This window comes from Shewanella sp. MBTL60-112-B2, assembly GCF_019655055.1.
Taxonomy (GTDB): domain Bacteria; phylum Pseudomonadota; class Gammaproteobacteria; order Enterobacterales; family Shewanellaceae; genus Shewanella.
The window spans coordinates 115,344-230,686 of record NZ_BPFA01000002.1; the positions used below are offsets into that span (position 1 = coordinate 115,344).

Consider the following 115,343-nt stretch of genomic DNA (forward strand, 5'->3'; position numbering starts at 1 on the left):
CAGATAAGTACCCAGCGGTTATTTTTAACCACGGTGCCGGCTATCTGCAAAATGCCCATTATGGTTTCTCGGGTTACTTCAGAGAGTTTATGTTCCATAACCTGCTCGCCCAGCAAGGCTATGTGGTAATGGATATGGATTATCGCGGCTCAAAAGGCTATGGCCGCGATTGGCGCACCGCGGTGTACCGTCAAATGGGCACACCAGAAGTTGAAGATCTAAAAGATGGCGTGAACTGGATGGCGGCTAACGTTAATGTTGACGCGGGTAAGGTGGGTACTTACGGTGGCTCTTATGGCGGCTTCTTAACCTTTATGGCGTTATTCAATGAACCTGAATTATTCCAAGCAGGTGCTGCACTGCGCCCGGTAACCGACTGGGCCCATTATAATGCGCCGTACACGTCTAACATCCTTAACACGCCAGATGTAGACCCTGTCGCCTATGAGCGTAGCTCGCCTATTGAGCATGCTGACGGTCTGCAGAAACCGCTGCTAATTATGAGTGGCGTATTAGATGATAACGTGTTCTTTCAAGATAGCGTACGTTTGGTGCAGCGTTTAATTGAGCTGGAAAAGCCGATGTTTGAAACCGCGATATATCCGGTTGAGCCCCATGGCTTCCGTCAACCATCAAGCTGGTTAGATGAATACCGCCGTATTCATAAGTTATTTGAACAAGAGCTAAAAAAATAGTTCTGAATTTAGAACTTGAACGAGAGGCTCCTACGGGAGCCTTTTTGTCCCCTAAAGAAGGTGAATGCTTTACTAACTCATCCAGAAGGTGGATTCTGTATTTTCTATCCGTCAGCTTTCCCCAAACTTATGATTAATGGGTAGACTGGTGACAATAGTTAAAGGGAGTGTGTTAATCAGTGGCAATTTCGGTAGCGGGTGGGGTTAAACCTGCACAAATTATAGAAATAGAGCAACGACTGCTTAAGCAATTAATTGTAGGTAAGGGCAAAGCTATTGTGATGGTTGATGAGCTCAACCCTGAGCTAGAAGTGGATGCCAATAAGCTCGAAATTGAACGTGAGGCTATTCAAGCAAGGTTAGCGAAACAGAACCAAGCTAAGGCAATTTTTGACGCTGTCTCTAGTCAATTACTGACGAGTGTAAATGCCAATATAGAGCACCAGCTATCTTCTCCCGAACAAGTGCTGGGGCTATCAAAGCTCGATGAAAAACAGATCTTATTACTGGAATTACTCTATTCCCCTAAGGTCGACTTGATCCGTATAAGGCCATTAGTGACAGCGCTGCCATGGTTAGAGCGGGATTTGGTGAATATGGTCAATAGTCCTACTTTCAGACATCGCAGGCCTAAATTATCAGAGGTGCAAGTTACCGATATCAAATTGGTGCTCAATTATATTGGTATCGAAAATTTGCAGGCGTTAGTTCCCTATTACTGCCTCAGAAATTTAATGCCAACTGGCCAACCGCAAATGCTGTGGTTAACTCGAAAAATATGGCGCTATAGCGTGGTGGCGGCCATAGCCGCACAGGCATTAGCGTCTTTGCATGAAAAGAACTCAGCCTTCATCTACAGCTGCAGCTTGATGAGCCAGTTAGGCACAACTTGTGTGATTAACCAATGCGCTAAAACTTTCGATGATATGTGGGGAACCTGGCTGAGAGAGGCGAGTGCTAGCCGTGATAAAGAGCTTTATGATGCCGTAATGGCAACGGAGTTCCCTGCCAATGATGTCTACCAGCAAGTGTTGACCCATAGTCGTTCACTCAACTGGCAGTTGCTAAGCTTACTTAAGTTTGACAAGAGTCGTCTAACCCAAACCTACAAGGCTATAGATACTAAGATTAAATACGCTGAGCTAGATGAGGACTCAGCCTTAATCGAGCGAGCTAATTGTTTTGCAAAAGTCTATTTGTTAAAAGAGGCTAATAATCTTACTGCTGTGGAGTGCCGTTTAATGTTCGATTATTATCAAATATCTGAACAGGAACAGATCCGCTTGGCAGGGCAAAATTATCGTAAACTTGCACTATTTTAACCCTCCTCATTTATACTAAAACAGCTTGATATTTCTAACTACGACTTAGTCATACAGAGTGCATTTAGCATTGTTTGTGTAACAAACTTGTGTCAATCCACGGTTTGTTTGCTGCTTTTTTTACCAAGTTTTAATCTAATTTTTAATACTTGTCGCTTGGCTGATAATGTAATTTTCACGCGGTTTATGCAGAATAGGCAGTACAAATTTAGTCCAAGTAATCGACTCGATAAATAGTATACAATTATATATCCCTTGAGTTGTCAGCCACTGCCCCATGTTAGTTTGGTTAATGACTAGGCTAAATTATAGAAAACTTAACTAAAATTGATAAAATATCGTAAGTAGTTATTCATTATCATTGAATAACTACTGGATCTGGGCTCTAGGTAACTTTTTTGTGACTATTTATGCTTAAAGCCCCGCTATATCTGCTTTGTTAATTCCAAAACTCAAATCTTTATGCAGTGTTTACGGACATAGCTCACCTGAATGTTGTTAAAAACTGGTATTTTGATCACATTTTAGCTGATAATGTCATCCATGTTATACAAACAACCGCCGTGTCACCTACACAAGATAAAGACACCGGGTGGAATACGACCTGCTAAAAGGTCGATAATTATGAAGGATGAGAAGGAATGAGCTCAAATATGAATCTTACACGTGCCCAATTTGACGAAGTTATGGTGCCTAACTATGCGCCTTCTGCAGTAATTCCTGTTCGTGGCGAAGGTAGCCGAGTTTGGGATCAAGAAGGTAAAGAGTATATCGACTTTGCAGGTGGTATTGCGGTTAACTGTTTAGGTCATTGTCATCCAGCCCTAGTTGGTGCTCTTAAGACACAAGGCGAGAAGCTTTGGCACCTTGCTAACGTCATGACAAACGAGCCAGCGCTAGAGCTAGCGACTAAGCTTGTTGATGCGACATTCGCTGACCGTGTTTATTTTGCTAACTCAGGTGCAGAGGCAAACGAAGCTGCGCTAAAGCTAGTACGTCGTTATGCAATGGATAAGTTTGGTGCAGAAAAAGACCAAATTATCGCTTTCGATAAAGCCTTCCATGGTCGTACTTTCTTTACTGTTAGTGTGGGTGGTCAAGCAGCATATTCAGACGGTTTCGGCCCTAAACCACAGAGCATTACTCATGTACCGTTCAACGATATTGCGGCACTAGAAGCTGTCTTCTCTGATAAGACTTGCGCAGTAATGATGGAGCCGCTTCAAGGCGAAGGTGGCATTATCGATGCCGATCCAGAGTTTTTAAAGGCGGTACGCGCACTTTGTGATAAGCACAATGCATTGTTGGTATTCGATGAAGTACAAACAGGTGTAGGTCGCCTAGGCGAGCTTTATGCCTATATGCGTGGCGATGTGGTACCTGATGTACTAACAACGGCAAAAGCGTTAGGTGGCGGCTTCCCAATAGCGGCTATGCTAACCACAAAAGAGATTGCCGATCACCTAAAGATTGGTACTCACGGCTCTACTTACGGTGGCAATCCTCTAGCTTGTGCAGTTGGTAATGCAGTACTGGATGTGGTTAATACACCTGAAGTACTTAATGGTGTTAAACAACGCGAGCAGTTATTACGTACAGGTCTAAAACAGATCAACGATAAGTACGATGTCTTCTCTGAAATCCGTGGTCAAGGCCTGCTATTAGGTGCGGTAATGAATGAAAGATTCCAAGGTCGTGCCAAAGAGTTCTTAGTTGCCGGTATTAGCGAAGGCGTAATGAGCCTAGTTGCTGGGGCAAACGTGATTCGTTTCACCCCATCTCTAGTGATCCCTGAAGCGGATATCGCTGAAGGTCTAGCGCGTTTTGAGCGTGCAGTCGCTAACGTTGTCGAAGCCTAAAGCCCAAACGGAGTGTTATCAGTGATAGCGCTCCTTTTTTTGTCTTTAGGATAACTTGAACGTTTCTTGAACAGTGCTTGTCATATATTGATAAGGCTGCAAGTTAACGGCAAGTGATAACGAGGAGACTCCTAGATGCTAGTTATACGTCCAATCCGAACAACTGACTTTGATGCCCTGTATCAAATTGCAGAGGAGTCGGGACATGGATTCACATCTTTGCCTGTGAATGCCGATCTACTGAGAAGCAAAATTGCTCGAGTCGAAGCTTCTTTTACTAAGCAAATTGATAAGCCTTTCGATGAAGGCTACCTGATGGTGCTTGAAGATACTGAAACCGGTGAAGTTGTCGGCACATGCGGTATTGAAGCCGCTGTGGGGATGGAAGATGCTTTTTACCATTATCGACTCGGTACAGAAGTTTATCATTCTGAGCAGATTGGTGTGCGTAATGAGGTGGAAACCTTAACCCTTTGCCACGATTACACTGGCGCAGCGGAGCTTTGTACGCTGTTTTTACGTAGTAGTTATCGTAAAAACAATAATGGTCGCATGCTCTCAAGAAGCCGATTCCTGTTTCTGGCGCAACACGCTGAGCGATTCGGTGACACCGTCATTGCAGAGATGCGTGGTGAAAGTGATGAAGAGGGGAACTCACCCTTCTATGGCTGGTTACAAGAGCATTTCTTAGGTATCGATTTTGTTCAGGCTGATTATCTATCTGGACTGAGTCAAAAAGCATTTATGGCAGAAATGATGCCTAAGAATGCTGTCTATGTATGTCTATTACCTAAAGAAGCGCAGAAAGTGATTGGTGAGGTGCATGCTAATACTCGTCCAGCACTTAACCTGTTACAAGCTGAAGGCTTTAGGTGTCGCGGTTACGTCGATATTTTTGATGCAGGCCCTACGGTAGAGTGTCAACTACATGATATCCGTTCGGTACGAGAGAGCCGCTTGCTAACTGTTACGATTGGCGACACGCCAAGTGACGCTACTAGCTATATCGTTTCAAATACCCAATTAGCTAATTACCGTGCTACAGCTGTTAACTTAGCCGTAGTCGACGACAGTGACGAAGTGATCTTAGATCCCCAAACAGCAGAAGGCCTAATGGTCGCTGAGGGTGAGCAGATCCGCGTCTTGCCAATGTAGGAATATAAAATGACACAATTTATTGAAGGTAAGTGGGTTGAAGGCCTAGGTCACGAAGTGACATCAATTAACCCAGCCAACCAAGAAGTTATCTGGAATAGTAAAACAGCCACACCTGAGCAAGTTGGTATCGCAGTCGATGCTGCACGTAACGCACAATTTGACTGGTTTATGCTGGGCTTTGATGCGCGTCTTGCCATCGTTGAAGCATATCGCGATCAGCTCGAAGCCAATAAGGCAGAGATGGCGGAAGTGATTGCTCAAGAAACCGGTAAGCCACAATGGGAAACTGCGACTGAAGCGGGCGCCATGATAGGTAAGATTGGTCTATCTGTTGCCGCTTATAACAAGCGTACAGGCACCTCAGAGAGTGACACTCCGGCAGGCCGCGCAGTACTGCGTCACAAGCCACACGGGGTGGTTGCAGTTTTTGGTCCTTACAATTTCCCTGGTCACCTGCCAAATGGACACATAGTGCCAGCATTGCTTGCGGGTAACACAGTGGTATTTAAGCCATCAGAGCTGACGCCTAAAGTTGCCGAGCTGATGCTAAAACTATGGGAAAAGGCCGGTCTACCGAAAGGCGTGATTAACCTAGTTCAAGGTGAAGTCGAAACCGGTAAGGCTCTTGCCGCTCACCCACAAATTGACGGCTTATTCTTTACTGGTAGCTCACGTACTGGCCATATTTTGCATCAGCAGTATGCAGGCGATCCAGGTAAGATTTTGGCACTAGAGATGGGCGGAAACAACCCGCTTATCATCAAAGATGTGGCCGATACCAAAGCGGCTGTGCATGACATTATTCAATCTGCATATATTTCAGCGGGTCAACGTTGTACTTGTGCACGTCGCCTCTATGTAGAGAAAGGCGCTGCAGGTGATGCGTTAATCGAGCAACTTGTCGCTGCGATTAAGCAAATTAAAGTGGGTCCTTGGAATGCTCAGCCTCAGCCATTTATGGGCTCTATGATTTCAGAGACTGCCGCAAAAGGTATGGTTGAAGCACAGCGCAACCTTGTGAACCTAGGCGGTAACGCATTGGTTGAGCTAGCTCACCTTGAAGTTGGAACAGGCTTAGTTTCACCAGGTCTTATCGATGTGACTGACGTCATCGAACTGCCAGATGAAGAGTACTTTGGTCCACTATTACAAGTGGTACGTTATAGCGATTTTGATGAAGCTATCAAGCTCGCTAACGCGACTCGCTACGGCCTATCGGCAGGTATTTTGGCTGATAGTCGCGAAGATTATGACTATTTCCTTGCACGTATCCGTGCCGGTATCGTCAACTGGAACAAGCAGATCACTGGTGCTTCAGGCGCTGCACCATTTGGTGGTGTTGGTGCATCGGGTAACCACAGAGCGAGCGCGTTCTACGCCGCTGACTACTGTGCATACCCTGTTGCCTCTGTAGAAGCCGACGCAGTTAGTCTGCCAGCCACATTGAGTCCAGGTTTGAGTATTTAAACTTAGGCACAAATCAAAAGGGAAGCGCTCGGGTCGCTTCCCTTTTGTTTATTACGACAAAACTAGCAAGCAGTATCCCTAAAACGTGTACAGCCGCGTGGCCTAAATAGACAAATAAATAAGCAGGTGACACGCTGGCGTAAAGGAGTTAACAATGCACACGAATGTAAACGCGCTATTTGAAGCACTTTGGCAAGACTATATCGAAATGACGCCTTCGGCGGCAAAGGTCCATCAGCTATTGTCGAAAGGCAGTGCAATCATTAACGATCATATTGCACTTAGAACCTTTAATATTGCCAAGGTTAACCTTGAAGTATTAGCTAAGCATTTTGAATCAATTGGCTATGTTGCCTGTGGCGACTATAAATTTGAAGCCAAGAAGCTAAATGCTAAGCACTTTGAGCACCCTGACAGTACACAGCCTAAAGTGTTTATCTCTGAGCTACTAGTCGAAGAGTTTAGCGATGAACTGCAATTAACCGTGCAAGGCTTGATTGAACAGATCGATACTGTTGCAACGACAGCCAACAATTTCTTGTACTCAGGTCGTCACTGGGAACTGGATACTAAGACCTATGAAGCCTTACTTGCCGAGAGTGAGTACGCTGCTTGGGTCGCCGCTTTTGGTTACAGAGCGAATCACTTTACAGTGTCGATTAACCACTTAGCGGGCTTTGATACTATTTTTGAGGTGAACGATACCTTAAAAGCTGCTGGTTTTGTTTTGAATGCATCAGGCGGAGAAGTGAAGGGCACTCCAGAGGTGTTACTGGAACAATCATCGACGATGGCTGATAGGATCTCTGTTAGCTTCTCAGACGCTGTGATTAACATTCCTAGCTGTTTTTACGAGTTTGCCTTGCGATATCCAAAACCGGACGGAGAGCTTTACACAGGCTTTGTGGCGGCCTCTGCTGACAAGATCTTCGAAAGCACAAACGTCAATGGTTAGTTCCTACGCTAATATGTAAAAAAGCCGGACTTGAGTCCGGCTTTTTTGTGGGTGAGTTAATTGATGCAGTATTAAAACAGTAAGGTCACTTTCAGGCCTGATAGGCTCTGGCTGTGTTCAAACTTAAGTTCAATTTTGTACTGCTCGGCAATATCTTTAACGATTGATAAGCCTAAGCCGTGCCCCATGGTAGCTTCATCGAGACGCTTGCCTCTATGAGTTAATAACGCCAACTCTTTTGTTTCAACTCCAGGGCCATCGTCTTCAATACTCAGCTTAAGCTGCTGCTCATGATTGCTAATACAGACTCTGATTTCTGAACTTGCCCACTTATAAGCGTTATCGAGTAGGTTGCCCAGCAGCTCCATTCCGTCTTCACGGTGCATAGGCAGTCTAGTGATAGCGTTTGGGATATCGAAGCGACAGTGAATAGACTTGGTGCGGTGAACCTTATTAAGGGTCTGGGCTAAGTCTTCGAGATCTTTTGGCAATTGCATCTGCGCCGCTGGTAGCATGTCACCGGTGATCCGCGCAGCAGCCAGTTTACGTTCAATCATCTTATGCACTAAATCCAGCTGTTTTTGTAGCGCATCAGCCGACTCTGGTGCTTTTAAATACAGAGCTTCGACTTGCTGTTGCATCACGGCCAGTGGGGTTTTGAGCCCATGGCTTAAGTTACCCAAATTATTACGACTGCGCTCTATCTGCTTACTGGAGTATGCGAGTAACTCATTATAGTTTTTCGCTAATGGCTGCAGTTCGAGTGGAATCGAGTTGAGGTCAAAGGAGGAGATTTCTCCCTCACGTAACTTCGCTAAGGTATCTTTCATCTGGTGAACGGGTTTAAATGATTGGCGAAGGACCAAGAAAATACCTGTGATCATTGCCAGTAACATGGCGAGGTTTACGATGAGTTTAGTGCCGTAGACTTCAGAAAATACCTTTCGACCAATACTCAAGTCCTGAGCAACGGTTAGTGTGGCATTGAGCCCTGAGGTGTCTGACTTTAAACCGATAGAGAGCAGCTGAATATCATGATTTTGTGGCCCTTTAGTCTGCCAGGCTCGGGTTTCACCTTTTTCTAGGTCCACCACTTCGAGGCGTTGATCCCATAAAGAGCGTGACCTTAACTCCTGCTCAGGCAGATCGAGTTGGTAATAACGTCCTGAATATACGGGGCGATAGAAGCTGGATAATTGACTCTCGTCTATGCTAAAGGTGCTATCTTCGAGGTGAGTGGCAAGTAGGACTTGCTGCAGATCTTCCTGTAATCTGGCAATGATCGAATCGTGAAAAGCTTGGCGTAGCATAGACTCGAAAAAGATAATCCCCACGGCGGTGGCGATCACCACTAAGCCTGTTAACCACAGACTTAGTTTGGTACGGATTGAAATCATTGAGTTAGGCCGTGAAAGATATACCCTTGGCCACGACGAGTTTCGATGGCGGTTTTGCCAAGCTTCTTACGTAGGTGAGTCACGTAAACCTCAACCACATTACTCTCTTTCTCATCATCAAATTGATAAAGCTTGTCGGTCAGTTGAGCTTTAGATAACAGCTTTTTAGGCGACATAAGGAAGATTTTAAGTAATCTAAACTCCATGGCAGTAAGTTCAAATGTCTGCTCGCCAACCGTCACCGATTGCTGCCCCTCATCGAGGGCTACGCCAGAATAAGTGAGCTGCTTGTTCGGAGTGTTAGCCTTGCCGTGTGCACGCTGAATTAGAGCCTGAATACGAACCAATAATTCCTGGGTGTGGAAAGGCTTTCCTAAATAATCATCGGCGCCAGAGTTAAAGCCTTCGACTTTTTCATGCCACTGGCTTCTTGCTGTAAGCATAATCACTGGAGTGTGGATACCTTGCTCACGCCAATTTTCAAGCAGTTCTAGGCCATTACCATCAGGTAGGCCAATATCGAGAATGACACAGTCGTAGTTGGTTTCTTTGATTAAGTAATCGGCTTCACTGACTTTGTCTGTGCTGTCAGTTACATAACCAGCTTGCTTAAGCTGTTTAACTAGCTCTTCGACTAATAGGGTGTTGTCTTCAACAAGAAGTAATTTCATAGGGTGCTCTCAATGATGCCCTGTATGGTAACAGGCGATTTACAGCATAAATTCATGTTAACTCAAAAATACTATTTCAGTGAAATTAGATTTGATTCTTAAGTCATTATTAAACTTGTTCGGCGTTACAGCTGGCTGGAAGCTGAGTAGGTTTAGCGAGTTGGCCAGTGCTAGCGTCGAGTACTAGTTCAACGAGCTGACCTTTTAGAGTGCGAATTTGCACTTCGTAGCGCCACTTACCATGGTGTTGATATAAGTGCGCATCAATGAGCTTGCCATGGCACATGGCTTGGATACTACTTAGAGTAAGATCTAGGGAGAGGATTTGACCGCTTTTGACTAAGGTCTGCGCTTCATAGTGTTGAACTTCAATTTTTTGATTAGCGACCGCTGCAGGCAAGTGTAGCATCGCAGCCATAAGGCATAGATATAATGCTAGTTTCACACTGAACTCCTAATAAAAAAATGGCCTGAGATAATCTCAGGCCACTTTATAGAAGCTGTCTTAAACCGAGCTTAATACTGACTTATCGTGTTCCGTAAACCACAATAGTTTTGCCGTGTGCTTGGATAAGGTTTTGTTCTTCAAGCATTTTCAAGATACGACCTACAGTCTCACGAGAACAGCCAACAATCTGGCCAATCTCTTGACGAGTGATCTTGATCTGCATGCCATCTGGATGCGTCATTGCATCTGGCTGCTTTGCAAGGTGAAGCAATGTTTGTGCAATTCTTCCAGCAACGTCAAGGAAAGCAAGATCGCCTACTTTCTGGCTTGTGCTGTGTAGACGGTAAGCCATCTGTGATGAAAGCTTCATCAAGATTTCTGGGTTAACCTGGATTAACTGCTTGAACTTCTTGTAAGAGATTTCAGCAATTTCACAAGCTTGCTTAGCGCGAACCCATGCAGTACGTTCTGCTTGCTCTTCAAATAAACCTAGCTCACCGATAAAGTCGCCTTGGTTAAGGTAAGAAAGAATCATCTCTTTACCTTCTTCGTCTTTAATCAAGACAGCAACAGAACCTTTTACTATGTAGTAAAGCGTATCTGAATCTTCACCAGCGTGGATCAAAGTACTTTTGGCTGGATATTTATGAATGTGACAGTGTGATAAAAACCATTCCAAAGTTGGATCTGGTTTTGGCTTTCCAATCAGAGCCATGCCTATGTTCCTCGGCTGATTACGTTATAAAGTAAGAATATGCTAATTAAGCATCTTACGTCAATTAAGCTATTAAAACCTTGATAGAAGTCTTAGTTTAGACTTGCCCACTCAAAGCCACCTAGCCATTTAGATATACGTATTCTGATACATTAGCAATATATGTCAACTGAATCCGTAGCTAAGCCTAATTGTTGAGTTAACAATTAGGCTTATATCACATCTTGTTACAATCTGATTCCTTAGGATGAATGCTGGCCTGCATGTCTGTGTATATTTTATGCTCCAAACTATAAATTAGTACTAATAAAAATAATTATCATTACTAATTATGTGGTATTTGCACTCGACATTGCGGCTAATTTCTGGCTAACTTGAGGCAGAATAATATAAAGAGGCTGATAGCGATTGTTCATATTGTCAGTCATTTTTTATGCGTTGTAGGAGCCTATCGTGAATTGTAGACCTTGGATTTTAAATACTGTTGTGGTCTTGTGTTTAGCTGTTAGCAGTGGAGCTAGTGCGTTCTCGATCCCACAACCTAAAGGTACGGAAGAGGCAAGCCGCCTCGCTCATATTCAACTAAAAGCGACTCAGGGTGACAAAGATGCTCAATATCTATTGGGTTTAATGTACTTGTCTGGTCGTTTTGTCTCACAAAATCGAGACCTAGGTGTACAGTGGCTCACCGACGCCGCTCAGCTTGGACATGCCAAAGCTCAGCAAACGATGGCAGACTTGGCCTTTGAAGGTAGCTTAATAGAGCGCGATCTTACGACTGCTGAGCAGTGGTATAGCGAGTTAAGCAAACAAGGAAGTAAATGGGCAAACTTTAGACTGGGCTTTATTTATGCCGCTGGTGGCCAAGGAATTGAGCGAAATTGCGGAAAGGCCGTCGAACAGTTTAACGCTGTGGGTGATATGATTTCTCTAGGCAATGTGGCTTGGATATTAGCGACCTGTCCAGAAGCACAATATCGTAACGGTGATAAAGCACTAGAGTTATCTTTGGCATTACTAGAATCGAATGAACAAGATCCGACAAACTTAGATAATCTTGCCGCCGCTTATGCTGAAATAGGCGATTTTGATGCCGCTATTTCGACCCAGCAAAAAGCAATTGAAGCCTTAAATTTGAGTGCAGATCAAAGTAAAACTGCAGAGTTCAAGCAGCGACTCAAGACCTATCAAAACTACGAGCCTTATCGTGAGGTTTTACCGCTAACTGACAATTAGCAACTAAGATTAGCAGCATGAATAGAAAGCTCCTAAATAGGGGCTTTTTTTGTGCGAGTAATCTCAGATAGTAAACAGAGCAAGCATGAAGATGGAATTTGCTTTTTGTGGTTTTTTTATAAAATAAGGTCAGCTAGCAATCCCAAGAAGGTAAGCTGAGCAAGCGTGAAGGTGGAATTTGCTTTTTGTGGTTTTTTATAAAATAAGGTCAGCTAGCAATCCCAAGAAGACAAACAGATCAAGCGTGTCGGTGGAATTTATTTTAGGGAGATTTTTTGGTAAAAGGTCAGCTAGCAATCCCAAGAAGACAAACAGATCAAGATGGGGGAATTCATCTCCAAGGGAATGCTAACTTATCGTTCTTTCGCCTGAAATCCCGATAAGCAGCAGTCTACATAAGCTGGCTTAAACTAATCTTAATAATCCGTGCTTAGAGATAGTTACTCGCCATCTTCAGAAATAAGCTCTAGTCGCTTGTCCATCAAGTCTTTTACCAGCGGAGTTAGGATAAGCTCCATCGCTAGGGACATCTTGCCACCGGGCACCACTAGGGTATGCATACGAGACATAAATGAACCTTGGATCATTTTTAGGTAATAAGGGAAGTCGACATTTTTAATTCCACGAAAGCGGATCACCACAAAGCTTTCATCTGAAGTGGGAATGCTCTTGGCGCTAAATGGATTAGAGGTATCTACCGTGGGGACACGCTGAAAATTAATATGGGTACGAGAGAACTGCGGCGTCATATGGTTAATGTAATCATCCATACTACGTACAATAGAATCCATCACCTTCTCACGGCTATGCCCACGCTCTGAGGTGTCACGAATAATCTTTTGGATCCACTCAAGGTTGACGATAGGAACCATGCCTATCAGCAGGTCGACATGCTGGGCAACATCACAATCATCGGTAACGACACCGCCATGAAGACCCTCATAATAGAGCATGTCGGTATTTTCAGGCAGTGGATGCCACTGCGTGAAAGTACCAGGCATCTGATTGAAGGGAACGGCTTCATCGAAAGTGTGTAAGTAGGCTCGAGTCTCTCCTTGCCCAGTATTGCTGTAATCACTAAAGCACTGCTCAAGACGGTTGAAGTCATTAGCTTCTGGACCGAAGTAGCTAATATTTCGATTCTCGGTCTTCTCTTTACGGATCATCACCGCCATTTCAGGCCGAGTGAAGTGGTGAAAACTATCGCCTTCAACAATAGCGGCATTGATCCCTAACTGTCTAAAGATATGGTTGAATGCCGTTGTCGTGGTCGTCGTGCCCGCACCAGAGGAGCCAGTTACTGCAATAATAGGATGTTTCGCTGACATTTTTTTACCCAAAATATAAAGAGTTAACTATCACTCGTGCATTAGCCAAATAAAGCTAGTGATAGTGACTTTGGTAAGCAGATTGCGGTTTAGTATCTTCAGTTATACGGACTCGCTTAGCTTAGGTCAATTTAATCGTATTCACTCTCTTGAGAGACGATATCTTCTTTACGTCTAATACCGATGGATTCCTCTTCTTCGTTATATTCAACCACTAACAGGCCCTGCTTGAGCGCAGTCTTGCACTGAATGATAGCCCTATCCATGCTGTGTTCACCGTCGCCAGAAAAGCTGCCATCTTCGACTTGGCTGATAAGGTACTCTTTGATGAGGTTGTCAAAAGTTTCGCTAGATAACTGCGATAAAGACTCATAAGGAACTAACATGCTGATGCTTCCAATGAAGTTAAAAAATTCAATACACGCTTTTCAAGATAATATTGTGGACGCCAAGGGCTACCACCTTCGATAAAGCCCACATGGCCACCATTATCGTGCAGTTCATATTGCACTTGAGCCGACAGTTGCTGTGGCGTTGGGATAACGGCATTAGTCATAAAGGGATCGTCTTTAGCGTGAATAACTAAGGTCGGTTTAGTGATTTGGCTTAAGTAAGGCAAGCCACTAGCGCGAGTGTAATAATCATCAACATCGCTAAAGCCATGTAGCGGCGCGGTGATCTTATCGTCAAATAGATAAAAGGTCTTGAGCTGTTCAATGTCGCTCTTGTTTATGGGCATTAAAGGCTGGAGCTCTGGATTGGCTATTTTACCGCGCATCTTTTCTTGCAGCTGTTTAATTAGATAGCTTTGATAAACTTTAGAGAAGCCTTTCTCCAATCTATTGGCACAAGAGCCAAGTTGCAGAGGAGCCGAGATGGCAACGCCCCTATCAATTAGGCTGCGCTCTTGTTGCTCACCTTGATATTTGACCAGCACATTGCCACCTAGACTATAGCCTGCCGCAAGTAAGCGACAGCTGGGGTATTGAGCTTTTAAGTGGCTTAAGCTGGTTTGCAGGTCTTGAGTATCACCACTGTGATACCCTCTAACGAGTCGGTTGAGTTCGCCTGAACAGCTACGGTGATGATGCACCACGGCACATAATTTTATAGCCTTACAGGCGGCTAACATGCGACGAGCGTAATGAGATTGAGCACTCCCTTCTAAGCCGTGAATAATGACCAGTATAGGTTGATTGTCTTTTGGGGAGCCTTGCCAGTCGAGATCGATAAAATCACCATCGCTAAGTTCCAATCTCTCACGTTGCAGTTGTGGTTTGTCCACTTTGGTCAGTACTGGAAGAATCGTTTGGATATGCGGGTTTTTAGCCCACCAAGGGGGAGAAAATATCTGGCTCATAATAATTGGCTATTGCTGAAAATTAAAACGTGTGTTTAATTGTTATTGTCAGCAGAGTGTAACATAGATTTTAAACAGGTCTTTTATTCGCTTTGTTTCCAGTTGTAAGTATCAAGGCCGTGATGTTTTGCCGCCACGAACTTAACTATAAGAATGAGAGGACTCGATGGAGCGACGGACTTTTATCACAACCGCATTGGCAGGTACTGCATGCTTAGCGCTGGGGGTGAATTATTACTCGACAGATTATGTCGGCATTAATAAGCAGCTAGATGACAAGCATCGCCTGTTATTTAGTGTATTAGTACCAGTCTTTCTTGATGGCGCACTCCCCGATGTTGCCACATTAAAACGCGATGCGATAAATCGAACGCTAGATGCCATCGAGCACACAATCTCCATCCTTCCCCAAGATACTTTTGATGAACTAGAACAACTGCTGCAAATGCTAGAGGGGCGATTAGGGCTGCTGATATTAACTGGCAGCATGACGCCTTTGATGATGCGAAACCAATCCGAATTGATAGAGATGCTACAAAGTTGGCGTACGAGTTATATGGACATGATGGTCACAGCTTACCAAGGATTGAGGGAGCTAGTGATGGCGAGTTACTACTCTAGCCCTGAGCATTGGAGTCGACTGCATTACGCTAAGCCGACGTTCCTTGAAAATATGAAGTCTTGAGGATATGAAGTGATGCGATGAGTTAATGAGTATTGTAGCCGCGAGCATTGGAGTCAATTGGGACCAACAGCATTACGCTAAGCCGACGTTCCTTGAAAATATGAAGTCTTGAGGATATGAAGTGATGCGATGAGTTAATAGCTATTGTAGCCCTGAGCATTGGAGTCAATTGGGACTAACAGCATTACGGTGAATCAAGTTTTCTAGAGGATATGAAGTGAATTTATTGGTTAAGACTCATCAGCAGGCAAAGGAAATCGTTTATGGCCATTGAAGATCCTATCGTAACCGGGCTCGATTCCGGTTGGGCTCATATAAATGCATCTAAGCTCACTGAAAACCAAACTTTAGAAGCTGACGTGGTGATTGTCGGCAGCGGAGCCGGTGGCGGCGTTGCCGCAGAAATTCTTACCGAGGCGGGTCTGTCGGTGATCATCATTGAGGGGGGGCAACTCAAGTCATCGAAAGACTTTGTGATGGAGGAGCGAGTCGCCTATCCCGATCTTTATCAGCAAGCGGCTGGAATGAAGACTAGCGACAAAGCGATTGGCATTTTTCAGGGGCGCGGCGTGGGCGGCTCCACTACCGTTAACTGGACCACTTCGATTCGTACTCCTGAGCCAGCACTGGATTATTGGGCCCAAGCCAAATCGGTTGCTGGGCTTTCTCGCGCCGAACTCGATCCTTGGTTTGAGAAGATGGAGCAGCAGCTTAACATCAGTGAGTGGGCTTACGATCCTAACCGTAATAATCAAGCCTTAAAGCAAGGGTGTGAGGCATTAGGCTGGGATTACACTGTGATTAAGCGTAACGTAAAAGGCTGCTGGAATACCGGATATTGCGGCATGGGCTGCCCGGTCAATGCTAAGCAATCTATGTTGGTCACCACAATCCCTGCAGCGCTAGAACGTGGCGCAACCTTGGTCAGCCAGGCTCAGGTTATTAAGCTTGAGCATCATAACGACAAGATTTTTGCGGTGAAGGCGCAAGCGGTCGACAAAAATATGAAGCCATTAGGCGTGGAAGTCATGTTTAAGGCAAAGCACTATATTCTCACGGCTGGAGCGATTCATACTCCGACGATTATGCTGCGTTCTAAGCTGCCCGATCCCTTTGAGATCATCGGTAAACGCACTTTCTTGCATCCAACCTTGCTCAGTGGCGCAGTATTTAGCGATCCCATTAATGGTCACAGCGGTGCACCTCAGTCTATCTATTCTGATGAGTTTGTCTGGCAGGATGGCGCCGATGGAGAGCTAGGCTACAAGCTTGAAGTTCCACCTATTCATCCAATTCTGATCGCCTCAAAAACCATTGGCTATGGCCAGAGCCATGCGCAGTTGATGGAGAAGTTTAACCAATTGCAGGTCACCATTGCCTTAGTAAGAGATGGTTATCATGACAATAGCCAAGGGGGGCAGGTGAGGCTAACCGAACATGGTTTCAGCCTTGATTACCCGCTAACCGATGCGTTTTGGCGTGCAGCGCGGCGTGCATATGCCAGCATGGCTGAGCTGCAATTTGCAGCGGGCGCGCAGCAGGTGTTGCCTATCAGTGAGGGAATGCCCTATTTGTCGAACTGGAATGAGGCTAAAAAATCTATTAGCGAAATGGATTTGGCACCGCTGAAAACCGTAGTGGCATCGGCACATGTGATGGGCGGTTGTCCTATGGGAGAGGACCCCAAGCTGTCGATGGTCAACAGCTTCGGTGAGTCGCACTATTTTGACAATTTATCAGTGATGGACGGGTCGATTTTCCCAACCAGCTTAGGTGCAAATCCGCAGCTGTCTATCTACGGTATTACCGCGAGAAACGCGACGCGGTTAGCCGAGAAGCTTAAGCCCAAACCTGATTAATAAATAAAAAATATGAAGCCAGAGCAAACTGGTTTATTTGCGTTAAAAGCGATAAACCACGAAGCGCTCACTTGGTTTGCTACACGGAGGACACGAAGAAAAAAGCTAGGGCTGCTTTTCTATTGTGAAGCGCTCTGCAATGAGGGGTAATTGCGGCTATCTAAATTAAACAGGGCTAGATAATGGCTTAGGTTATGGTTACTACTTAGATTAGTACTAGTACTAGTACTTGTTTGCCCTTCTAGCGGCATAAGTTCGAGTGCAGTTAAAATCATCGCCTGAGATTTACGCTCCAGCATCAGCTCCAAATCTAACATCTGTCGATATTCGTCAGTTTCAAGACAGGCTTTGCTTTGGCGTCTTAACTGCCTGTAGGGCAATAGCAGCTTTTCTTCCCAGCAGCGAGTGTCTTGCTGTAGCTGGCGCCATTGTGGATTGGGGAGTAAATAGTGATGCTTATCGAGCCAAAGGGCTAATAGCAACAAGTTGACATTGAGCTGGTGGTCATCTTGTAACTGTAAGCACAGAGTTTGGTGCTCCATATAGAGGGCATCGCAATCGCGCCATAAGTTGAGGTTTATAGGGCAAGATAATGTCATAGAGGCGCACCGATATCATTTGATGCTAGCTATAGTAACAAAAAGGGGAGCCATGCTCCCCTATGTTTACTTGCGAGTAATTTAGGCTTCGGCGCGAACGCTTTGCTCAATGGTTTCTATCTCTTCTTGGATTTCCAACCATTCCATCTCACTTTCCTCAAGCCCTTGAGTCAGTGTGGTACGCTCAGCGAGAACTTGAGTCAGTTTAGCCTTATTATCGGCATCATAAAGGCTAGTATCGGCTAGCATATCTTCAAGCTCTTTTAGACGCTCGTTAGCTTTATGCTGCTCTTTTTCAAGCTTAGTCTGCACTTTTTTAAGCGGTGATAACTTCTGTCTCAGCTCTGCTTCTAAGCGTTTCTGCAGCTTCTTGTCCTGAACGGGTTTACCAGCATCAGACTCTTCCTCTTTGCCAGCGCTTTTTGCCGCATCGAGTAACCACTGATGGTAATCATCTAAGTCACCTTCAAAGCTTTTGACTTCACCTTGGTCAACAAGGTAGTAGTCACTACAGCTTAATCGTAATAAATGCCTATCGTGCGAGACGATAATCATTGCGCCTTCAAAGGTTTGTAGCGCCATAGTCAACGCATGACGCATCTCTAAGTCTAAGTGGTTGGTTGGCTCATCGAGTAGCAATAGGTTAGGGCGTTGCCATACCAAAAGCGCTAATACTAAACGGGCTTTTTCACCGCCAGAGAAAGGCCTGACTGGCGACAATGCCATATCGGCGTTAAAGCCGTAACCGCCTAAGAAGTTACGCAGCTCCTGCTCTTTAGTTGTCGGAGCTAGGCGCACCATATGCTGTAGTGGTGAGTCATCTAAGCTTAAAAACTCTAGCTGATGCTGGGCAAAATAACCGATATTTAAGCCAGGGTTAGTTTCATACTGCCCTTTCATCGGTGAGAGCTCACCTGAAAGCAATTTAACTAAGGTCGACTTACCCGCACCGTTGCGGCCTAACAAACCGATACGAGCGCCGGGAACCAGATTGAGATGAACTTTCTTAAGGATCTCGGTTTCACCGTAACCGATAGAAACCTGTTCCATAGTCACCAGTGGATTTGGCAGGGCTTCAGGTTCCCTAAACGCCATATGGAACGGGCTATCGGCTTGTGATGGCAGTAACTCAGCCATACGTTCAAGCGCTTTTAAGCGGCTTTGAGCCTGTTTAGCCTTACTGGCTTTATAGCGGAAACGGTCAACAAAAGATTGCATATGGGCGCGCTCTTTTTGCTGGCGCTCAAATGCCACTTGCTGCTGGGCCATACGCTCGGCACGCACACGCTCAAACGAGGTGTAGTTACCTTTGTAGTAGTTCAGCTTAGTGTTTTCGACATGAACGATTTCATCGACAATGCCATCGATAAAGTCGCGGTCGTGACTGATCAGAATAAGCGTGCCTTGATAGGCTTTAATCCAACCCTCTAGCCAATACATGGTATCTAAGTCTAAGTGGTTGGTGGGCTCATCGAGAAGCAGTAGATCTGAGCGGCATAATAGGGCTTGGGCCAAGTTAAGACGCATACGCCAACCACCCGAGAAGCTTTTCACCGGGTTGCTCTGCTCTTGCTCACTAAAACCTAGGCCGGCAAGTAAGCTTGCGGCGCGGGAATGAATGGCATAACCGCCAATCGCATCAATTTTGCCATGCAAAAGTGCAATTTTATGACCGTCATCGGCCTCTTGGGCTGCATGCAGTTGGGCTTCAAGTTCGCGGTATTCACTATCGCCATCAATCACATATTCAATTGCAGATACGTCAAGTGCCGGAGTTTCCTGTGCCACGGTAGCCATCTGCCAGCCGCTAGGCATAGTAAACTCACCCTTATCTAGGCTGATTTTTCCTAAGATAAGCGCAAGTAATGAAGACTTGCCGCTGCCGTTTGCTCCAACGAGACCGACCTTGTGGCCTGGATAGACGGTTAATGAAGTTTCATCGAGCAAGGTTTTCGAGCCACGAACGAGTTGAGCTTGAGTGATGGTGATCATTGAAGTCGGCTTACACAGTAAATATTGGCAGGGATAATAGCCTAGAACCCATGGTTACTTCTATGGTGAATCCCAGAAAAGTACGGTCATGGCGCAGCTTTTATGGCAAAATGTTAGACATATATGGACTGGAAGTAAAATCATGACTACAACAACTAAAAAAGTGAAAAAACGTTTCGTGGCTGGCGCTAAGTGCCCTAAGTGCCAAGCTAAAGAGTCTATCGTGTTATTTAAAGAGAATGGCATCGAAACCGTAGAGTGTGTCGACTGTGATTATCGTGAGCAACAAACCGAAGAGAAAGTGACGAAGAAGGCGACAGGCGCTGTGATAGGGGTATTTAATCCGGAATAGGCACTAGAGGGATTAACGATTTACCTCCCTAAATTACTGAGCACCTATACATGTGTGTACCTTGGTGTTCATTTTGCCTAAGTTAGTGTAAACTTGCAGCTTTTGTGGCCAATAAGATGTTGGCCTGAGCTAACTTAGGTAAATGGTAATGACGATAATACGAATGTGTGTGCTGGGGATGAGTCTTGTTCTAACGGGCTGTGGCGTTATCCATGATTATAAACAATCACAGATGTTTAGCACTTTCGATGATTTTCGTCCCGGGCCTGATGGGGGCAGTGATCTTATTTGGGCCCAGCCTAGAATAAAAAGCCTTGGGGATCTCAAACAAATTCTTAATGGGTATGACAAGATAATCGTCGATCAAGCTTGGTTAGTGCTCGATGATAAGACTCGTTACGACAATCTAGACCAACAAGAAATTATTCAAGTGTCGCAATATCTGGTGAGTAAGATTAAAGACAAAGCCAGTCAACGCTTTGAATTAGTTACAGAGCCAGATGACGATACCCTCAGAGTCAGTGTTGCCCTAACCAATATTGAGACTCCCAATCCTATTTTAGCGGTTACCAGTAGCATACTTCCCGTAGGTCTCGGGATTTCTAGCATCTCAAAGGTGGTGACGGGTGAGCACACCAATGTGGGCAGTGCGACCATAGAGTTGATGATTAGCGATGCTAATACAGGTAAGCCAATTGTCGCTGTAATAGATAGAAAAGCGGGCAGTAAAGACTTCAGCACCATGATTGATTCAACCGATGATGCAAAGGATGCCATTGATTGGTGGGTAGAGCGCCTAGGCAAGACCTTACGTGATGAAAGTTTGTAGGGTGCGCTTATTAACAGATAGTTTTGGGAGCCGGGACTGGTACACCTAAGGCTCTGAGGTTAATTAATTTGGCACAGTGAGTGATATTTAGCGGTTATTCCCCATTCGATATGCTGCAACTAAAAGAATAACTGCTACAATAGCGCGCTATAATTTATAGCGATAGCAAACGACAGCTTTTGCTCCTGATGATTTGGAGCCTTGTCACCATGATTTTATCACTGCCAAGCGCGATTTGATGAGCCTTAGTAAGGTATCGAGTCTTAGAGGGTAAACCGCCCTAATGAGCAGTGAATACTTAGGAAAGATACTTTGACTCAAACAGTCCCGAATACCGAAGGCCAAGCGCCATTCTCAAGCCTTAACCTGAAGACTGAGCTGCTAGATAACCTGAAAACAATGGGTTATGACTCTATGACCCCGATTCAAGCGCAAAGCTTACCAGCAATTCTTAATGGCGAAGATGTTATTGGCCAAGGTAAGACTGGCTCAGGTAAAACTGCTGCGTTTGGTTTGGGCTTATTGCACAAGTTAGACGTTAAGCGTTTTCGTATTCAGTGTTTGGTTTTATGCCCAACACGCGAGCTTGCCGATCAGGTGGCAAAAGAGATCCGTACCCTAGCGCGTGGCATTCACAACATTAAAGTACTGACCCTTTGTGGCGGTGTGCCTATGGGACCACAAATTGGTTCACTAGAACACGGTGCACATATCATTGTCGGTACGCCGGGCCGTATTATCGATCACTTAGATCGCGGCCGTTTAGATCTTGAAAATGTGCATACATTAGTGCTCGATGAAGCCGACCGTATGTTAGAGATGGGCTTTCAAGTGGAACTTGAAGGCATTATGGACCGTATGCCAATTGAACGTCAGACGCTGCTGTTCAGTGCAACGTTCCCTGAGCAGATCCAGTCGATTGCCGATAAGATCATGTTCAAGCCTGTGTTAGTAAAAGTGGCTTCGACTCATGCTACTAGTACCATTGAGCAACACTTCTATGAAGTGGGTAATAATAACGATCGCATGCGTGCGCTTAAGTTATTGCTGCTGCAATACCGCCCAGAGAGCGCTGTGGTGTTTTGTAACACTAAGCGTGAAACTAAAGACGTTGCAGCGCAGCTGAAGAACGACGGTTTTAGCGTAGTTGCATTGCATGGCGACCTTGAGCAACGTGACCGTGATCAAACCTTATTGCAGTTTGCCAATAAGAGTGTGTCTATTATGGTGGCGACAGACGTTGCTGCTCGTGGTCTTGATATTGACGCATTAGACGCGGTTATTAACTATCACGTTGCTTACGACACTGAAGTGCACATTCACCGTATTGGCCGTACAGGCCGTGCGGGCAGTAAAGGTTCGGCGCACACTTTCTATAATGACGAAGATGGCTACAAGATTGCGCTACTCGAAGATTATTTAGAGCGTGATATCGTTAATGAAGCGCTGCCATCAGAGAACCTGTTAGATACCTTCCCAGTACAACCTGTGATGATCACATTGCAAATTGATGGTGGTAAAAAGCAAAAGTTACGTCCTGGCGATATCTTAGGTGCGCTAACGGGCGAGAACGGTATTGAAGGTAGTGAAGTGGGTAAGATTAAGATTACTGATATGCGATCTTACGTTGCGGTTAATCGTAAAGTGGCTAAAAAGGCACTACATAAAATTACTAATGGTAAGCTAAAAGGCCGCTCATACCGAGCCTGGGAAATGCGTTAAGCGCATTTTATTCATTACCAGAGCGAGTCTACACATCAGATTCACTCAGGTAATGACAATGATAAGCCACAAAAAAGCAGCGTATATACGCTGCTTTTTTGTGTCTGGAACACTTATGCCAAGGCCCATGGATGGATAGCCTTGGTATTTGTGTCTGGAACACTTATGCCAAAAACTTTAATAGCAAGAGACATGGATGGGTAGTTTTGGTCGTCGTGCCTAGTTCGTTGATATCAAGGTCGGTTGAGACCTTGATATCGAATCGATATTCAATGACTAGCTATTTTGGCTTGGCTTATTTGCACTGCGGTTAGCATTAGGGCGACGTTGGCCTGATGGCTTACCTTGAGTTGAAGCTGAGTTGCCATTAGCAGCATTAGGTCTGCGTGGACGTCTAGGCTGACTTGGTTGTGCATTGGTATTCGGCTGGTGGCCGCGAGCCATTTCGCCGCTACGCTGACCATCTTTATGCTCGACTTTGGCACCGGTGTTTTCAGCATTACCTTGGCGACGTGGGTTAGGTGACTTATTGCTAGCACCACCCGAGTTAGCGCCTTTATTTGGACTACGTGAACGACCATTGCCACGACCTTGGTTACCACCATTACGTGGACCTTTATTTTGACCGTGAGACTTACCCGTTAAGTCAGTATCTGGTAGGTGATAAGTCGGTTCAAATCCTTCAATTACGCGGCGTTCTAGGTTCTGCTTGATCAGTAACTCAATGTCACGCAATAGTTTAATTTCTTCATCGCCAACAAGCGATACCGCATGGCCTGATGCGCCAGCACGACCAGTACGGCCGATACGGTGTACGTAATCCTCTGGCACGTTTGGCAAGTCGAAGTTCACCACTTGTGGTAGCTGGTCGATATCTAGACCACGTGCGGCAATATCCGTTGCCACAAGTACGCGAATTGCGCCGCTTTTAAAGTCAGCTAAGGCTTTGGTTCTTGCGCCTTGGCTCTTATTACCGTGAATAGCTGCCGCGGTAATGTCTTTCGCTTCAAGGTTTTTAGCTAGACGGTTTGCGCCGTGCTTAGTACGGCTAAATACCAATACCTGCTTCCAGTTATTTTGCTTGATAAGTTTTACCAAGACAGCCGCTTTTTGGCCTTTATCAACAGGACAGATCCACTGTTGAACCGTATTGGCTGTTGCGTTACGTGGCGTAACTGAGATCTCAACTGGATTGTTTACTAGCCCTTTTGCTAACTGACGAATTTCATCAGAGAAGGTGGCCGAGAACATAAGGTTCTGGCGCTTAGCTGGCAAAATAGCTAAGATTTTTTTGATGTCATGAATAAAGCCCATGTCTAACATGCGATCGGCTTCATCAAGCACAAGTACTTCAAGCTGGCTAAAGCTCAATGCACGTTGGTTATAAAGGTCGAGTAGACGGCCTGGGGTCGCTACAAGAATATCGACGCCGCGGTTAAGTTTAGTAATTTGAGGGCCAATGCCGACGCCACCAAATACTACGGCCGATTTCAGTGGTAAATTCTTACCATAGATTTCAACGCTTTCGCCAACCTGAGCCGCAAGCTCACGGGTTGGAGTTAACACTAATGCACGCACTTGTTTCGCAGGAGCCTTGGTGCCTTTTGAAAGTAACTCTAGCAGTGGCAGAGTAAAGCCTGCAGTTTTGCCTGTACCTGTTTGCGCGGCGGCCATCACGTCTTTACCTTCAAGTACGGCAGGAATAGCTTGTGCCTGAATAGGTGAAGGAGTGTCATAACCTTTATTGGCAACGGCTTTCAAAATTTGGGCTGATAAGCCCAGTGAGGCAAAACTCATAGATAGGTCTCATTTCGGCTGTCAAATAGGCGTTAAAGTGCGACTGGCAGCGGTTTCAGGGGGCCTGCGGATGCTGGCGGCCGTGCAGCTTACAGGATCTGCTTAAAAAGCGCTAATTATTAAACAATCAGTCGCTAAATAATCAGGGCAGCCTTTAAATCGTTTTTGCTGTTAATGAGTATGGCACTAAATGGGGTTTAGGCTTGAGATCCTGAGGCGGATTGATAATTGTTACGTGCTGAAATCGGCTAATTTTGAAAAAAAATATCGATTGTGTGATTTTTGGGCAATTAAAAGATGTTGTATCAGCGCTGCATGTGTTAATCTCGCGCCCCTGAAAGTTCATCTACCGATTTTTACCAGCAAAATCTAGGTAAGGATTATACCTAATTCGGCGGTTTGTCATGCTGCAGCCAATTGTGAGTTATCATCAAGATGATGAAAATCATTGGGTTGCCAATTTGTCTTGCGGTCATACTCAGCACGTACGCCATCGTCCTCCTTGGGAGCGACGGGATTGGGTGATTCACCGAGAAGGCAGAAATGCCATGCTTGGTTATAAGCTGAATTGTAAGCTGTGTGAATTAGTGTCGGAAATGGAATAAATCCCGTGGCAATGAAAGGTGATCATTCGCAACGTGGTTGATAAACAGAATTATGAACGCGAGAGTGATGCTTAGGGTGTTGGTCTTGCGTATCGATTGAACTTAGCTATAACTATATCGAATTGGCTTTCCTCTTATGGGGCACGTCTCAGGTGCATAGTTTGCTTGGCTCAAGTATTAGCATTATTGTTAGGATAAAAGTAACATGACACAAACTAAGAAGTATGATTTTCGCGTAGTCGCTGATGGCGCAACTTGGACCGGTCAGATCACTCGTCGTCAAACGGCAAGAAAGATCGTGGTATCTAAGAGCAAGAAAGGTTTTGCCACTGAAGCAGAAGCGCAAGCTTGGGGCGAGACTGAGCTTAAGTCATTCTTAGAGAATTTAATTAAGCGTAACGAGCGCAAGGCTAAGGCACGTGGAGAGCGTAACGAAGCAGCTGAAGCTAAAGAGTTAGCTGCTGATGCATGGCGCGATGCTCGTGAAGCCAAAGGTTCAGATAAGAGTTTTGATGAAGATAACCTAGATTACGAGTCTGATTCAGAACGTTAATCTATTTTTCAAAGCGATTTGAATGATTATTTGATTTAGCCTTGGCTAAATCAAATAGGAAGCCGCATTAAGCCTAGCTTGATGCGGTTTTTTTATATTTGTCAATCAGAGGTAACTCCAGTTAATAAGCTCTCATTTATTGATCTAGCTCAATTTTTGTGAGTCCGATAGCAAATATTCCAACCACGTTTTCTTCTGCGATTAATGCCTGCGATACTCAGGCAATATTGAGATGCATTCTCGTTTTTGCATTTACAGCTATTGAACTTAAGCTCGGCATCGAAGTCTTTAACAAGATGCAGGCTTCAATTAGCAAAGATGCCAAATATCGACTCATCACCCACAGCAGTTAGTCTGGAATCACATGGAAAAAACAGTAGAAAAAGAGCTTACAAAGTGGCTTAAACAGCAGAAAAAGGCCTGTGGCTTTTATCTGAATCTGTCGGTTTTTTTCGGTGTGTTAACTGGACTAAGTTTGATGTGCCAAGCCTGGCTCATAGCAACTGTGCTGCAAGGCATTATTATTGATGAGTTACCTAAGAGTGATTTCATTAATCACTTCTGGGCGCTGCTAGCACTGACGGTTGTTCGTGGCGTGCTAGCTTTTGCTCGTGAACGCGCTAGTTTTCAGGCTGGGGCAAGACTTCGTGTGCAGATACGCGGCGCGGTGCTCGATAAGTTAGCCTTGCTTGGCCCTGCTTTTATCAAAGGAAAACCCGCTGGTAGCTGGGCCAGTATCGTGCTGGAGCAAGTGGAAGATCTGCAAGATTTCTACGCCCGTTACCTGCCACAAGTGGTACTAGCAGGCTTCATTCCCTTAATTATTTTGGTCGCGGTATTTCCGATAAACTGGGCGGCGGGTCTTATTCTGTTGGCAACCGCACCGCTTATTCCTATGTTTATGATTTTGGTTGGCATGGGCGCAGCCGATGCTAACCGCAAAAATTTCAGTGCGCTGGCGCGTTTAAGCGGCCACTTTATGGATAGGCTAAAAGGCCTATCGACCCTTAAGTTATTCTATCAAGGCGAGAAAGAAGCCAGAGTTATTCGCAAGGCGTCGGAAGAATTTCGCGAACGCACCATGGCAGTGCTGCGAATGGCGTTTTTAAGCTCTGCGGTACTGGAGTTCTTTGCGGCGGTATCGATTGCAGTGCTCGCTGTCTACTTTGGCTTTAGCTACTTACATCACCTCGACTTTGGTCACTATGGCGTATCTATCAGTCTATTTACCGGTTTATTTGTGCTGATCTTAGCCCCCGAGTTTTATCAGCCCCTTAGAGATATGGGCACTCACTACCATGCTAAGGCACAGGCTATTGGCGCGGCACAAGAGTTAATGGCGCTGCTGGATCACCCAACAGAGCAATATGGCGGTGATAAACAAGTGAACGGCGCAGTGGAGATCGAAGCCACAGACGTAACTGTGTATAGCCTTGATGGTAGCTTGTTATTAGGGCCAGTTAGTTTCCAGATAAAAGCCAATGAACATGTGGCGATTGTAGGCCCAAGTGGTGCAGGCAAAACCAGTTTGCTTAACGCCTTGCTGGGCTTCTTACCTTACAAGGGACAACTCAAGATTGCAGGTACAGAGCTAAGCGAATTAGCGCTCGCGGATTGGCGTAAGCATTTGGCATGGCTTGGCCAAGAGCCACAGCTTTTCCATGGCAGCTTGCGTGACAATATCGCCATGGGGCGAAGCCTATCGGATGACGCAATTTTTACATTGTTAGAGCAGGCACAGATCTTAGACTTTGTTGAGCAGCAGCCGCAGGGGCTCGATTACCCTATTGCTGAGCAAACGGCAGGATTATCTGTCGGTCAGGCGCAGCGCATAGCCTTGGCTCGGGCTTTGGCTCAACAGACGCATCTTTTCATTCTTGATGAGCCGACAGCGAGCCTAGATAGCTTAAGTGAGCAGGCGGTACAAACGACCCTTATGGCTGCCATGCAAGGTAAGGCTTGTGTGATGGTTACCCATAGATTAGAGAATCTGAGCGCTATGGATAAAGTCTTGGTGATGGATAAGGGCGCAATCGTGCAGCAGGGGACATATGACGAGCTAATCTCAAAGCCCGGCACCTTTAAACAGATGCTAGAGGAGGCCTCTAGTGTGAGTGAATTTGATATTGAGCATGAAGTTAGTCTTGAACTAGATACTCAAGCTACAGCCACACAGCAAACACAAGCTGAAGGAGATAAGTAATGAGAGCATTATTTCCTTATATTAAACGCTTTAAAAGCCAATGGTTTATGATGTTTATTGGCCTGTTTTTAAGTATAACCACTTTAATGGCAGGTATCGGGCTATTATCGCTATCTGGTTGGTTCCTTTCTGCAGCTGCCGTAGCGGGTTTGACGGTAGCTACGGCGCAAACATTTAATTATTTCTCTCCGGCGGGGGGCGTTCGCTTCTTATCGATAGTGCGCACAGCTAGCCGTTACGGTGAGCGTTTAGCGACCCACGAGGCAACCTTTAGCCTGCTAACTGACCTGCGTTGCTGGGTCTGGAATAAATTGCTGCCGCTGAGCGCTAAGAATCTACAAGGTGTGCGCCAAGGCGATCTACTTAATCGTTTAGTCGCCGATATCGATACTTTAGATCATCTGTATCTGCGTTTAATCACGCCATTATCGGCCTCATTATTGATGATGCTGGCGTTGTACTTTTTTGTTGGGCATTTCGATCCACAGCTTGCCTTGACTCTATGTAGCGTGCTGCTCGCAGTATGGATATTACTGCCTACGACCTTCTATTTTCTGGGGCGCAAGCCGGGCATCGCTCAGTTAGAGACTAAACGCCAGTTAAGGGTTCAGCTTTTGGAATACCTGCAAGGACAGGCAGAGCTGACGCTGTTTGGCGCACAAAAGGCATATAGAGACAGACTTAATCAAGCGCAAAGCGTGATGATAAATAGTCAAAATGCCATGAACCGCGTGACGGCACTAAGCCAAGCTTGTTTGATTCTGTGTCATGGTTTTGCCGTGCTACTGATGCTGTATTTGGCGGCAACCGGAGTTGGCAGTGCTGTGCCTCCTGGGCCAAGACTGGCCATGATAGTCTTCTTAACTATGGCGACAATCGAAATGATGATGCCACTCGCTGGCGCCTTCCAGCATCTGTCGGCATGTAGCTCTGCGGCGACACGACTCAATGAGGTGGTAGAGCAGAGCCCAAGCGTTACTTTCGCGCAGCATGCAAGCGTAGAGATCTCTGGTGGTCATATCGGCTTTGACCAAGTCGCCTTCGGTTATGTGGAAAATCAAACTGTGCTAAAGGGGCTCAACCTCGAGATCCCTGCAGGCAAAAAAGTCGCCCTGCTAGGGCAAACTGGCTGTGGTAAATCGAGCCTATTATCGCTGCTAACCCGAGAATGGTTGCCAAACCAAGGGCGCATTACTATTGATGGTCATGATGTAGCGGACTATACCGAGCAGCAACTACGTCAAGCTATGTCTGTAGTGAGTCAGCGGATCTACCTTTTCAGCGGTAGCTTGCGCGATAACTTGGCCTTGGCCATCGAGGGAGCGACTCGTAAGGATGATGATAAGCTGATAGCTGTGCTACAAAAGGTCGGTTTAGACAGCTTACTGCAGGGGGATAAGCCCCTAGATACTTGGATAGGTGAGGGCGGGCGACAGCTTTCTGGCGGAGAGCAGCGCCGCATCGGTGTGGCAAGAGTGTTACTGCGAGATGCACCAATTTTACTTTTAGATGAGCCTACAGAAGGCTTAGATAAGCGCACCGAGCGTGAAATACTGCGTCTATTGTTCGAGTTCGCTGAAGCTAAGACCATGCTGATGATCAGCCATAGATTAACTGCGATGAACAAGATGGATACTATCCACTTGATGGATCAAGGCGCAATTCGTGCTAGTGGTAACCATGCAGACTTACTCGACTCTGATGATTATTACGCTAGCTTGTACCAGCGTTTAGCCTAAGTTAAACCGTTAATAGATAGAGAATAAAAAGCCCTGAATTATCAGGGCTTTTTATTCGCAATGGTACGATAAAGTTTAGATCTTAAAACGAGAAACACGCTCGCTTAAGCCACTCGAGGTCTGTAGCATCTGCATTGCATTGTCAGTCACCTCTTGGGTTTGCGAAGACAATAGATGAGAAGTATCGCTAATGGCTTGAGTGTTGCGGCTAATGTCTTCTGAAACCGCACGCTGTTCTTCTGCTGCGCTGGCAATTTGGGTTGCCATATCGGAGATCTCGGTGATTGAATGAGTAATGCTTTCTAAACTCTGTTTTGCTTGGTTAGCAAACTCAACACTAGTGTGGGCAATATCAGTACTCGATGCCATAGATGCCACCGCTTGCTGACTGTTTTGCTGCAAGGTGGCAATCATGGCGCGGATCTCTTCGGTAGAGTCTTGGGTACGGTGACTTAGCACTCGTACTTCATCAGCCACTACGGCAAAGCCTCTGCCTTGTTCACCGGCTCGCGCTGCTTCAATTGCGGCATTTAGTGCCAGTAAGTTAGTTTGTTCGGCAATCGCTTGAATCGTCGACAGGATTTGATTAATGTCTGTCGCGTTTTTCTCTAGTGCTGAAACCACTTTAGAGGCGTCGCTAAGTTGCTCTGAAAGCAGCTCGATAGAGTCGCTACTCTTAACAATAACGTCATTCCCTTCAATACAGGCTTGAGTTGATACTTGCGATGCACTGGCTGTCATCTCTGCATGATTGGCCACTTCACTGGCGGTAGCAGACATTTCATGGATAGCTGTAGCTATTTGATCCACATCTTGGTGCTGGCCATTCACACCGTCACTGGCTTTGGCTGCGATGTCTGAAGATTCATGGATCTGCTGGATCAGCAGTTCAGTATCATTTGATATCGCCTTAATCATCTGCTGTAGACTCGCGAGGAAGCGATTCATGTGGCGTTCTAGTTGACCAATTTCATCTTCTCTATTTGCCGCAAAACGCTGAGTTAGGTCACCATCGCCTTTTGATAGGGCTTCAATAGCAAGACTCAGTTGCTGCAGTGGCTTAAACAGATAGCTTACTGAGACCGAAGCTATTAGCAAAATGATAATGGCCAATATTGTCACTGCAATTAGCGACTGTAGGATCTGCTGCTCTATCGCTTGATAGGCAAGGCTCTTGTCTTCGATTAAGCCTAAGGTCCAATTTGTTCCCTTAAGTGGGGTTAAACTGATCAGCTTATCGCGGCCATCTTGCCACTCTATCGTACTCACTTCACTACTATTACGTAGGCTTTGAATGTTCGACTGAGTCAGTTGTTGCGATAAACGTTTAGCGTCTTGCTGAGCATAGTTTCTATCTCTAAAGGCTAGGATCTTGTTGTTTTCATCGAGTAGGAAAGCAAAACCTGAGTTGGCGATATTGAGATTATCGATCTGCTGGGTGATATAACTAATGCTCAAATCTGCCGCTAATACACCGGAAACTTGACCATTAAAGCGTTTAGCTAAGGTCACTACGGTATCGCCTGAGATATCGACGTAAGGAACTGTCGTGATGATCTCGTGGCTATTATATGCATCTCGGTACCAAGGGCGGGTTCTACCATCGAAATCTGCAGGGATCTCAACGCTCTTGTCGCCAGATATCACCTGACCATTCTCAAGCCCCATATACAGGTTGATAAAGCCGCCTGCATAAATGCTAAGTTCTAGTTCTTTGGCGTTATCTAGGCCATTTTTTAGAGGGGCTTCATTGGCGCTGATGATGCGCTTCTTATCTGCTAACCAACTAAAAATATTATTACTCACCGATTCAGCTTGTAGCGCAAAACGGGTTGCGATAGCGTGTTCAGTATGTTGGTTTAATTGCTTAGATGCGATAAGCGCTAAAGTTGCTGTTATGGTCACGATAACCAGCAAGACGGCAAGTTGTATCTTGTGCTTAATTGTAAGAGTCATTTTTATATTATTGACCGACGAGTCAATAACCTAGAGCGGTTATAGCTGTCAGTTCTGTAAGGTCTTGTTGAGAGTGGGCGGATTATAATTGAAGACATTTAATTGAGCATTTGAATCATTTCGTCTGTGAGAGATCTATCTCAAATTATTAATAAGTCACACCAAAATTATTGATGGAATTTTAACAAGCTACAAGCGTAAAAGTAGAGGTTAACAAAAAGCCCTGTTTAAACAGGGCTTCTTAGTCGATTACAGTCTGATAGTTTAGATCTTAAAGCGTGAGACCCGATCGCTTAATTCACCTGAGGTTTGTAACATCATCTGTGCGTTGTCACTGACCTCTTGCGTTTGGTGCGATAGCTCATTAGAAGTATCACTGATCGCCTGGGTATTGCGACTGATGTCTTCAGATACTGCACGTTGCTCTTCGGCTGCTCCAGCAATTTGGGTCGCCATATCAGAGATCTCGGTGATGGAGTCTGTGATCCGCTCTAAGCTCTCTTTTGCTTGGCTAGCAAAGGCGACGCTAGACTTGGCAATATCCGTACTCGATGCCATTGACGACACTGCATGCTGGCTATTTTGCTGTAGGGTGGCGATCATGGCTCGGATCTCTTCAGTAGAGTCTTGAGTGCGATGACTCAGTACGCGTACCTCATCGGCAACCACGGCAAAGCCTCGGCCTTGTTCACCGGCACGTGCGGCTTCAATGGCAGCGTTAAGAGCGAGTAAGTTGGTTTGCTCGGCAATAGCCTGAATAGTTGAGAGGATCTGATTGATTTCAGTGGCATTCTCTTCAAGTGCCGAAACCACTTTTGAGGCATCACCAAGTTGCAATGAAAGCTGCTCAATAGAGTCGCTGCTCTTCACTATCACCTCGTTACCTTCTACGCAGGCTTGGGTTGATACTTGAGCGGCATTGGCAGTCATCTCTGCATGATTAGCCACTTCGCTTGCAGTGGCTGACATCTCGTGGATAGCGGTTGCGATTTGATCAACGTCTTGATGTTGACCGTTAACTCCAGCACTGGCTCTTGCGGCAATGTCTGAGGATTCGTTGATCTGCTTGATTAGCAGTTCAGTATCGCTAGAAATTGCCTTAACCATCTGCTGTAGACTTTCTAGGAAGCGGTTCATATGGCTCTCTAGTTGGCCTATTTCATCTTGCTTTCTTGCTGCAAAGCGTTGGGTCAGATCGCCATCACCTTTAGATAAGGCTTCAATCGCATTCGATAGCTGCTGCAGAGGTTTAAACATGTGATTAACGATCAAAGAAGCAATAATCAAGATGATAAATGCAAGTATAACGACAACAATAAGCTTGTTGATGACTTGCTCTTCAATGGCTTGATAAGCTAAATCTCTGTCTTCAATTAAACCTAAGGTCCAGTTGGTGCCCTTCAGCTTAGTTAATCGCAGTAGCTTTTCTGTGCCGTCTTGCCACTCAATCGTGGTGATCTCGCCTTGATTGCGTAACGATTCGATATTCGATGCCGTCAAGGTTCGAGCAAGACGATTTGCATCCTTCTGAGCATAGCTCGAGTCGTGATAAGCGAGGATCTTATTGTGTTCGTCTAGCAGGAAAGCAAACCCAGCATTATCAATCTGCAGGTTATTAATTTGCTCGGTAATATAGCCAATGCTTAGATCTGCAGCCAGAACACCATTCATCGCGCCATTAAAACGTTGAGCCAGCGTTACCACTGCGGCCCCCGTAATATCGATATAGGGCGGTGTGATAATCATTTCTGAGCTGTTGAAAGCCTGTTTATACCAAGGGCGAGTGAGTGGGTCATAGTCCTCTGGCCAAGGCTGGCTCTTATCACCAGAGATAATGTCACCGGTATCAAAGCCTGCATATACGTCGATAAAACCGCCGCTATTAATCGATAGCCATAACTCTCTATCACTATCTAGGCCTTGCTTTATTCGAGATTCGTTAGCCTTAACGATGCTTTTCTTATCTTCTAGCCAGCTGTAAATGTTGTTAGTTACTGACTCTGCTTGTAGCTTGAATCGGGTTGAAATAGCCGTTTCAGTATCATGGGTTAGTTGACGAGTAGACAGCGTGGCCAGTGTGGCGCTGATGGCAATAATTGTCATTAGCACGGCTAGTTGAATTTTATGCTTTATTGTTAGATTCATTTTATTTACCGCTAATAAAATCTGTTTTAATTGGTTGCTTAGGCTAGAAAATAATAAAAGAGTAGAGCAAAGTAGAGATTCAAAATCAGCAGGATTATAGAGTAATTATTTTAACGAAGTATATCAATAATGTAATAAATGAGAGACTCGCCTCAAATAATATACAATATTCTAACTTCTTGTTAGCTATCACGGTAATACACTTGTATAGAATTATGAATGCAGCAATAGATTTAGATCTATTGCTGCGCCAATAATGCGTAAGTAGTAGGTAAAAGCGCTGATTAAAAAGGCCGATTACAATCGTAACCGGCCTTTATTCTAGCGGCATAATGCCTTTAACTGTTTAGCGACTTAAGTGCTCACTAGTCTTCGCTATCACCTAAAGATAATAGGGTCGCATTACCGCCAATCGCAGTAATATTATTGGTGTGGGTTTTCTCAGTAATAAAGCGTGTTAGGTAGTGTGGACCACCGGCTTTAGGGCCTGTACCTGATAAGCCTTGGCCACCGAAAGGCTGCACGCCAACCACCGCACCAATTTGATTACGGTTAATGTAAACATTACCCGCTCTCACTCTATCAGCCAGCTTAAGTGCATGGCCTTCATTGCGACTGTGGATCCCTAAGGTGAGGCCAAAGTTGGTTGAGTTAATTTCAGCTATCACCTTATCAAGCTCAGAGGACTTGTAACGGATGACATGCAGGATGGGACCGAAATGCTCTTTTTCTAACATCTTAATCGAGTCGATTTCTACCGCCGTTGGTGCAACATAGTAACCATTCTTAGTGCTTTCAGGCAGTTCGACTTGCTTGAGTAACTTACCCACTTGCTTAATATGGTCAATATGCGCATTTAAGTTAGCGGCCGCTGCGGCATCAATGACTGGGCCAACATCGGTTTTCACCGAGTTTGGATTACCAATCGTCAGTTCTTCCATTGCACCTTTCATTACGTCGAGCACGCGATCGGCGATTTCATCTTGTAAAAACAGTACGCGTAATGCAGAGCAACGCTGGCCAGCACTGGTGAAAGAAGAAGAGACCACATCATTAACGACCTGCTCTGGTTGTGATGTTGAATCGACCACCATGGCATTTTGGCCGCCAGTTTCGGCGATGAGTGGAATAATCGCACCTTCACGCATGGCAAGAGTGCGGTTAATTAACTTGGCAGTGCCAGTTGAACCGGTAAAGCATACCCCACCAATACGTTCGTCTGAAGTAATCGCCGCTCCGACCGTTGCACCTGTACCAGGCAGGAATTGCAGCACGTCTTTCGGAATACCAGCTTCATGCGCAAGCTGAGTCGCTCTGTAACCAACAATCGATGTTTGCTCTGCAGGTTTTGCGATCACAGTATTACCTACCGCTAGAGCAGCAGTCACTTGGCCTAAGAAAATAGCTAGTGGGAAGTTCCATGGACTAATACAAACAAAAATGCCACGGCCATGTAGGTGTAACTCATTCAGTTCACCAGTTGGGCCAGGGAGCAGTTCAGGCTTCGCCATCATCTTTTTCGCCTGAACGGCGTAATAACGGCAAAAATCTACGGCTTCACGCACTTCATCTATGCCGTCTTGTATGCTCTTACCGGCTTCTCTTGTACATAGTACGATGAGTTCTTCACGGTTCTCTTCCAACAAGTCAGCCAGCTTCTGTAGTGCATTTGCACGCACTTCTACTGGAGTGGCATTCCAACGAGGGAATGCTGCATCGGCACTCGATAGCGCTTGTTCAATTGCCTGATTATTAGCAAAAGCAATTTTACCCACCACTAAATTGGTATCGAATGGGCTCACGACCTCTTTGGTTTCACCAGTTAAGGTTTCACCGTTAATTAACGGGCCAGCCGACCAGGTAGTGTCTTTAAATTTGTCGAGTGCAGCAAAAAATGGTGCAGACTCAGAGATAATGTTCATGTTCATTCCCTTGGAGTTTTTACGCTCAGCCCCGAATATATCTTCAGGCATAACGATTTTATTATTAGCCAGGGTTTTATAACCCTTAAGTGTTGTCAAAGGATGCACCACTAACGACTCAATAGGGGTCTTAGGATCAACAAGTTTGTGTACAAATGAGGTATTGGCGCCATTTTCAAGCAGGCGACGAACTAGGTAAGGTAAGAGGTCTTTGTGTGCGCCAACGGGAGCGTAGATCCGCACGTTCTTAACGCCGCCTTCGGCTAAAAGTGTGTCATAGAGTTCTTCTCCCATGCCGTGTAGGCGTTGGAATTCATACTCTCGTTCTCCAGCCATGTCAGTTATGCTGGCAACCGTTTGTGCGTTATGGCTAGCAAACTGCGGGTAAATGGCTCCGCGAGTGGCGTCAGATAGCAAGTATCGCGCACAGGCAAGATATGAAACATCGGTACCAGCTTTGTGCGTATAAAGTGGGTAACCGGCTTCACCGTTTTCTTGAGACCATTTCAGTTCACTATCCCAATATGCTCCCTTTACTAGACGCAGTGGGATTTCATCACCTTGATCTTTCGACAGGCGAGTTAACCAGCATAGTACCGGTAGAGCACGCTTTGAATAGGCCTGAACAACAATACCTAGTAGGCCCCAGCCTTTTGCGGCATCGGAGTTATATAACTTCTGGAATAGCTTGAGAGAAAGCTCAAGTCTGTCCATCTCTTCAGCATCAATTGAAATGCCCACATTAAGGCTACGAGCTTGCTTGATAAGCAGAATTAGCGTGTCATATAGTTCGGTGAGCGTTCTGTCTTCATTGGCGACTTCATAACGAGGGTGCAATGCGGAGAGCTTGATAGAGATAGTTGGGCGAGGCGCATCGCTAGTGTCATATTCTTGAGCACCTAGAGACGCAATTGCGCTTGAGTAATCTTCGAAATACTTTTGTGCATCTTTTTTAGTAAGTGCAGCTTCACCTAACATGTCGTAACTGTGGGTATAGCCAAGTTTACGTTTGTCGATACTGTTTTTAAGCGCTTCTTTTACGGTACGACCCAGTACAAACTGTTTCCCCATGATCTTCATAGCAGCAAGCATGGATTGTCTTATAACAGGCTCGCCGACCTTATTGACTAAGCGGTTTAACAGGCTGCTTGGCTTACCATCAATACTGTGGTCAAGCTTAACGATTTTACCCGTTAGCATTAAGCCCCAAGTTGAGGCATTCACCAAAATTGAATCACTCTTGCTTAAATGCTCATCCCACTTAGCACCTGATAGCTTGTCTTCGATTAATGCATCGGCGGTGGCGGCATCAGGAATACGCAATAGCGCCTCAGCAAGACACATCAAAATAATGCCTTCTTGAGTCTCTAAACTATATTGCTGAAGGAAAGCGTCAACACCGACCATAAGGCCTTTCTTGTCGTATTGACGGACTTTATTAACTAGCTCGTGTGCTCGAGTTGTCACACGGTTGATCTCTTCATCACTTGAAGGAACTAGCTTTATCAAATCAGATAAATATTGTTCTTCATCGACAATGTAATTATCGCTGATCGCTTGGAACAGTTCGTTGAGATTGGCTGAGTCATAATGACCAGCTAGAACTTCACTCGCTTTGAACATAGTAATCGCTTCCATCTGGGCCACAGGGGCCGATTGCTTGGGTAAGGTGTTACGATGAAACCTCTGTTGTTATTCTTTTGTATACAATCTAAGGCTTTCGCGGGGCCGATTATAACCATAAAATGTGATGGGTGACAATATTGACATATTTAGTGTGATCCGCGTTTGATTTTCTTATGGCTAAAGGTGCGCTAGCCCATATGCTATAGGGGCTAGGGAAAGATTAAAAATAATACAGTGTTTTAATCGCATCGGCTTTATATGCGGTTTCACTGAATTATTACCATTGAATTTTAGGCCTTTTAGATTTTGTGATGAAAACCAAGATGATACCTATTAGCGCCAGCAGTGATCGTTTGCCATGGTGTGATTTGGTCAACTTGTTCGGAGCTCATCTCTACCATATAAGAGTTGAAAAAAAGCCCATGCGGGGGGAAGGCTGGCTCAATATTTGGCTTTTGTTTAACGCCGTAGTTTAACGGCTTGATTAGAGAGTTGAACCAAAAGATATCTAGAGCATACTGACAATGGTCATTAACGCTCCTGTATGGCTCACACAGGGTTAAAATGCAGTTTGACTGGAACAGGTGTTACTTTCTTCGCTTTGATGATTAGGCTTGTGTTTTGACGCTCTGGAGTCGCATTGAAGCTTAAGCTGGTAAACTTATTTCAGGCGGATACCCTGATAATAAAAAAGCCCATGTATGGATAACATAGGCTTTATTAGGCGTTGATAAGATTAACTGAATGCTATTACCAGCGAATCTTAGGCTTACTATGTAGCGGTCTTGGGTAGCTATGAGTCTTAGGCTGGTAAACTTACTTCAGGCGGATATCCTGGCAATAAAAAAGCCCATGTATGGATAACATAGGCTTCAATAGGCGTTGCTAAGATTAACTGAATGCTATTACCAGCGGTTGTTAGGCTTACTATGTAGCGGTCTTGGGTAGCTATGAGGCTTAGGCTGGTAATCTTATTTCAGGCGGATACCCTGGTAATAAAAAAGCCCATGTATTGATAACATAGGCTTCAATAGGCGTTGCTAAGATTAACTGAATGCTATTACCAGCGGTTGTTAGGCTTACTATGTAGCTGTCTTGGGTAGCTATGAGGCTTAGGCTGGTAATCTTATTTCAGGCGGATACCCTGGTAATAAAAAAGCCCATGTATGGATAACATAGGCTTCAATAGGCGTTGCTAAGATTAACTGAATGCTATTACCAGCGGTTGTTAGGCTTACTATGTAGCGGTCTTGGGTAGTATTGAAGCTTAGGCTGGTAAGGGCGGATACCCTGGTAATAAAAAAGCCCATGTATGGATAACATAGGCTTTAATAGGCGTTGCTAAGATTAACTGAATGCTATTACCAGCGATTCTTAGGCTTACGTTGTGGTCTTGGTAGGTAAACTATGATGATACCCAGCAGTAGACCGCCAGCGGCAATAAAACCACCTTGCTTCCACATCTCGAAACGTTCGTTTCTTTGCATACTCGCAAGTTTTGCCTTGGCACTATCACGTTCATTGCTAGCACTACTCAAAGCTTTTTGAGCTGCAGCAAGTTCAGACTTAACTTGTCTAAGTTCCTGAGCATTATTATCGCCGCTGCTTAATGCTGACTCTAACTCCGCTTTGGTTTGCTCAAGCTCAGCTTGAATCGCTGGCAGTTGAACTCTAAGGCTCGCTTTAGCGCTTAGCATTTTGCTCTGAACCCAACCTTCACGACCTTTGTGGTCAACTATCTTACTGTAGTCGCCCTGGGTTTCCTTGAGTGAAGTTACCTCTTGGCCAGCTTCAATGCTACCCAATATACGGAACTGAGTTCCTGGGCCACCATGGAGGTAGATGTAAACATCATCTGAGATGTAGCGCGTTTGGTTTGCTGCAAGCAAAGAAGGGGAAAGTAACATCATTCCCGCAATAATTAGAATTCTTAACACTAATCTATTCTCATCTACGAAATTTAGCCCACATGCTAGGGATTTAAAGGGGGTAATGCAAGTGGCAAAAGATGGATAAAACGCAAAAGGGAAGTTTGATATAAAAATTATCAAACTTCCCTTAAAATTACGTCGTTCTTGTAAATCGAATGTTGCTCAACCTTAGTTGAAAATACCCTTAATCATGAAGAAGAACATGATTGAAAGAGCTGCACCAGCCGGAAGGGTTACAACCCAAGATACTACGATGTTACGTACAACACCCATGTTGATTGCTGCAATACCACGCGCCATACCTACACCCAGAACCGCACCAACAAGTGTTTGTGTAGTTGAGATAGGAAGACCGGTACCTGATGCAATAACAACGGTTGACGCTGCTGCAAGTTCAGCTGCGAAACCACGGCTTGGTGTTAGGTGAGTAATGTTCTTACCAATAGTCTGCATTACGCGTTGACCAAAGATAGCAAGACCCAGAACGATACCTACAGCACCTAGAGGTAGAATCCACCAAACTAGCGGTGCAGTACTGTTAATTTGACCACCACTTTCAACAACAGATACCACTGCTGCTAATGGGCCAATCGCGTTAGCTACGTCGTTTGAACCGTGAGCAAATGCCATACAACATGCAGTTACAACCATTAAGATAGCGAATACTTTCTCAACGTTGCCGAACTGTGTTTGACGATCCACTTTAGAGTCCATCTTAAGACGCTTAATCGCAAGCATACCGCCAAAACCTACAACGACTGCAATCAATGTTGCTAAGCCATACGCCTCAGCTGTGCTGAAGTTGATGCCAACATGCTTAAGACCTTTAGTGATTGTCACAAGTGACATCATAAAGCCCGCTAGTGCCATGTAGTAAGGAACGTAGCGCTTAGCGTTCTCTAGTGGGTTATCTGTGTTGAAAATGAGCTTTTGTACACTCTGGAATATCAAAAAGGCGATAAAGCCTGATATTGCCGGGGTGACAACCCAAGAACCAACGATACCACCTACTTTGCCCCAAGCAACCGCGTCGCTACCCACACCCACTGCAGCGAAACCAACGATGGCGCCAACAATTGAGTGAGTAGTCGATACTGGCCAGCCTAAAGCTGACGCAACGATCAACCAGATACCTGCAGCAAGCAATGCTGAAATCATGCCGTAAACCAGTAATTCTGGTGAATCGACAAAATAAGCAGAGTCAATAATGCCTTTACGAATCGTACTGGTTACTTCACCACCAGCAAGATACGCACCTGCAAACTCAAAGATCATAGCGATAATGATCGCTTGTTTAATTGTAATCGCATTTGAACCTACAGAGGTTCCCATTGCATTGGCTACGTCATTGGCGCCAATACCCCATGCCATTAAAAAACCAAATAGAGCCGCAATACCAATAAGCCATGGGCCGTTGGTGACTAATACATCAACCATGTTGTTACCTTGATAATCTTTTGATTAGACGCGAGCTAACATTAGCTCTAGGCGGGAACCGACTCGTTCAGCAAGATCTGCCAAGTCACCAACCCACTCAATTATCTTGTAGAGGAACATTACATCCACAGGGTTTAATTCAGATTCGATGGAGTAAAGCTGTCTACGGATCTTAATCTGTAAATCATCAGTATCTTCTTCGATAGAATCTAACTCTGCGATCATTTTAGCGACAAGATCCACTTCACGACCTCTAAAACCTGTTTCTAACAGATCGTCGAGTTCGTTAATTGCTTCTTTAGACAGAGATACTGCATCGATGCAGCGCTGTAAATAAGCAATAAATGGTTCTTGAATGACTAGAGGTAACTCTAATTGTCGGCCAATGACGCGGCCGGATATGTCTTTTGCTTTGTTAGCAATCTTATCTTGCTGGGTAAGTAGCTCCAGTAAGTCAGTGCGTTCAACAGGCATAAACAGACCGCCAGGCAGAGTTAGGCGGATCTCACGCTTTAGTGAGTCAGCTTCTTGCTCTGCAAAGCTAATTTGCTTACGCAATTGAACGGCTTTGTCCCAGTCTCCTGCGACAGTAGCTTCAAAAAATGGGACAAGTAATGACGCACAGTCGTATACTTTGTCGATATGCTCTTGAAGAGGCTTAATTGGCGATTTTGCAAACACGCCTAAAATAGAGTTTACTGGCATTGCCGTGTACCTATTTTGGTTATTCCACTATTGGAAAAAGCGGGCGCATGTTAACTCAAGCGGCCGCGTAAGAAAACTGTGTTTTACGATTTAAATTGACAGTTTTTTATTCTAGCTAGTTATATCCTAACTGCAAAGCGCATCCTACGGCGGTATTATTGCAGAAATATTACAGTATGTAACTTTAGTGACGGTTTGATTAATTTTTGATGACAAGGTGGCAGATAGATCGATGGAAGCTGAGATTGAGCTCAAACTTTTTTTTAATAAGAATGAAAAGAAAAGTCTTATAAACCTGTTAGATAGCCTACCTAATTGCGATGCTAAAGGTAGCGAAGAACTGACAAATGGCTACTTTGATACCCCAAGCCTAACCTTAAGAAAATGGGATATGGGTCTGCGAATTAGAGGTATTAATCAACAATTAGAGCAGACAATTAAGACAAAAGGTCAGGTTGTGGGGGGGATCCATTCCCGTCCTGAGTACAATATTGATATAGATCAAAACTTTCCTCAATTAAATTTATTTCCGAATAAAATTTGGCCCGAAGGGGCGGATATTGAACAGACCCAGTCAGAACTCTATTGTCTATTCAACACAGATTTTGCTCGTCAACGTTGGCATATCTTTGTTGATGACAGTCTAGTTGAAGTCGCATTAGACATAGGCGAGATCCGAGTCGGTGAAGCTGTAGACCCCATTTGTGAATTAGAATTTGAGCTCATTGCTGGTGATACCAGTGCCTTATTAACCCTTGCGGGTATTGTCAGTAGAGCAATTCCTGTGCGTTTGGGTAAAGCGAGCAAGGCGCAGCGAGGCTACCAACTTGCTGGGCAATCTAGTATTGAGTCTATTGAGGCTCTCAAATTTATTGAAATTAATCCTCAGCAAAGTCTTAAGCATGTCGCGATTAACTTATTGGCCGTTGGCTTAGATCGTTGGCAGACCATAGAAGCACTGATTTTAGCGCCAACACAAAATATTATGGCCTTGCCGATGTTGAGCTATCGTCTGCGAGCCTGTATCCGTTTATTGAAAAATACTCTTAAACAGTTCGCACTGCTTGAAGAGTCATTCCAAACCGATTTTGATTGTATTGAGCAACGGCTTAACTTTATTGAAGAGGGCTTAAGTCTTTATAGCATTATTGAAAATGATGCCGCGCTAGTGGCTAAATTACCAATGCATCAGGCTTTGGTCGACGTTGCGCTAGTTAAGTTGCAACAGCTAAATATTATCGACCAAGTTGAAAGTCTGCTTGGGGATGTCTGCTACGGGCGTTTACAAGTGCATTTAGTTGACCTATTGATGCAACTGAATGATGGGCAGGTCATCATAGATAAATCGCTCGATTTGAAGAGCTTCGCCGATAAAATACAGGAAAACTCATGGCAAAGAATTTTAGATGTGATGCCGCGAGACAACGAGCTCAGTAGTTCTGACTACCTTTCAGTTGCTAAGGCGCTGGATGAAAGTATTTTTGTTGGTGTCGCTTACGGTGGACTTTACAGTGAAAAGTCACGGGATCAGTTTAGAGCGCCTTGGCAGGACTTAGCCTTAGGGATCCGCACTCTAGCAGCCTATCGTCAGCTAAAAGTGATTAGTGAGACCGCTTACTTAGATATTAGTAGCTGGCTCGAGAACAAAGAGCAAAGCTTAGTGCAGGCAATGGAGTTTTCTCGCCGTAGCGCCATGCTTAGCGATCCATACTGGCGTTAATCGCTGGCGAGTACAAACGTAACTAAGCCCACATTGATGTGGGCTTATTTGTTTATGACTGAGACTTAGAGGCAGATTGCTGCAGGCATTTTACTCAGACTTCTTTTCTTCGATAGCTTGTTTGAGTTCATTGAGCTCAGCAATTAACTTTTCTTGATTCGCTTCCATGCGTTGCAGACTCATATTGAGCTCTGAGCGGATCTCCTCGGCATGGCTATCGAGCTTTTCTGCTTCATCTGGCGAGACAAACACCGATGCCATATAACCTGAAATCACACCAAAAAAACTGACGCCACAGACAATGACCACGCTGCCAATGATATGCCCTGCTGTCGTCACCGGATAGTAATCACCATAGCCCACGGTAGAAATGGTGACCAAGGCCCACCAAATCGCACTCTCTGCAGTGTCGATATTAGCACCTTCAACCCCGCTTTCGACAATCAGTACTAATACAGACGAAAAGGTTAAAATGGTAACGAGAGCAACGACCAAGCTAGCAATAGTCGCTTGGCGCCGCTGCTTGAGCATAGGCACAATTAATGAGCGTGTGGTTCGAATAAGCCTCACAACACGCAATATTTGAAATAGTCGCGCCATTCTAAGGGCTTCAATGGCAGGGATACTGGCGACGAAATCTATCCAGTGATGCTTCAGGTAGTCCAGTCTATCGCCTGCTTTAAACAGCTCGAAAAAGAAGTTAGACATAAAGATCAGGCAGATACTGGTATCGATTAACAACAACAAGCGTCTGGTTTCAGCATCAACGCGACCGAAGGTCAGCACTAGCACTAAAATCACCGACAGCAGCGACAGCAGCATCATGGCTAGCTGGAAGGGAGTGGGAGGTGTATCGGGCTGTAGTAGCCAGCGCTTTTTATTTGCCATCGATAAGATCCATCTTAATTAGGTGCAATGGCTTAGCCACTCAGCACCTCGGTTTGCGCTATGTTTCAGCGCTAAATTGAATTAAATCATCTAACACATGCTTTTTAATTTCAAGTTGTTGCTCAGGTGAAAGCTGATACTTTTCAGCTAATAATTGGTAATCATTTGCGCTAAGAGAAACCGTAAGGCGAGGTCGCTTTGGCCGTTTAGTCACCGTTAGCCCAAGAATTTCCCGAATTTGATCCGAAGGGCTTACTCCGGCATCGAGCGCGGCCTTACGAATGGCATATTGGAACTTCTCATCCAAATCGAAGGCTATCTGTGTCGCCTTGGCAGCTTTTTGATTTTGTTGCCACTGTGCGGGTAAGGGATTTTTTTGTTTGGTCATGCGTGCAATACCTAAATTTACTAATCCGTATTAATAAGGTACGGGATCTCTCCCATGCTACCATTCATCGGCGTTGAAACAAAAATGGTTCTAGATTTTCATCTAGAACCATTCATTTTATGCGCCAGGCCAATATTCTCTGATATCGGACAAGGGACGATAAAGAGTCAGCATCACATCTGTGTCACCGCTTTCATAGACCTCAACATCGACGGCCTTGTCTTCATTATCGTCAAGCAGCTGATAAGACTCAAATGGCTCACCGGTTGCACCATCGGCATCCTGTGGAGGTCTTAAGCCACGGTAGTCTTGACGATGGAAATAGCCAAAGCTGCCAGTGGTCACTTGATGATAATGAGGCGATAACCACTGCTCATAATCATTTAAGTCAGATGACAGAGTTTGCGTATCTAACTCGGCTTTACCTGCTTCTTCAAAGATCTCGCTAAACTGATCGAGATCGAAAAATTGCTCAACCTGACCACGACTGATCTTAATCGACAGCGCCAGATAGGTTTCGTCATCTTCATCTAGGCTGAGGAAAATGGCATCGCCACTGTGACCCTTTAGCACCCATTCAGTCTGTTGCTTACGCTGGTACTCATAGGTGTTCACTGCTTCAACTCGCAGCTGCTGACCACGAAGTTGTGGTGGCAGCGCAAAACTGTCATCAAGGGAGATCATATCTCCCTTGTTGAGTTTTGTTGGGTGGTCGAGTTGACGTTTAGGTTCCTCTTTTTTGCCAAATAGGCTGCTTAGAAATCCCACGCCAGTCTCCTTTAGCCCTTACGCGCTTTAATGCGGTCAAGCACAGCGTTAGCGTTAGACTTTTGCTCACCAATGCCCGCTTCGGCTAGCTTGTCGTGCAGTGCTTTGTCACTGTTTTCTTCAGCTAACGTCTCAGACGCTTTTAGGCGATCATCAAATGACTGCTGACGTGCTTTGATGCGCTCTAGTGAATCTTTAGCGTTAAGTAACTTAGAGTTACTGCCGGCAAATGAATCAGTAATAGTCGCAGTGGCTTTCTGCACGCTTTCGGTGGTTTTAACCATAGTTAGCTGGCGTTGGTAATCAGCCACTTGGCGTTCTGTTTTACGTACTAGCTCTTTTAGGCGAGTCGCGTGTGCACTGAAGCTTTCGTTTGCTGATTGCTGATCGTTAAGCTCTTGGTCAAGCTCAGCGATTTTTTCAGCAACTTCTAGTGCTAGTGGCTCGTTGCCTTTCTCAAGTGCTTGGGTCACGTAACCTTCGTGTTCAGCAACAGAGCGCTTTAGGCGATCGACTTCACGGCTCGCTTGCATCTCTTTTGCCATCACTTCAGTTAGGTCACGCTTAGCCTTAGTTAGGTGTTTCTCTGCATCACGAATTTCTTGTTCAAAAATACGTGTTGAGTTTGCATCTACGATGCCTTGGCCAACTTCAGTAGCGCCGCCACGGAAGGCCGTAAGAATTTTGTTTAGAATGCCCATGATGTGGCTCCTTTAGTTCAGGTAGTCGACGAGTTCGTCGATAACTTCGAGACAATTATCAGAAAGAACAGATAGCTCCTGCTCAATCTCTTTCATGCTTGAATGCACAGATAGTGCACCGTAAACCACGTACTTATCGTCAATTTTTGCAAACGATGACAGTGGCATTGGAATGTTGAGCTCTAACATGGTCTCAAACATCTCACTACGACGCTCTTGATTCACTTCGTCCTCGCCCCACAAATAACTGATGCAAAGGATCTGGTTGTCCGTGACCGATACAAATACCGGGATCTCTTCACGGCCAACTACGTTAACTTGTAAGACTTCCACGTCACCATTAATTGGATAACAATCAAATTGAAAGCCAGTATGGCTGTTGTCGCCAAGCTCATTTAGGTGGTTGGCAATTGTGTGGATATTCATATTTGTCCTTATTGACATATTATGTCTGTGATTAAAGATAACACCGGGACATAATATGTCAAGGGCTATCTTTACGATTCAAAAATAAACTCTACTGATTTTCTAACCAAGCTTGCTGATGATATTGATACAGCTGGCTTGAACCTAAAACATTGGGCTTAATCTTGGGCTTGTCCTGGTAAAAATTCCCCGGGAACTCAAAGGCTGCGTGGATTAAACCTAGGGTTAACCAAGGGTCATCAACGGGTAGTTGTTGCACACTTTGTAGCCTAGCGCGGGCACTTTTGCCACTTAAGGTAGCAATGCTCCAGCCCCATTCACCAAAACTGGGTACGTTATGGTGATACTGATCAACACTAAAGCCTGCAAGCTCTAAGGTCTTTGCTACCGAAATAAAGGCGTTTGGAGCGTGATAAGGTGACGTTGACTGTACAGTTAAGGCAGCGTCATTACTCATTAGTTCCTTGAGCTTTAAATAGAAAGCATCGGAGTAGAGCTTGTTCAGATCTGGGTGACTCGGGTCGGGCAGATCGACAATAATGGCGTCAAACTTCTCTTCCTTGGCTAATAACTTATCAACGCCATTAAAGGCATCTTCATACATAATTCTTACACGAGGATCGTTGAGCGCATCTTGATTGAGCGCGAGTAATGCTCGGCTTAAATGCTCAGGCATATCGCTAGCGGGTTGCTTAAACAGCTTAACTAATTCGCTGTCTAGATCCATCAGCGTCACTTGCTCAGGTTGCCATTGCAGTACCTGAGTTAAGCCTAAGCCGTCGCCGCCGCCAATGATCAATACCTTGTCGTGACGAGCACTAGCTGCCATGGTTGGATGCACTAAAAATGAATGATAGATATGCTCGTCGCTGCTAGAAAACTGCAGTCGACCATTGATATAGAGCGAATGAACCGGGCCGAGGCCATTGCCTCTTAAACGCTCGGTAAAGGTCAGTTGCTGAAAGCGGGTCGCCTTGGCATAAACCACCTTGTCTTTATAGAGTAGGTTATTAAAGCTCTGCTCCCATTGAGGGCCGTGCAAGGCGAGCAATACCAAAATGCCAGTAGCGATAAAGTGACCCACTAATAGCAGCTTTACATGGCGTATTTGATGCCAGAAACGCCAGATAAAGATAAAGCCAGCCAGTAGGTTAAAGCTTGCGGTTAACGCTGCAGCCAGCTGAATATCAATGGCTAACATAAAGCCAACCCAGATAGCCGCGCCAATACCAGCGCCTACATAGTCGGCGCCATAGATGGTACCCGCGTTATGCATCAGATGCGCTTCAGACAAGGCTTGACGAACACGGGCGATCAGCGGGATCTCCATACCTATCATCAGGCCGAGAAGTACGCCCCACACATAAGGCAGGTATTCACTCAGCTTTTGCAAGGTACCAATAAAGCCGCCGTTGGGCAGTTGATCGGCGGGCAGGCCCAAGGTGTTGGCAATGATTAAAGGTAATTGCTGGCCAAAGCCGATTACCGCAGCGGTAATTAAAATTGCCAGTGAACCACATAAGGCAACGCAAAGTTCCAACACGGCAAAGCCGGTAAAAGCACAGCGAATTTTACGGGCGGCAAAAGCGCCGAGTCCCATGGAAACGATCATCAGACCGATCATGGTGTAAATTGCCGCTTCGAGGGCGCCTAGAATACGTCCGGCATAATGCGACAGTAAGTACTCATAAATCAGGCCGCAGCCCGCGAGTACGGCCATGATGCCGAGCAGTAACACATCGTCGAACCAGCCAAGTTTGCCTGATTCTATAGTTTGATTGCTAGATTCGGTAGTGGAGCTATTTGAGTCGGTTTGCATTGAGTGTCTGTTGAATAGGTTGGGTCAGATAAAGAGTGGTCGCCAATAAAAAAGGGAGCGAGTTACGCTCCCTTTTACTTAGCTTAAGCCATTAAGGCTGCCAAGATAATTGCAATAGAGACGCTAATTGCCATCTCAACGAAAGCTAGGCCAATATTGTGCTGTTTCTCGACTTCTTCACATAAGTTTATGTTGGCCAATACCAGCTTCTTGACCAGAGTGATAAGCAGCGATAGCGAAATTAGCATCACCACAGAGAAGATCAACCAGCCGATCAAGTTAGCCATATAAGCTTGTGGATCAAAGATAATGAAGTGACTCGCGGCATTGAAGCTAAAGGCCATGGCAAGCATATAGCCACTATGGCGAATGGCTAAGGCAACATGGCCCTGAGCGAAAGCATCTTGCATCGACTCGCCTTGGTTACGCTTAGCAAAACGATTTTCACGCGCACGAGTGAGTAGCACTAGCATCAGCTGTGAAATCGCAAAGGCGCTAAAGATAGCGATAAAGGTATAAACCGTTAGATCTTCAGCCCACATAAGTACTGAGCGGATAATGATGGCGGTAGCGATAGCGGCAGTGGCATCGACAATAGCAACCGAGAGATTGCCCTTAATAATTAGCGCGTTCTTATCGATATTATTGAGGGCAATTTTATCGTGTAAGAAACGGCCAAGTTTAATCAGTACTAGACCAAATAGGCCATAGGCCGACATGCCAATGGCTTCCACTAAGTACGACTCGGCGGCTTCACCGGTAATCGCGCCAGTTAATACAATACCCAGTGCCATCACTGCACCTGCGGTACTAATACCGAAGGCAAAATTATCGTTTTCAGACAGTTCGTGACGGCTGTTGACCTTTACCGTCCATCCTTGCAGGTAGCGCATTAATGTAAGTAGCAGTACGGCGATAGTGATATCGATGCAAAGAATAATCATCAAATCAGGTGTGAGGCCGTAGTTTTCTAAAAATGTCATAAGGGTTCCTTAATTATTTGCCTCGGCGAACACCGCGAGTGGTACGACTGCTGGAATTTCGGAAGCTGCTGTCCTTGGAGTAGTTAGAGCGGAACTTGCTCTTGCTGCTCGTGGTGCGTCCTGTTGAACTGGCTTTTGGGGTACTGCTACTTTGTCTCGAAAGGCTGGTTGAGCCGGTACGCGACTTAGCATACGGGCTATCAAACTTACGTCCTTGAGAGCTAAACTGTTTTTTAGTGCGCTCATAGGTTTGTGTTTGAGCGCGAGCTTGCTTAGGTGAGGTATAGCGGTAGCGTCCCACATCGTTGTAGTAACTGTAGTTACGACGGCTCGACCATCTGTCATAGCCAATGGGGCCACGAGTCAGGTTAGAGAACATGGAATACATGCCATACCAAGCCCAAAACGACATGCCGTTAGAGCCTGTTTGCCAGCTACCGTAAGACGGGTTACCGACTAACTGACTGCCTGCGCCGAAGTCTTCCGCACCATTAGCAAGCGCTGCGGCTTCACGGCTAATGGAGTTAACTCGCGCCAGTGCACCATCTGACATATCCGCAACCACGTTGAGTGGGTCAGACAACATATCGTTGTATAAACTTGGATCGGCTGCTTGATAGAGATTCTCAACTTCGGCTAATTGCTGATCGAGATCGACATAGTTAGCCGCATTTTGGCTGTCGGTTAAGCGCCGCGTTAAGGATGTAAACATCGGCCCGCGATTGGTGGCATCGGTCGCAAGCTCATTAAGCAAAGGGCTTAAATCGGGCTTTTGCTTTTCCAATACTTGCACGTATTGTTTGAGCAAATTAGCGTTACGTACCTGACCGTCGTTAAGCATAGTGCTAAGAGTATCTAAGCGTTGCTGAGTGAGCTGCTGATACTTTGCAATTTGTTCTGGTCTATCATCGCCGCATCCAGCGAGGGCGAATACCATTAAGACGGTGAGAACGCGGATTAGCATTCCTGCCATAGTTTCTCCAAATTTGGTTATTTTACTCAAAGTGGCCAACCCATATTAGTCAATCCAAGGATATCTCGGCCCAAAAAACTGCTGCTATCTTAGCTCATTAAACCAGTTTTCACTTGCTGGAACATTGAATTCTCAAGAGAAATTATTTGGTCTTAGCGCAATTAGTATAGTATTGCCTATTAGAGCATAAAAATAGCAAGGATCCTGTTTTCATGGCTCAGTTAGAGACAAATGACTCAACTAGCCAACATCCTCGACCAGAACTGCTCACAATTAGTTACGCTCTATCTATATCATTAACGACATAATATGTCGATGTACAAAATTGTTAGGGATTATTATGCGCACGGCTTCACTGGGTAATCAGCTTGTCAGCACGCAAATGGCTGCGGCAGCAGAACGATATTGGCAGCGCCTCAATGACACTGTGGCCGAGTTAGTTTCTTCACTTACTATTGAGCAGCAACAGGAGCTTAAACAGGCATTTGCATTAAGTGACTTTATTGCTACCCAGCTGTGTCGACATTCTCAATGGATCCCCGCACTCTTTGCCTCAGAGCTTGAGAATATAGAACGCCAAGAGTTTGAACATGAGCTAGCTGAGCTACTTGAAGCTATCAGCGATGAAGAACAGGCCAAAAGAGTGTTACGTCAATATCGTAACCGGCAGATGGTGCGTATTGCTTGGCGTGACTTCTTTAATTACAGCGTATTAGAAGAGTCCTTATTAGATTTGTCAGCACTAGCCGAGGCGCTAGTCATAGCTGGGCGCGACTGGTTATATCGTGAGATGTGCGCGCAGCAAGGCACGCCAACCGACAGCCAGGGAAAACCACAAAAGTTACTTATTTTAGGAATGGGCAAGCTTGGTGGGCGTGAGCTTAACTTCTCATCCGATATTGACCTTATCTTTACCTTCCCTGAGCACGGTGAAACCGTTGGTGGCCGACGCTCGATAGAGAACCAGCAGTTCTTTATTCGCATGGGGCAGCGCTTAGTGAACCTACTAAATCAGGTCACGGTTGATGGATTTGTGTATCGGGTCGATATGCGGCTTCGACCATACGGTGAGAGCGGCCCCTTGGTGGTGAGTTTCAGCGGCCTTGAGGATTATTACCAAGAGCAGGGTCGAGATTGGGAGCGCTACGCCATGGTTAAGGCGAGGGCACTCGGCCCTTGGACGTCGGATTCAGATGAATTACACGATCTACTCAGACCTTTTGTTTACCGGCGCTACTTAGATTTTTCGGCGATAGAATCACTGCGTAAGATGAAGGGCTTAATCACCCAAGAGGTACGCCGTAGAAAGCTAACTGACAATATAAAACTCGGCGCAGGCGGTATTCGTGAAGTCGAGTTCGTGGTGCAGAGTTTTCAGCTTATTCGCGGCGGACGTGAGCCCGCATTGCGTCAGCAGAGCCTTTTTGCCGCCATCGATACCTTGTACCAGATGGGGCAACTTGAATATTTGGCTGTGGATGAGCTTAAGAAAAGCTACGTCTTGCTGCGCCGAGTAGAAAATTTACTCCAGGCTATTAACGATGAGCAGACGCAAACCTTACCCAATGACGAGCTCAACTGGCAGCGCCTATGCCACGCTCTTAACGCCGATACTGAAATGGATCTACGTGAGCAGATCGAGACCGCGATGAGACAGATCCATGGTCACTTTAATGATACCGTCGGCGGTAATAATATTGATGATCATAACGAGACCTGGACTCAGCAATTATGGAATGCTTATGAAGATGAGCACGCCATTGCCATATTAGAAGAGCAAGGCATAGATGATGAAAAGCTCTGGCCCTTGCTCAATAGCTGGCACGAGACCGTGGTGCGCCGCACCATTGGCCCAAGAGGGCGCGAAACCTTAGACAAGTTGATGCCTAAGCTCTTATGTGAGCTCAGCAATATTCCACATCCTTCGAAAGCATTTGAGCAAGTCTCTAAAGTGCTAGATCAAATTCTGACTCGTACCACTTATCTGGAGCTTTTGTGTGAAAACCCAGGCGCGAGACAGCAACTGGTCAGCCTGTGTCTTGTCAGCCCTTGGATTGCACAGCAGCTGGCCAAATTCCCTATGTTGCTCGATGAGCTGATAGATCCGGCGCAGCTATATGACACCACCTCATTAGATGACTACAGCAGTGAGCTACGTCAATACCTACTTAGGGTGCCTGAGGATGATATGGAGCAGCAGATGGAAGCGCTGCGCCAGTTTAAGTTATCGCAGCAGCTAAAAATTGCCGCGGCCGATGTTACCGGGGTGCTGCCAGTGATGGAGGTGAGCGATCATTTAACCTTCTTAGCCGAAGCCATCATAGAGCAGGTGGTTCATCAGGCATGGGCGCAAGTAAGTGCTCGTCATGGAGTGCCTGAAAACCTAAAGGATAACGAGATGGGTTTTGCCGTTGTCGGCTACGGCAAGGCTGGCGGTATCGAGCTAGGTTACGGCTCAGACTTAGACCTAGTATTTTTGCACAATGGTAGTCAAGCCGGCCAGACCAACGGCGACAGAGCCATAGACATTGGCCACTTCTACCTTAAACTTGCCCAGCGAGTGCTGCACTTGTTTTCAACCCGCACCAACTCCGGCGAACTTTATGAAGTCGACATGCGCTTAAGACCTTCTGGCGCCTCAGGGTTACTGGTAAGCGAGATAGAACACTTTGGTGAATATCAGCGAGATGAGGCCTGGACATGGGAGCATCAAGCCTTAGTTAGGGCACGTTTTATGTTTGGTGATATTTCACTTTCGAGCCGCTTCAATGAGCTTAGAGCCGAAGTGCTTGAGAGTCAGCGTGATATCGAAACTTTAGCCAAAGATGTTAGAGAGATGCGGCTTAAGATGCGCGATCATCTATTAAAGGTTGAAGAGAATATGTTCGATCTTAAGCAGAGCCGTGGTGGGATCGCCGATATAGAGTTTATTGCCCAGTACTTAGTCTTGGCCAACGCCAATGAGCATAAGGCGCTGTCTTTTTGGTCTGACAATGTGCGGATTTTCGCTGAGCTCGCCGAGCTTGAACTGTTACCGCTAGACAGTGCTCAGGCCTTGACGCAAGCCTATTGTCACCTACGTGATGAAAGCCATAGGTTAGTGCTGCAAGAAAAAAGAGCTGTGTTGCCGAACGATGTGGTTAAACCTCATACTCAGCGAGTGATTGAGATCTATCAAGCGATCTTAGGCGGGTGATGAACTTGTCATCCGATTATGATTTTTAAGTATGAGTATGAGCGTATAGCATGGGTATAACAGTATAATCATGACCGCTTTTAAAGCCTCTTAGGTTTAATCTAAGAGGCTTTTTTGTTTACTACAGCTAGGGATTTTAGTGCAAAGCGGCAAGCAAAATGCGTTGCAAATTCATTCGCAGAGCTAAAGGGGATTTTAAAAGGTAGCCCCAAGCGAAATGAGACCTTATTAACTAATTGAATCCAAGTGTGAAAGCCAATTTCATTTTTTGCTATACCGATGTGGTTTGTTCTATGCATCAGTCTGTTTATTGTTTATCGGCTCGAGCTCATTATGAATTCTCTCAAACAGACAAGTCGCTATACCAACTTCAACGATAGCTTAACTGGCATGAAGATCTTTAAAGATCTGTCGTTAAAAGGTCTTAACAGTTACAAAGGGAGCAACAGGAACACTAAACGCCGTCTCTGCCATGACTTTCCTGTTTACTGGATAGTATTACTCTGTCTGCTGCTGTTTATCAATGATGCAATAGCAGAGCCCAAATTAGATTTAGCAACCGAATTTGAGCAAGAGCCAATCGTGCTAACTAAGCTAAAGGCTAATTTGATACAAGCTGAGCAAGACGGCGTTAGCCTGATCATTGTCGATAGTTCGCTAGAGCAGATAGAGGCATTATTGTCTGGCTTTAGAGGGGAGGTGCATCTTCTGACCTTAGAAGAAAATACGGAACCTTTTGAACAGATAAACCAAGTGTTAGCCGATGAGCCGCCATACTCACATGTGAGTATCATCGCTAAGACTTCAAGCTCAGCAATATATCTAGGCGGGCGCTGGATTGATAAACATTACTTACTTGAACATCAACATAGTTTAGCGATATTTGCCCGACAATTTGCCAACGGAAGCCCGCTTTCGCTATATACCACTAACTTGACTGCAAGCCATGCTGGCGGCCAATTTATAGGATTATTTGAAAAGCTGACGCAGATGAACGTAGATGTTATTTATATGCAAGGTCAGCGATATGAGCCGCTATGGGTACAGCGAGTTCAATATGATTTTTAAGTTTTAACTCAAGCCTCTATCCCTAACCCACTATCGAATTGCTTCATCGAAGATTTATTAGTGCTAATACAGTGTCTAATTAAGGGGTAACAACAACCCTGATATAGGAATAGGCTCTGATACGTTTTGTATCAAATTTTCGACAAAATCTGCTTTGAGGTTAATCGTTTCCTGCTTACTATCTGCACTAGTGTATCCCGCTGTTGTAAAAGGGATTAATTCGAGGATAGTTTGATGACTTCTGTCAGTAATAGTGTCACTGCGGGGATAAATGCTGCGGCAGCAAATGTTGTCGGTAATTCGCAGGTAAATACCGCAGCGAATGCACCCGCTACATCCGCCGCTCTTACTGCGAGCTCTACAGCGACTCAAGCTGCGCCTTTACCCAATGTGGGTGCCAGCACTAATGTGGCTATCTCTGCGGGAGCCCAGCAAAAACTGGCCGATGAGCAGACTGCAGCGAAAGCCAGCACAGCTTCTCCTGAAATAGCTAAAGCCGAAGAGGAAGATGGCGATTTTGAATCCTTTGTCTTTGGGGCTTTAGGACTCGATCATCCAGAAGAAATCGACGAGAACGGCGACCCATCGTATTCGGCAGGCCAATATGTTAAGGCCGCAGCGACGGTGGGTGGCATGATTGCGATGTTTATTTAGAGTTTATCTAACTATCTGCTTGAGATAGTTTTTATCGCTTTTTCTAGCAGTTAGACTGCGTCTAACAACTCAATCAAGCTCCGCTTGATAAAGGTCGTGGCTTTGCCACATATCAGGCTACGCCTGACCTCTAAGTTAGACTTCGTCTAACAACTAACGTCGTGGCGCTTCGCCCACACCCGAGCCAAGGGGGAAAGCGCTTGTCCCCCTTAACAAACCCTCAGCGCCCCGACGAAGTTGTTGATCCTCACTCATTTTCGAAAATCGCTATCGCCTCATATTCGCCGTCCATGGCTCACCTAAGGCTATCTCGTCATCCATGACTCGCTCACGCGATTTTCTTCAATAACCTCGGCAACTTCGATGGGGAATGGTGTTTTCTGTGAGGTTTGTAGAAAGTTCAACCTGACCCCACTTTTGAATAATCACCAATTACTTTCGATTCAATATCAACATCAATATCAATGCTCGCTTTGCTCATTTTTGTGTGCATTTATCCAGTAATACAAAGGTAGAGTGCTTATAAATCAATAGCTTTTCATCAGTGAAAATTAAATAATAGGTTTATTAAATGCGCTTGCGCGTTTTGCCGAATACGTGCGTATGCGCATTATACAAATGTTAGATTTTAAGGAAAATTATGAGCATCGAGACAATCTTTTACACCCAAATTGCCAGCATAATTGGGTTTATTGGGGCGCTCTTTGTATTGTACCGAGTTTTAGTTCAATCAAAAGACGCGACAATTGAAACCTTAAAGTCTCAAATCTCCTTCCTCGAAACGAAAGTTAAGGATCTTGCTGAGACGTCTCCTGACATTTTGCTCCAAAGATTGGAGAAGCGGACAACATTGCTTACTGACGAGTTAGAGCTGGCGGAAAATGAGAAAGAGCCTCTGAAAAAACAAGTAGAGCAACTAGAGCTGCAGTTAATTCAATCTGGAGCCAAAACACAAGCTGAAAAGCAAGCTTTAGTCACGCAGCTAATTTCTGTAACTCAACATGCTAGTGCACTAGAGGTGAAGCATAAGAGTGTTGAGAGCCAAATTAGGGAAATACAAGATCCGTACCTACAATTTTTACACTATGCAAATGCCGAAGTTTCTCCTGGTCGGAAGCATATAGTCGGAGAAATCTGTACCTATCTTGGCGTTGATTATGTAATTGAGAGTACACCAGAAGTTCTGGTGAAAAGTTTTGACGCAGTTTATTCGGATATAGAGCGAAACGGTATGCATCCAAAAGTACCGATTAATGGCGGCGCAATGACTGGACTTCGAAGTGTAGGAATAATAAGTGATAAAAACCAACTAACACTAGTTGGTGTTTCAGTATTTAAAACCATAGCGCGAGAATTAAAATCTAACAATTCAATGCAGCCGACCGCTAACGCGTCGGCTGATTGAGGCGTTATAAACCCAAGGGGAAATTAGTGACAATAGTTGAAAAGATCGTATCTAGGGAAATAGATGCTGTCATTCTTTATGAATCCGAAAATGTTATTGCTTTCGCAGATCATAGCCCTATTAACTTTGGTCATGTGTTAATTTGTCCAAAGGAGCTTTTTGAGTCGTTTATTGATTTGCCTCCTGAGGTAAACTTGGAAATACAAAGCGTCGCCAAAGAGCTTTATCAACGTATCGCGACCAAGTTTCAACCCGATGGAATCTCATTTATTCAAAACAACGGTAAGTTTAATGAGTTAAGCCATTATCACCTCCATATTTTTCCTCGCTTTGATAATGACAAGTTTGGTTGGTCAAGTAGTGAACTTGGTGTTCAAAGCATAGAAGAGCTACGCACATCACTGGCAGGCTTATAACAAGCTGATCAACAGTAGAAATAGCATTGACCCCCATTGTTAATATCAAGGTTAGCACCAAAATCAAGATGTATTACAGCACGACGGTTTAGAGTCGCTTTAGTCTAATACCGTGTTATATAGAGTCGCTGTAAATAAGGATTTAAAATGGACTTATCAAGACACTCTCAACTCACGCAGCTGCGCTACAGTTACTTTGCTGTGCCGGTGATTTATATTCTTGGCGTGCTTTGGCTCCCTGCGGCGGCGCTATGGATAGGCTGGCTTGCTTGGGTTGGGGTTAACTGGTACCGCATCCAATCGCCGGTTTTAAAACAAGGGTATTGGGTTATCTTGCAATCGTTTGGCTTACATCTAGCGTTGAATTTGGCGGCTATTGCTTCCGCTTGGGGAGCCAACATATTTAATCGTGGCGGGCTGTTTTCCGGAGGCGGAGGTGATGATTTTCTTTATCTGCTTGCCTTAGGTTTGCTTGCGCTGGTGTTGCTGGTTACTGCCATGATATGGCCATTGATAAAACTTGTGAAAGGCTATCAAACCTTGATGAATAGTTACGCGGACATAAAAGGTAATAATAGTGAAGCGGTTTAAGCTGTCGCAGATTTCAATATTAATGTGGTTTATGTTTATCATGTTCTCTTGTGCTGTAGGGGTGGCAACTTATGCTGTGCATCAGTCTCATGCTGCTTTTAATTGGCCTACAGCTAAGGGCATGGTGGTGAATTGCTGGCTCATTGAACGCTACCATGAAAGAAGCAGCGCTGAATCTCATTACGAGGTGGCTATCGAGTATTTCTATGCTGTTGACGGTAAAATTTACCACAAGAGCAATAAGACCGATATTACAGGTGCCATCCCGGGTTACTCTTTGGAAGAGGCCGAAGCCTTGGTGGCAGAGTTTCCTCGTGATAAGAAAATCTTAGTGCACTATAAACCCAGTAATCCCAACACAGCTGTTATCAAACCAACAATGTACGTGTTTTTGATTGTGGCTTTGGTGGTGTTCTCTTTGATATTAATCCCTGTTCTTTATCTGATGTATCTGCAGATGACCTCAAGCCGTGACAGCTTTATCGTTCGTAATGTGTAACTGATTTTATTCTAACCGTTCGCCGATGTGTGAGGCATGGATGACGAGGCTTCCTTAATAGTACATGGAGGCTTTCGCGCATTTATGCATGTAAAATGTAGCGTTATTGATATGACTCTTATCAGACTCAATTTGACTTCTCAAAGTGTGATTTTCGGCGTATTTGAATACGCCAATTTCCCCTAACAAGAGCCTATACTGGCATCAATAATCTATGAATCGCTTGTGGAAAATGCTGGCGAATTAGCAGGTTAAACTATTCATAAAAGGAATGTGTTGTTAAATATGGCGTTTATAATTAAAGATACCAAATTGAATGTAGCTAAAACCGATATCTTCCATGATGAAGCTGGTTATGCTGCATTTCCAACTGCTGAGTCTGTGGTTTTTGACCGTGAAAAACTAATTCCAATTGGGTTGTTGTCATTCAATATGTTTGATGCAAGCATTGACGACAAAATACTCATTGCACTACCTAATCTGCAAGGCATTCCCGATGGTGATTATGGCCCTATCACCTATTCGTATATTGATGAGCAACAAGGCTGGTGCTTAGATGACGAGTACGCCAATGATGATACGCTTGAGGAGCAAGACGAGTACTTAGACAACTATCAGCAAGCGCAGGACGAATTTGCTGCCAATAAGTGTTTGATGCGTCGTGACAAAAAGCTGCCATTAATCACTTTGGGCGGCCAACCTAGATTTGGCCAGAATTGGGCTTCATGTTTATATAATGAACTGGCAAAGAACCCAGAGCTGGATCATTACTATGAAGTGACCTGCAGCCTTAATCATCCTGAATTTGAACATATGAGCACTCGCGATATCGTTTATCTGGATCAGAAAGACAATAAAGAATATACCTTCATAGGCAGCTTTAAAGATGAAGCTTACTTGGTCAGAGATAGTGAGTACTTGGGCTTTGCCGGTGAGTTTATGGTGTTTTACCAGCCAGAGTTAAAGAAAGTCATGCTAGTAGCTGAGTACGATTAACTTGAAGTTGTTGTAGATGGTATAACAGGGGACAGTTACTTCTCTGCTGTAAACCTTGTGAGCAGTAAGCTCACAAGGTTACGCGCAATCAGATGTTAGGTGTGCGCGCAGCAATGCTTTAGCTTATAAGTCACCATAGACTTCGAGCCACTCTTCGTCAGTGAGTTCTCTGGGCGGCTTTTTGTTGCCAAAGCCTTTAATGATCCTGCCCCTTAATGGGTTATCGCTAAAAGCGTCATTCCCCATGTAAGTGACCGAAGTCGGAATTAATACACTGGTTATGGCATTATCTGCAAACGCTTCAGAACCTATGTCAGTTACCGAGTCAGGAATTGTGATACTTTGAAGTGCATTTCCCCTAAATGCGCCTAAGCCGATTTCTGTCACGGAATCAGGAATAGTGATGCTGGTTAACGCATTAAATTGAAACACTCGGTCATTAATTTTAGTCAATGAATTTGGCAGGCTCAGCTGAGTTAATGCATTTTTGGCAAATGCTCTTTCTGCAATTTCAGTCACTGAATCTGGGATATCAGCGCTGGTAAGGGCGTTTTCAGCAAAGGCCTTGTAACCAATACGAGTGACAGAGCTTGGGAGCACTATCTCGGTAAGAGCGTTACGCTGAAATGCACTATCGCCAATTTCTATGACAGTATTAGGGATAACCACGCTGGCTATTAGGTTCTGTGGGACCTCTTCGAATTCCTCGCTTAACTCCTCAACCTCTGAAAACGCATAATCCCAGATCTTGGTTACGGGGATACCGTCAAAATTATCAGGGATGATGATATGTTTATGCTTGCCCTTGTAAACATCAATCCTGCCTTGTTTTTTATCAAATGAGACGTCATCTAATGTCAGGATATGTGGTTGGCTCACTGTTAATTCTCTTTTTGTTGTCGTTATAGAGTTAGTTGTAGCTGTAGCTTTAGTCGTAGGGCTTGAGGTTAACTCGGCTTGATGCGCTGAGCTTTCTATCGCAGAAAGCCCAAGCAATACGGAGGCTGTAGCGCCAATTAACAGCCGAGGTAAACGGGTGTTAGTGGCGTTAATATCAGTCTTCCATCCAGTCTAGATTTGGCATGGCATCTAAGTGCTGGTTGTAACGCTTTTCGTTAAACGACGCGCCATTTAGCATTACATCGCTGACTTCGATAGCTAGCGCGCATGCCATCCATTGAATCGCTTCTTCGCGTGGCGTGCCAGTCATTACTAAACGCATTAAGGTTTCTTTGACTTTTTTCGGTTCGCCATCGGCGATTTGATTTTCGACTGTTTCAATAAGGGTTTCTTCAGTCATGTAGCTGTCTTGCTGGTTATCCATTTTTACGACTCTGTAATGTAATTGGCGCCATTATGCCGCAAGCTTATTGCAAGCAATAGATTTGATCTCAAATTTGTCGAGCATTCTGACTTTAGCGGCATAATTGGGAGGAGTACGCTTTTCTAACTTAGTGTAGATAAAGCTGGGGCCTTTGGTGGCAAGGACGCCACCTTAGAGCGGTCATGGACGACGAAAAGCGAGCCTCGGCAGTGTCTGCACATATGCTGACCGCAGGTCATTGGAACCACTGATGGTGGGATCCTCTGGGGCGATGAATGGCATCGCATACCCGTTGCCTCCCGTTATTGAGTCTTCAATATTGCAAACTCTGCATCTGAGTCAGGCGACTCAAGGTTCGCCTGAACTCAAAGCTTAACGCGCCGCCGCTGTAGAGTTCATCCATAGGCACATGAGCTTGAATGTATAACTCAACTCCTTGGTCATATAACTCATCCACTAAGCTGATAAAGCGCCTTGCGGGATCGTCACTCACCGCGTAAGACAGTTGCCTATTCCCTGTATTAAAAGCAGCAGTTTCAAAAGCTGCATTCTCCATCGCCGCAGTTTCTGACGTGGCGCTCTCAAGTGAGTGCGCGCCATCTTCGGTGCCGCGGGCTCTAATCCAGCTGCGGGGCTCGCCGCCTAATACGGGCACTTGGGTGAGTATAACCGTGTTAAAGCGGCTGGCTATTTCGATATAATCGAGCTGCGAACGTGGGCCGTCACACAGGGCGTCGAACTCAAACCAGGCTACATCTTGATTGTATTTAATGGTGTCGATTATGCGGCCATGGATTAATAGCGGCGCGTCAATTGATGCTGCAGCCTCGGCTTGTGAGCATCGACTAAAAAACTGCTCAAACTGCGCTAGCACTAGCTTGTCATTTGAATCGTTAGCGCTGTCATTAGATAAGTCTACAAAGTAGCGCGGCTTTGTCGCTGTATTTGAATGTGTGGATTGTTGCAAGCGATGGTCTTGCTCGCCGCTTAAATGCAGCTCTTGAGTATAACGATTAAGCAGGTCGATAGTCGGCAAGAAGCGCTGGCGCTGTAGGCCGTTTTTATACAGCTCATCGATAGGAATGTTTGAGGTGGCGACTAAGATAATGCCCTGCTCAAATAGCGCTTCAAATAGCTTAGCTAAAATCATCGCATCGCCGATATCGCTGACAAAAAACTCATCGAAACACAGTACGCGGCATTCCAGTGCCACCCGCTTGGCAATGCGCTTGAGAGGATCGCGCTTACCCGACTCGCCGATAAGCTCTTTATGAATACGCGCCATAAAGCGATGAAAGTGCAGCCTAAGTGTGGGCACGCTAGATTCACTTTCAAGGCATTGATAAAACAGATCCATCAAGTAGGTTTTACCACGGCCGACATCGCCCCACATATAGAGACCCTGACACACAAGATTGGCATCATCACTGACTCGAAGCGTTTTAGGCTCTTGAATTAGCTGCTGATGTAATCGCTCCAGCGCTGCTATGGCTTGATGCTGCGCGCCATCGTCGATAATCTGTTGCCGCTCGATCTGCTCTTGATAGCGCGCTAGGGGCCCGCTGCATTCAGCACTAACAGTAACATCAGTACTGGCATCAGCATCAGCATTGGCATCAGCGTCGCTGGCAGTTAATTGCGAGGGGCGGCTTAATAGATTCGCTGCTTGGCGGGTCATAACACTCCATTACTGGCTTTGGATATGACGCGATTATATCAGCTCAAGCTCATCTATTGGGGATCATCCAATGTGAGTAAATTTAATCGTTTTCACTAGTTAAAGGCCGTTGTGTTTTGCTTGTTGCTTCAGCCAATCCACAAACAGCTTAGCCTTGGGGTTAAGCTCTTTATCATGGGAAGCCACATAATAGGTTTGCTCGCAGTTAACTTGTTGCCCAGCAAACGGAGCGATAAGTTCACCTCGTACGATGCGTTTGCTTACCAGTTGGCCGCGTCCCATGGCAATGCCCGCATGATTCATGGCGGCAATCACGGCTAAGTCTGAGCGGTCAAAACCGATTGAGCGTTTATCATCGATGCTGAGTCCTTGGGTATCGGCCCAATACTTCCATTCATCACAGTCAGAGTCATACTCCCAAGCTTGGTTGTCGTGCAGCAAGGTGCAGCGGCTCAGGTGCTCAGGTTTGCCGATAAGATCGTGCTCCGCCGCATATTCTGGGCTACACACAGGCATGATGGTTTCATCCATCAAGTGCTGACAAAACAATTTACTGCGAGGGCGATTGTCGTAGTAGATGGCTAAGTCGATATGAAAGCTGTTGAAATTGACATTTTCATTGCCGGTCAAAATATTAATCGAAATCGCCGGGTACTGGCGACTGAAGTCGGCAATCTTAGGCACCAACCAACATTGGGCGATAGAAGGGCGAGAGTAGATAGTCAGTTTGCCTGACACCTCTTGGTTTTTAATCTCGAATACTTCCTGATTTAGACTCTTCAAGCTGTCTTTCAATTTTGAAAACAGACGCTTGCCATCTTCTGTTAGTTCTATTCTGCGGTGAAATCGAGCAAATAGCTTAAAGCCTAGTTCACTCTCCAGTGCGGTAATTCTATGGCTTACGGCTGAAGGACTGACACACAACTCCTCGGCGGCGAGGGAGAAGGATTGGTGGCGGGCAACCACGTCAAAGGTATGCAGTTTTGCCAGTTGATAGCTACTGAGTAAACGGTTGCGGCTGAACATATCTTGCTGGGAATACATGACTAACTTCTCAAATTTTGATGTGAGAATTTTACCCTAAAGTGCTTTTTAGCGCCGATTATATCAACGCAGTTGCAACTTACGTCATGTAAGGGGCGCTTTTGTGACGGCTGAACGCCTGTTGCCACTATCTGGCTCAAGCGAACGGCGATTTATATCTTTTGTCAGTATTTCATTGATTGGCTTTAATAGCGCCACTTTTTACTCCTTTTTAATTCCTTTAGCTCCTTTTAACCAATAGAGAAATACAATGGAATCACAACTGTGGATTATCGGAACTTTACTTAGCAGCATCTTGTTGATTGTTGTCAGTATCGTAAAGTTCAAGTTGCACCCTTTTCTAGCGCTACTGTTAGCCAGCTTCTTTGTGGGCGGCATGATGGGCATGGCACCACTTGAAATGATCAAGGCGATGGAGTCTGGCATTGGTGGAACCTTAGGTTTCTTAGCTATCGTTATCGGTCTGGGCACCATCTTAGGTAAGATGATGGAGATCTCCGGCGCTGCAGAGCGCATTGGTATCACCTTGCTAAAGTCGCGCTACCTAAGCCCTGATGTGATCATGGTGCTGGTGGGTTTAATATGCGGTATCACCTTGTTCGTTGAAGTGGGCGTAGTACTGCTCATTCCGCTGGCTTTCTCTATCGCTCGTAAGACCAACACATCCTTGCTGAAGCTTGCCATTCCGCTATGTACCGCCTTGATGGCAGTGCACTGTATCGTGCCGCCGCACCCTGCTGCATTGTTTGTGACTAATGCCCTAGGCGCCGATGTGGGTTCAGTCATCATCTGGGGTCTGTTAATCGGTCTACTTGCCTCACTAATTGGCGGTCCGCTATTCCTTAAACTGTTTGGTGATAAGCTGCCGCACCTTGCTGTACCTGCTGAGTTTAGTGAGGTTTCGACCCGCGAAGAGAGCGAGTTGCCATCACTTGGCACAACACTGTTCACCATCCTTTTGCCAATCATTTTAATGTTGGTTAAAACCGTGGCCGAGCTGTATATGGAGCCGGGCAGTGCGCTGTACACCACGCTAGAATTTGTTGGTAACCCAATCACCGCGATGTTTATCGCTGCGTTCGTGGCGTATTACCTACTGGGCCTGCGCAACAAGATGACCATGGGCACCTTGCTGACTAAAACTGAAGACTGCTTTGCCTCTATCGCCAATATCTTGCTAATTATTGGTGCCGGCGGCGCGTTTAACGGCGTATTAAGTGGCAGCGGCATGGGCGACAGTTTGGCGCAAATTCTGGCGAATCTTGATATGCACCCAGTGCTACTGGCCTGGTTAGTGGCGATTATTTTGCATGCTGCGGTAGGTTCAGCAACCGTTGCTATGATGGGCGCAACTGCCATTGTGTCGCCATTATTAGTGCTTTATCCAGACTTGAATCCAGTTATCGTCACCTTAGCTATCGGCTCTGGCGCTATCGGCTGCACCATAGTTACCGACTCTTTGTTCTGGCTGGTTAAGCAGTACACCGGCGCTACTATGAAACAAACATTTATGTATTACACCACAGCCACCTTTATCGCCTCGCTTGTGGCACTGGCTGCGACATTTGCACTTTCTTATGTTATTTAATCCTAAAGGGGAACTGAAACTATGAACACTAAGCAACTGATAAACGACTTCCCTTTGCTGGCTCAGCTTATCAAGCTTGAAGAAGTTAGCTGGTTTGAAACCAAGGCAACCAACATAGCCGAAGCGCTACCTTATGTTGGTCTAGATAGTACTGATGTGGCCGATGCCAGCGCGCGTTTGCAGCGCTTTGCTCCTTACCTAGCGTTAGCCTTCCCAGAGACTGCTGCATCTAACGGTATTATTGAGTCAGAAGTGGTTGAGATCCCACAGATGAAGCAGGCGCTAGAAGCCAAATACGGCCAAAATATTGCTGGTAAGCTGATGCTTAAAAAAGACAGCCATCTGCCAATATCTGGTTCTATCAAGGCGCGCGGCGGCATTTATGAAGTGCTGACCCACGCTGAGAAACTGGCAATTGCAGCGGGTAAGCTTAAAGAGTCTGACGACTATCAAATGCTGTTTACTGAAGAGATGCGTAACTTCTTTAATGGTTACAGCATCGCGGTAGGCTCGACCGGAAACTTAGGCATGTCTATCGGCATTATGAGCGCTAAACTCGGCTTTAAAGTGAGTGTGCATATGTCGGCAGATGCTCGCCAATGGAAGAAAGACAAGCTACGTAGCCATGGCGTATCGGTACATGAATATGAGCAAGATTACGGTGTTGCAGTTGAGCAAGGTCGTAAAGCGGCAGAGTCGGATGCTAACTGTTTCTTTATCGACGATGAAAACTCGCGCACGCTATTTTTAGGTTACTCGGTTGCCGGTGAGCGCTTAAAAGCACAGTTTGACGCAGCCGATATCAAGGTTGATAGCGAGCACCCTCTGTTTGTTTACTTGCCTTGCGGTGTGGGCGGCGGCCCTGGTGGTGTGGCATTTGGTCTTAAGTTAGCGTTTGGTGATAACGTTCACTGCTTCTTTGCCGAGCCGACACATTCTCCTTGTATGTTGCTGGGTGTGCACACAGGTCTGCATGACGAAATTGCCGTACAGGACTTAGGTATCGATAACGTCACCGCAGCAGATGGCTTAGCGGTAGGCCGCGCCTCTGGTTTTGTTGGCCGTGCCATGGAGCGTATGCTAGATGGTTACTACACGTTAAGCGACCAGCACATGTATGATCTACTTGGTTTATTAGCCCAGAGTGAAGGTATTGAGCTTGAGCCGTCAGCACTTGCGGGTATGCCGGGCGCACTTCGTGTGAGCAGCGATAGCGAGTATCAAGTACGTATGGGGCTAACCCCTGAGATGATGAGCAATGCGACTCACCTAGTGTGGGCGACAGGTGGCGGAATGGTGCCAGCAGTTGAGATGGCGAAATATTTGGCGCAATCGGCTAGCTAAACTTTTTACTTCGAAAACCCGTATCGAGTAAGCCAAAAAAATCCACCCTAATAGGGTGGATTTTTTGTTTTTAAAACCGCTCTAGTGCAAAAAGTCTAGTAGTCAGAGGATTACCACAGTCCTTTAGATTTTACCCGTCTGGCTCGCTCAAGTTGCGTCTCTAAGCTGGGAGTTTCTTGGTTAGAGGCGTCATTGGCAGAGTGATTAGCAAGGCTAGTACCGGAGACTTGGGCTAATTGGCTCGATAAGCTTTTCATCTGCGCCATTAGCTTTTCTTGGCCCTGCTTAAGTTGACTCAGCTGGGCGCTAAAGTCTGGCTGTTGCTGCACTGTTTCAGAGCTGACTTCTGTTTGACTTTTCTCTTTATTACGAGCCCCTTTATTACGAGCCTCTGCTTGGTTGGTAGCTGAATGCGTAAGCACTGAGCTTAGCTGTTCTTGCCCTTCAAGCATAAGCTGTTGTAACTGGGCTAGCTGCTGCTCAATGGCAGTTAAGTTAGCCAGTTCGCTTTGCGAGTTAGCTAAACTGGCGGTCTCAAGCATAGAGCTGAGTTTTTGCCACTGCTGCTCTGAAAGGCCATTCTCAGTAGCAGGCTCCAAACTCAAGCCCGCTGATTTGATTTGGTAGGCCAAGGTTTGGCTGTTCACTTTATCTTGCAGCAAGGTTTGCGTAAGCATAGACGGCAACTGTGGCGCCAATTCATGCAAAAATAAACCCGACAGATACAGGTCTCGATGAAACTGAATACGCCGCTGTAGCACAGTATCGGTCTCATCATTGCGCGATTTTTCCTCTTGCTGCCAAAGCCTTAGGCATTTAATGGCGTAGCTGTGGGAGTCGAACAGCTCAGGCTCTAGGCCCACATTGAATCGAATGCGCATAACTACCTCTTAAGCCGCGTCGCTAGGTTCTGCTGCGTGGTAGCAACAGATCTCACGTGAAAGTGCCTCTTGAGGCTCTTTTATCATGACGATTTTTTCACCCAATGACGGGTAAGCTTCACGAATGGCAGTTTCAATTAGCATGGCACCACCACCCACTAAGTAGATGCGGTTAGGGTTGCGGGTAAAGGTCTTGGCTTCGTACGCAACTGCGGCGCCAAGCTCGGTGATCTTATTTTCGATACGCTCAAGTACCCAGTCTACCTTGCTGATATCGTTGATCACTTCTTCAACGAACTCACGGTTATGGCGACGCTTAATCAGCTCGTTAGCCACTAAATAGCTAGCATCACTGTCGGCAGCCGATAAGGCTTTTCGGGCTGCGTTAGTGACCATAGACACGCCAATCTCGGCATTGCCATACACAGCAGACACATCGTCGAACTCACCGACAATCACGCCCATGTCGAGTGTGGTACCGCCGCAGTCGATAACCAAAGACTTAGTGAACTCATTCACGCCAGAATCCATTAAGGTGGTCAACACTGCAGGTAAGCTTTCAGGCAGTACTTCAACATCAACGATTGTGAATAGCTCGCCCTTGTTAAGGGTGATTTCTCGCATTAAGTTAGCTTTTTTACGGGCGATATTTTCTTCGTTTTTCTGGCAATCGTCGGCTTGGTAATACTCAGTGATTGGCAGGGTAACCAGAATGCTCACCGGGCAAGGTTTAACGCCCGTTTGCAGTAGTGCGTGGTGCACAGAAAGTAGGTTCAAATCGTCATATTGAAAGGCAACATGAGTCGTCGATAATGCCTTATCTGATGTGGCGTCGTAGGTATATTTAGTCGATGCAACTTGGTAGTTAAATACCTTGCGGTCATTAAGCAAAGCGGCGCTTTTCCAGTCTTTACGAAATGAGTTGGGTGAGGTCACGCTACGCACTTGGCCGTTCTCTAGCCAGCTGATTTTAACGTTGGTCGAGCCATCGTCGATGGCGAATTTCATGATGCTTGAATGCATGAGTGTTCCTATAAATAAACCCAATTTTGCATGTTAGGGCGACCGGGTTTACCAAGAACTGAAATCTATTTTGCTATTTATTGTATTTAAATGGATAGGCGTCTCTGGCTGGATAATACCAATCAGTATAAGAATTTGATCTACTCAGAGCTATTTTTGGCAAACTAATTCAAGGCGAATAGCTGCAATAATGGTTATTCCCTTACAAAGCTAATCAACGCAGAAGTAGGCAGCCAAAAACGCTCCAGAATGGCGAGTTTTAGCGATTCTGATGCTGTGTTAACGAGCTTGAACGTAGAACAACTATGCCCTTTACTCGTTGCCTTGCCTCAAAACCGCTAAACTCTCGCTGAGTGACTAAATGTTTATACTGATTGGTATAAAAGCTGAGCTTTACGGCTGATTAGCCATCAGTTGCAGCATAAAAGCGCAGCAACTGACAGCTAGTCAGCTACGGCTTCAACTATATGCCAATCGGGCAGCTTGTTTTTAATGTCGATAGCTATTTTATCTGCGTCGCCACGGATCACTATATAGGGAGTATGACTAAAGACTGAGCTGGCAATCTGTTGTAATTGCTCAGGAGTTAAGTTGTTGAGTCGCAGATTTTGAGCCCGCTGCTGCTCAGTTGAAACACCGCGGATAAGCTGCTTAATAGTATCGGCCTCGACGGCGCGAAAGTTTGCTTGGCGCAACATCTGTTGACTGGTGAGATAGGTTTTTAACGCCGAGAGTTCATCTATCGATGCTGCCGAACCCGTTGTTAGCGTTAAATGGTCGATCACACCGCGAATAAAGGCGCCAGAGTGCTCAAGCTTAGTGCTGCCATAAAATTTAAGAGTACGGGATAACGGGTTGTCGAAACAGCGCCCATAGATCCCGTAAGTTAAGCCACGCACTTCGCGTAAATCGTAATATAAGCGCCCAGAGAAACTGCGCCCCAGCCAGCTGGCCAGTAGTTTACAGTCTTGAACGCTATCAATGCTTTTATCACTGGCATCCAGTGGATAGCCGATACGCACTTGTGTTTGTACGCTGCCGGGGGCATCGATAACAAACAGCGTCTTGTTTGCATTGCTCGGGGCAATCGCAGGGCTGTAATTCGTCAGTGAGTCGGTACTATTTTTTGAACTTGTTGCAGAGTCAGCGTCTGAGATTTCGAACTCTGCCTTAGAAGACATTAGTGATTCAAATTGCTTTGTCACCGCCGAGGTAAACTGCTTGTCTTGTCCAAGGCTAGCATTGGTTAATAGCGCCCAATTAGACTGGGCAAAAATCTGGTCTCTAACTTGGTTAAGTCTGGCTAGATCTAGTTCATCGGCCAGGGCTTTATCATTGAGCGCTTGATTATAAACATGCTGCTCACCAAGGATTTTCTTGGCCCACACATCATCGATTTCAGCGCCGCTATATGCGTTGATATGCTTGGCCAGTTTGAGCTGGCGCCGCACGTTAGCTATATCTATTTCATCAAAGCTGCCGGCTTTATCTTCTGTAAAGCTATTGGCCTGCCAAAATTGCATCAGCAGGTCGCTGGCAAGGGCTGGGGAATCTGGGCAGTCGATACTAAGGGTCAAACTGTGCATGCTTGGTCGAATGCCGAGGCTTTCGGCGCAGGCTAACTCAGATTGCTGTACCAGCCAGCCTCTTTTCTCCTTAAAGGCTGCGACTAATACGTCTAGGTTGGCCATTGGCGTCGAGCTAAAAGCCACCAAAGACAAGTGATCGAGTGTCGAAAGCGTGTCGTTAAGTGGGTAAAGCTTAAGCTCGGGGCTTAAAGCGGTGAAGCTTAAAGCTTGGCTCGACTTTATCTTTAACGCCGGGATCTCGGGTGCGCCTTGTAACGGATCGAATACTGGCAGGCTTGGTTCTGCAATGGGGGTAAATTCGATATGGGTCTGCTGACAACCAAGAGCACTCGCAAGAATGCCTGCTGTGAGTGTATATGAACTGAGTTTTATCAGGGGTTTCATGGACGTTCCATCAGTAGCGTTATTATCTGAGGCATTAAATTAGGCATCACATTACGCTCTCTTCAAGGCTGTCAGACATATCCTTTGGTAAGAATTCAAGAATTGATTTAGTGGCGCGAATATACCAAGGGGGCAAGAGATCAAGACGCACTGTATTGCCAATAAAGTACCTTTGGGCGATGGCTTGCAGCTCTTTAGCGCTAACGGCATCAATTCGTTGCCATGGACCTGTCAGCGGCTGGAGTCTATCTTGGGGCTGAGTTGCCGAGAGGTTTCTCGCTAACCGTGACGGTGAGTCTAAACCGGATAGTGCCTTATTGAGCCAAATTTGCTTTAACTGGCAAAGCTGCTCATTTGTTAGGGGCTGCGCGGCGACAGAGGCTATCAGCGACTCGACATTTTCGCTGAGCTTATCAAGCGAAGTGCGGGCTCGCGGTACCAGAACTAAGTTAGTCATGCCGTGGTGGGTCATGGTTAACGGAATTGAGTAACTTAACAGTTGGTCGGGATCATTAAGGCCGGTGCCTTGAATTAGGCTGCTCTTGTTCTGAAATAAATAGGCCTCTAATAACGAGAGCCCCGCGGCGTCAACAGAGCCTCGGCCGGCAGTATGCCAGGCGAGTAATACTGCAGGCCAAGGGCCACGCTCATCAATGATTTCGCCATGAACGGGCTTTGGCGTAATCTTAAGGTCATTGAGTTGAGTCAGCTCAAACTCTGGTGCTTGCCAGTCGCCAAATTGGCTATCTATCCAGTCCTGAGTTTGCACAGGAATATCGCCCACTAGGCTGAGCTGCATGGCATCGGGGCGGTAATAGCGTTGATGAAACGCATTTAGGCTCTCAGGGGTAGCCGCTTTGACATCGTCAACACTGCCAATTACCGCATGGCCATAGGGCGTACCCTCAACCTGAGCCAGTAAAAACTCCATTGCGCTGCGCACATAGGGTTGGTTATCTATGCTGGTGGCCATCTCTTCAAGCACTGCACCTTGCTGATTTTTCACCGTGGTTTGATTGAGCGTTGGATAACGAAAGCGGTCAGCCTCCAGCCATAAACTCAGTTCGAGTGCCTGTGAGGGAATGGTTAAGTAATAATTAGTAAAATCAAAAAAGGTGCTGGCATTAAACTGGCCGCTTAAGGCGCTCATCGTCTGGGTATAGCTGTCACCCGGTGCATGCTCGCTGCCTTTAAACAGCATATGTTCAAATAGATGCGCGTAACCGGTTTGCCCAGCCACTTCGTTGCGCGATCCCACATCAAACTGGCTGGCAATAGACACGGCTTGAGTGTCTGCTAGTGCTAAGGTGCGAACTTGTAAGCCGTTATCGAGCTGGCGATACTGAATTCTCTGCTCAACCTCGAAAAGTGGTTTAGCAAGGGGCTCAAGCTGACAGCTGCGAAGACCCGTCATCGTTTGTGCATAGACGGGCAAAGCAAGAGTCAGCGTTGATAACGCTGCAAGAGCTGTTAGGTAACTGGCCATATGGCGAGTGGTGCCGTGGGTGATGAATCGCTTCACTGAGTATTAATTCCTTTTAACGGCATATAGCGAGAATAAACAAGTTAACTTATATCAGCTTAATTCGTAGCCTTCTATAGTCGTTAAGTATTGGATCACTTGAGTCCTATGCGCTTGGCGAGCCGATGCAGATTGCCAGAGTCGAGGTCGAGCGCCCTTGCCGTGGCTGCCCAGTTATTACCGTTAGCGGCTAACGCTTGGCGAATATATTGCGCCTGAAAGTTTTCGGTCGCTTGCTTAAGAGTTTGGCTGTTGATATGGCTCTTGGATTGGTTTTGACTATGATTAACCACCTGACTATGGCCGATTTTTGTTGCGATGTTAGACGTGCTTTCAAGCTGTAGTGAGTCTTGCCTATGTAGATCAAAATGCTGCGGAGTGATTACCGGGGTATCGGACTGATACTGAGCTCTTGATAAGACCGCCGCACGGCGCAGTACATGTTCGAGTTCTCGCACATTGCCCGGCCAGTTGTAAGTATTTAATAGGTTAATGCTATCAGGGCTCAAGCTTAGGCTTTTTAAACCTAACTTTTCTCTGCTGCGCTCAACAAAGAAGCCGCTTAATAAAATCACGTCTCCCTGCCGCTCGTTTAGCGGTGGCACTATGATGGGAAATACGCTTAAGCGGTGATACAAATCGGCTCTAAAGCGTCCGGCGAGTACTTCTTGTTTGAGGTCTTTATTGGTGGCAGCAATAATGCGTACATCGACTTTTAAGCTTTTATCAGAGCCGACTTTTTGTAAGTCGCCATATTGTAAAACTCGTAGCAATTTAGATTGCAGTGACAAAGGCAGTTCGCCAATTTCATCTAAAAATAGCGTACCGTTATCGGCAATTTCAAATTTACCGCTACGGTGGCTAATTGCACCGGTAAAGGCCCCTTTTACATGACCAAACAGTTCACTTTCGGCTACAGACTCGGGCAGAGCGGCGCAGTTTAAATACACCAGTGGTTTGTTTGCCCGAGGAGAGCGCTGGTGGATAGACTTAGCAACCAGCTCCTTACCGGTTCCGGTATCACCTAAAATTAAAACGTTTAGATCGGTACTGGCCACGACTTTAAGCTCATTTTGCATCGCTTGCATGGCAGGCGATTGACCAATAATTTCAACTTCACTATCGCTGCTGTGATTAAAAGTTGACGTCTCCTGCGACTGTACCGCCTGCTTTTCGAGTTTCTCGATTAGCAGGGCATTATTGAGTGACGCCGAAGCGATAGCGCTCAGAGTGCGTAGCTCTTTATCGCTAAAGTCGTTGAATTGGTCAGGGTCGAAACCATCGATAGTAACCGCGCCGATAAGCGCTCCGTCGGCGACCAAAGGCAAGCCAATGCAGGCATGAACCACCAAATGGTCTTCCTGATGCGGGATTAAACCATCGTAAGGGTCGGGTAGTTCGCTGTCGGCTGGAAAGCGCACCACATCACCGGCGCGAGCAATGGCTTCAAGACGAGGGTGCTCAGACAGAATAAAGCGCCTACCCAGCACGTCGGGGCTGAGGCCATTAATGGCCAGCGGGGTAAACTGCTTACCGCTAAATTGTAATAGTGCCGCAGCGTCACAGTGCAAGGTTTGTCTGACGGTATCGAGCAGCCTTGAGAATCTGTCGTGATCCGACAATCCAGAGGTGATATCCAGTGCAATACGGGTAAGGTCGCTTTGGCTCAGTGACATTGGCGCTCCAATTTTCAGGTTAGTTCGTTAACCTTGGATGAGTGTTCTAGTTGCGGATCCTCATTGCGGATCCGCGTTGCTGGTTAGAGGAGCAGCCTAGGTTACTCTGGTGTGTCTTTTTAACAGTATTTAACTCGCAGGGATTAATGTCAATTTTACACTTTGACTCAAGTGGGGGAGTTAGATTGCATCTATGGCTGGTGACGAATCAAACTACGTTTGAGCTTCAAGTTAGACTGCGTCTAACAATTAACATCGCGGCGCTTCGCCCGCAGTTATAGCTAATCAAACTACGTTTGATAAAAGGTCGTGAGCTGGAAGCTCACGACCCTAGTCAGGCGCAGCCTGATACCTTTAGCTTTGCTAGAACCTAGAACCTAGAACCTAGAACCTAGAACCTAGAACCTAGAACCAGCTAGTACTCGAGCCTAGAACTTACTTATACAACGAAGCATCACCCTTATTAGGCCGTGTCTTAAACCGTCTATGTAACCACATATACTGCGACATATTTCGGCTAATAATCGATTCGATAATCTTATTGCCCCGCTTAGCGTCTTCAATCTCATTCTCGCCAGGGAAGTTGTCCAAAGCCGGTTGGATCTCGATATTGTAGCCGGTGTCATCACTATTACGTTCAACGAAGAAAGGTAACACTTTGGCTTTGCCTAACTTAGCGAGGGTAGTGGCGCCGGTGATGGTCGCGGCTTCGGGGACATTAAAGAAGGGGATGAAGGTGGCGCTTGAGCGGCCAAAGTCTTGGTCGGCGGTGTACCAAATCACATTAGGTTCACGCAGGCTGCGTACCATCTGGCGTAGATCGCGTTTTGGTACTAAGGCCTTGTTTGAACGTAGGCGACCTTTAACCTGTAGGTATTCCATCACGGGATTATTGTGGGGGCGATACACTCCAACACCGGGTTGGAATTGTCCGAAAATTCGGGCGCCCATCTCAAGGGGCAAACAGTGCACCGCAAACAAAATCACACCTTGGCCACTCTCTAGAGTCTGCTCAACATACTCTTTACCTTTTATGCTCATGTGCTGCTGAATTTTTTCATCAGACCACCACCAGGCGTTGGCAGTGTCGAAGACGGCTTTACCGGTTTGCTCAAAGTTCTCAGTGACGAGCTGCTGCATATCACTGTCAGACATATCGGGGAAACAAAGCTCTAGATTACGTCTGGCGGTTTTAACTCGTTTGCCTACTAGCTTCATGCCTAAACGACCAAGCGCGGCGCCCATCTTCATCTGGACTCGCAGTGGTAACAGTTGAGTTAACCGCATAAAACCCACGCCTAACCATAAGAGCCAATACTTGGGATGATAAAGGTGAGATGAAAATTGAGCTTTTTCTACCACGTAATTCTCGGATCCAATGAAAAATTACTCATTATTCTAACTCAAAAGCGATTAAAATTAGGTACAATCAGAATTAAATTTTGTGATAGATATAGGCGTTATGAAGATTTCTCTGCCAGCATTTGAAAAAGCCAAGGTTCTCGTTGTCGGTGACGTGATGTTAGATCGCTATTGGGCGGGGCCTACAGCGCGGATCTCACCAGAAGCGCCTGTACCGGTTGTTAAAGTTGAACAACGTGAAGACAGACCCGGCGGCGCGGCGAACGTGGCGATAAATATCGCGACTCTTGGTGGCAGCGCAAGCCTTGCGGGTATTGTTGGCGAAGATGAAACTGCCGATGCCTTGAGTGTGGGTGTACGTGCCTTAGGTGTTGAGCCTAACTGGCACAAGGTGGCCGGTAAGCCAACCATCACTAAGCTACGCGTTATGTCTCGCAATCAGCAATTATTAAGACTCGACTTTGAAGAGAGCTACTCACAAGCCGAGAGTGATGCGCTATTAGCACAAACCTTACCTGAACTCGATAATGTCGATGTGGCGGTGTTGTCTGATTACGCTAAAGGCGCATTAATTTCTCCACAAAGCTTTATTGAAGCAGCTAATGCTAAAGGCGTGAAGGTGCTAGTAGATCCTAAGGGTAGCGACTTTTCAAAGTATCGCGGCGCGTACCTACTTACGCCAAATATGAGCGAATTTGAAATGGTCGTGGGTAAGGTGGAGTCTGAAGCCGACTTAGTGGCTAAGGCACAAGGTCTGTTACAAGACTTTGACCTGACAGCCATGCTAGTGACTCGCTCTGAAAAGGGCATGACCCTAATCACCAAAGATCAGCCAGAACTGCATATTCCTACCGTTGCCCGTGAGGTTTACGATGTGACTGGCGCCGGTGACACGGTGATTTCAGCCTTAGCAACAGCGATAGCAGCCGGTAGTGAATTACCACAAGCTTGTGCGATTGCCAACACCGCTGCGGGCATTGTTGTGGCTAAACTTGGCACATCAACGGTGACACGCCTTGAGCTGATTGAAGCGTTATCGCTTAATCATGGTGAGTCTGGTTTTGGGGCGGTCAGTGAAGATCAATTGGCGTATGCGCTTGAGCAAGCAAGACTGCGCGGCGAACGCGTGGTAATGACCAATGGTTGTTTTGATATCTTGCATGCGGGCCATGTGAGCTACTTGCAGCAGGCTCGCGCCTTAGGCGATCGTTTAATTGTGGCGGTTAATACAGACGCTTCAGTTAAGCGTCTCAAAGGTGAAGGTCGCCCGGTTAACACAGAAGATAGACGCATGACGGTATTAGCTGCGCTTGCATCTGTAGATTGGGTGGTGCCGTTTAGCGAGGATACTCCGCAGCGTATTATTTCGCGCTTATTGCCTGATTTATTGGTGAAAGGTGGCGATTATAAAGTGGAAGATATTGCTGGTGGTGAAGAGGTCATTGCTGCTGGTGGTCAAGTTAAAGTCTTATGTTTTGAAGATGGTATATCTACCACGGCCATTATCCAAAACATCATGGCTAACCAGTAGTCATTGATGAGTCATGGGTGATTGACTGTCAACCACAATGATTAGCTCGCTCGCCTCGACTGCCGCTATTGCTATTTTTGCTACACATATGGCAGTGGCAGCCATGGCTGAATTAGACATGACTGCATCAGACATAAAAAGTGGCTTTTTATGGACCGATATCGGCCCCAAAAAAGCCCTTGTTTGCGAGCTACAGCAACTCACATCTTGTATTGCAAATCTCCCTCAATCGGCTCGAAGCCAACTGCCGATAAAGCTTGATGAACTACATCATCTGTTAGGTCAACGCGGCGCCATGGTATTGCCGCTTCATCATGCTCGCATCGCCGGGCTTGTGATCACCGACTTTACTCAACTGCCTAAAAGCCAAACTATTAACTGGGGCGTTGGTCACTTCTCTTTGCCGCTTGATAAGCAAGCACGCTTAACCTACTGGCATGAACTCGGCCATCTGTATGCTATCGATGCGTTAAGCCGCCAAGGGCAGACTATCGATAGCGAATATCAACACGAGTGGCTGGCTGATTTATATCTCCACTGGCGCATAGCCAAGCAGACTCAGAGCTTAGATTTAGCTTGGCAGCAGTACCATAGACGCAACTTGGCAGTGATGGCTGACAGTGAGTTTATGTCTCATTGGTCAGTGCCGGTTTTAGCTCAGGCATTTGAGCTTTACTCTGTTGAGCAGTTAACTCAGTTTGCCAGCTTTGATGAGTTCTGGTTGGATATATCCTCAAAGTTGCGCCTGTATGATAGCGATACACTGAATGAGTTTTCTAGCCTTATTCAACGCACTTTCGGCGCAGGTACAATGCAGCCCCTACCTGGCTATATGTATTGGCGTAAGCCCGCATTGGGGAGCTACCTTAAGCCGACTTTAGTCGAGGTGATGGGCCAAGACGCAGCTCAAGATTGGCTGAGCTCGCAGCAATTGATTGGTGAGGAAGCTTGGAGGCATTATTAATTGGGCGTTGATATTCGTTACTTTGTACTGGGTTTTACCAGAGTTGGCTAAGAGTGAAACTAGAGCTGAATGAAAGCTGAATAGAATGCATTGATTTAGGAATTAATGAAGTGCTTTTGCTAGAGTAATCCCATGTCGATTCCAGTGAAGTAATGTTATGGCCAAGCGTTCTAAAATCCAAACCGAGCAGACGGTGCAGCAGATCCTCGATGAGGCGATGAAGCAGATCTTAGACATTGGTTACGATGCTATGTCTTATTCGACACTCTCTCAAGCTACGGGTATTAGCCGCACTGGGATCAGCCATCACTTTCCCCATAAAGTCGATTTTCTTAAACAGCTAGACAGCCGCATTGGCCATCTGTTTATCGACCGCCTCGATTTTAGTTGTATACAGTCACTGCAAAACTCCTGGAAGGCTTCCTTAAAACTGCCGTATTTTATCGCGATTATTCGGCTTTATTTCTCCATCTGTGGTTCGCAGCAGGTGAATCTTAATCGCTATAAAGCCATTAGCTTAGCGAGTGAAAAGGCGCTGAGTGAGCTTGGTGAGCAGGGGCGTTTATTAGTCAATGCTTTAGTGGGGCAGAGCGCATTAGTCCTGTGTAACCAGCCTGGCGAAAGTCATTAAAAAAGCCTGTTATTGTGAATAACAGGCTTTTTACTGTCGCTGCTAACGCGGCGATAATGTTAGTCATTAGTGCCGCGAATAGCTGATTAGAAGTGCCACTGCAGATAAACCGTCTGATAGTTACTGCCGCCGCTAATACGGCCGAAGGCGGAACTTGACTCGAAGATCCCCGATCTATGGTGAATACTGTAACCAAACCACATGTTGTCGAGCTTAGCCGAGTTAAAAACATCGCCTACGTTGACGTCGAGTGAGAAGTCTAAGTAGTTAAGTAACTTAGAGGGCTTATAGTCTTTTTGATCTAACTCGCTGCCCTCAATATGAGTCACGTTGCTAACATAAGACAGACCTTCTGCGACACCCAGTCTAAAGCGAGGCCCAAGCTCGAAGGTGTAAAACGCCTTCACTGCAATCACAGCTTCAGCAAGATTGTCCTGCACCTCTGAACTATGATGCCAAACTAGACCTGGGGTTAGGTACAGATCGATAGGGAAGTTAAATAGGTTATCGGTTAGCTGAGTACCATAAAACGCCGAGGTCATCTGGTTATTGTAAGGGTCAGTCTTAGTCTGCCATTTCAAGATGGCATTGAGGTTTGACGGTGTTGCCCAGCCGTGAGCGATACGAATAAATTCACTGCCTTCTTTACGCTTTGTCGGTACAGGCTGCGCCGAGTACTTCTTGCTATTAGGCTCGGGAAAGAAGCCAAAACCAAGGAAAGATTCATATTGGAAGCGGTTGTTGATGGTGGGTAAGTCGTAGACATCATCCTCAAGTCGCCCCACACCGAACTGCCCTAGTAGATATAAGTTACTGAACACATGGTAGCGCGCCTTGACGCCCGCATTAAAGCCAATGCCGCCACCAACGTCATACCTATCTAAGCCATAGTAATAGTCATTAAAGTCAGCGCTCTTCCATTGAAACTCAGCATACGGTTTGACTTTCCAGTCGCCATATTCCCAATTATATTGAGTGCGGCTGTAACCATAACTACGTTTGTTTGAGTCAGATAAAAATGCTAAATCAAAATCCCACTCGTCTTTAACGAAGCGGTATTGCAGACCAAAGTCAAAGGCTTGAGACTGAGATTCGTTTTGTAATTCCTTGGGAATATCGACAAAACGAAAGCGGGTGTAAAGGTTGATTTGATGATTGTCATTTTTCCAGATATGGCCCGCCGCTTCCATGCCATTAATGTAGAAATAGTCATTTTTAAAATAGATTAAAGGTAAGGTGTCATAGACATCATCTTCCTCTGTGGCATAGGGAATATCGCCACGGCGCATGCCTATACCTATGCCCCAGTTATCACTCCACTGTATGCTTGTTTCTTGTTGCTGATCTTGGCTGGGATCTTCATCTAACTGCACAGTAGGTGGCGGCATTTTCGTATCTGCTTCACTGTTGTTTGCTGCTTGCAGAGCTGAATAAGGAGCGAATAAGACAAGACTAAGAGACAGTGTCGAAAGCATTTTTAGGGTCATATTGTTTTTCTTTTAGCGCGGGGACTGACAACAGAATACTGGTTTTTAACCATGAATTACATAATTTTAACAAGGCTTGGTTAAATAGAACTTAAAAGATGACCAAATAGAAAAGGCCGCAATAGCGGCCTTTCAGTTTGGAGCGTTTAACAGTTAGCTTTAATCAGCTTCTTTTAAACTCTGTGTTAGCTCAACAATGGCCTTTTTACCATCGCCAAATAACATTAATGAGTTATCCATAGCGAATAGCGGGTTAGGTAAACCGGCAAAGCCAGGGCTCAATGAACGCTTAACTACAACCACGGTTCTTGCCTTATCGACGTTAAGAATTGGCATGCCGTAGATTGGGCTGCCTTTGTCTTCACGAGCCATAGGGTTGGTCACGTCATTGGCACCAATCACAATCGCCACGTCAGTTTGCTCAAACTGCGGGTTGATCTCATCCATCTCAATTAACTGCTCGTAAGGCACTTCTGCTTCGGCTAGCAATACGTTCATGTGGCCAGGCATACGACCCGCAACCGGGTGAATCGCATAAAGTACCTGTGTACCACGTGCTTCCATCACTGAGGCTAGCTCACGCACTGCGTGTTGCGCCTGCGCCATAGCCAAACCATAACCTGGAACAATCACTACGCGCTCGGCTGTTTCTAGTAACATGGCCACTTCTTCAGGTGAAGATGAGGTCACTTTACCCGCGTACACTTCGTCAGCATCAATTGTTTCGCCGCCTTCAGCCATTACGCCAAATAGTACGTTAAACAGTGAACGGTTCATCGCTTTACACATGATTTGCGTCAGGATAATACCCGATGCACCAACGAGTGAGCCCGATACAATCAATACAGTGTTACCTGTGATGAAACCGGTAGTCGCTGCTGCAATACCCGAGTACGAGTTAAGCAGGGCAATCACAACAGGCATATCTGCGCCGCCAATTGGCACCACAAGTAGCAAACCAAGTACCAAGGATACTGCTACCAAGGCATAGATTAGGTTGATGTTGCTAGGATCCATCACGATAGCAATCGCAAGGCCAATCGCTGCGATAAGCAGTAGTGCATTAAGCACCTTGTTACCCGGTACTTTAATTGGGTTACCCGAGATAAGCTCCTGCAGTTTAGCAAATGCAATGAATGAACCTGATAGCGTCACGGCACCAATAATCACAGTGGCGGTAATCGAAACCAATGCCACGGTATGAGTTGCCGATTGTGGGTCGATAAAGTTTGCCAATGCGATAAATAGCGAAGCACCACCACCGAAGCCGTTTAGCATAGCGACCATTTGTGGCATAGAGGTGACTTGGATCTTAGTTGCCATGATGGCACCGATGGCGCCACCAAGTAGCACACCAGCAATAATCCACTCATAGCTAAGAATGCTTTGGTCAAATAAGGTCACGACCACAGCGATGAACATACCTAGTGCGGAAAGCTGGTTGCCACGTACAGCTGTTCTTGGCTTAGTTAGCCCTTTAATACCTAAAATAAATAGGCTTGCCGCTACAAGATAGGCGAGGTAAATAATCGTCGTACTCATAGTGGCTTATTTCCTTTTAAACATAGCTAGCATGCGGTTAGTTACCATGTAACCACCGACAACGTTAATGGTGGCAAGTACTACGGCAATAAAGCCTAATACGTTGACCCAAATACCTGCGCCAGAACCTGCTGACAACAGCGCGCCAACAAGCGAGATCCCTGAAATCGCATTTGAACCTGACATCAATGGGGTATGCAGCGTTGGTGGTACTTTGGTGATCATCTCGACACCTAAGAACACCGCGACCACGAATAGGGTCAGTAACAGTAAAATTTCCATTATTTTGCCTCCGGTGACGTTTCGCTTGTCACTTCAAGCGCTGGCAAGCTTAAAAGCTCGCGTAGACGTGTACTCACGACCTCACCTTTATGGGCAACAACCGTGTCTCTTATGATCTCATCTTCAAAATCGAGATTAAGTTCACCCTCTTTGCTGACGAGTAACTTAAGCAAGTTTTCGATGTTAGTGCCGTACATTTGGCTGGCGTGGTTTGCCGCCGTGCCCGGTACGTTTGATGGGCCGAGTATGGTCACACCTTTGTAAACCACCTCTTTATCTAGCTCGGTCAATTCACAGTTACCACCGGTTTCTGCAGCAAGATCGACAATAATAGTGCCGTTCTTCATGCCATCAACCATTTCCTTAGTGATAAGGATCGGCGCTTTGCGACCAGGAATCGCAGCTGTAGTGATCACGATATCTTGTTGAGCCAGCACGTTAGCCATAGCCTGTTGCTGACGCTTAAGGAAGTCATCTGATTGCTCGGCAGCGTAACCACCTTTGGTTTCGGTGTTCTCTGCTTCTAGGTCAAGCTCAACTGGCTTGGCACCTACTGAGATGATCTGCTCACGCGCCGCAGGGCGAATATCGTAGGCCTCGACCACTGCGCCTAAACGCTTAGCGGTAGCACAAGCTTGAAGTCCAGCCACACCCACGCCCATGATAAAGGCGCGTGCAGGTTTTAATGTTCCCGCTGCTGTCATCATCATAGGGAATAAACGTGGTGCCTTATGGGCTGCAAGTAAAACGGCTTTATAGCCCGCGATAGTCGCCATAGAAGACAGGATATCCATGCTCTGAGCACGGGTGATCCTAGGTACAAGCTCAAGGGCAATCGCCGTTGCACCGGTCTCGGCAAATGTTTGGGCATATTCAGGATGCGCCAATGGGTCCATCATGCCGATCACGATCTGCTGTGGTTTAAGCTTTGACTTTATTTCGTTAAGTTGCTCATCTTTGGCATTCACTAGGGTGATGATGTCAGCATCGCTAAAGATCTGTTCTCGAGACACGATAGTTGCGCCAGCTTGAACATAATCTTCATCGGTAAAGCCAGCATTAATACCAGCGCCACTTTCAACAAGAACTTGTAGGTTAATTTTAAGTAGTCGAGTCACATTGGCTGGAATAATCGCTACGCGACTTTCACTAGCATAACTCTCTTTGGGTAGACCTAGCTTCACAAAGGTAAACCTCTCTATTGGGACAATCGTAGGGATTGATGTCATTTATTGGTTAGGGTGCATATTGTGGCGACTCTAGATTTAGACACAAGCGTATATTTTTCAATATAGTAATTTCCAGACTGGTCAGACTGAAAAGTTTGCGCTAAAGCACACTTTTGAATAGAAGTTTGCACTGGCAAAGCCTATCAAATAAGCATTCTTTGAGTTACTACTTACTTTTGTAGCTTAATTTTTGAACTTTGTATATTCCTAAATCGAATTAAAAATTATCTTTTATTCTTTTTTTATTATTTAAGGAGGGGCTAAGCTGGCCAACATTAAACAGATACAGGGCCGTTTCTATGTTGTTAAAAGAGCTTTCATCACTCGCTTCGCCGCTATCAAGTGGCCAAGTGGACAAGTTAAAGCAGCTCACTGCAGAGCTGAATGCCGTGCAACTTGCTTGGGTTAGCGGCTATCTTGCTGCAACATCTGAGCAAGGCGTAGCAGGTTTGCCTCAGGTAGAAGGAGGCTCGCAATCTGGAGCTGAGCAAACTATCACTATTCTTTATGGTAGCCAGACCGGTAATGGTCGCGGCATTGCTACCGAGCTTGCCGAGAAGGCGCAGGCACAAGGTTACGCTGTGAATCTTACCTCTATGGGCGATTACAAGACACGACAGCTTAAGCAAGAGAGTCTGTTGCTATTGGTTGTTAGCACCCATGGCGAAGGTGAGGCACCAGATGATGCCATTGAACTGCATAAATTCTTAAGCTCTAAGCGCGCTCCTAAACTGGATAATCTTAACTACTCAGTATTGGCTCTGGGTGATTCAAGCTATGAGTTTTTCTGTCAAACCGGTAAAGACTTCGACGCTCGCTTAAGCGCATTAGGAGCCAAAGCGATTGCTCCTATTGTTGAATGTGATGTCGACTATGAGGCTCAAGCCGAGCAGTGGAAAGCAGATGTGTTAGAGGCGGTGAAGCCATTAGTACAGAGCACTGGAGCCAGTGTGGTATCTATTGCTAGCACTCAGGCATCGGCTTCTAGTTTCACTAAGCAAAAGCCATACACTGCTGAATTACTTGTGAGCCAAAAATTAACGGGTCGTGACTCAGATAGAGACGTTCGCCATGTTGAAATTGAACTTGGCGAGTCAGGGATAAACTACCAAGCGGGTGACGCACTCGGCGTGTGGTTTACTAACTCACAAGAGCTGGTTACTGAGCTACTCGAAGCCTTAGCGCTTGATGGTGATGAGTCTGTTGCTATTGGCAGTGATAGCCTGAGCCTGCGTGAAGCGCTAACCAATAACAAAGAGCTGACTCAGCTTCACCCTGGCTTAGTCACTGGTTGGGCCGAATTGAGCCAGAATGCCGAGCTATTGGCCATCAGCGCCGACAAAGCGTTAACCCGTGAGTTTGTCAATAGCCATCAAGTGGCTGACTTAGTTCGCCAGTATCCGGCTAAAGTGACAGCAGAGCAGTTTACTGCTTTATTGCGCGGTATTACTCCAAGACTCTATTCAATTGCATCGAGTCAGGCCGAAGTTGAATCTGAGGTGCACTTGACCGTGGCGCTTGTTGAAGATGAGCGCGGCGGTGTCACTCGCTTTGGTGGGGCATCTCAGTTCTTAGCTGCCGCCGAAGAGGGTCAAGCAGTGCAGGTGTATGTTGAGCCTAACAATCACTTCCGTTTACCTGAAAACCCAGACACACCAGTGATTATGGTTGGCCCTGGTACCGGTGTGGCGCCATTTAGAGCCTTTATGCAAGAACGCGCAGCACAGGGCGTTGAAGGTAAGGCGTGGTTATTTTTCGGTAATCCTCACTTTGAGCAAGATTTCCTCTATCAAACTGAGTGGCAGCAATATCTGCAAAGCGGCGAGCTATCACGTATCGACTTGGCATTCTCACGCGATCAACAACATAAAGTCTATGTACAGCACAAGATCGCCGAGCAAGGTGAAGCGCTGTGGCAGTGGTTAGAGTCTGGCGCACACTTTTATATCTGTGGTGACGCCGAGCGTATGGCGAAAGATGTTCACCAAGCGCTGCTAGATGTGGTCGTTAAATACGGCAATAAAACTCAAGAGCAAGCTGGTGAGTACCTAGAAGAGTTAAGAGCGGCTAAGCGCTATCAAAAAGACGTCTACTAAGACTGAGCTTGAAACGAGTAAAGCAATGATGAGCGACGCTAGGGTGAACTAGCGCGAGAGCAGAAAAGAATTTTAAGAGAGTACTTAGCTATGAGTGAGCAGAAGTTAGCAGTAAACGAATATTTGAAAACCGACAGTGATTACCTGCGCGGCACTATTCAGGAAGGTCTGGATACGGCAGTTACAGGTGCATTTAGCGAAGGCGATCAGCAGCTGATTAAGTTTCACGGCTTCTATCAGCAAGATGACCGAGATTTACGTAACGAGCGTAAAGAGCAAAAGCTAGAGCCTTTATATAGCTTTATGTTGCGTGCTCGTGTGGCTGGTGGTGTTTGTTCTCCTGAGCAATGGTTAGCGGTTGATAAAATTGCATCTAACCTTACTAGCTCGAACAGTATCCGTCTTACTACACGTCAGACATTTCAGTACCACGGTATTCCCAAGCGTAATTTGAAGACCATCATTCAGGACTTGGACCGAGAAGCACTGGACTCGATTGCAGCATGTGGTGACGTTAACCGCAACGTGATGTGTAATCCTAATCCTGTCGAGTCTAAGCTGCATCAACAAGCTTATGCTTATGCCAAGCAGTTGTCAGACAACATGTTGCCGCATACTAAGGCATACGCCGAGATCTGGTTAGACGATGAGAAGCTGGTGACCACAGAAGGCGAAGAGGTGGAGCCGGTTTACGGTAAGACCTACCTGCCACGTAAATTTAAGATGGCCGTTGCCGTACCGCCAGATAATGATGTGGATGTGTACACTAACGATCTAGGCTTTGTGGCCGTTGCCGAAGGCGATGAGCTAGTGGGCTTTAATATGGTGGCTGGCGGTGGCATGGGTTCTACCCATGGTGAGGTGTCTACCTTCCCGCGCTTGGCTGATGACTTTGGTTACATAAAGGCCGAGGATACATTGAAGTTTGCCGAAGCTGTAATGACGATTCAGCGCGACTGGGGTAACCGAGAAAACCGTAAGCTGTCTCGCTTAAAGTACACCATAGTAAAACATGGTTTTGAAACCTTTAAAGCTGAAATCGAAGCACGTACCGGCATTAAGTTCGAGCCTAAGCGTGATGTAGTGATTGGCGATCGCGGCGATCGTTATGGCTGGAAGCAGGGTGTTGATGATAACTGGCACTTAACGCTATTCATCGAGGGGGGTCGCGTAAAAGACTTACCCGGTCAGCCATTGCAGACGGGTTTGCGTGAGATTGCCAAGGTGCATAAAGGCGATTTTCGTATGACCTCGAACCAGAATATTATTATTGCTGGTGTGCCAAGTGCTGACAAAGAATTGGTTGAAGGGCTAGCAAGGCAACACGGATTACTTGGAAAACTTATCACTGAAACCCGTGGTCACTCTATTGCATGTGTGGCGCTACCAACTTGCGCCTTAGCCATGGCTGAAGCTGAGCGTTACTTCCCAGACTTTTTGACTAAGGTTGAGGCCTTGCAAGAAAAGCACGGTTTCCTCGACCAAGGTATTGTCATTCGCATGACGGGCTGCCCTAACGGCTGTGCTAGACCTTTTGCGGCTGAAATCGGTCTAGTGGGTAAAGCGCCTGGGCGCTATAACCTTTATCTAGGTGCCAGTTTTGAAGGAACTCGTTTGAATAAACTCTATCGTGAGAATATTCAAGAAGCAGAGATCCTAGCAGAACTCGATAGCCTATTCGCGCAATACGTTACTGAGCGTCAAGCGGGCGAAACTTTTGGTAACTATACCGTACGCAGCGGCGTTGTAGCCGCTGTACTCGATGCGGCTAAGGATTTTCATGGCTAATACTGTCGATTCAGTGATTTCGGCCGACGCGCTCAAGGCTTTATTGAGCGCCCCTAAGGTCGAGCAGCAAGCGGAACTGGTAAGGGTGAATGCCTTCCTAACCGAGCTTAGTCCTGTTGAGCGTGTGCGTTGGGCGCTAGAATATCTGCCAGGAAACCATGCACTGTCATCGAGTTTTGGTATTCAGGCTGCGGTAATGTTGCATCTAGTGAGCAGCGAAAAAGCCAATATTCCAGTGCTCTTGACCGATACGGGTTATCTGTTTAGCGAGACTTATCAGTTTATCGATGAGTTGACCGAAAGGTTAAAGCTTAACTTGAAGGTGTTTTCATCGCCTTTTAGTGCCGCCTGGCAAGAAGCGCGCTTTGGTAAGTTGTGGGAGCAAGACTTAGATGGTTTGGATAAATATAACCAGATCAATAAAGTTGAGCCAATGCAGCGAGCCTTAGCCGAGCAAGAAGTGGGTACTTGGTTTGCAGGGCTGAGACGTTCGCAATCGAGCACCCGTGAGGCGCTGCCTATTTTAGCTATTCATGGCCAGCGTTATAAGATCTTGCCGATTATCGATTGGGATAATAAACAGGTGCATGAGTATTTAACTGAATTTGAGTTGCCGTATCACCCTTTATGGGAGCAAGGGTATGTCTCTGTAGGTGATACTCATTCGAGTAAACCTCTTGAACTAGGGATGAGTGAAGAGGAAACCCGTTTTAATGGATTAAAACGTGAATGCGGTCTGCATTACGACATCTAACTTTGGTGATGTCACTGGTGGGCCTTTAAGTTGTACAAACGTGCCACTTAAAGGCGCAAAATCTGTAATATTGCATGCAATTCTTGGTTATGTAAGTTTGTGTTATTAAAGGTTTTTAATCCTTTAGTATTAATTTTAGTTTATTTTTGTACAAAACTGCTCACAGGGTTATGCACAGGTATTTTTTTAGTCTATAGTTTTAGGTTCCCGTAGATGGTTTTGGGGAACTGTTCTGTATTGACCAACTTTAGGTTACGCAAAATTTAGTCTTCCACTGATTAGTTGCACAGCATCGATCAGCTAAATATTGCAGGCAGAGCCGTCAGTAACCAGATAAACCAAGCTCATTTTTTACCGCCAAGGGGCAGAAAAGTGAGTGCTTTGATTGGCTTGCTAGCGCTAGCTTAATCAAGCGAGTTGTCCCCCAGATAATCCAGCTTAGCTGGGTTATCTGGGGTTTTAAGTTTTTAGGGCCAAATTTCAAACTCTGCTTGATGTTTACTTCTCTTTTTTTATCGCAGCTTATTCGCTTCCTAATATGCGCTCGACTCCCCTGATGATTATTTTCCGTGATTGGTACAAAGCATAAACAATGATGTAGTATGAGGCTGTTAACCTAATAGGTTACAAATCGGAATAATTGAAACATCAAATGGAGCTTTGAATGAATAAGATGCTTATTGCCGCAGTGGTTGTCGCTGCTGGTGCTGGTGGTTATTGGTATAGCCAACAAGCAGATCAGGTATCAACCAGTGATAATTCGGTACTAAGTTATGTACCAGCAGACACCCCAGTGTTTTCTGCCCAGTTGCAGCCTTTCCCGATAAAATCTTATATCAACTCTCTATCAGAAACATATCGCCAATTTCCGACGGATGCTATGGGTGAGTTTGAGCAAGAAAATGATGTGAGAGCCAAGTTTCTCGTCAGTCTTGCCAAGTCATATATGGCGTCGATGAAAGATGGCAGCACCTTTATTAAAACTTTTGGTTTAGCTGAAGAAGTTCGCAGTTACTTCTATACCTTAGGCGCAATGCCTGTGCTGCGAATTGAAGTTGAACAGCCCGACGCTATCTGGGCATTACTCGATAAAGCAGAAGCAGACAGCGGTTTTACTCATACTAAAGCTAACTTAAAAGGTGTTGATTATCGCAGCTACAGACTTACTGATGAGTCTGAGGAAGAGCAGATAAATCTAGTTGTGGCTGTGCATGATGGCTTGCTAACAACAACCTTAAGTACTTCCTTTAGTGATGCGGTTTTACTTGAAACGGCATTAGGCTTAACGCCTGTCGATAATTCGATTGTCGATGCGCATATTATTGAAGACATTATTAACAAGCATGGTTTCCTCAATGAAGGGATTAGCTACATTAATCACCAGGAAATTGTGACAGCGTTAACCAGTACCGATGGCAATCAACTTGCGGGGCAACTTTCTAAACTATTTGAAATGAGCAACGAAGACCCTTTTGCCGAGCTTAAAACCCCTGCATGCCAGCAAGAATTAGCGTCAATTGCGAGTAATTGGCCGCGCACCGTAGGCGGATACGATCAGTTAGAGATTACCGATAAAGAAAGTACCTTTGGCTTTAGAACTGTGGTTGAGAGTAATAACCTAGTGTTACTAGATGCCTATCAAAAGCTGCGTGGTTACATTCCTGCTTATGTTCAAGACCATGATAATAGTGTGTTTACCTTAGGTGTCGGTATCGACATTAACCAGATGGTGCCATCGTTAACGGCAATTTGGGACGACATGCTAACGCCAGAGTATCAATGTGGACCTTTAGCTGAGATGCAGGCGCAAATGAGTCAGCAGAGCCCTGGCATGTTAGGCATGTTCACTGGTATGGCTAATGGCGTTAAAGGTGTTGGAGTCTCGCTGATTGACTATAAAATTAGTGATGATTTAGATAACCCACAGCTAGACAGTGTTGATGCGGTTGTGACTTTATCAGCCGAAAACCCAGCTATGTTATTTAATTTGGCTAAGTCATTAGCGCCTGAATTGGCCAGCGTTCAGTTGCCAGCCAATGGCGATGCGATAGAGCTTAGCAGTTTGTTCCCTATGCCGCCTGAGATGGATATCTCGGCAAAAATGGCGATAAAGGGCAATAATTTAGTCTTGTTTGCGGGAGCTAAAGGTGAGGCGATTGCTAATAGTTTAGCTAGCGAGCAGCTGGTTAATAATGGCTTGATGGTGATGTCAGCCGATTATATGAAGATGTTTAAACCACTTCTGACCTTTATTGAGTTGACGGGGGAGCCCGTTCCTGAAGAGTTAGAAATGATGAAAGACTATGATATGCGCATTAAGTTGAGTGTTGATATCGACCAGAAAGGTTTCGAAGTCGACTCGAATATGAACTCTCGCTCAAGCGAATAAGCCATATCTGGTATTAGGCTGCTGAGTTAGAATAGCAGTGTATGAAACGCCAGCCATTTATGGCTGGTGTTTTTATTTTATCAACAGAATGATAGGCAATAATTTGGAGCTAAGATGACTGAGCAGTGCGTGAGTGGTATTTTTTTAAAAGCGAATGAAGTTAGGTTGGTCACCTTGAAAGGAAGTAGAACAGAGCACCAAGTTATCGCACCTAAGGTAAATAAGTTCAGCCTGGTTAAAAACCCTAGCCAAACAGAAACACGAGAATTTGTTACCCAGCTACAGGCTTACATCAGCGAGCATAATATCGCGAAACTAGTACTGAATCGCCGCGCCACAACGGGGCAAGGTGCGGGTGGTGCCGGTACTTTTTTAATGGAAGGGGCGATATTAGCCAGTGTAGAAGTTGAGGTTGAGTTTGTTCATCCAGCGACAATGCGAGCCACTGATAAACGTTGCAGTGAACTCAAACAAGTTAAACCTAAAACCGTCGATTTAGGTAAAGCTTATGATCTAGCTTTTGAGTGTCTTGCTGAATAACTTGTTTTACAGTGGATTAGCCAAAGAATTGATCCTCAGCAGGAATATGGCGTATAGCAATACATTAAGTTAAAACTATTAGCTTGAAAGTATTAAGTTAGTTTGTAACAAGCTAAAAAACAATACACAGGGAATACCTGTTTAATTTGAGCAGGTAATAAGACTATTTATAAGATTATTTATTAGGTGAAGACAATGATTAAGCAGCTTTCAAGACTGGGATTTATCGCATTACTACTTCTGCCTTTGGGCGCGTTCGCTACCGATTTAAAAGTCGGTGATATGGCGCCAGACTTTAAGTTACAGGCAACCGATGGCCACTTTTATCAGCTAAGTGATTACCTAGGTAAGCAAACATTAGTGCTTGCCTGGTATCCGATGGCAAATACTCATGGCTGCACCTTAGAATGTAAGTCATTAGTGGAGAAGGGTCATCTTATTCGTGAGTTCAATGCTGTTTATATGATGGCCAGTGTCGATGATTTAGAAGATAACCAAGCCTTTGCTCGTGAGCAAAAAGCAGATTTTCCAATGTTGAGCGATCCAAGTAAAGAGACCGCTAAGGCATACGATGTGCTGAACTTTGTTCGCGTTGCTAGCCGTGTCACTTTTTACATCGGCCAAGATGGCAAGATTTTAAAGATTGATGAAGATATCAATAACAAAACGGCAGCCGAAGATATTGCAGCCACACTTGCTGAGTTGAATATTGATAAAGCAGAGTAAGGTTCTTATAGCACAAGAGTAAATCAGGTCAATGTAATCAGCCTTTGAATGAAGGCTGGTTACATTTTTGTTTGTATCCTTGCTATGGGATAGCCCGTTTGAGCTTGTAGCTGAGTCGCTATTAATCGCCTGCAGCGGGTGCTGGACAGGATGTCCGAATGTCGTGATCACATGGTCAATGATGTTCCCTACATCATAATGACATTTCCCATATCCCTATGGGTCAGATGTGAAGGAACGACGTATGTGCAGACACTGCTTGAGCACGGTGAGTAAAGCGAAGCTTTGTGCTGAGAGCGAGAAGTATGATGCTGAACTGGCTTTAAAAGGTCGTTAACTTGTAAATATTTATTCAGAGGCTTTACGAGACTAAGGCTATCCAACTAATAATATTAATATAAGTGAATGATAAGTGAATGATAAGTGACAAGGAGAGTCATGTGAGGATTATATATTTTGTTGTGTGCATATTTTTAGGGGCGCCGCTCGCTTTCGCTTTCGAAAAGAAAACTTTTGACGACATCAAGTTAGACAACCCAACGCCAGAAGAGTTAGTTATGGCTCAAATAGATGCATACAACACTGGTGATATTAACTCATTCCTCAGCACTTTTGCTCCAGACATTAAGATTTATAATTTTCCAGATCAATTAAGTACTTCAGGAATTGAGAAAATGAGGACTTCTTTCTCCCATGTCTTTACTACTAATCCAGACTTACATGCAGAAGTCGAAATAAAGGGGGTCAAAGGTAGCTTTGTTATTTTGCATGAAACGATTACAGGCCTGGATTATGGTGATGATTTCGATGTAATCGCAATTTATGAAGTAAATCAAAATAATAAAATTCATAACTTGTGGTTTGTCAGGTGATAGTACAGTTGCTCTTCTCCGTGATCTTCGTGTCCTCTGTGGTGAATAGCTTTTTCCCCAAAGTTGGTTAGCCTTGGAATGAAGGCTGGTTACATTTAATTTTGCATCCTTGCTACGGGATAGCCGGTCTGAACTTGCAGTTTCGTCGCTATCAATCGCCTCCAGCGGGGCATGTGCAGACACTGCCGTGACACGCAGCAAGTCCTTCCCTGGAGGCTCGGCCATGACGTCCATGTCATGGACGGTCACGGCCGTATCTACACGTGGTAATTGGTGTACTCAGTTTGGTTGGCGTTGCATGATGTCTAACTAGGAAATGCCCTAAAGTGAGTTACAGGCGAACAGCAGGGTAGAGTTGTTACGAGGGGATAGCTACTTTTCGTCATCAATAAGTGACAGTAACTGGCAGCTCTATGCCTGAGAACAATAGCAATACTCAGGTTCAATCGATTGTACTCGTTCATCTAGCATGACTTTGCTAGGGTTCTTATTAATCAACAATTTCTCTAATCCGCACCCAAAATAATAGGTCTGTTAAATGCGGATTTTGCCAAATATACGCATATGCACACTATATAAATGTTAGGCGTTCAGGAGCTCATTTGAAAATTTTACTACTCTTAATCACTTTTTTACCTCGCTAATTGTACATGCAGAAAGCTTAGTCAAAATACATGCACCTCATTACGAAATATTTGCTTGTGTAGAGCATTGGGAAGGACAGTTCAGTGGTCAGGTTAGGGATGCTCGAGGTACAGACTGTATTATCCAAGAATTCACGGGAGAAGATGAGCGATATTTTATTCAGTCATTTACAGGCAAAGGTCATAAGAATGAAGATTGGTTTGGATATAATAAGCAGGTTTTGGCACCTTGTGACTGCACTGTAGAAAAAGTGTACATCAACCCTATTACTAATCAACCAGGTATTCAAACTCCAGGAAGAGCAAGCTCAATTACATTTGAAAAACCAGATGGCACAAAAATATCATATGCTCATGTTAAAGACGTTAAAGACGTTAAAGTGCAGGTTGGAGATAAAGTTAAAGCTGGAGATATCGTAGCAAAAGTCGGGAATAATGGCTGGGCAAGAAATCCACATATACATATCGCTGCATGGAAAGGCTCTATACCAATGCAGATCCAGTTTGATCAACAAACACTAGAATTAAAAAACCGCGGCTTAATAAAAAAGTAAATGCCTAAAGCTAGCTTGACACATATCATCAATGAAGGTGGAGCTTCAATAATAGGTTTATTAAATTAGTATGCGCCAAAGGATTGCCGTTGATGTCTTATTTACAGCTTTTACCAATACTCCTGATTTCAGCACTAATCATCATTCGAGTATTAAAGTTTAATCAAGTAAAGGCTCATGTAGAGAAAGTTTATCCAGCTGAATGGAGTAAACTTTGTACCAATAAAATGAAAATGAGAAAGTCTGTGGTGATATGGGGAAACCTTGAGGAGTCGCTCAAAAGAGGCTTTTTATCGCAACAGGATGATCCAGCTTTAAACAGTTTCAAACGGTTCGATAAGTCATATCATTTGATTGCCATAACTTTGATTACGCTAAATTGTATAGTGATTCTTTTCAAATGACCTAGTTATAACAAGGAGAGTTAAGTGGGTAATTTACAATTTAAGGATAAATTAGCTGTCACTTGCTGTTGGGTGGCGAGTTTTTGGTTTCTAGGGGCTGGTTGGTACGACTTTTTCAATAGTCAAAGCAGCATAAGTAATTTGGCGATTTCTACAGGCGTAGCAATAACTTTATTTAGTGCGGGTTTAATCCCTAAGTTGTTCTTTATGCCTTTCAAATCAGCTTTCACAGAAATTCAATCACCTATACTCGTCAATGCCGAAACACAAGTGTATTTAACCTTGGGCGGCATAGTCATTAGTTCTATAGGCTTGGGTGTGCAATTGTTAACTTAAAAAAATTAAAAAAATTAAAAAAATTAGAAAAATTTAGCAAAGACATCACTCTTTTAAAGCTCGAATCTCACCACGAAGCACTTCGCTTTACGAACAACACCAAGGTAGTAAAAAGCCCTGCAATGATGACATTGCAGGGCTTCTTTAAATCAAAATCAGTGATTGGTATCAGATAACTAGATTGCTATTAAAACTCATCTTCTGTTTCAGCTTGAATGCGCGCTTTACGATCTTGCTCTTCTTCAAATGCAGCTTGGATCTCAGCTAATACCGATTCAATGTCTGCACTGTGTTCAGTTTCAACAAATTGACCAGTGAGCTCTGCGTCAGGCGATAAATCACCAGACTCAAATTTGAGCCACATCTCTTGAGCGTATTTGCTGCCAAGCAGTTCTGGCGCAAATTGACCGTAATACTGGGTCATATTATTCACGTCACGCAGTAGCATACGTTTAGCGTTATTGTTTGCTGCAGCATCAACGGCTTGGGGCAGATCAATAATCACAGGGCCAGTATGATCAAGCAATACGTTAAACTCAGACAAATCGCCGTGAATTAGGCCTGCACAGAGCATACGCTGTACATCTTTCATCACCAAAGCATGGTGAGCTATGGCCATTTCGGCTGTCAGGCTCACATCGTTTAGTCGTGGCGCAACGTAACCGGCTTCATCGGTGATCAATTCCATCAATAACACGCCGTCGAAACAACCGTAAGGCGTTGGTACGCGCACGCCAGCATTAGCTAGGCGAAACAGCGCATCAACTTCGGCATTCTGCCAAGCCTGCTCTTGTTCTTGACGACCGTAGTTGGAGCCTTTCTCCATGGCGCGGGTGCGGCGAGAGTTACGACCCTTACGGCCTTCTCTATATTCCACGGCCTTCTTAAAGCTACGCTTATCGGCTTCTTTATAAATTTTGGCGCAGCGAACATCGTCGCCACATCTAACAATGTAGACATCGGCTTCTTTGCCGCTCATTAACGGACGAATTACTTCGTCAATCAGTCCTTCATCAACCAGAGGTTGGAGTCGTTTTGGGGTTTTCATTGGGCTCTTATACCTTAGTTAGCCGATTGATGGAATTAATTCATTTAGAATCATGGAAAAAGATATTCAAATCTGTCTTGTTGACGGGCTCAAACCCTGTTCGCTCAAGGTATCGTGGCTAAAGAGGTCATATTGGCTGTGGACGTTTTAGCTAATGATTTTTCACTAATAAGTTCGCCAATATTATCGTTTCTGAAGGCCTGCGGCTCTAGCTGTATAGCGGGGGAGATCCCGACACCTGAGATTAACTGACCATCAGAATTGTAGACTAGCCCTGAGCTAAATTGAATTTGAATACCACTGTTTGGCAAGGTGAACTGATGAAGCGGGCTAAGGCTGCCACGGCTTGTTTCGCCGATTAGGGCGACTCTAGGCCAATGCTTTGATGCCAGCGCTATCCATTCACACTCTTGCTCGCAGCTAGCATCTATCCGCAGAAAAGCCTGTAGTTGACTGCTTGTCTGTGGTGCTTGTGCGAGTTTGGGGCGTTTACGGATAAGGTAATCACTGAAGGGGGAGTTTTGATTTAAAGCGTTATCAAAGCCGCGACGGTTAAGTTCGATTTGTTCAAAAAAGCTTAACTGTTCCATGGGAATGTATTGGCTTGCGATACGGTCGGCTCTGGCAGTGGCAAAACGTTTGTATTGCAGCACTGCCAGAGTTTCTTGCTTAGGGGGGTTATCGTTAGTGTTAGCTTGATTGCTATCAGCACTGCCGTCACTACCATTACTACGGCTATCGCTATCGGCATCAATTTCCACCAGAGCATGACTAAAGTGCGTATTTAGCCAGTCTGTTAGCTGCTTTTGCGGCTGCTTAACCGCACGTATGTCGATAATGAGTGGCAGATCCGCTGAGCCGTTATGGTCGTTTACTTGTTGTGAGCTAAGTTGTTGGTTAAGCATTAACAAGGTATTTGCATCGACCTGTGAGGCTAACCGAACAATCTGACTTTGGCTTAGCTTGGGCTTATCTTGGCTAACGCTTAGCTCATCTTGCTTCACGGCTTCTCTCGCTTGAAGCTTGCTGTGCAGTACTAAGGTCAGCGGCCGCTGCACACTGGTTTCACCATCTGTGAGGGTCAATACAGACTTATTACTGGCCTTAAGACCTATATCAGCTCTAAGCTGGCCTATTCGCATAAGCCAGCTAGCCTGCGCAACGCGAGATTGTTTTAGCGGGGCTGGTAAATAGTGCTGACTTGCCTGTACCCAGCGGCTAATAGGGATGCCATCTATGTGTGAAAGGTAGGGGTAATCAGGCTCCATTAGCCTGTCTTGTTGGGTGACGGCTTGCCAATATTGACCATCAAATATTGGCTCGATAGGAAGTCTTTCGAGCTCAGTGTAATTATGGGACAGGGCAAGAGCACTGGGATCATCGAGCTGACCCAATAGTTGCTGTAGTTGCTGTTGTAACTGCTCTGATGGATGAAAGCCGCGGGACCCTTGCAGTAGTCTGTTTACGCTTGCGGTAATATTGATTAGGCGCTGGGGGTCAATGGCGGCAAAAGCTGAGTGTTGCCGGGTCGCTTCGACAAACGTGTGCAGATCTTGCTGGTATTGCCAGTGGTTGAGATTAGTTTTGACTCGATTGGGAAAGAAGGACAGGTAGCTGAGCAGGGCAGCACTCATGCAGATAAATAGGGTAAAAGCGCCGAATATGCTTTTATAGCTCAAAGTCATCACCATCCTTGTTAAGGCAGGCTTAAAGTGTTTACTTTGAGCCTGCTAAAGACGCTTTTGATATTGAGCTAATCTATTCGATTAAAAGCTTGTCGATTAAAAGCTGTCGACTATAAGATGTCGTTAATCGAAACCCCAATACCTATGCGTTGGTTATGTACATTGTAGTCGATTAAACTTTCACCGTAGCCATTAAAATATTGAGTATAAAGCCTTAAGTTACCCAAAATAGGGTAGCTCCAGGTGAACTCAAGCGCACCATAATTTGGTTTTTGAATATAGTTACGTACCATTAGGGTGAACCTGTGATCGTCAATACCGTACACGCCTGTGAGTTCAAGGTTACCCATATAGTCGGTGATATCTGGGTTGTCATCACCTTGTGGTGAGCTTGGAGTTTCCTTTTCATCCTCAGGAATGCGCCACCAGGCTTTAGCTTCAAGGGCAAAGGGGCCGTTATCAAACACCATCATGCCGTACAGTCGATTCCAGCTACGGGATTTTGAACCTGATTGGCCGTTAGATTGGTGCACGGCACCTAATCCCCAAAATGAGTTCTTAAGTGGCCCAAGCTGCCAGTCGTTGGTAAATAGCATGAAAATCTCGGGTTCATGATTGGTTTCCCTGAAAGGGGAAGAGATCTCCTTATTGTAAACCTGCCAATAAGATTGGTTGGTGTAGGCTGCAAACAGGTGACCGTTATCACCAAAAACGTTATGCCAAAGCGGAAACTTAAAGCTTATCTGAAACTTGGCTTCCATGTTATCTAAGGTAAAAGGGTGCTCTTCAGCGTCGTCTTCAAAAGGCGCCATATTGGGCGACTTGCTGTAGGTGACGGGTAGAATATAGTTAACCTTATGGGGCGTGATGACATAAGGCAGATCGTCTGTGGCACTCTCTTCCATGATCCGTTTATCAACAAGAGACACCTCTTTTGTGGGTTTCACTTCAATATCGGAATCACTTGCTTTAGTTTCGCTTTCTTCACCCTTGTTCGTTTGGGTCTCACTTTGAGCATAAAGGCTAAAAGAACAGCACAAGCCAATGGCTAACAGTAGCGCAGCTAATTTGTTCATCACATTCCCTGAATTTTTTAAGCAGTTTTGTCTTGTTATGTGGAAGATTCTACCTATCTGGCTTAGCTATTAACAGTTATTCAGCAAATCAGTAACCGACCCTCTATCTGTTTTGCTGTGAATTAACTTGAACTAAGCTCATGTTTCTTAATTAAAACGCCGACCACATTAGATCTAAATGCAATAAGTTAGTGCTAAAAGTCACTCTCGTATCCAGGTTTGAAAACACATTAATTTTAGGCGTGGATTTAACCGTTTATATACAGTGTGTTACATGAGCTATATCAGTTTTCACCTCTAGCCGAGCTACTCTTAAATAACAAAAAGTTATAACAACTAATAAATATCTATTTATTATGGAATAAGGAGGCGGCTATATTTCAATACAAGAAATCACAGTGAGGTAGCAGGATGGAGATTGTAACTTTACCGGGTCAAGCCGCTGGAGGAAAAGTATGGCTAGTGGGAGCCGGTCCTGGTGATGTGGATCTGCTGACGGTAAAAGCCTATCGCGTGCTGCAAAATGCTGATGCGGTACTTTATGATGCACTCGTCAGTGAAGACATCCTTGCACTCATCCCCAAACATGCTGAGAAAATCGCTGTTGGTAAACGAGCTGGCCTTCACAGCGCAGCGCAAAGCGAGATTAACCAGCTACTGGTGACTAAGGCTTACACACGCAAAAATGTGGTGCGCTTAAAAGGTGGCGACCCGTTTATTTTTGGTCGCGGCGGTGAGGAGTTAGAAACCATAGTCGATGCGGGTGTTGATTTCGAGGTGGTTCCAGGTATTACCGCAGCCAGTGGCACGGCAGCATATGCGGGGATCCCGCTAACCCATAGGGATTATGCACAAGGCGTGAGTTTTATTACCGGCCATTGCAAGCTAGAAAGCCGCCCTATGGATTGGCAGAGTTACGCCAACCCTAACAATACCTTAGTGATCTATATGGGAATTTTAAACGCAGGGCTAATCAAGCAAGGTTTGCTTGGCGCAGGCAGAAAAGCCGCAACGCCAGTAGCTATCGTGTCGAAAGCAACCACGAGTGAGCAGCGGGTGTTTATTGGTAGCCTAGATAATATTGATGAGCTAGCCAGCCATCCAGAGCTTGTAATGCCTGCCTTGATGGTAATAGGCGAGGTGGTTGAGTTAGCCGATAGTCTAAATTGGTTTACGCCACAGGCAAACCAGATGAATAATTCTGACTTAGCCGCACAACTTAAATAAATAATTGATTGAAGAACACGGAGAACTAGCATGGGCGCAAAAGAGTTAAGCCATTTGCAACAACTGGAAGCTGAGAGCATTCAAATTATTCGCGAAGTGGCGGCTGAATTTGATAATCCTGTGATGATGTATTCCATCGGTAAGGACTCTTCTGTGATGCTTCATCTTGCTCGCAAAGCATTTTACCCAGGAAAAATCCCTTTCCCACTGTTGCACGTCGATACAGATTGGAAATTTAAAGAGATGATCGCGTTTCGCGATGAGCAGGCAAAAGAGTTTGGCTTTGAGCTCTTAGTACACAAAAATCCAGAAGGTTTAGAGCTAGGGATTAACCCGTTTGAGCACGGTAGTGCAAAGCACACCGACATAATGAAAACCCAAGGATTAAAGCAAGCACTGAATAAATACGGCTTTGACGCCGCTTTTGGTGGTGCACGCCGCGATGAAGAAAAATCTCGCGCTAAAGAGCGAGTCTATTCGTTCCGCGATAAGCACCACACTTGGGATCCAAAGAATCAACGCCCAGAACTATGGCGTACTTATAACGGTGCAGTGAATAAAGGCGAAAGTATTCGTGTATTCCCGCTTTCAAACTGGACTGAGCTTGATATTTGGCAATATATCTATCAAGAAGATATTAAGTTAGTGCCGCTGTATTTTGCCCAAGAACGCCCAGTTGTTGAGCGCGATGGCATGATGATTATGGTAGACGATGACAGAATGCCATTGGCTGAAGGTGAGCAACCAAAGCAAGAATTAGTGCGTTTTAGAACCTTAGGCTGCTACCCGCTAACGGGTGCTATGCATTCAGAGGCTGACACACTAGAAAAGATTATTGAAGAGATGTTGTTGACCCGTTCAAGCGAGCGTCAAGGACGTCTTATCGATGCTGATCAAAGTGCCTCTATGGAGCTTAAAAAGCGTCAGGGATATTTCTAATATCCCGTAAGGGATGTGGCTAAAGAATTCTAAGGGATCATTATGAACCAAGCAGTAAACAATAACGCCCGATTAGCGGCAGAACTTGAAGATTTAGGTGTGAAAGAATACCTGTCACAACAGCAGCATAAAGGGCTATTACGCTTCTTAACCTGTGGCAGTGTCGATGATGGCAAGAGTACCCTAATTGGCCGTCTGCTACATGACAGCGCCCAAATTTATGAAGACCAGTTAGCTAGCCTAAAGAGTGACAGTGCCAAGCTAGGTACAACAGGTGAAGAAGTCGATTTAGCCCTATTGGTGGATGGTCTGCAAGCGGAGCGCGAGCAAGGCATTACCATTGATGTTGCTTACCGTTACTTCTCAAGTGACAAGCGTAAGTTCATTATTGCCGACACGCCGGGCCACGAGCAATACACTCGTAACATGGCAACCGGTGCTTCAACTTGTGACTTAGCTGTGCTCTTGGTTGATGCTCGTTATGGGGTACAAACTCAAACACGTCGTCATGCGTTTATTGCCTCACAACTTGGTATTCGCCACTTTGTTGTTGCCGTTAACAAGATGGATTTACTTGGCTTTGACGAAGAAGTGTTTAACAACATTCGCGCTGAATTTGCCCAGTTTGCCGAGCAGTTAGGCGATATTGATATTCGCTATGTACCGCTGTCAGCACTTAAGGGTGACAACGTGGTTGATAACAGCAGCCAAACTCCTTGGTATAGCGGCGGTACGCTATTAGAGCTACTTGAAACGATTGATACCCGCCGTGAACTTAACAGTCTGCCAGTGCGTTTCCCTGTGCAATATGTACAGCGTCCAGACTTGGATTTTCGTGGTTTCTCGGGCACGCTTTCATCGGGTGTGATTAACGTCGGTGACGAGCTGGTGGCACTACCATCGGGTAAGCGCAGCAAGGTTGCACGCATCGTGACCTTCGATGGTGATCTGCCGCAAGCGATTGCCGGCCAAGCGGTGACCTTAACCCTTGAAGATGAGATTGATATTTCAAGAGGCGATCTACTATCGCAGGTGCAAGATGCGCCTGCATTGGCTAACCACATTAGCGCCGATATTGCGTGGATGGATGAAAAACCACTACAAGTTGGCCAGTTATATGATCTAAAAGTGGCAGGCAAAAAGCTGCAAGCAAGCGTAGTAAAAATTGAATATGTGGTCGACGTTAATACTTTAGAGCGTAACAAAAGCAGCGATATTGGCCTTAACGATATGGCGCGCGTTACCCTTGAGCTTAATGAGTCTATCGCTATCGATCCTTACACCTTAGTGCGTGATACTGGCGGCATGATCTTAATCGATCGCCTGTCTAACGCCACGGTTGCCGCTGTGATGGCCGTTTCGAGCAGCAAAGAGCAGAAAGCAGCGCAACAATACAGTGATTTTGAGCTTGAGCTTAATGCGCTAATTCGTAAGCAGTACCCTCACTGGAATGCTATCGATATCAGTAAGGTTGAGGGCTAACTATGCCTGAGTTGTGGGTGTTATCGTGCATATTACTTGCCTTAGTCGCCGCCTTAATGGCGGGACTATGGACACCCGCTGCGCTATTTTTTATTGCATCGTTAACCACCTACCTGCTGGGCATGGTGGAGCTTGAAACTGCGCTTTCGAGTTTTACTAATGCCAGCTTAGTCACCTTAGTGCTGCTTATCATGTCGACGGCAGCGCTAGAGAAAACATCACTGCTAGGCAAATTGAGTCAAGTGGTGGGGCGAGGCTCATTGGCATCGACCATGGCAAAGCTGGGGTTTTCCACCGCCTTGCTGTCATCTTTTACCAATAACACCGCCGTAGTCGCTTCGCTGATTGCTGTAGTGCGTCGCAATCAAGCGCATGCACCAGCTAAGTTGCTACTACCACTGTCTTATGCGGCGATTTTAGGGGGCACCTTAACCCTGATTGGCACTTCGACAAACTTGATCGTCAACTCCTTTGTGGAGAACGCGGGCTTAGTGCCACTAGGCTTTTTTGAGTTCTCTATGATAGGCATAGTGATTGTCACTGCTGGCGTGGGTTTATTGGTGCTATTGGCCAACTTGCTACCCGATAGACGTGATGAGAGTTTAGAAGAATCCTTGCCCTACTTGCTCGAAGCTAGAGTGGCGAAAGAGTCCAAGCTGATAGGCAAGAGCGTGCAAGATAATCGCTTACGTGCGCTTAAAAAGCTTTACTTGGTTGAACTTGAGCGCAGCGGTATTCGCATCTGTCCGGTGCCACCACACTTAGTGCTGCAAAGCGAAGATGTTTTGCGCTTTAGTGGCGCGGTAGAGTCGGTTGAATTACTGCATCAGTTTGACGGGCTCGAGTGGTTTGGTAAGCAGCAGGCAAAGGGGCAGAACTTAGTTGAAGCGGTGCTTGCACCTAGTTCTAGTCTGGTTGGACGCTCATTAAAAGATTCGACCTTTAGAGAGAAGTTTGACGGCGCAGTATTGGCTATTCGCCGAGGTCATCATCCGCTAAAAGGCGGGTTGGGAGACATCGAGCTTCAAGCGGGGGATGTGTTGCTAATTACCCCTGGAGATAGCTTTAGCAGTAATACTAAGTTGGCATCAGAATTTGCCGCCGTGAGTGGCTTAGATTTGAGTGTAAGACTCGACCCTCGCCGCAGCAAATGGGTGTTAGCTGGCTTTTTAGTGACGATTTTTGCCAGCCTCATCGGTGTCTTACCTTTAGTTAAGGGACTTATTTTGCTGCTGATGAGCTATATCGCCATAGGAGCGGTGAGTTTATCAGAGCTTAAAAGGCGATTTCCTTTTGAGCTGGTGGTGATAGTCGGTAGCGCGCTAAGTCTGGCAAACCTGATGTTATCGACCGGACTTGCCGATGATATTGCCACATTTATATTAGGCGCGATTAATGGCTACGGGGTATTTGCAGCGTTTGTGGCGGTGTATTTTATGACACTGATCCTAACAGAGCTCATTACTAACAATGCCGCAGCGGCGCTGGCTTTTCCGGTCGCCTATGCTATCGCCTTGAATTACGGCGTCGATACTCGGCCGTTTATTTTGGCTGTGGTATTTGGTGCCAGTGCTAGCTTTATTTCGCCCTATGGTTATCAGACCAACTTAATGGTCTATAACGCAGGCAATTATCGATTCAGTGATTTTGTACGTGTTGGACTGCCGTTGTCACTGCTGTACTCGGCAATCGTGTTGTTATTAGTACCCGTGTTTTTTCCATTTTAGTTTTTCTCCATCTAGGGATTAGCTAAATAGACAAATGCTTGGATGGTGTGAGCGCATCTAGTTGGCTATTGTATAGATTATATTTTTGGAGTTTTTTATGTCTGATATCGTTTGGCACCAGCATAGTATTGATAAACAGTCTCGGGCAGACCAGAAAGGTCAAAACCCAATCTTGTTATGGTTTACTGGGCTGTCAGGCTCAGGGAAATCCACCCTCGCAGGCGCATTAGAGCGTGCATTATTCGACGCGGGCTTTCACACTTACCTACTCGATGGCGATAACGTGCGCCACGGCCTGTGCAAAGATCTTGGCTTTAGCGCGGATGATCGCGATGAGAACCTGCGCCGCGTTGGTGAGGTCGCCAAGCTTATGGTCGATGCCGGCCTTGTTGTATTGTCAGCCTTTATCTCGCCAACACGGGAAGAGCGTGAGCGCGTACGTGCATTATTTGATGAAGGCCAATTTATCGAGGTGCATGTGTCGACGCCGATTGAAGTGTGTGAAGCCCGTGATCCTAAAGGCTTATACAGTAAGGCTCGCGCGGGAGAGATTAAGAACTTCACTGGGATCTCGGCGCCCTACGAAACCCCTACAGCCGCAGAGCTGACCATAGATACCAGCAAAGGGGACTTAGCCACTCAGGTGAGTGCATTGCTAGATTACCTCGCAGCGATACAAGTGATTGATTCAGAGAAGCTAAAAAAAGTGGTTTAGCTTCTCAACCGCTAGAACTCTTGAATGACAAAAACCACCTGTTTCTAGGTGGTTTTTGACGTTTTAAAGGATAAAACCTGTCTATCAAATTGTTACAGGTATGAGTTATTCAATCTTAAAGTCACGGGCAAACAGGGCTCGCATCGCCTTGATATAGCTTTTATCGGTATTGAAGGGAATAAGCTGTGCTAGCTCGTCGCCGATAGGAGTAAAACGGTAATAGCTGAAAAATAGCTGGCCGCTTTTAGGGGTGAGTTTGAGTTTTAAATCACTCAAGGAGAAACTTATCGGCGTCTTATTGCTAAGCAGGCCGGTCTCTAATTCGCTGCGATGTAAGATCCCCGCCTCGACTAAGGTCAGAATATTAGAGTAGGGCAGGCCAAACTGCGATAAGCCAATATTGCTCGGTGTTGGTTTCTTGAATAGTTGACCTAAGCCTCCAGCATGTTTACAGCCGATAATCAGCTTTAGGCGCGTCTCATTGTTGACCAGTACCGACATAGCGAGCGCTTTCTCTAAGATCTGCGCCTCTTTATGGGTCAATTGTTTGAGGGTGCTTAAGGTGCGCAGGCTAAAGTGGCCTGGTGAGGTAATTTCATTAGCTAAAATCCGTCCCCACAAGTCTTGCATTTTACGATTATGAATTTGCTCGGCCAGCTTAAAAAACTGGTGCGCCCAATCGGGATCTAAGTCCACTCCGGTCACGTCGGACGGGGTGTGGCTGATGGCGATCTTGTAGATGATTTCAAGGTTTTCTTGATACTGACACGCCAACTTCTGCGCCCTAAAGGCGGCGCGCTCACTAATGGAAGCGTTACTGGCGCGATAGTCATCTTCACTGGCTAAACCTAACATACGCCCAAGCAGCAAGGCCTTCTTACGGGCTGATACGTCCGAGGTCTTACCGCTGTCTTTTAATGTCGATTTGACTGTCTGTTTAGTTGTGTCTGCTACTGTCTCAACCATGGTCTTATCATCACCATCAACAAGTTATGCTTGTTGTTATCAGGGCGTTCTATGACTATCTTTTTGATAATCCGCTAATTTATAGAGTCGGCTCTAGTTTGCACTACTTTGCCAAAGTGTGCGACTTCATCGCCTCGCTGTGGGTGGCGGGGCACATTAATTGCCAGCAGTAGTGAGCAAGCCGCAAAGCCTGCGCCGATATAAAATACCATTTCAGGCGAGCTTAGCCATAAGAGTCCGAGCAAGGCTGGGATAATCACTGCGGCAATATGATTGATAGTGAAGCTGACTGACATAGTCGCGGCAATATCTTTAGGATCGGCAATTTTTTGGAAATAAGTCTTAACCGCAATGGCCATAGCAAATAGCAGGTGGTCAATAACATAGAGTGCAGCGGCAAACTCGGCATGCTCCACTAACGCATAGCTGATAAATACTGCAATTAAGCCAATATATTCGATTGTCAGTGCGTTACGCTCGCCAATTCTACCGATAAAGCGTCCGATAGCGGGGGCAAACATCAAATTGACGACATAGTTAATCAGGAATAGCGAGGTGATCTGGGTGATGCTATAGCCAAACTTCTCCACCATCATGAAGCCTGCAAATACCATAAATATCTGCCGTCTCGCGCCGGAGAAAAAGGTCAGCATATAGTAGAGCCAATAGCGTTTTCTTAGCAGTAACTTCTTATGTTGCACTTCACCTTGGCTAAAGTTAGGAAAATATTGCCACACACTGAACACCATGAGTAACCCAAGGCTGCCAATAATGGCGTACATCCATCGATAATCGAGTTTTAACCAGCTCATGATAAGCCAGATACTGGCATAGCCACCGAGTGCTGCAGCACTGCGCCATGCTAAAGCGCGGCCTAAAAATGCTGGGGCATCTTTTTTATCGACCCACTGTAGCGTGAGTGACTGATTGACGGTTTCAAAGTAATGAAAGCCGACAGACATCAATACGGTAGTGATATATAGCCCTAGCACTTGTGGGAAAAAACCAGTAATGGCCACGCCGATACACAAGACTGCAAGTGAGAGCAGGGCAAAGGCTTGCTCACGTATAAGCAGTAATACAAACACGGCGGTAAATGCGAGAAAGCCGGGCACCTCACGTAAACTCTGCAGTATGCCAATCTCAGCGCCAGTAAATTGCGCTCGCTCGATAACAAAGTTATTCAGCAGTGCCTGCCATACGGCAAAAACCAAGGACATAATAAATGTCATCCATAGCAGGAGTTTTTGTGGGTCGTTCTTCATCTAACTATCCCTGTTTTATCGTGGTGCTGCACTGCAAATCAGCGAGCTGAATCTAGCGGCTTTAATAATGATGCAGTATACCCAGTTCAGTTTTGATAATGATACAAGTATGGCGAGAATTAGTACTGCGCAAAGTTTATGACGCTTTAGTCGCGCTGACTTAGCACCAGCCGTTTATCAGAGGCTTGTATTGTTTGTTGAGCATAAGTCGTTAATGTAGGTTTTGTAAGGTAAATGTAAAGATTAATGTAAATCATTCTCATTTAGGTTACTTTATCCGCGAATTTAGGGGGAGCGGTCAATATCAAACTATTGGCTGCACAGAATCAAAATGAGAGCCGTTTATGAAATCCTTTTCCAAGCATGCCAAGTTGAACATGTTAGCGATGACCATCGCCAGCGTGTTTAGTGCCAATGCTATGTCAGCGACCGACCCAGAGGCGTTAGCCGATGCCATAGCCAAACAAGAGGCTGAGCTCACAGCGTTAAAGACTCAGTTGCAACAACTGGCTTTGCAGCAACTTTTGCAGCAAGAGCAGCAACAAGCTCAAGCAGAGCTACAGCAAGCCGAGAACCAGCAAGCAGTTAACGACGCCAAGTCGACGCAAAGCGCTTGGGACAAATTTTCATTTAAGTCTTACGGCAGCGTGATTTATACCAGTGACGAGTATTACGACAATGTGCAGGACACCTCTCCTGAGCGCCGTAGTCGCTTCGATCTTGAGCGCATTGTGACCGAGTTTGGTTATCAGTTTAATGACCAATGGGACATGGAAGTTGAAATTGAGTATGAGCATGGCGGTACTGGCTCCGCGTTAGAATATGACGGTTTTGATGAGTTTGGCGAGTTTGAAGCCGAGGTGGAAGCTGGCGGCGAAGTGATGATCGAAAAAGCGCAGATCCGCTACCGTCCAAGTGAGTCCTTTGGAGTTAAATTCGGTAATATCCACCTGCCAGTTGGACTAAGCAGTACGCTGCATAAACCTAGCCAGTATCTAACGGTGCAGCGCCATAAGAGTGAAGCGGCAATGCTACCCGCTGTTTGGAACGAGAACGGTATTGGGGTTTTTGGTGAAGTAGAGAACTTCCATTATCAGGCACAAGTGGTTAGCGGCTTAAACTCTGAATACTTCCGCACCTATGACTGGGTAGCGTCAGGCCATCAGAAACGTTTTGAGCACGTGAATGCTGACGATCTCGCCTATGTGGTGCGTCTCGACTATGGCAGTTTTAAAACAGGCTCGGCAATTGGTGCCTCCTATTATTACGGCAACACCAGTGGTAATCGCCATAAGACCAATAAGCTAAGTGCAGACGGCACAGTTGAGATCTTATCTATTGCGGCTGCATTTGTTGAAGGCCCGTGGATCTTACGTGGGCAGTATCTTTACGGCACGCTGAGTGACAGCGACGCCATCACTCAGGCTAACAAAACTACACCTGGGCTTAAGCCGGGTAACTTCGCCCAACTGGGGTCAAAATCTGAAGCTTTCTTTGTTGAAGCTGGGGTTGACCTTGGCCAGTTCACATCCGTGCCTATCACTGTTTTTGCCAATATCGATTACTCAAACCCACTGAAAGAGGTGGAAACAGGTACAGCGACAAAACGCTATGAAAATACTTGGATTAGCGCCGGTGTTAACTACTTCCCCATTCCTGAAATTGTGATTAAGGCTGAAGCTGGCGTACAGCAAGTGGCAGTTGCATCCATCCCCGATACCCACTTTTTTGCCTTAGGCGTTGGTTACCAGTTTTCAATTTAATTTAATGACTTAATACATGGAGTTTTCAATGAAACATTTTACTCAATCAGTGGTAGCCATCGCGCTTATTTCTACATTAGCAGCTTGTGGCGGTTCAGGCTCAGACGATACCCCAGTTGTTGTACCTGAAACAGGCTTTAGCTTTTCGGCTACTGAGATGGTGACCAACCTTACTGACGATGTGATCGTGGCGGGCTATTCGAACTTAGCTGTCCGTGGGGAGGCGATGCTGCAAGCAACGCAAACACTGGTTTCAACTCCAACTCAAGCGAATTTAGAGGCAGCACAAGAAGCATGGAAAGCGGCGCGTCAACCGTGGGAGCAAGGAGAGTCGCATATCTTTGGTCCAGTCGACTCACTCGGCATCGATCCGCACCTTGATAGCTGGCCGCTAAACACCACAGACTTGACCACAGTGCTGGCCAATAGCACAGGTTTTGATGCCGAAACCATCAAAGGTTGGAACGATGATGTGCAGGGGTTCCACACCATGGAATACCTTTTGTTTGGTGACGGTGTTACCGACAACACTAAGACCATTAGCGAGCTAACAGTGAACGAGCGCGACTATTTGATGGGGCTAGCTGAAGTGTTTCGCGATTACACCAAGACACTCGATGATGCGTGGCAGGTGAGTCACGACGGCCAAACAGGCAAGGCTTACGCTGAACTCATTAAAAATCCGGGCACAGATGGCAATACCTTCTACAGCTCAGAAGTGGGTGTGGTTGAAGAGTTGGTTAACGGCATGATTGGCATTGTCGATGAGGTAGGTAACGGTAAGATTGCCGACCCATTTGGTGAGTCGTTGGCTAAAGCCGATACATCTAAGGTTGAGTCTCAGTACTCTTGGAACTCTCTTACCGACTTTAGTGACAACATCAAAGGCGTGCGCAACGTTTACCTAGGTGAGCTAGAGGGCAATGCGGACAAACAAGGGATTATCGATTTTGTTGCTGCGGCTAACCCTGAGCTGGCTACGCGAGTAAAGACTGAGATTGACGATGCCATCAGTAAAATTGATGCGATAGCCGGCGATAACAATATGCCTTTTCGCCAAGCTATTTCAGATACTGATGGCCGAGTACGTATTCAAACGGCTGTCGATGCACTCACTAAGTTACAAGCGAGCTTAGAATCCGATGTGTTACCACTGCTTAAAGAGTGGAATATCTAAACCGTCTGAGTTTAAGGAGGCCAATAGGCCTCCTTTTTTATTCGGATAATTCCCTTGGTTTTTAAGTGGGTAAATTCACGCTTGGGGAAGTAAGCCATTTTAAAATACTGTGTGTGGAACTGCAGATGACAATTGAACTAAATAGAGAAAATAGCCCAGAATTTACAGCAAGATTACTTAGCGGCTTAGTCTTGTTAGGCGTCGTAAGCTTAAGTGCTTGTGGTGGCTCAGGTGATGATGAAACGCCAAAACCAGAACAGAAAATTTACCCTGCTTATACTGACATTAAGGCCACGGGCGGCGATACCACTACCTTCGATGCGTCAGAGTCTGGTCATGGCTTTTCAACGCCAGCACCCAATTTAAGTGATGATGAGTTAGCGCTGCACCTTGCAGGGGACTTAAGCTTTGAAACCGCCTTTACCACGGCGCCTAACAGCGCGCACCCAGAGCTAGATGGTCTTGGGCCGGTATTTAATAATGCCGATTGTAACTCCTGCCATCAGCGTGATGGCCGTAACTCAACCCCTATTCTGCCAGCGGGTAAAACACGAATTAAGCTAGGTTCAGATGCGGGCATATTTTTAAGAATTAGCCAGGCCCCAAATGAGCCTTGTATCGCGGGCACGGCGGCTAACGATTATTGCGCCCCTATTCCTGTGGCAGATTTTGGTGGGCAATTGTTTCACCGTGGTGTGCTGCAAGCCCGCGATGATTGGCAGCAGAATCAGTTTATTGGTCAGGCCGATGTCTATCTGTCATATGAAACTAAGCAGGTCACCTATAGTGATGGCACGAGTGTGACACTGAAAAAACCGCTGTTTAATGTGGAAAATCCATACGATGCGCCAGGAGAGAGTATGGCGAGCGCTAACCTAACCTCTAACTTACTGCAAGATGACGTGCTCATGGGGTGGCGAAACGGTATGCCTGTGTTTGGTTTAGGCTTGCTAGAGGCTATCTCGGAGGCGGATATTCTAGCGAATGTCGATGCTTTAGATAGCGATAACGACGGTATATCAGGGCGAGCTAACTATGTCTTCGATGCGATTAAAGCTAAAGCGGGTGACACTCATCCAGTATCGCTAGGCCGCTTCGGTTGGAAGGCGAATACTCCTAGTGTGCGAGTGCAGTCGCTAGGGGCGCTGCGCGGTGACATGGGGATCACTAACCCATTATTTCCGGATGAGAGTATTGCAGGCACTGCGCTACATGACTCCTATTTAGCGCGCACAGGCTTTGTCGATACCGGAGCAGGCGTTGATGGAGAGCCAGAAGCTAGCGCCGAGTTTAGTGATTCAGTGGTGTTTTACGCCGAAACCTTAGCCGTCCCAGCTAGGCGTAATGTCGATGATCTTGATGTTCGAGAGGGGGCAAGGTTGTTCAAGCAGTTAAACTGCACCGGTTGCCATACGCCAAGCTTTGTCACTCAGGCGTCGGGTACTATCGGTGGTATGCAAATGAGCGAGGGCCATAAGAGTCAAACCATCTATCCATTTACCGATATGTTGCTGCACGATATGGGTGATGAGTTGGCCGACGGTCGCCCGGATTTTTTAGCTGATGGTAACGAGTGGCGCACGCGTCCATTGTGGGGGATTGGCCTGACACAAACTGTTAATCCGCAAGCGGGTTTCTTGCACGATGGCCGCGCTGCGACCTTGGAAGAGGCTATCTTATGGCACGGTGGCGAGGCGCAAAAAAGTCAGCAAGATTTTATGGCATTAACGGCGGATGAGCGTACGCAAGTTATTGATTTCTTGATGTCCCTATAACGAAATAGCTATTTATTCAACCACGTTGGCCATACGGTAAAAAACACAGAGATTTCCTTAAGATGGGAGTCTCTGTGTTTGTTTTGTGAGGTAGGTAAAGCAAATTGGCTTTCTAGCAGCGCACCTCGTGATCTGTTTCATGTAATCTTCTCGTTAAATACCCTATGATTTATTGATTGATTTCATTCATTTCATTTTGATCCTCAGGGGGATGTCTGGTGAGCAAAATTCTTATCGTTTACTCTAGCGTACATGGCCAGACGCGCAAAATTTGTGCTTATTTAGAAGATAAACTAAAAGCGGTTGGTAACTGTGTTACCGCAGTGAATATTGCAGATAAAGTCGACTTAGGTGAGTTTGACAAAATCATTATCGGGGCGAGTATCCGCCACGGTAAGCATAACCCTGCCGTTTATGACTTTATTGAGGCGCATCAGGCAGAGTTAGAGCAAAAACCAAGTAGCTTTTTCTCGGTTAGCTTAGTTGCGCGTAAACCATTAAAGAATACCGCAGAGACTAACCCCTATATGCGCGCCTTTTTTGAAAAGTCGCCTTGGGTGCCTGATATTGCCGAAGTGTTTGGTGGCAACCTGAATTACCCTAGTTATGGCGCGATGGATAGAAACATTATTCGTTTTATTATGTGGATCACTAAAGGTCCAACAGCTGCTGATACAAATATTGAATATACCGACTGGAATAAGGTTGATGCTTACATCGACTCTATTCATCAATTGGTGGTCACGGCTTAAGCAGAGGAAGAGATATGGCGCAGTCTATGTTTAAACGCTTAGCGAGAAAGTATATCGATTTGCAGCATGTGCTTATCATTGTTATCAGCGCCTATCTTATTTTTACCAGCGGCTCGATATTGATTGGGCGCCAGTTACGCACCCATGCCTCTTTTTGGGATCAGAGCCATGTTTATCTAGGGTTAATAGGTGCTTTTTTATCAATTACCTTTCTCATCACGACCTGCCTTAAGGGCAAATGGCGTCAGTATTTTCCTTGGTTGATTGCTGACCTCTCTCAGCTTAAGAGTGACATTCTAGGACTCTTTAAAGGCAAGATCCCAATTGCTGGTGGCCGCGGCCTGTTTAGCGTGGTCGAGGGCATTGGCATGTTGCTGTTCTTAGGCGTTGGCCTTACAGGTATCGCCTGGTTTGCGACTCAAGGGAGCACCGACGCGCTGATGTGGCGAGGCTACCATATTCAACTAGCACAAGGTTTTATCGGCTTTATCGTATTACATGCCGTGTTTGCCTGTTTGCATCTATTGGATTTTATTAGAAACTAATCAAGCCTCAAGCCTGTTTGAATACAAATTTGGTTAGCCTTCGAATGCAGGCTGATTACATTTATTGAATTGGTGCTATAGGAGTGCTCATTCTAAATAACCCATCTTTTGCCCCCCTTCAATCACTGACACCCAGCTTAAATGGCAGGATTTGCGTCCTCCTACTAATATTTAGTGAATGCTGAAGTAGGAGGTTGTTATGCCCCGCGCCAGAAGTACGCTCATTAGTTTGGAAGATACGCCTTATTACCATTGCTGTAGCCGTGTGGTTCGCCGTGCTTATCTGTGCGGAGATGACAAATATACAGGAAGGAATTACGACCACCGCCGTGGCTGGGTTGAAGCGCAGATATTGAAATTAACACAGGTATTTGCGATTGACGTTGCCGCCTATGCAGTGATGAGTAATCATCTTCATCTGGTACTTTATATTGACCTCGAGACAGTTAACGCTTGGTCAGATAGAGAAGTCGTTGAGCAGTGGCATAAGCTGTTTAATGGTACTGAATTAACACAAAAATTTACCAAAGGTAATGTGATTGATGAGTGCAAGGTTGTGTCACTAAAACACCTCATTGCGACTTACCGGTCACGCCTAAGTGATATCAGTTGGTTTATGAGGTGTTTAAATGAACCGATTGCAAGGCAAGCCAATTTTGAAGACAACTGCACAGGACATTTTTGGGAAGGACGCTTTAAGTCACAAGCGTTACTCGATGAAGCAGCAGTACTTGCCTGTATGGCCTATGTTGAGCTAAACCCTATCCGCGCCAAGATGGCTAAGACGCCAGAAAAGTCAGACTACACCAGCTTACAATTACGAGTTAAAGCTGCATTAAAGGGTAAGCAGCCCGCTAAACTGTTGCCCTTTATTGGTAACGAGAAAAAACAGCAATCAAAAGGGATTAACTTTTCGCTTCAAGATTACTTAACACTTGTTGATGAAACGGGTCGAATCATTCGTGATGACAAACGAGGGGGGATTTCTGCTCATGCAGAAAAGATACTGAGTAGGCTCAATATTCCAAGTGCTAACTGGATAAAAACCACCTCAGAGTTTGGCAAACTGTTTCATGGGCCTGTAGGTACTCTGCAGGAGTTAACTCACTATTGTGAACACTTAGAGAAGCGACGACGGCACTTCGTGCACTGCTGCGAGTATCTTCAGGCAAGCTAAGTCAAGCCAGTCATCCGTTCATTTAGTTTATAGAGTCACTCTATGGGCTAATTCTCTTCGTTTAAACCCCACCATTTTACACTTCAAACTTTACCAATTCGTATTTTTTGTCGCCTTTAGCACCCAACAAAAGATGTGAGCCGACAATTTACTCTACCTCTTGAAGGCTATTGGTGAAAGTAGCATTATCTTGCTAATTTATAATGGGTGGCACTATATTTTAATTCTTGAAGGCTATTGGTGAAAGTAGCATTATCTTGCTAATTTATAATGGGTGGCACTATATTTTAGCTCTCTTAGCATAAAGATATAGCGAGTCAGTATTGGCTTATGTTGATTTGCTAAATCAGATTGGAACTCTGGGTAAAACAATGCTTTCAAATGGGTAGGTTTTTCTTTAACTTAACGAGTATGAAGTTAAAGGAACTAACTAAGGATTCGCTTTGAAGCCAACCGTTATTCACCTTATCGATGATAACAAGCTTGGTGGCGTCAATTTGGCGCTAGAGAGTCTGGCAGCCTCAAAGTTGAATCAAGAGTTTGAGTTTAAGTTAATTAATAGACATTTCTCTTTGCCCTCCTTTAGGCGCTACGCCGCCGATATTATAGTGGTCCATGCGGCATTGAGTTGGCGCAAACTTCCCGCTTTGTTCGCGCTAAAACTGGCAAATTTGGGCACGCCTATTCTCTACCAAGAACATCATTATAGCCGTGAGTTCGTGGCTCAGTGCGTATCGCATTCTAGACGTTTCTATAGCATGCTTAAGCTAGGTTACAGCCTGATGGACAAAGTATTGTTGGTGTCGCAAGCACAAGTTTGCTGGCTAGATGAGCTTAAGATTCTCAGAGTAGATAAAAGAGTATGCCTAGGTCAGGCAAAAGAGTTGAGCCAGTTTAGAGCCTTGCCAGAAAGGCCCCGTAGAGCATGCTCTTCACCGCTTAAGCTGCTTGCGTATGGGCGATTAAGTCGGCAAAAGGGCTTCGATCTGTTGATAAAGGCAATGGCAAAGTTACCGGCTGACAGGGTCAGCTTGACCTTGGCTGGAGAGGGCGAGCTGCGACAACCTTTGTCTGAACTCGCGGCATCTTTACCCCAGGTTCGTTTAATCGGTGAGGTGCAAGATGTGCCGCAATTTTTAGACTCTGGCGATGTGGTGGTTATTCCTTCTCGTTGGGAGCCATTTGGCTTGGCTTGCTTAGAAGCGATTGCCGCTGGTAAGCCAGTGATCTTAACGGGTGTTGATGGGTTGGGGGAGCAAGTTCAATGGCTCAACCAAAATGGTAGCGGCTATCAGTTAATCAATGAGTTATCTGTTGAAGGGATAGAAAGGGCTATTACCCAAGTTTTAAATGCTGAGCCGTTGCAGGTTAATCAAGAGCAGCGAGAATTGAGTGAACAGGCCTGGCAGAAAATGCTGAATAACTGGCAGCGAGTATTATGTGAGGCGCTGTCTAGCAGGCAGAATCAGCAGATCAAAAAAAGGCGCTAATTAGCGCCTTTTTAGTTTCTCAAATGGGTTGAGGTTACTTATGCTCTAGAGCTAAGTAGTTCATTAGGTCGATTAGTTCGCCTAGTGTACGGATTGAACCCATGTTGATTTGGTATTTGTCGTTAACGATGAACGAAGGTACGCTTTGTACTTTAAATTCACGTTGCTGTGTACGCCATAGCGCAAGCTTAGCATCAGTTTCTTTGCTGTCAGCTGCAGCGTCATATTGCTCAGCAGTTACACCAAACTTAGCAAATACAGCTTTGATATCATCACGGCTTTTTAGTGGCTCATCATGCTTGTGGCCTGGTGCGCTGTGATCGTGCTTCTCACCATTGTCGCCCTGAATCACTTTAAACATAGCGTCAGTGAGTGGCTTTTGATTATCTAGAGTTTGGATAACAGCTAGAGAGCGCATCACTTCAGTATTGATTTCAGTGTTAGCAAAATCTACGTGCTTGCTATCAAAAGTGACCTTTTTGTTTAGGTTCGCTTTGATGTCAGCTAGGTACATTTTTTCCATGTTGAAGCAGTTACCACAGTAGAACGAGTAGAATTCAGTTAGTTTTGGCTCACTGCTTGGTGCTTTATCTGAAACAACAGTGAAGTGCTTACCTTCAACAAATTGTGCGGCAAAGCTGCTCAATGGAGCAACGGCAAGTGTTAACGCTAAAGCAATATGTTTAATCAAACTAGTGTCCTCTAGGTGACGTCTGTATAAGTAGTCGAGCGATAACGAATAATACAAATATTATTCATCCGTTACAGCAAATTATAATGTTGTTAAGAATAAAACCAGATGCTTAATTATGACTGAATTTTCCGGCTAATACATGCCCTAGAGTGTGACCAATATGGTGATTTTAAGCGGAAGCTGAAGATTTCATTTTAAATTTTGCCAAGCTTCACAATATCAATCAAATTTTGTTTGAAAAACCGCTTTTACGGGAACTTATTCAATATGTCTATTTTGTGGTTGTTGCTTGCTTAATATTGGACAAAGTCTTGCCTTGGCAGGGGGCGGGCATTGCCTCGCCAGATTGTTGTTCGCTGTATATGCTGCTTTGAAACCAAACAACAAACAAAAATGCGACCGAAACAAGGTTTCGGTCGCAATACTAGTTAGGAAGGCTAGTGGATTTATTTCATAGCGACAAAGTCATCTAATAAAATCACATCAAAAGCGCCGCTGGTAGTACTGTCTACAGCGGCTACACCGTAAATTCCACCATTTTCTAAACTGATTGGTAGTGGGCCAATTGCAACGGTTTTAGTGCCGGTCACAGTTACACTTACAATGTAATCATCAGCTGGAACACTTAAGCTACCAGAAGAAGCTTTAAAGGGAACATCTGTTAACGCTGGTGTTGCGTTGGCAATATCATCGGTTGCTGTTAAATATACATCTACATTTGGTGCAGAATATGCCGCGTGAGAGACTGTTAGCTTGGCCTCGGTTGCTACTTTGCGGGTATTTTCCATAATAACCCAAGGCTCAATGTCGTTATCAGCTAAAGAGCCAACAGCTAAAATAGAGTAGCTATCACCAAGCTCTAACTCGAACGGAGCTTTGTCGATGACAACTATATTG

97 protein-coding genes (2 of these 97 cut by a window edge) are annotated in these 115,343 nt (G+C 45.6%); 52 read left to right on the forward strand and 45 right to left on the reverse strand.

Features of this window, described 5'->3' with window-relative positions:
• The 6 genes from K5Q73_RS01815 to K5Q73_RS01840 form a co-directional block, all read left to right on the forward strand.
• Nucleotides 1-695, forward strand: partial view of a prolyl oligopeptidase family serine peptidase gene (locus tag K5Q73_RS01815; RefSeq protein ID WP_220758876.1) — the 3' portion only. Its footprint begins 1,801 nt before the window's first position; the window shows 695 of its 2,496 coding nt (coding positions 1,802-2,496); the start codon falls outside the window, past its left edge; its stop codon occupies nucleotides 693-695.
• A 179-nt stretch (nucleotides 696-874) separates the two neighbouring features.
• Complete coding sequence (locus K5Q73_RS01820) at nucleotides 875-2,017, forward strand: HDOD domain-containing protein (RefSeq protein WP_220758875.1); 1,143 nt, start codon at nucleotides 875-877, stop codon at nucleotides 2,015-2,017.
• 641 nt (nucleotides 2,018-2,658) lie between these two features.
• Complete coding sequence (locus K5Q73_RS01825) at nucleotides 2,659-3,876, forward strand: aspartate aminotransferase family protein (RefSeq protein ID WP_220758874.1); 1,218 nt, start codon at nucleotides 2,659-2,661, stop codon at nucleotides 3,874-3,876.
• A gap of 135 nt (nucleotides 3,877-4,011) precedes the next feature.
• On the forward strand, nucleotides 4,012-5,031 hold the full coding sequence (gene astA / locus K5Q73_RS01830) for an arginine N-succinyltransferase (RefSeq protein ID WP_220758873.1): 1,020 nt from the start codon (nucleotides 4,012-4,014) through the stop codon (nucleotides 5,029-5,031).
• 9 nt (nucleotides 5,032-5,040) lie between these two features.
• The gene (astD, locus tag K5Q73_RS01835) at nucleotides 5,041-6,501 is read left to right on the forward strand and encodes a succinylglutamate-semialdehyde dehydrogenase (protein WP_220758872.1); all 1,461 of its coding nucleotides are present in this window, start codon (nucleotides 5,041-5,043) and stop codon (nucleotides 6,499-6,501) included.
• A 154-nt stretch (nucleotides 6,502-6,655) separates the two neighbouring features.
• A complete protein-coding gene (locus K5Q73_RS01840; RefSeq protein WP_220758871.1) occupies nucleotides 6,656-7,456 on the forward strand; it encodes a DUF1338 domain-containing protein in 801 nt (266 codons plus the stop codon).
• A 71-nt stretch (nucleotides 7,457-7,527) separates the two neighbouring features.
• On the opposite strand, the gene K5Q73_RS01845 is transcribed toward K5Q73_RS01840, so the two are convergent.
• The 4 genes from K5Q73_RS01845 to crp all read right to left on the reverse strand — a co-directional run bounded on the left by K5Q73_RS01845 (nucleotide 7,528) and on the right by crp (nucleotide 10,687).
• The gene (locus tag K5Q73_RS01845) at nucleotides 7,528-8,853 is read right to left on the reverse strand and encodes an ATP-binding protein (RefSeq protein ID WP_220758870.1); all 1,326 of its coding nucleotides are present in this window, start codon (nucleotides 8,851-8,853) and stop codon (nucleotides 7,528-7,530) included.
• The gene (locus K5Q73_RS01850; RefSeq protein WP_220758869.1) at nucleotides 8,850-9,524 is read right to left on the reverse strand and encodes a response regulator transcription factor; all 675 of its coding nucleotides are present in this window, start codon (nucleotides 9,522-9,524) and stop codon (nucleotides 8,850-8,852) included. Before K5Q73_RS01850 ends, K5Q73_RS01845 begins: the two co-directional genes overlap by 4 nt.
• Before the next feature lie 109 nt (nucleotides 9,525-9,633).
• On the reverse strand, nucleotides 9,634-9,969 hold the full coding sequence (locus K5Q73_RS01855) for a PepSY domain-containing protein (protein WP_374706794.1): 336 nt from the start codon (nucleotides 9,967-9,969) through the stop codon (nucleotides 9,634-9,636).
• Nucleotides 9,970-10,051: 82 nt separating this feature from the next.
• Nucleotides 10,052-10,687, reverse strand: coding sequence for a cAMP-activated global transcriptional regulator CRP (gene crp / locus K5Q73_RS01860; protein ID WP_012156707.1), 636 nt, complete (start codon nucleotides 10,685-10,687; stop codon nucleotides 10,052-10,054).
• A 453-nt stretch (nucleotides 10,688-11,140) separates the two neighbouring features.
• Here crp and K5Q73_RS01865 point away from each other — a divergent pair, with 453 nt between their 5' ends.
• Complete coding sequence (locus K5Q73_RS01865) at nucleotides 11,141-11,923, forward strand: tetratricopeptide repeat protein (RefSeq protein ID WP_220758868.1); 783 nt, start codon at nucleotides 11,141-11,143, stop codon at nucleotides 11,921-11,923.
• Nucleotides 11,924-12,363: 440 nt separating this feature from the next.
• Here K5Q73_RS01865 and K5Q73_RS01870 read toward each other — a convergent pair whose 3' ends face one another.
• From K5Q73_RS01870 to K5Q73_RS01880, 3 genes are all read right to left on the reverse strand, one after another.
• Entirely contained in the window at nucleotides 12,364-13,251 is an 888-nt protein-coding gene (locus tag K5Q73_RS01870) for a phosphoribulokinase (RefSeq protein WP_220758867.1), read from the reverse strand.
• A 131-nt stretch (nucleotides 13,252-13,382) separates the two neighbouring features.
• A complete protein-coding gene (locus tag K5Q73_RS01875) occupies nucleotides 13,383-13,637 on the reverse strand; it encodes a YheU family protein (RefSeq protein WP_220758866.1) in 255 nt (84 codons plus the stop codon).
• Nucleotides 13,631-14,611, reverse strand: a complete 981-nt coding sequence (locus tag K5Q73_RS01880; RefSeq protein ID WP_220758865.1) for a hydrolase — start codon at nucleotides 14,609-14,611, stop codon at nucleotides 13,631-13,633. The genes K5Q73_RS01875 and K5Q73_RS01880 overlap by 7 nt, the downstream gene beginning before the upstream one ends.
• Nucleotides 14,612-14,777: 166 nt before the next feature.
• On the opposite strand from K5Q73_RS01880, the gene K5Q73_RS01885 reads away from it, so the two are divergent.
• Together K5Q73_RS01885 and K5Q73_RS01890 are read left to right on the forward strand one after the other, a co-directional pair.
• On the forward strand, nucleotides 14,778-15,296 hold the full coding sequence (locus tag K5Q73_RS01885; RefSeq protein ID WP_220758864.1) for a TAT leader-containing periplasmic protein: 519 nt from the start codon (nucleotides 14,778-14,780) through the stop codon (nucleotides 15,294-15,296).
• A 263-nt stretch (nucleotides 15,297-15,559) separates the two neighbouring features.
• Nucleotides 15,560-17,155, forward strand: a complete 1,596-nt coding sequence (locus tag K5Q73_RS01890) for a GMC family oxidoreductase (protein WP_220758863.1) — start codon at nucleotides 15,560-15,562, stop codon at nucleotides 17,153-17,155.
• Between the two features lie 119 nt (nucleotides 17,156-17,274).
• Here K5Q73_RS01890 and K5Q73_RS01895 read toward each other — a convergent pair whose 3' ends face one another.
• Nucleotides 17,275-17,754, reverse strand: coding sequence for a TIGR02444 family protein (locus K5Q73_RS01895; RefSeq protein WP_220758862.1), 480 nt, complete (start codon nucleotides 17,752-17,754; stop codon nucleotides 17,275-17,277).
• An 81-nt stretch (nucleotides 17,755-17,835) separates the two neighbouring features.
• Nucleotides 17,836-19,746, reverse strand: coding sequence for an ABC transporter ATP-binding protein (locus K5Q73_RS01900; RefSeq protein WP_220758861.1), 1,911 nt, complete (start codon nucleotides 19,744-19,746; stop codon nucleotides 17,836-17,838).
• A 142-nt stretch (nucleotides 19,747-19,888) separates the two neighbouring features.
• Here K5Q73_RS01900 and K5Q73_RS01905 point away from each other — a divergent pair, with 142 nt between their 5' ends.
• The 3 genes from K5Q73_RS01905 to dbpA all read left to right on the forward strand — a co-directional run bounded on the left by K5Q73_RS01905 (nucleotide 19,889) and on the right by dbpA (nucleotide 22,649).
• Nucleotides 19,889-20,098 carry a YheV family putative zinc ribbon protein gene (locus tag K5Q73_RS01905; protein WP_220758860.1) on the forward strand — a complete coding sequence of 70 codons (210 nt, stop codon included), beginning with the start codon at nucleotides 19,889-19,891 and terminating at the stop codon, nucleotides 20,096-20,098.
• 148 nt (nucleotides 20,099-20,246) lie between these two features.
• Complete coding sequence (locus tag K5Q73_RS01910; protein WP_220758859.1) at nucleotides 20,247-20,927, forward strand: DUF3313 domain-containing protein; 681 nt, start codon at nucleotides 20,247-20,249, stop codon at nucleotides 20,925-20,927.
• Nucleotides 20,928-21,239: 312 nt separating this feature from the next.
• Nucleotides 21,240-22,649 carry an ATP-dependent RNA helicase DbpA gene (dbpA, locus tag K5Q73_RS01915; protein WP_220758858.1) on the forward strand — a complete coding sequence of 470 codons (1,410 nt, stop codon included), beginning with the start codon at nucleotides 21,240-21,242 and terminating at the stop codon, nucleotides 22,647-22,649.
• A gap of 276 nt (nucleotides 22,650-22,925) precedes the next feature.
• On the opposite strand, the gene K5Q73_RS01920 is transcribed toward dbpA, so the two are convergent.
• On the reverse strand, nucleotides 22,926-24,446 hold the full coding sequence (locus K5Q73_RS01920) for a DEAD/DEAH box helicase (RefSeq protein WP_220758857.1): 1,521 nt from the start codon (nucleotides 24,444-24,446) through the stop codon (nucleotides 22,926-22,928).
• Between the two features lie 404 nt (nucleotides 24,447-24,850).
• Here K5Q73_RS01920 and K5Q73_RS01925 point away from each other — a divergent pair, with 404 nt between their 5' ends.
• The 5 genes from K5Q73_RS01925 to cydC all read left to right on the forward strand — a co-directional run bounded on the left by K5Q73_RS01925 (nucleotide 24,851) and on the right by cydC (nucleotide 29,546).
• Nucleotides 24,851-25,051 carry a DUF3565 domain-containing protein gene (locus tag K5Q73_RS01925; protein WP_220758856.1) on the forward strand — a complete coding sequence of 67 codons (201 nt, stop codon included), beginning with the start codon at nucleotides 24,851-24,853 and terminating at the stop codon, nucleotides 25,049-25,051.
• Between the two features lie 205 nt (nucleotides 25,052-25,256).
• Nucleotides 25,257-25,604 carry a DUF3622 domain-containing protein gene (locus K5Q73_RS01930; protein WP_220758855.1) on the forward strand — a complete coding sequence of 116 codons (348 nt, stop codon included), beginning with the start codon at nucleotides 25,257-25,259 and terminating at the stop codon, nucleotides 25,602-25,604.
• Nucleotides 25,605-25,762: 158 nt separating this feature from the next.
• The gene (locus K5Q73_RS01935) at nucleotides 25,763-25,957 is read left to right on the forward strand and encodes a hypothetical protein (RefSeq protein ID WP_220758854.1); all 195 of its coding nucleotides are present in this window, start codon (nucleotides 25,763-25,765) and stop codon (nucleotides 25,955-25,957) included.
• An 11-nt stretch (nucleotides 25,958-25,968) separates the two neighbouring features.
• Nucleotides 25,969-27,807: a cysteine/glutathione ABC transporter permease/ATP-binding protein CydD gene (gene cydD, locus K5Q73_RS01940; protein WP_220758853.1), complete on the forward strand. Its 1,839-nt coding sequence runs from the start codon at nucleotides 25,969-25,971 to the stop codon at nucleotides 27,805-27,807.
• Nucleotides 27,807-29,546: a cysteine/glutathione ABC transporter ATP-binding protein/permease CydC gene (gene cydC, locus K5Q73_RS01945; protein WP_220758852.1), complete on the forward strand. Its 1,740-nt coding sequence runs from the start codon at nucleotides 27,807-27,809 to the stop codon at nucleotides 29,544-29,546. Before cydD ends, cydC begins: the two co-directional genes overlap by 1 nt.
• A gap of 75 nt (nucleotides 29,547-29,621) precedes the next feature.
• On the opposite strand, the gene K5Q73_RS01950 is transcribed toward cydC, so the two are convergent.
• The 6 genes from K5Q73_RS01950 to K5Q73_RS01975 all read right to left on the reverse strand — a co-directional run bounded on the left by K5Q73_RS01950 (nucleotide 29,622) and on the right by K5Q73_RS01975 (nucleotide 41,268).
• Nucleotides 29,622-31,502, reverse strand: coding sequence for a methyl-accepting chemotaxis protein (locus tag K5Q73_RS01950; RefSeq protein WP_220758851.1), 1,881 nt, complete (start codon nucleotides 31,500-31,502; stop codon nucleotides 29,622-29,624).
• Between the two features lie 264 nt (nucleotides 31,503-31,766).
• Nucleotides 31,767-33,647, reverse strand: a complete 1,881-nt coding sequence (locus K5Q73_RS01955) for a methyl-accepting chemotaxis protein (protein WP_220758850.1) — start codon at nucleotides 33,645-33,647, stop codon at nucleotides 31,767-31,769.
• Between the two features lie 365 nt (nucleotides 33,648-34,012).
• Nucleotides 34,013-37,207: a bifunctional proline dehydrogenase/L-glutamate gamma-semialdehyde dehydrogenase PutA gene (putA, locus tag K5Q73_RS01960; protein WP_220758942.1), complete on the reverse strand. Its 3,195-nt coding sequence runs from the start codon at nucleotides 37,205-37,207 to the stop codon at nucleotides 34,013-34,015.
• A 1,349-nt stretch (nucleotides 37,208-38,556) separates the two neighbouring features.
• On the reverse strand, nucleotides 38,557-39,102 hold the full coding sequence (locus K5Q73_RS01965) for a TIGR04211 family SH3 domain-containing protein (protein WP_220758941.1): 546 nt from the start codon (nucleotides 39,100-39,102) through the stop codon (nucleotides 38,557-38,559).
• 192 nt (nucleotides 39,103-39,294) lie between these two features.
• The gene (locus K5Q73_RS01970; protein WP_220758849.1) at nucleotides 39,295-40,563 is read right to left on the reverse strand and encodes an inorganic phosphate transporter; all 1,269 of its coding nucleotides are present in this window, start codon (nucleotides 40,561-40,563) and stop codon (nucleotides 39,295-39,297) included.
• Between the two features lie 24 nt (nucleotides 40,564-40,587).
• Complete coding sequence (locus K5Q73_RS01975) at nucleotides 40,588-41,268, reverse strand: TIGR00153 family protein (protein WP_220758848.1); 681 nt, start codon at nucleotides 41,266-41,268, stop codon at nucleotides 40,588-40,590.
• A gap of 232 nt (nucleotides 41,269-41,500) precedes the next feature.
• Here K5Q73_RS01975 and K5Q73_RS01980 point away from each other — a divergent pair, with 232 nt between their 5' ends.
• Complete coding sequence (locus K5Q73_RS01980; protein ID WP_220758940.1) at nucleotides 41,501-42,988, forward strand: inorganic triphosphatase; 1,488 nt, start codon at nucleotides 41,501-41,503, stop codon at nucleotides 42,986-42,988.
• Between the two features lie 90 nt (nucleotides 42,989-43,078).
• Here K5Q73_RS01980 and K5Q73_RS01985 read toward each other — a convergent pair whose 3' ends face one another.
• The 8 genes from K5Q73_RS01985 to K5Q73_RS02020 form a co-directional block, all read right to left on the reverse strand.
• Nucleotides 43,079-43,876, reverse strand: coding sequence for an ion transporter (locus K5Q73_RS01985; protein ID WP_220758847.1), 798 nt, complete (start codon nucleotides 43,874-43,876; stop codon nucleotides 43,079-43,081).
• A gap of 58 nt (nucleotides 43,877-43,934) precedes the next feature.
• Nucleotides 43,935-44,264: a hypothetical protein gene (locus K5Q73_RS01990; protein ID WP_220758846.1), complete on the reverse strand. Its 330-nt coding sequence runs from the start codon at nucleotides 44,262-44,264 to the stop codon at nucleotides 43,935-43,937.
• 117 nt (nucleotides 44,265-44,381) lie between these two features.
• The gene (locus K5Q73_RS01995) at nucleotides 44,382-45,032 is read right to left on the reverse strand and encodes a DUF4178 domain-containing protein (RefSeq protein ID WP_220758845.1); all 651 of its coding nucleotides are present in this window, start codon (nucleotides 45,030-45,032) and stop codon (nucleotides 44,382-44,384) included.
• Nucleotides 45,033-45,043: 11 nt separating this feature from the next.
• The gene (locus tag K5Q73_RS02000; RefSeq protein WP_220758844.1) at nucleotides 45,044-45,733 is read right to left on the reverse strand and encodes a PspA/IM30 family protein; all 690 of its coding nucleotides are present in this window, start codon (nucleotides 45,731-45,733) and stop codon (nucleotides 45,044-45,046) included.
• Nucleotides 45,734-45,745: 12 nt separating this feature from the next.
• Nucleotides 45,746-46,159: a YjfI family protein gene (locus tag K5Q73_RS02005; protein ID WP_220758843.1), complete on the reverse strand. Its 414-nt coding sequence runs from the start codon at nucleotides 46,157-46,159 to the stop codon at nucleotides 45,746-45,748.
• A gap of 91 nt (nucleotides 46,160-46,250) precedes the next feature.
• Nucleotides 46,251-47,978, reverse strand: coding sequence for a polyamine aminopropyltransferase (locus K5Q73_RS02010; RefSeq protein ID WP_220758842.1), 1,728 nt, complete (start codon nucleotides 47,976-47,978; stop codon nucleotides 46,251-46,253).
• Nucleotides 47,979-48,061: 83 nt separating this feature from the next.
• Complete coding sequence (locus tag K5Q73_RS02015; protein WP_220758841.1) at nucleotides 48,062-48,961, reverse strand: DUF350 domain-containing protein; 900 nt, start codon at nucleotides 48,959-48,961, stop codon at nucleotides 48,062-48,064.
• A 13-nt stretch (nucleotides 48,962-48,974) separates the two neighbouring features.
• A complete protein-coding gene (locus K5Q73_RS02020) occupies nucleotides 48,975-49,934 on the reverse strand; it encodes a hypothetical protein (RefSeq protein ID WP_220758840.1) in 960 nt (319 codons plus the stop codon).
• Between the two features lie 340 nt (nucleotides 49,935-50,274).
• On the opposite strand from K5Q73_RS02020, the gene glnE reads away from it, so the two are divergent.
• The 8 genes from glnE (at nucleotide 50,275) to K5Q73_RS02060 (ending at nucleotide 58,759) form a co-directional block, all read left to right on the forward strand.
• Nucleotides 50,275-53,130, forward strand: coding sequence for a bifunctional [glutamate--ammonia ligase]-adenylyl-L-tyrosine phosphorylase/[glutamate--ammonia-ligase] adenylyltransferase (gene glnE / locus K5Q73_RS02025; RefSeq protein ID WP_220758839.1), 2,856 nt, complete (start codon nucleotides 50,275-50,277; stop codon nucleotides 53,128-53,130).
• A 333-nt stretch (nucleotides 53,131-53,463) separates the two neighbouring features.
• A complete protein-coding gene (locus K5Q73_RS02030; protein ID WP_259650669.1) occupies nucleotides 53,464-54,198 on the forward strand; it encodes a DUF4347 domain-containing protein in 735 nt (244 codons plus the stop codon).
• A 234-nt stretch (nucleotides 54,199-54,432) separates the two neighbouring features.
• Nucleotides 54,433-54,852: a hypothetical protein gene (locus K5Q73_RS02035; protein ID WP_220758837.1), complete on the forward strand. Its 420-nt coding sequence runs from the start codon at nucleotides 54,433-54,435 to the stop codon at nucleotides 54,850-54,852.
• 640 nt (nucleotides 54,853-55,492) lie between these two features.
• On the forward strand, nucleotides 55,493-56,257 hold the full coding sequence (locus tag K5Q73_RS02040; protein WP_220758836.1) for a hypothetical protein: 765 nt from the start codon (nucleotides 55,493-55,495) through the stop codon (nucleotides 56,255-56,257).
• A 26-nt stretch (nucleotides 56,258-56,283) separates the two neighbouring features.
• Nucleotides 56,284-56,673, forward strand: coding sequence for an HIT family protein (locus K5Q73_RS02045; RefSeq protein WP_220758835.1), 390 nt, complete (start codon nucleotides 56,284-56,286; stop codon nucleotides 56,671-56,673).
• 147 nt (nucleotides 56,674-56,820) lie between these two features.
• Nucleotides 56,821-57,264 carry a hypothetical protein gene (locus tag K5Q73_RS02050; RefSeq protein ID WP_220758834.1) on the forward strand — a complete coding sequence of 148 codons (444 nt, stop codon included), beginning with the start codon at nucleotides 56,821-56,823 and terminating at the stop codon, nucleotides 57,262-57,264.
• Nucleotides 57,251-57,763, forward strand: coding sequence for a DUF3592 domain-containing protein (locus K5Q73_RS02055; RefSeq protein ID WP_259650668.1), 513 nt, complete (start codon nucleotides 57,251-57,253; stop codon nucleotides 57,761-57,763). Before K5Q73_RS02050 ends, K5Q73_RS02055 begins: the two co-directional genes overlap by 14 nt.
• A gap of 285 nt (nucleotides 57,764-58,048) precedes the next feature.
• Nucleotides 58,049-58,759 carry a hypothetical protein gene (locus K5Q73_RS02060; protein WP_012156668.1) on the forward strand — a complete coding sequence of 237 codons (711 nt, stop codon included), beginning with the start codon at nucleotides 58,049-58,051 and terminating at the stop codon, nucleotides 58,757-58,759.
• 123 nt (nucleotides 58,760-58,882) lie between these two features.
• Here the strand turns inward: K5Q73_RS02060 and K5Q73_RS02065 are convergent, their stop codons facing one another.
• From K5Q73_RS02065 to dsdC, 4 genes are all read right to left on the reverse strand, one after another.
• A complete protein-coding gene (locus K5Q73_RS02065; protein WP_259650667.1) occupies nucleotides 58,883-59,638 on the reverse strand; it encodes a leucine-rich repeat domain-containing protein in 756 nt (251 codons plus the stop codon).
• A 175-nt stretch (nucleotides 59,639-59,813) separates the two neighbouring features.
• Nucleotides 59,814-60,083 carry a hypothetical protein gene (locus tag K5Q73_RS02070; protein ID WP_012156666.1) on the reverse strand — a complete coding sequence of 90 codons (270 nt, stop codon included), beginning with the start codon at nucleotides 60,081-60,083 and terminating at the stop codon, nucleotides 59,814-59,816.
• A gap of 313 nt (nucleotides 60,084-60,396) precedes the next feature.
• Nucleotides 60,397-61,761: a cell division protein ZapE gene (gene zapE / locus K5Q73_RS02075; protein ID WP_220758833.1), complete on the reverse strand. Its 1,365-nt coding sequence runs from the start codon at nucleotides 61,759-61,761 to the stop codon at nucleotides 60,397-60,399.
• 99 nt (nucleotides 61,762-61,860) lie between these two features.
• Complete coding sequence (gene dsdC / locus K5Q73_RS02080; protein ID WP_220758832.1) at nucleotides 61,861-62,805, reverse strand: DNA-binding transcriptional regulator DsdC; 945 nt, start codon at nucleotides 62,803-62,805, stop codon at nucleotides 61,861-61,863.
• A 250-nt stretch (nucleotides 62,806-63,055) separates the two neighbouring features.
• Here dsdC and dsdX point away from each other — a divergent pair, with 250 nt between their 5' ends.
• Entirely contained in the window at nucleotides 63,056-64,393 is a 1,338-nt protein-coding gene (dsdX, locus tag K5Q73_RS02085; protein WP_220758831.1) for a D-serine transporter DsdX, read from the forward strand.
• Between the two features lie 21 nt (nucleotides 64,394-64,414).
• Entirely contained in the window at nucleotides 64,415-65,737 is a 1,323-nt protein-coding gene (locus K5Q73_RS02090) for a D-serine ammonia-lyase (RefSeq protein WP_220758830.1), read from the forward strand.
• A 110-nt stretch (nucleotides 65,738-65,847) separates the two neighbouring features.
• On the opposite strand, the gene K5Q73_RS02095 is transcribed toward K5Q73_RS02090, so the two are convergent.
• The 6 genes from K5Q73_RS02095 to K5Q73_RS02120 form a co-directional block, all read right to left on the reverse strand.
• Complete coding sequence (locus K5Q73_RS02095; RefSeq protein WP_220758829.1) at nucleotides 65,848-66,618, reverse strand: hypothetical protein; 771 nt, start codon at nucleotides 66,616-66,618, stop codon at nucleotides 65,848-65,850.
• 9 nt (nucleotides 66,619-66,627) lie between these two features.
• On the reverse strand, nucleotides 66,628-67,641 hold the full coding sequence (gene parM / locus K5Q73_RS02100; RefSeq protein ID WP_220758828.1) for a plasmid segregation protein ParM domain-containing protein: 1,014 nt from the start codon (nucleotides 67,639-67,641) through the stop codon (nucleotides 66,628-66,630).
• A gap of 443 nt (nucleotides 67,642-68,084) precedes the next feature.
• Nucleotides 68,085-69,614, reverse strand: a complete 1,530-nt coding sequence (locus K5Q73_RS02105) for an insulinase family protein (protein WP_220758827.1) — start codon at nucleotides 69,612-69,614, stop codon at nucleotides 68,085-68,087.
• 46 nt (nucleotides 69,615-69,660) lie between these two features.
• A complete protein-coding gene (locus tag K5Q73_RS02110) occupies nucleotides 69,661-71,100 on the reverse strand; it encodes a pitrilysin family protein (protein WP_220758937.1) in 1,440 nt (479 codons plus the stop codon).
• A gap of 131 nt (nucleotides 71,101-71,231) precedes the next feature.
• A complete protein-coding gene (norR, locus tag K5Q73_RS02115) occupies nucleotides 71,232-72,812 on the reverse strand; it encodes a nitric oxide reductase transcriptional regulator NorR (protein ID WP_220758826.1) in 1,581 nt (526 codons plus the stop codon).
• A gap of 435 nt (nucleotides 72,813-73,247) precedes the next feature.
• Nucleotides 73,248-74,174: an LpxL/LpxP family Kdo(2)-lipid IV(A) lauroyl/palmitoleoyl acyltransferase gene (locus K5Q73_RS02120; RefSeq protein ID WP_220758825.1), complete on the reverse strand. Its 927-nt coding sequence runs from the start codon at nucleotides 74,172-74,174 to the stop codon at nucleotides 73,248-73,250.
• A 100-nt stretch (nucleotides 74,175-74,274) separates the two neighbouring features.
• Here K5Q73_RS02120 and hldE point away from each other — a divergent pair, with 100 nt between their 5' ends.
• The 3 genes from hldE to K5Q73_RS02135 all read left to right on the forward strand — a co-directional run bounded on the left by hldE (nucleotide 74,275) and on the right by K5Q73_RS02135 (nucleotide 77,300).
• Nucleotides 74,275-75,705, forward strand: a complete 1,431-nt coding sequence (hldE, locus tag K5Q73_RS02125) for a bifunctional D-glycero-beta-D-manno-heptose-7-phosphate kinase/D-glycero-beta-D-manno-heptose 1-phosphate adenylyltransferase HldE (RefSeq protein ID WP_220758824.1) — start codon at nucleotides 74,275-74,277, stop codon at nucleotides 75,703-75,705.
• Nucleotides 75,706-75,742: 37 nt separating this feature from the next.
• A complete protein-coding gene (locus K5Q73_RS02130) occupies nucleotides 75,743-76,669 on the forward strand; it encodes a hypothetical protein (protein ID WP_220758823.1) in 927 nt (308 codons plus the stop codon).
• Nucleotides 76,670-76,826: 157 nt separating this feature from the next.
• A complete protein-coding gene (locus K5Q73_RS02135) occupies nucleotides 76,827-77,300 on the forward strand; it encodes a TetR family transcriptional regulator (RefSeq protein WP_220758822.1) in 474 nt (157 codons plus the stop codon).
• Between the two features lie 86 nt (nucleotides 77,301-77,386).
• Here the strand turns inward: K5Q73_RS02135 and K5Q73_RS02140 are convergent, their stop codons facing one another.
• The 4 genes from K5Q73_RS02140 to K5Q73_RS02155 all read right to left on the reverse strand — a co-directional run bounded on the left by K5Q73_RS02140 (nucleotide 77,387) and on the right by K5Q73_RS02155 (nucleotide 81,795).
• Nucleotides 77,387-78,787 carry a MipA/OmpV family protein gene (locus K5Q73_RS02140; protein ID WP_220758821.1) on the reverse strand — a complete coding sequence of 467 codons (1,401 nt, stop codon included), beginning with the start codon at nucleotides 78,785-78,787 and terminating at the stop codon, nucleotides 77,387-77,389.
• A 159-nt stretch (nucleotides 78,788-78,946) separates the two neighbouring features.
• Nucleotides 78,947-80,329 carry an NAD(P)(+) transhydrogenase (Re/Si-specific) subunit beta gene (locus K5Q73_RS02145; RefSeq protein WP_220758820.1) on the reverse strand — a complete coding sequence of 461 codons (1,383 nt, stop codon included), beginning with the start codon at nucleotides 80,327-80,329 and terminating at the stop codon, nucleotides 78,947-78,949.
• 6 nt (nucleotides 80,330-80,335) lie between these two features.
• Nucleotides 80,336-80,611, reverse strand: a complete 276-nt coding sequence (locus tag K5Q73_RS02150; RefSeq protein WP_012153916.1) for an NAD(P) transhydrogenase subunit alpha — start codon at nucleotides 80,609-80,611, stop codon at nucleotides 80,336-80,338.
• Complete coding sequence (locus K5Q73_RS02155; RefSeq protein ID WP_259650665.1) at nucleotides 80,611-81,795, reverse strand: Re/Si-specific NAD(P)(+) transhydrogenase subunit alpha; 1,185 nt, start codon at nucleotides 81,793-81,795, stop codon at nucleotides 80,611-80,613. Before K5Q73_RS02155 ends, K5Q73_RS02150 begins: the two co-directional genes overlap by 1 nt.
• Nucleotides 81,796-82,139: 344 nt before the next feature.
• Between K5Q73_RS02155 and K5Q73_RS02160 the strand changes: the two genes are divergently transcribed.
• From K5Q73_RS02160 to K5Q73_RS02200, 9 genes are all read left to right on the forward strand, one after another.
• Nucleotides 82,140-83,936: an assimilatory sulfite reductase (NADPH) flavoprotein subunit gene (locus K5Q73_RS02160; RefSeq protein ID WP_220758818.1), complete on the forward strand. Its 1,797-nt coding sequence runs from the start codon at nucleotides 82,140-82,142 to the stop codon at nucleotides 83,934-83,936.
• A 90-nt stretch (nucleotides 83,937-84,026) separates the two neighbouring features.
• Entirely contained in the window at nucleotides 84,027-85,724 is a 1,698-nt protein-coding gene (gene cysI, locus K5Q73_RS02165; RefSeq protein ID WP_220758817.1) for an assimilatory sulfite reductase (NADPH) hemoprotein subunit, read from the forward strand.
• Complete coding sequence (locus K5Q73_RS02170; RefSeq protein WP_220758816.1) at nucleotides 85,717-86,478, forward strand: phosphoadenylyl-sulfate reductase; 762 nt, start codon at nucleotides 85,717-85,719, stop codon at nucleotides 86,476-86,478. The genes cysI and K5Q73_RS02170 overlap by 8 nt, the downstream gene beginning before the upstream one ends.
• 664 nt (nucleotides 86,479-87,142) lie before the next feature.
• Nucleotides 87,143-88,867, forward strand: coding sequence for a hypothetical protein (locus K5Q73_RS02175; protein ID WP_220758815.1), 1,725 nt, complete (start codon nucleotides 87,143-87,145; stop codon nucleotides 88,865-88,867).
• 114 nt (nucleotides 88,868-88,981) lie between these two features.
• Nucleotides 88,982-89,407 carry a DUF3010 family protein gene (locus K5Q73_RS02180; RefSeq protein ID WP_220758814.1) on the forward strand — a complete coding sequence of 142 codons (426 nt, stop codon included), beginning with the start codon at nucleotides 88,982-88,984 and terminating at the stop codon, nucleotides 89,405-89,407.
• A 195-nt stretch (nucleotides 89,408-89,602) separates the two neighbouring features.
• Nucleotides 89,603-90,133, forward strand: coding sequence for a redoxin domain-containing protein (locus K5Q73_RS02185; RefSeq protein WP_220758813.1), 531 nt, complete (start codon nucleotides 89,603-89,605; stop codon nucleotides 90,131-90,133).
• Between the two features lie 440 nt (nucleotides 90,134-90,573).
• A complete protein-coding gene (locus K5Q73_RS02190) occupies nucleotides 90,574-91,005 on the forward strand; it encodes a nuclear transport factor 2 family protein (protein ID WP_220766123.1) in 432 nt (143 codons plus the stop codon).
• Between the two features lie 802 nt (nucleotides 91,006-91,807).
• Entirely contained in the window at nucleotides 91,808-92,203 is a 396-nt protein-coding gene (locus K5Q73_RS02195; protein WP_259650677.1) for a M23 family metallopeptidase, read from the forward strand.
• Between the two features lie 428 nt (nucleotides 92,204-92,631).
• On the forward strand, nucleotides 92,632-92,943 hold the full coding sequence (locus K5Q73_RS02200) for a hypothetical protein (protein WP_220758810.1): 312 nt from the start codon (nucleotides 92,632-92,634) through the stop codon (nucleotides 92,941-92,943).
• Between the two features lie 187 nt (nucleotides 92,944-93,130).
• Here the strand turns inward: K5Q73_RS02200 and K5Q73_RS02205 are convergent, their stop codons facing one another.
• The 3 genes from K5Q73_RS02205 to K5Q73_RS02215 form a co-directional block, all read right to left on the reverse strand.
• Nucleotides 93,131-93,991 carry a PA4780 family RIO1-like protein kinase gene (locus K5Q73_RS02205; RefSeq protein WP_220758809.1) on the reverse strand — a complete coding sequence of 287 codons (861 nt, stop codon included), beginning with the start codon at nucleotides 93,989-93,991 and terminating at the stop codon, nucleotides 93,131-93,133.
• Nucleotides 93,992-94,095: 104 nt separating this feature from the next.
• Nucleotides 94,096-95,676 carry a S41 family peptidase gene (locus tag K5Q73_RS02210; RefSeq protein WP_220758808.1) on the reverse strand — a complete coding sequence of 527 codons (1,581 nt, stop codon included), beginning with the start codon at nucleotides 95,674-95,676 and terminating at the stop codon, nucleotides 94,096-94,098.
• Nucleotides 95,677-95,786: 110 nt separating this feature from the next.
• The gene (locus K5Q73_RS02215; protein ID WP_220758807.1) at nucleotides 95,787-96,752 is read right to left on the reverse strand and encodes a phospholipase A; all 966 of its coding nucleotides are present in this window, start codon (nucleotides 96,750-96,752) and stop codon (nucleotides 95,787-95,789) included.
• Between the two features lie 411 nt (nucleotides 96,753-97,163).
• Here K5Q73_RS02215 and cobA point away from each other — a divergent pair, with 411 nt between their 5' ends.
• The 5 genes from cobA (at nucleotide 97,164) to cysC (ending at nucleotide 102,842) form a co-directional block, all read left to right on the forward strand.
• Nucleotides 97,164-97,979, forward strand: a complete 816-nt coding sequence (cobA, locus tag K5Q73_RS02220; protein ID WP_220758806.1) for a uroporphyrinogen-III C-methyltransferase — start codon at nucleotides 97,164-97,166, stop codon at nucleotides 97,977-97,979.
• A gap of 30 nt (nucleotides 97,980-98,009) precedes the next feature.
• The gene (cysD, locus tag K5Q73_RS02225) at nucleotides 98,010-98,918 is read left to right on the forward strand and encodes a sulfate adenylyltransferase subunit CysD (RefSeq protein ID WP_220758805.1); all 909 of its coding nucleotides are present in this window, start codon (nucleotides 98,010-98,012) and stop codon (nucleotides 98,916-98,918) included.
• Nucleotides 98,919-98,960: 42 nt separating this feature from the next.
• The gene (cysN, locus tag K5Q73_RS02230) at nucleotides 98,961-100,400 is read left to right on the forward strand and encodes a sulfate adenylyltransferase subunit CysN (protein ID WP_220758804.1); all 1,440 of its coding nucleotides are present in this window, start codon (nucleotides 98,961-98,963) and stop codon (nucleotides 100,398-100,400) included.
• A gap of 2 nt (nucleotides 100,401-100,402) precedes the next feature.
• Nucleotides 100,403-102,127, forward strand: coding sequence for an SLC13 family permease (locus K5Q73_RS02235; protein ID WP_220758803.1), 1,725 nt, complete (start codon nucleotides 100,403-100,405; stop codon nucleotides 102,125-102,127).
• Nucleotides 102,128-102,224: 97 nt separating this feature from the next.
• Nucleotides 102,225-102,842: an adenylyl-sulfate kinase gene (cysC, locus tag K5Q73_RS02240; RefSeq protein WP_220758802.1), complete on the forward strand. Its 618-nt coding sequence runs from the start codon at nucleotides 102,225-102,227 to the stop codon at nucleotides 102,840-102,842.
• 105 nt (nucleotides 102,843-102,947) lie between these two features.
• Here cysC and K5Q73_RS02245 read toward each other — a convergent pair whose 3' ends face one another.
• Together K5Q73_RS02245 and K5Q73_RS02250 are read right to left on the reverse strand one after the other, a co-directional pair.
• On the reverse strand, nucleotides 102,948-103,808 hold the full coding sequence (locus K5Q73_RS02245; RefSeq protein ID WP_220758801.1) for a TIGR03899 family protein: 861 nt from the start codon (nucleotides 103,806-103,808) through the stop codon (nucleotides 102,948-102,950).
• A gap of 74 nt (nucleotides 103,809-103,882) precedes the next feature.
• Nucleotides 103,883-105,073, reverse strand: a complete 1,191-nt coding sequence (locus tag K5Q73_RS02250) for an MFS transporter (RefSeq protein WP_220758800.1) — start codon at nucleotides 105,071-105,073, stop codon at nucleotides 103,883-103,885.
• 344 nt (nucleotides 105,074-105,417) lie between these two features.
• Here K5Q73_RS02250 and K5Q73_RS02255 point away from each other — a divergent pair, with 344 nt between their 5' ends.
• From K5Q73_RS02255 to K5Q73_RS02285, 7 genes are all read left to right on the forward strand, one after another.
• Nucleotides 105,418-106,836: a hypothetical protein gene (locus tag K5Q73_RS02255; protein ID WP_220758799.1), complete on the forward strand. Its 1,419-nt coding sequence runs from the start codon at nucleotides 105,418-105,420 to the stop codon at nucleotides 106,834-106,836.
• 28 nt (nucleotides 106,837-106,864) lie between these two features.
• Nucleotides 106,865-108,013 (forward strand): imelysin family protein, encoded by a 1,149-nt coding sequence (locus K5Q73_RS02260; RefSeq protein ID WP_220758798.1) that lies wholly within the window; start codon nucleotides 106,865-106,867, stop codon nucleotides 108,011-108,013.
• Between the two features lie 125 nt (nucleotides 108,014-108,138).
• On the forward strand, nucleotides 108,139-109,788 hold the full coding sequence (locus K5Q73_RS02265; protein WP_259650664.1) for a di-heme oxidoredictase family protein: 1,650 nt from the start codon (nucleotides 108,139-108,141) through the stop codon (nucleotides 109,786-109,788).
• A gap of 218 nt (nucleotides 109,789-110,006) precedes the next feature.
• On the forward strand, nucleotides 110,007-110,540 hold the full coding sequence (hemG, locus tag K5Q73_RS02270; RefSeq protein WP_220758797.1) for a menaquinone-dependent protoporphyrinogen IX dehydrogenase: 534 nt from the start codon (nucleotides 110,007-110,009) through the stop codon (nucleotides 110,538-110,540).
• Nucleotides 110,541-110,554: 14 nt separating this feature from the next.
• Complete coding sequence (locus K5Q73_RS02275) at nucleotides 110,555-111,085, forward strand: cytochrome b/b6 domain-containing protein (protein WP_220758796.1); 531 nt, start codon at nucleotides 110,555-110,557, stop codon at nucleotides 111,083-111,085.
• Nucleotides 111,086-111,284: 199 nt separating this feature from the next.
• Nucleotides 111,285-112,262 (forward strand): transposase, encoded by a 978-nt coding sequence (locus K5Q73_RS02280; RefSeq protein WP_220758795.1) that lies wholly within the window; start codon nucleotides 111,285-111,287, stop codon nucleotides 112,260-112,262.
• A gap of 443 nt (nucleotides 112,263-112,705) precedes the next feature.
• Nucleotides 112,706-113,752, forward strand: a complete 1,047-nt coding sequence (locus K5Q73_RS02285; RefSeq protein ID WP_220758794.1) for a glycosyltransferase family 4 protein — start codon at nucleotides 112,706-112,708, stop codon at nucleotides 113,750-113,752.
• A gap of 34 nt (nucleotides 113,753-113,786) precedes the next feature.
• Here K5Q73_RS02285 and K5Q73_RS02290 read toward each other — a convergent pair whose 3' ends face one another.
• Together K5Q73_RS02290 and K5Q73_RS02295 are read right to left on the reverse strand one after the other, a co-directional pair.
• Nucleotides 113,787-114,443 carry a thiol:disulfide interchange protein DsbA/DsbL gene (locus K5Q73_RS02290; RefSeq protein ID WP_220758793.1) on the reverse strand — a complete coding sequence of 219 codons (657 nt, stop codon included), beginning with the start codon at nucleotides 114,441-114,443 and terminating at the stop codon, nucleotides 113,787-113,789.
• Between the two features lie 449 nt (nucleotides 114,444-114,892).
• On the reverse strand, nucleotides 114,893-115,343 hold the 3' end of the coding sequence (locus K5Q73_RS02295; protein WP_220758792.1) for a DUF4397 domain-containing protein. Its footprint extends 938 nt past the window's final position; 451 of the gene's 1,389 nt are visible here — the last part of the coding sequence; its start codon lies off the right edge, out of view — the gene reads right to left on this strand; its stop codon occupies nucleotides 114,893-114,895.

Bases quoted from the DNA above. Each gene is read 5' to 3' on its own strand.
- dsdC (WP_220758832.1), bottom strand. From the start codon at position 62,805: ATGTATTCCCAGCAAGATATGTTCAGCCGCAACCGTTTACTCAGTAGC.
- K5Q73_RS01840 (WP_220758871.1), top strand. From the start codon at position 6,656: ATGCACACGAATGTAAACGCGCTATTTGAAGCACTTTGGCAAGACTAT.
- K5Q73_RS01950 (WP_220758851.1), bottom strand. From the start codon at position 31,502: ATGACTCTTACAATTAAGCACAAGATACAACTTGCCGTCTTGCTGGTT.
- parM (WP_220758828.1), bottom strand. From the start codon at position 67,641: ATGCATTCAAGCATCATGAAATTCGCCATCGACGATGGCTCGACCAAC.
- K5Q73_RS01980 (WP_220758940.1), top strand. From the start codon at position 41,501: ATGGAAGCTGAGATTGAGCTCAAACTTTTTTTTAATAAGAATGAAAAG.
- K5Q73_RS02255 (WP_220758799.1), top strand. From the start codon at position 105,418: ATGAAATCCTTTTCCAAGCATGCCAAGTTGAACATGTTAGCGATGACC.
- K5Q73_RS01975 (WP_220758848.1), bottom strand. From the start codon at position 41,268: ATGCCAGTAAACTCTATTTTAGGCGTGTTTGCAAAATCGCCAATTAAG.
- zapE (WP_220758833.1), bottom strand. From the start codon at position 61,761: ATGACCCGCCAAGCAGCGAATCTATTAAGCCGCCCCTCGCAATTAACT.
- K5Q73_RS01985 (WP_220758847.1), bottom strand. From the start codon at position 43,876: ATGGCAAATAAAAAGCGCTGGCTACTACAGCCCGATACACCTCCCACT.
- K5Q73_RS02175 (WP_220758815.1), top strand. From the start codon at position 87,143: ATGAATAAGATGCTTATTGCCGCAGTGGTTGTCGCTGCTGGTGCTGGT.
- K5Q73_RS01970 (WP_220758849.1), bottom strand. From the start codon at position 40,563: ATGGTTGATGTATTAGTCACCAACGGCCCATGGCTTATTGGTATTGCG.
- K5Q73_RS02170 (WP_220758816.1), top strand. From the start codon at position 85,717: ATGGCTAATACTGTCGATTCAGTGATTTCGGCCGACGCGCTCAAGGCT.
- cysN (WP_220758804.1), top strand. From the start codon at position 98,961: ATGAACCAAGCAGTAAACAATAACGCCCGATTAGCGGCAGAACTTGAA.
- K5Q73_RS01905 (WP_220758860.1), top strand. From the start codon at position 19,889: ATGACTACAACAACTAAAAAAGTGAAAAAACGTTTCGTGGCTGGCGCT.
- K5Q73_RS02020 (WP_220758840.1), bottom strand. From the start codon at position 49,934: ATGGCAGGAATGCTAATCCGCGTTCTCACCGTCTTAATGGTATTCGCC.
- K5Q73_RS02145 (WP_220758820.1), bottom strand. From the start codon at position 80,329: ATGAGTACGACGATTATTTACCTCGCCTATCTTGTAGCGGCAAGCCTA.
- K5Q73_RS01885 (WP_220758864.1), top strand. From the start codon at position 14,778: ATGGAGCGACGGACTTTTATCACAACCGCATTGGCAGGTACTGCATGC.
- K5Q73_RS02250 (WP_220758800.1), bottom strand. From the start codon at position 105,073: ATGAAGAACGACCCACAAAAACTCCTGCTATGGATGACATTTATTATG.
- cysC (WP_220758802.1), top strand. From the start codon at position 102,225: ATGTCTGATATCGTTTGGCACCAGCATAGTATTGATAAACAGTCTCGG.
- K5Q73_RS01870 (WP_220758867.1), bottom strand. From the start codon at position 13,251: ATGTCAGCGAAACATCCTATTATTGCAGTAACTGGCTCCTCTGGTGCG.
- K5Q73_RS01930 (WP_220758855.1), top strand. From the start codon at position 25,257: ATGACACAAACTAAGAAGTATGATTTTCGCGTAGTCGCTGATGGCGCA.
- K5Q73_RS02260 (WP_220758798.1), top strand. From the start codon at position 106,865: ATGAAACATTTTACTCAATCAGTGGTAGCCATCGCGCTTATTTCTACA.
- glnE (WP_220758839.1), top strand. From the start codon at position 50,275: ATGCGCACGGCTTCACTGGGTAATCAGCTTGTCAGCACGCAAATGGCT.
- K5Q73_RS02130 (WP_220758823.1), top strand. From the start codon at position 75,743: ATGATTAGCTCGCTCGCCTCGACTGCCGCTATTGCTATTTTTGCTACA.
- K5Q73_RS01825 (WP_220758874.1), top strand. From the start codon at position 2,659: ATGAGCTCAAATATGAATCTTACACGTGCCCAATTTGACGAAGTTATG.
- K5Q73_RS01900 (WP_220758861.1), bottom strand. From the start codon at position 19,746: ATGATCACCATCACTCAAGCTCAACTCGTTCGTGGCTCGAAAACCTTG.
- K5Q73_RS01850 (WP_220758869.1), bottom strand. From the start codon at position 9,524: ATGAAATTACTTCTTGTTGAAGACAACACCCTATTAGTCGAAGAGCTA.
- K5Q73_RS02090 (WP_220758830.1), top strand. From the start codon at position 64,415: ATGAACACTAAGCAACTGATAAACGACTTCCCTTTGCTGGCTCAGCTT.
- K5Q73_RS01880 (WP_220758865.1), bottom strand. From the start codon at position 14,611: ATGAGCCAGATATTTTCTCCCCCTTGGTGGGCTAAAAACCCGCATATC.
- K5Q73_RS01910 (WP_220758859.1), top strand. From the start codon at position 20,247: ATGACGATAATACGAATGTGTGTGCTGGGGATGAGTCTTGTTCTAACG.
- K5Q73_RS02000 (WP_220758844.1), bottom strand. From the start codon at position 45,733: ATGGGCATTCTAAACAAAATTCTTACGGCCTTCCGTGGCGGCGCTACT.
- K5Q73_RS02210 (WP_220758808.1), bottom strand. From the start codon at position 95,676: ATGACTTTGAGCTATAAAAGCATATTCGGCGCTTTTACCCTATTTATC.
- K5Q73_RS02180 (WP_220758814.1), top strand. From the start codon at position 88,982: ATGACTGAGCAGTGCGTGAGTGGTATTTTTTTAAAAGCGAATGAAGTT.
- K5Q73_RS02070 (WP_012156666.1), bottom strand. From the start codon at position 60,083: ATGGATAACCAGCAAGACAGCTACATGACTGAAGAAACCCTTATTGAA.
- K5Q73_RS01990 (WP_220758846.1), bottom strand. From the start codon at position 44,264: ATGACCAAACAAAAAAATCCCTTACCCGCACAGTGGCAACAAAATCAA.
- K5Q73_RS02280 (WP_220758795.1), top strand. From the start codon at position 111,285: ATGCCCCGCGCCAGAAGTACGCTCATTAGTTTGGAAGATACGCCTTAT.
- cydD (WP_220758853.1), top strand. From the start codon at position 25,969: ATGGAAAAAACAGTAGAAAAAGAGCTTACAAAGTGGCTTAAACAGCAG.
- cydC (WP_220758852.1), top strand. From the start codon at position 27,807: ATGAGAGCATTATTTCCTTATATTAAACGCTTTAAAAGCCAATGGTTT.
- K5Q73_RS01965 (WP_220758941.1), bottom strand. From the start codon at position 39,102: ATGTTACTTTCCCCTTCTTTGCTTGCAGCAAACCAAACGCGCTACATC.
- K5Q73_RS02215 (WP_220758807.1), bottom strand. From the start codon at position 96,752: ATGAACAAATTAGCTGCGCTACTGTTAGCCATTGGCTTGTGCTGTTCT.
- K5Q73_RS02015 (WP_220758841.1), bottom strand. From the start codon at position 48,961: ATGACATTTTTAGAAAACTACGGCCTCACACCTGATTTGATGATTATT.
- dsdX (WP_220758831.1), top strand. From the start codon at position 63,056: ATGGAATCACAACTGTGGATTATCGGAACTTTACTTAGCAGCATCTTG.
- K5Q73_RS01920 (WP_220758857.1), bottom strand. From the start codon at position 24,446: ATGAGTTTTGCCTCACTGGGCTTATCAGCCCAAATTTTGAAAGCCGTT.
- K5Q73_RS01845 (WP_220758870.1), bottom strand. From the start codon at position 8,853: ATGATTTCAATCCGTACCAAACTAAGTCTGTGGTTAACAGGCTTAGTG.
- K5Q73_RS02160 (WP_220758818.1), top strand. From the start codon at position 82,140: ATGTTGTTAAAAGAGCTTTCATCACTCGCTTCGCCGCTATCAAGTGGC.
- K5Q73_RS02035 (WP_220758837.1), top strand. From the start codon at position 54,433: ATGACTTCTGTCAGTAATAGTGTCACTGCGGGGATAAATGCTGCGGCA.
- K5Q73_RS01890 (WP_220758863.1), top strand. From the start codon at position 15,560: ATGGCCATTGAAGATCCTATCGTAACCGGGCTCGATTCCGGTTGGGCT.
- astD (WP_220758872.1), top strand. From the start codon at position 5,041: ATGACACAATTTATTGAAGGTAAGTGGGTTGAAGGCCTAGGTCACGAA.
- cobA (WP_220758806.1), top strand. From the start codon at position 97,164: ATGGAGATTGTAACTTTACCGGGTCAAGCCGCTGGAGGAAAAGTATGG.
- K5Q73_RS01955 (WP_220758850.1), bottom strand. From the start codon at position 33,647: ATGAATCTAACAATAAAGCATAAAATTCAACTAGCCGTGCTAATGACA.
- hldE (WP_220758824.1), top strand. From the start codon at position 74,275: ATGAAGATTTCTCTGCCAGCATTTGAAAAAGCCAAGGTTCTCGTTGTC.
- K5Q73_RS02265 (WP_259650664.1), top strand. From the start codon at position 108,139: ATGACAATTGAACTAAATAGAGAAAATAGCCCAGAATTTACAGCAAGA.
- K5Q73_RS02095 (WP_220758829.1), bottom strand. From the start codon at position 66,618: ATGCGCATTCGATTCAATGTGGGCCTAGAGCCTGAGCTGTTCGACTCC.
- cysD (WP_220758805.1), top strand. From the start codon at position 98,010: ATGGGCGCAAAAGAGTTAAGCCATTTGCAACAACTGGAAGCTGAGAGC.
- K5Q73_RS02235 (WP_220758803.1), top strand. From the start codon at position 100,403: ATGCCTGAGTTGTGGGTGTTATCGTGCATATTACTTGCCTTAGTCGCC.
- crp (WP_012156707.1), bottom strand. From the start codon at position 10,687: ATGGCTCTGATTGGAAAGCCAAAACCAGATCCAACTTTGGAATGGTTT.
- K5Q73_RS02135 (WP_220758822.1), top strand. From the start codon at position 76,827: ATGGCCAAGCGTTCTAAAATCCAAACCGAGCAGACGGTGCAGCAGATC.
- norR (WP_220758826.1), bottom strand. From the start codon at position 72,812: ATGTCACTGAGCCAAAGCGACCTTACCCGTATTGCACTGGATATCACC.
- K5Q73_RS02005 (WP_220758843.1), bottom strand. From the start codon at position 46,159: ATGAATATCCACACAATTGCCAACCACCTAAATGAGCTTGGCGACAAC.
- putA (WP_220758942.1), bottom strand. From the start codon at position 37,207: ATGGAAGCGATTACTATGTTCAAAGCGAGTGAAGTTCTAGCTGGTCAT.
- K5Q73_RS02150 (WP_012153916.1), bottom strand. From the start codon at position 80,611: ATGGAAATTTTACTGTTACTGACCCTATTCGTGGTCGCGGTGTTCTTA.
- K5Q73_RS01875 (WP_220758866.1), bottom strand. From the start codon at position 13,637: ATGTTAGTTCCTTATGAGTCTTTATCGCAGTTATCTAGCGAAACTTTT.
- K5Q73_RS02060 (WP_012156668.1), top strand. From the start codon at position 58,049: ATGGCGTTTATAATTAAAGATACCAAATTGAATGTAGCTAAAACCGAT.
- K5Q73_RS02050 (WP_220758834.1), top strand. From the start codon at position 56,821: ATGGACTTATCAAGACACTCTCAACTCACGCAGCTGCGCTACAGTTAC.
- K5Q73_RS02185 (WP_220758813.1), top strand. From the start codon at position 89,603: ATGATTAAGCAGCTTTCAAGACTGGGATTTATCGCATTACTACTTCTG.
- K5Q73_RS02030 (WP_259650669.1), top strand. From the start codon at position 53,464: ATGAATTCTCTCAAACAGACAAGTCGCTATACCAACTTCAACGATAGC.
- cysI (WP_220758817.1), top strand. From the start codon at position 84,027: ATGAGTGAGCAGAAGTTAGCAGTAAACGAATATTTGAAAACCGACAGT.
- astA (WP_220758873.1), top strand. From the start codon at position 4,012: ATGCTAGTTATACGTCCAATCCGAACAACTGACTTTGATGCCCTGTAT.
- K5Q73_RS02245 (WP_220758801.1), bottom strand. From the start codon at position 103,808: ATGGTTGAGACAGTAGCAGACACAACTAAACAGACAGTCAAATCGACA.
- K5Q73_RS01895 (WP_220758862.1), bottom strand. From the start codon at position 17,754: ATGACATTATCTTGCCCTATAAACCTCAACTTATGGCGCGATTGCGAT.
- K5Q73_RS01925 (WP_220758856.1), top strand. From the start codon at position 24,851: ATGCTGCAGCCAATTGTGAGTTATCATCAAGATGATGAAAATCATTGG.
- K5Q73_RS02140 (WP_220758821.1), bottom strand. From the start codon at position 78,787: ATGACCCTAAAAATGCTTTCGACACTGTCTCTTAGTCTTGTCTTATTC.
- K5Q73_RS02205 (WP_220758809.1), bottom strand. From the start codon at position 93,991: ATGAAAACCCCAAAACGACTCCAACCTCTGGTTGATGAAGGACTGATT.
- K5Q73_RS02110 (WP_220758937.1), bottom strand. From the start codon at position 71,100: ATGGCCAGTTACCTAACAGCTCTTGCAGCGTTATCAACGCTGACTCTT.
- K5Q73_RS02040 (WP_220758836.1), top strand. From the start codon at position 55,493: ATGAGCATCGAGACAATCTTTTACACCCAAATTGCCAGCATAATTGGG.
- K5Q73_RS02105 (WP_220758827.1), bottom strand. From the start codon at position 69,614: ATGAAACCCCTGATAAAACTCAGTTCATATACACTCACAGCAGGCATT.
- K5Q73_RS02275 (WP_220758796.1), top strand. From the start codon at position 110,555: ATGGCGCAGTCTATGTTTAAACGCTTAGCGAGAAAGTATATCGATTTG.
- K5Q73_RS02010 (WP_220758842.1), bottom strand. From the start codon at position 47,978: ATGCAAACCGACTCAAATAGCTCCACTACCGAATCTAGCAATCAAACT.